The organism is Beijerinckia sp. 28-YEA-48 (genome assembly GCF_900104955.1).
Classification (GTDB): Bacteria; Pseudomonadota; Alphaproteobacteria; order Rhizobiales; family Beijerinckiaceae; genus Terripilifer.
Map to the genome: position 1 here is coordinate 5,527,705 of NZ_FNSI01000001.1, position 115,343 is coordinate 5,643,047.

97 protein-coding genes and 1 pseudogene (2 of these 98 only partly in view) are annotated in these 115,343 nt (G+C 61.3%); 43 read left to right on the forward strand and 55 right to left on the reverse strand.

Features of this window, described 5'->3' with window-relative positions:
• The 5 genes in view from BLW50_RS25980 to pcaD are tightly spaced (at most 31 nt apart) and all read right to left on the reverse strand, a layout consistent with a single transcriptional unit that may run on beyond the window.
• A protein-coding gene (locus BLW50_RS25980; protein ID WP_090707729.1) for an ABC transporter ATP-binding protein crosses the window boundary here: on the reverse strand, positions 1-708 show its 5' portion. It extends 192 nt beyond the left edge of the window; the window shows 708 of its 900 coding nt (coding positions 1-708); the start codon lies at positions 706-708; the stop codon falls past the left edge of the window.
• Positions 708-2,234 (reverse strand): high-affinity branched-chain amino acid ABC transporter permease LivM, encoded by a 1,527-nt coding sequence (gene livM, locus BLW50_RS25985; protein WP_244544395.1) that lies wholly within the window; start codon positions 2,232-2,234, stop codon positions 708-710. Before livM ends, BLW50_RS25980 begins: the two co-directional genes overlap by 1 nt.
• On the reverse strand, positions 2,235-3,155 hold the full coding sequence (locus BLW50_RS25990) for a branched-chain amino acid ABC transporter permease (protein ID WP_090707730.1): 921 nt from the start codon (positions 3,153-3,155) through the stop codon (positions 2,235-2,237). It abuts the gene before it with no gap.
• A 31-nt stretch (positions 3,156-3,186) separates the two neighbouring features.
• The gene (locus BLW50_RS25995; RefSeq protein WP_090707731.1) at positions 3,187-3,567 is read right to left on the reverse strand and encodes a carboxymuconolactone decarboxylase family protein; all 381 of its coding nucleotides are present in this window, start codon (positions 3,565-3,567) and stop codon (positions 3,187-3,189) included.
• Positions 3,567-4,760, reverse strand: coding sequence for a 3-oxoadipate enol-lactonase (pcaD, locus tag BLW50_RS30925; protein WP_210186133.1), 1,194 nt, complete (start codon positions 4,758-4,760; stop codon positions 3,567-3,569). The genes BLW50_RS25995 and pcaD overlap by 1 nt, the downstream gene beginning before the upstream one ends.
• A gap of 191 nt (positions 4,761-4,951) precedes the next feature.
• Between pcaD and BLW50_RS26005 the strand changes: the two genes are divergently transcribed.
• From BLW50_RS26005 to gpt, 7 genes are all read left to right on the forward strand, one after another.
• Positions 4,952-5,404, forward strand: coding sequence for a CoxG family protein (locus tag BLW50_RS26005; RefSeq protein ID WP_090707732.1), 453 nt, complete (start codon positions 4,952-4,954; stop codon positions 5,402-5,404).
• 144 nt (positions 5,405-5,548) lie between these two features.
• Positions 5,549-6,019 (forward strand): (2Fe-2S)-binding protein, encoded by a 471-nt coding sequence (locus tag BLW50_RS26010; RefSeq protein WP_090707733.1) that lies wholly within the window; start codon positions 5,549-5,551, stop codon positions 6,017-6,019.
• Between the two features lie 119 nt (positions 6,020-6,138).
• Positions 6,139-8,517, forward strand: a complete 2,379-nt coding sequence (locus BLW50_RS26015; RefSeq protein ID WP_090707734.1) for a xanthine dehydrogenase family protein molybdopterin-binding subunit — start codon at positions 6,139-6,141, stop codon at positions 8,515-8,517.
• A gap of 56 nt (positions 8,518-8,573) precedes the next feature.
• The gene (locus tag BLW50_RS26020; protein WP_090707735.1) at positions 8,574-9,377 is read left to right on the forward strand and encodes an FAD binding domain-containing protein; all 804 of its coding nucleotides are present in this window, start codon (positions 8,574-8,576) and stop codon (positions 9,375-9,377) included.
• Positions 9,378-9,504: 127 nt separating this feature from the next.
• Positions 9,505-10,443: an AAA family ATPase gene (locus BLW50_RS26025; protein WP_090709729.1), complete on the forward strand. Its 939-nt coding sequence runs from the start codon at positions 9,505-9,507 to the stop codon at positions 10,441-10,443.
• A gap of 156 nt (positions 10,444-10,599) precedes the next feature.
• A complete protein-coding gene (locus BLW50_RS26030; RefSeq protein ID WP_090709731.1) occupies positions 10,600-11,355 on the forward strand; it encodes a competence/damage-inducible protein A in 756 nt (251 codons plus the stop codon).
• Between the two features lie 13 nt (positions 11,356-11,368).
• The gene (gene gpt / locus BLW50_RS26035; RefSeq protein WP_090707736.1) at positions 11,369-11,860 is read left to right on the forward strand and encodes a xanthine phosphoribosyltransferase; all 492 of its coding nucleotides are present in this window, start codon (positions 11,369-11,371) and stop codon (positions 11,858-11,860) included.
• Positions 11,861-12,020: 160 nt separating this feature from the next.
• Here the strand turns inward: gpt and BLW50_RS26040 are convergent, their stop codons facing one another.
• From BLW50_RS26040 to BLW50_RS26050, 3 genes are all read right to left on the reverse strand, one after another.
• On the reverse strand, positions 12,021-12,998 hold the full coding sequence (locus BLW50_RS26040) for a Bug family tripartite tricarboxylate transporter substrate binding protein (protein WP_170850356.1): 978 nt from the start codon (positions 12,996-12,998) through the stop codon (positions 12,021-12,023).
• A gap of 1,002 nt (positions 12,999-14,000) precedes the next feature.
• A complete protein-coding gene (locus BLW50_RS26045; protein ID WP_170850357.1) occupies positions 14,001-16,385 on the reverse strand; it encodes an arylsulfatase in 2,385 nt (794 codons plus the stop codon).
• The gene (locus tag BLW50_RS26050; RefSeq protein ID WP_244544397.1) at positions 16,369-17,364 is read right to left on the reverse strand and encodes a formylglycine-generating enzyme family protein; all 996 of its coding nucleotides are present in this window, start codon (positions 17,362-17,364) and stop codon (positions 16,369-16,371) included. The genes BLW50_RS26045 and BLW50_RS26050 overlap by 17 nt, the downstream gene beginning before the upstream one ends.
• 196 nt (positions 17,365-17,560) lie before the next feature.
• Here BLW50_RS26050 and BLW50_RS26055 point away from each other — a divergent pair, with 196 nt between their 5' ends.
• The 3 genes from BLW50_RS26055 (at position 17,561) to BLW50_RS26065 (ending at position 20,456) form a co-directional block, all read left to right on the forward strand.
• Entirely contained in the window at positions 17,561-18,814 is a 1,254-nt protein-coding gene (locus tag BLW50_RS26055; protein WP_090707738.1) for an MFS transporter, read from the forward strand.
• A 170-nt stretch (positions 18,815-18,984) separates the two neighbouring features.
• Positions 18,985-19,674, forward strand: a complete 690-nt coding sequence (locus tag BLW50_RS26060) for a Crp/Fnr family transcriptional regulator (protein WP_090707739.1) — start codon at positions 18,985-18,987, stop codon at positions 19,672-19,674.
• Positions 19,675-19,766: 92 nt separating this feature from the next.
• On the forward strand, positions 19,767-20,456 hold the full coding sequence (locus tag BLW50_RS26065; protein WP_244544398.1) for a Crp/Fnr family transcriptional regulator: 690 nt from the start codon (positions 19,767-19,769) through the stop codon (positions 20,454-20,456).
• Between the two features lie 483 nt (positions 20,457-20,939).
• Here BLW50_RS26065 and BLW50_RS26070 read toward each other — a convergent pair.
• From BLW50_RS26070 to BLW50_RS26080, 3 genes and pseudogenes are all read right to left on the reverse strand, one after another.
• Positions 20,940-22,106: pseudogene (locus BLW50_RS26070) on the reverse strand (tyrosine-type recombinase/integrase); the annotation flags it as partial.
• A gap of 602 nt (positions 22,107-22,708) precedes the next feature.
• Positions 22,709-26,764 (reverse strand): autotransporter domain-containing protein, encoded by a 4,056-nt coding sequence (locus BLW50_RS26075; protein ID WP_170850358.1) that lies wholly within the window; start codon positions 26,762-26,764, stop codon positions 22,709-22,711.
• Positions 26,765-26,964: 200 nt separating this feature from the next.
• Positions 26,965-29,940, reverse strand: coding sequence for an autotransporter outer membrane beta-barrel domain-containing protein (locus tag BLW50_RS26080; protein ID WP_244544399.1), 2,976 nt, complete (start codon positions 29,938-29,940; stop codon positions 26,965-26,967).
• Positions 29,941-30,074: 134 nt separating this feature from the next.
• Between BLW50_RS26080 and BLW50_RS26085 the strand changes: the two genes are divergently transcribed.
• Entirely contained in the window at positions 30,075-34,070 is a 3,996-nt protein-coding gene (locus BLW50_RS26085; protein WP_244544400.1) for a tetratricopeptide repeat protein, read from the forward strand.
• 687 nt (positions 34,071-34,757) lie between these two features.
• Positions 34,758-37,991: an autotransporter family protein gene (locus BLW50_RS26095; RefSeq protein ID WP_170850359.1), complete on the forward strand. Its 3,234-nt coding sequence runs from the start codon at positions 34,758-34,760 to the stop codon at positions 37,989-37,991.
• Between the two features lie 117 nt (positions 37,992-38,108).
• Here BLW50_RS26095 and BLW50_RS26100 read toward each other — a convergent pair whose 3' ends face one another.
• Complete coding sequence (locus BLW50_RS26100; protein ID WP_090707744.1) at positions 38,109-38,342, reverse strand: Arm DNA-binding domain-containing protein; 234 nt, start codon at positions 38,340-38,342, stop codon at positions 38,109-38,111.
• A gap of 1,156 nt (positions 38,343-39,498) precedes the next feature.
• Here BLW50_RS26100 and BLW50_RS26110 point away from each other — a divergent pair.
• Positions 39,499-40,908, forward strand: a complete 1,410-nt coding sequence (locus tag BLW50_RS26110) for a DUF1254 domain-containing protein (RefSeq protein ID WP_244544401.1) — start codon at positions 39,499-39,501, stop codon at positions 40,906-40,908.
• 132 nt (positions 40,909-41,040) lie between these two features.
• Here the strand turns inward: BLW50_RS26110 and BLW50_RS26115 are convergent, their stop codons facing one another.
• The 14 genes from BLW50_RS26115 to BLW50_RS26180 all read right to left on the reverse strand — a co-directional run bounded on the left by BLW50_RS26115 (position 41,041) and on the right by BLW50_RS26180 (position 56,477).
• The gene (locus BLW50_RS26115; RefSeq protein WP_244544402.1) at positions 41,041-42,678 is read right to left on the reverse strand and encodes an MltF family protein; all 1,638 of its coding nucleotides are present in this window, start codon (positions 42,676-42,678) and stop codon (positions 41,041-41,043) included.
• A complete protein-coding gene (locus BLW50_RS26120) occupies positions 42,665-43,105 on the reverse strand; it encodes a hypothetical protein (RefSeq protein ID WP_090707750.1) in 441 nt (146 codons plus the stop codon). Before BLW50_RS26120 ends, BLW50_RS26115 begins: the two co-directional genes overlap by 14 nt.
• A 258-nt stretch (positions 43,106-43,363) precedes the next feature.
• On the reverse strand, positions 43,364-44,590 hold the full coding sequence (locus BLW50_RS26125) for a BatD family protein (protein ID WP_170850360.1): 1,227 nt from the start codon (positions 44,588-44,590) through the stop codon (positions 43,364-43,366).
• Positions 44,591-44,637: 47 nt separating this feature from the next.
• The gene (locus BLW50_RS26130) at positions 44,638-45,282 is read right to left on the reverse strand and encodes a tetratricopeptide repeat protein (RefSeq protein WP_090707757.1); all 645 of its coding nucleotides are present in this window, start codon (positions 45,280-45,282) and stop codon (positions 44,638-44,640) included.
• Complete coding sequence (locus BLW50_RS26135; RefSeq protein WP_244544403.1) at positions 45,279-46,196, reverse strand: VWA domain-containing protein; 918 nt, start codon at positions 46,194-46,196, stop codon at positions 45,279-45,281. Before BLW50_RS26135 ends, BLW50_RS26130 begins: the two co-directional genes overlap by 4 nt.
• Positions 46,193-47,212, reverse strand: coding sequence for a VWA domain-containing protein (locus tag BLW50_RS26140; RefSeq protein WP_090709745.1), 1,020 nt, complete (start codon positions 47,210-47,212; stop codon positions 46,193-46,195). The genes BLW50_RS26135 and BLW50_RS26140 overlap by 4 nt, the downstream gene beginning before the upstream one ends.
• A 2-nt stretch (positions 47,213-47,214) precedes the next feature.
• Positions 47,215-47,706: a DUF4381 domain-containing protein gene (locus BLW50_RS26145; RefSeq protein WP_090707760.1), complete on the reverse strand. Its 492-nt coding sequence runs from the start codon at positions 47,704-47,706 to the stop codon at positions 47,215-47,217.
• Positions 47,703-48,707, reverse strand: coding sequence for a DUF58 domain-containing protein (locus BLW50_RS26150; RefSeq protein ID WP_090707762.1), 1,005 nt, complete (start codon positions 48,705-48,707; stop codon positions 47,703-47,705). Before BLW50_RS26150 ends, BLW50_RS26145 begins: the two co-directional genes overlap by 4 nt.
• A gap of 14 nt (positions 48,708-48,721) precedes the next feature.
• The gene (locus tag BLW50_RS26155; protein ID WP_090707764.1) at positions 48,722-49,732 is read right to left on the reverse strand and encodes an AAA family ATPase; all 1,011 of its coding nucleotides are present in this window, start codon (positions 49,730-49,732) and stop codon (positions 48,722-48,724) included.
• Positions 49,729-50,778 (reverse strand): HAD family hydrolase, encoded by a 1,050-nt coding sequence (locus BLW50_RS26160; protein ID WP_090709749.1) that lies wholly within the window; start codon positions 50,776-50,778, stop codon positions 49,729-49,731. The genes BLW50_RS26155 and BLW50_RS26160 overlap by 4 nt, the downstream gene beginning before the upstream one ends.
• A 35-nt stretch (positions 50,779-50,813) precedes the next feature.
• Entirely contained in the window at positions 50,814-53,396 is a 2,583-nt protein-coding gene (locus BLW50_RS26165; protein ID WP_139267748.1) for a fused MFS/spermidine synthase, read from the reverse strand.
• Positions 53,393-53,746, reverse strand: a complete 354-nt coding sequence (locus tag BLW50_RS26170; RefSeq protein ID WP_244544404.1) for an HdeA/HdeB family chaperone — start codon at positions 53,744-53,746, stop codon at positions 53,393-53,395. Before BLW50_RS26170 ends, BLW50_RS26165 begins: the two co-directional genes overlap by 4 nt.
• Positions 53,747-53,812: 66 nt before the next feature.
• Positions 53,813-55,498, reverse strand: a complete 1,686-nt coding sequence (locus BLW50_RS26175; RefSeq protein ID WP_090707768.1) for an arylsulfatase — start codon at positions 55,496-55,498, stop codon at positions 53,813-53,815.
• Positions 55,499-55,544: 46 nt separating this feature from the next.
• On the reverse strand, positions 55,545-56,477 hold the full coding sequence (locus BLW50_RS26180) for a formylglycine-generating enzyme family protein (protein ID WP_090707770.1): 933 nt from the start codon (positions 56,475-56,477) through the stop codon (positions 55,545-55,547).
• A 268-nt stretch (positions 56,478-56,745) separates the two neighbouring features.
• Here BLW50_RS26180 and BLW50_RS26185 point away from each other — a divergent pair, with 268 nt between their 5' ends.
• Both BLW50_RS26185 and BLW50_RS30520 read left to right on the forward strand, forming a co-directional pair.
• Positions 56,746-57,747 carry a DUF2092 domain-containing protein gene (locus tag BLW50_RS26185; RefSeq protein ID WP_090707772.1) on the forward strand — a complete coding sequence of 334 codons (1,002 nt, stop codon included), beginning with the start codon at positions 56,746-56,748 and terminating at the stop codon, positions 57,745-57,747.
• A complete protein-coding gene (locus BLW50_RS30520; RefSeq protein WP_139267749.1) occupies positions 57,747-58,472 on the forward strand; it encodes a hypothetical protein in 726 nt (241 codons plus the stop codon). Before BLW50_RS26185 ends, BLW50_RS30520 begins: the two co-directional genes overlap by 1 nt.
• Before the next feature lie 94 nt (positions 58,473-58,566).
• On the opposite strand, the gene BLW50_RS26200 is transcribed toward BLW50_RS30520, so the two are convergent.
• Positions 58,567-59,460 (reverse strand): response regulator transcription factor, encoded by an 894-nt coding sequence (locus BLW50_RS26200; RefSeq protein ID WP_348272868.1) that lies wholly within the window; start codon positions 59,458-59,460, stop codon positions 58,567-58,569.
• A 693-nt stretch (positions 59,461-60,153) separates the two neighbouring features.
• Here BLW50_RS26200 and BLW50_RS26205 point away from each other — a divergent pair.
• From BLW50_RS26205 to BLW50_RS26220, 4 genes are read left to right on the forward strand one after another with little or no spacing between them, the layout of a single operon-like run.
• Positions 60,154-61,500 carry a DUF1254 domain-containing protein gene (locus BLW50_RS26205; RefSeq protein WP_244544405.1) on the forward strand — a complete coding sequence of 449 codons (1,347 nt, stop codon included), beginning with the start codon at positions 60,154-60,156 and terminating at the stop codon, positions 61,498-61,500.
• Positions 61,501-61,526: 26 nt separating this feature from the next.
• Positions 61,527-62,966 carry a DUF1254 domain-containing protein gene (locus BLW50_RS26210; protein WP_170850361.1) on the forward strand — a complete coding sequence of 480 codons (1,440 nt, stop codon included), beginning with the start codon at positions 61,527-61,529 and terminating at the stop codon, positions 62,964-62,966.
• Positions 62,967-62,977: 11 nt separating this feature from the next.
• Complete coding sequence (locus tag BLW50_RS26215) at positions 62,978-63,223, forward strand: DUF3302 domain-containing protein (RefSeq protein ID WP_090707781.1); 246 nt, start codon at positions 62,978-62,980, stop codon at positions 63,221-63,223.
• Positions 63,220-64,161 carry an efflux RND transporter periplasmic adaptor subunit gene (locus BLW50_RS26220; protein ID WP_090707783.1) on the forward strand — a complete coding sequence of 314 codons (942 nt, stop codon included), beginning with the start codon at positions 63,220-63,222 and terminating at the stop codon, positions 64,159-64,161. The genes BLW50_RS26215 and BLW50_RS26220 overlap by 4 nt, the downstream gene beginning before the upstream one ends.
• Here BLW50_RS26220 and BLW50_RS26225 read toward each other — a convergent pair.
• Positions 64,158-65,426, reverse strand: coding sequence for a PAS domain-containing sensor histidine kinase (locus tag BLW50_RS26225; RefSeq protein ID WP_090707786.1), 1,269 nt, complete (start codon positions 65,424-65,426; stop codon positions 64,158-64,160). The genes BLW50_RS26220 and BLW50_RS26225 overlap by 4 nt on opposite strands.
• A gap of 268 nt (positions 65,427-65,694) precedes the next feature.
• On the opposite strand from BLW50_RS26225, the gene BLW50_RS31285 reads away from it, so the two are divergent.
• A complete protein-coding gene (locus tag BLW50_RS31285) occupies positions 65,695-66,732 on the forward strand; it encodes an AraC family transcriptional regulator (RefSeq protein WP_090707788.1) in 1,038 nt (345 codons plus the stop codon).
• Positions 66,733-67,026: 294 nt separating this feature from the next.
• The gene (locus BLW50_RS26235) at positions 67,027-67,986 is read left to right on the forward strand and encodes a SphA family protein (RefSeq protein WP_244544406.1); all 960 of its coding nucleotides are present in this window, start codon (positions 67,027-67,029) and stop codon (positions 67,984-67,986) included.
• Positions 67,987-68,030: 44 nt separating this feature from the next.
• Here the strand turns inward: BLW50_RS26235 and BLW50_RS26240 are convergent, their stop codons facing one another.
• The 5 genes from BLW50_RS26240 to BLW50_RS26260 all read right to left on the reverse strand — a co-directional run bounded on the left by BLW50_RS26240 (position 68,031) and on the right by BLW50_RS26260 (position 73,868).
• The gene (locus BLW50_RS26240; protein ID WP_090707793.1) at positions 68,031-69,536 is read right to left on the reverse strand and encodes an aspartate ammonia-lyase; all 1,506 of its coding nucleotides are present in this window, start codon (positions 69,534-69,536) and stop codon (positions 68,031-68,033) included.
• A gap of 250 nt (positions 69,537-69,786) precedes the next feature.
• Positions 69,787-70,512, reverse strand: coding sequence for an arylmalonate decarboxylase (locus BLW50_RS26245; RefSeq protein ID WP_090707797.1), 726 nt, complete (start codon positions 70,510-70,512; stop codon positions 69,787-69,789).
• Positions 70,513-70,565: 53 nt separating this feature from the next.
• Positions 70,566-71,537, reverse strand: coding sequence for a Bug family tripartite tricarboxylate transporter substrate binding protein (locus BLW50_RS26250; RefSeq protein ID WP_139267750.1), 972 nt, complete (start codon positions 71,535-71,537; stop codon positions 70,566-70,568).
• 178 nt (positions 71,538-71,715) lie between these two features.
• The gene (locus tag BLW50_RS26255; RefSeq protein ID WP_090707802.1) at positions 71,716-73,437 is read right to left on the reverse strand and encodes a TadG family pilus assembly protein; all 1,722 of its coding nucleotides are present in this window, start codon (positions 73,435-73,437) and stop codon (positions 71,716-71,718) included.
• A complete protein-coding gene (locus tag BLW50_RS26260) occupies positions 73,437-73,868 on the reverse strand; it encodes a TadE/TadG family type IV pilus assembly protein (protein ID WP_090709760.1) in 432 nt (143 codons plus the stop codon). Before BLW50_RS26260 ends, BLW50_RS26255 begins: the two co-directional genes overlap by 1 nt.
• A gap of 251 nt (positions 73,869-74,119) precedes the next feature.
• Between BLW50_RS26260 and BLW50_RS26265 the strand changes: the two genes are divergently transcribed.
• The 3 genes from BLW50_RS26265 (at position 74,120) to BLW50_RS26275 (ending at position 76,788) form a co-directional block, all read left to right on the forward strand.
• On the forward strand, positions 74,120-74,848 hold the full coding sequence (locus tag BLW50_RS26265; RefSeq protein ID WP_090707804.1) for a GntR family transcriptional regulator: 729 nt from the start codon (positions 74,120-74,122) through the stop codon (positions 74,846-74,848).
• 81 nt (positions 74,849-74,929) lie between these two features.
• Positions 74,930-75,358, forward strand: coding sequence for a MarR family winged helix-turn-helix transcriptional regulator (locus BLW50_RS26270; protein ID WP_090707807.1), 429 nt, complete (start codon positions 74,930-74,932; stop codon positions 75,356-75,358).
• Between the two features lie 347 nt (positions 75,359-75,705).
• Positions 75,706-76,788 (forward strand): LLM class flavin-dependent oxidoreductase, encoded by a 1,083-nt coding sequence (locus BLW50_RS26275; RefSeq protein WP_170850362.1) that lies wholly within the window; start codon positions 75,706-75,708, stop codon positions 76,786-76,788.
• 744 nt (positions 76,789-77,532) lie between these two features.
• Here BLW50_RS26275 and BLW50_RS26280 read toward each other — a convergent pair.
• Entirely contained in the window at positions 77,533-78,735 is a 1,203-nt protein-coding gene (locus BLW50_RS26280) for an FAD-dependent monooxygenase (protein ID WP_244544407.1), read from the reverse strand.
• A 165-nt stretch (positions 78,736-78,900) separates the two neighbouring features.
• The gene (locus tag BLW50_RS26285; protein WP_090707814.1) at positions 78,901-79,143 is read right to left on the reverse strand and encodes a zinc-finger domain-containing protein; all 243 of its coding nucleotides are present in this window, start codon (positions 79,141-79,143) and stop codon (positions 78,901-78,903) included.
• Between the two features lie 114 nt (positions 79,144-79,257).
• On the opposite strand from BLW50_RS26285, the gene BLW50_RS26290 reads away from it, so the two are divergent.
• Positions 79,258-80,016: an alpha/beta fold hydrolase gene (locus tag BLW50_RS26290; RefSeq protein WP_090709762.1), complete on the forward strand. Its 759-nt coding sequence runs from the start codon at positions 79,258-79,260 to the stop codon at positions 80,014-80,016.
• A gap of 7 nt (positions 80,017-80,023) precedes the next feature.
• Here BLW50_RS26290 and BLW50_RS26295 read toward each other — a convergent pair whose 3' ends face one another.
• Complete coding sequence (locus BLW50_RS26295) at positions 80,024-81,160, reverse strand: cobalamin-independent methionine synthase II family protein (protein ID WP_090707816.1); 1,137 nt, start codon at positions 81,158-81,160, stop codon at positions 80,024-80,026.
• Positions 81,161-81,341: 181 nt separating this feature from the next.
• Here BLW50_RS26295 and cysE point away from each other — a divergent pair, with 181 nt between their 5' ends.
• The 3 genes from cysE to BLW50_RS26310 all read left to right on the forward strand — a co-directional run bounded on the left by cysE (position 81,342) and on the right by BLW50_RS26310 (position 83,458).
• Positions 81,342-82,169 (forward strand): serine O-acetyltransferase, encoded by an 828-nt coding sequence (cysE, locus tag BLW50_RS26300; protein ID WP_090707818.1) that lies wholly within the window; start codon positions 81,342-81,344, stop codon positions 82,167-82,169.
• Between the two features lie 131 nt (positions 82,170-82,300).
• Positions 82,301-82,696, forward strand: a complete 396-nt coding sequence (locus tag BLW50_RS26305) for a DUF3126 family protein (protein ID WP_090707820.1) — start codon at positions 82,301-82,303, stop codon at positions 82,694-82,696.
• Between the two features lie 66 nt (positions 82,697-82,762).
• On the forward strand, positions 82,763-83,458 hold the full coding sequence (locus tag BLW50_RS26310) for an HAD family hydrolase (RefSeq protein ID WP_090707823.1): 696 nt from the start codon (positions 82,763-82,765) through the stop codon (positions 83,456-83,458).
• Here BLW50_RS26310 and BLW50_RS26315 read toward each other — a convergent pair.
• Together BLW50_RS26315 and BLW50_RS26320 are read right to left on the reverse strand one after the other, a co-directional pair.
• The gene (locus BLW50_RS26315) at positions 83,455-84,039 is read right to left on the reverse strand and encodes a helix-turn-helix domain-containing protein (RefSeq protein WP_090707825.1); all 585 of its coding nucleotides are present in this window, start codon (positions 84,037-84,039) and stop codon (positions 83,455-83,457) included. The two genes, BLW50_RS26310 and BLW50_RS26315, sit on opposite strands and share 4 nt — an antisense overlap.
• Before the next feature lie 53 nt (positions 84,040-84,092).
• Positions 84,093-84,638, reverse strand: coding sequence for a hypothetical protein (locus BLW50_RS26320; RefSeq protein WP_090707827.1), 546 nt, complete (start codon positions 84,636-84,638; stop codon positions 84,093-84,095).
• Positions 84,639-84,862: 224 nt separating this feature from the next.
• On the opposite strand from BLW50_RS26320, the gene BLW50_RS26325 reads away from it, so the two are divergent.
• A complete protein-coding gene (locus BLW50_RS26325; protein ID WP_090707830.1) occupies positions 84,863-86,041 on the forward strand; it encodes an ABC transporter substrate-binding protein in 1,179 nt (392 codons plus the stop codon).
• Between the two features lie 76 nt (positions 86,042-86,117).
• Here the strand turns inward: BLW50_RS26325 and BLW50_RS26330 are convergent, their stop codons facing one another.
• Both BLW50_RS26330 and BLW50_RS31320 read right to left on the reverse strand, forming a co-directional pair.
• Positions 86,118-86,741, reverse strand: a complete 624-nt coding sequence (locus BLW50_RS26330) for a PilZ domain-containing protein (RefSeq protein WP_090707833.1) — start codon at positions 86,739-86,741, stop codon at positions 86,118-86,120.
• A 134-nt stretch (positions 86,742-86,875) separates the two neighbouring features.
• Positions 86,876-88,012: a PAS domain-containing protein gene (locus BLW50_RS31320; protein ID WP_090707835.1), complete on the reverse strand. Its 1,137-nt coding sequence runs from the start codon at positions 88,010-88,012 to the stop codon at positions 86,876-86,878.
• Here BLW50_RS31320 and BLW50_RS26340 point away from each other — a divergent pair.
• Positions 87,945-88,751: a rhomboid family intramembrane serine protease gene (locus BLW50_RS26340; protein WP_090707838.1), complete on the forward strand. Its 807-nt coding sequence runs from the start codon at positions 87,945-87,947 to the stop codon at positions 88,749-88,751. The two genes, BLW50_RS31320 and BLW50_RS26340, sit on opposite strands and share 68 nt — an antisense overlap.
• 26 nt (positions 88,752-88,777) lie before the next feature.
• Entirely contained in the window at positions 88,778-89,251 is a 474-nt protein-coding gene (ybaK, locus tag BLW50_RS26345; RefSeq protein WP_090707840.1) for a Cys-tRNA(Pro) deacylase, read from the forward strand.
• Positions 89,252-89,255: 4 nt separating this feature from the next.
• Here ybaK and BLW50_RS26350 read toward each other — a convergent pair whose 3' ends face one another.
• Together BLW50_RS26350 and hisI are read right to left on the reverse strand one after the other, a co-directional pair.
• Complete coding sequence (locus BLW50_RS26350) at positions 89,256-90,212, reverse strand: patatin-like phospholipase family protein (RefSeq protein ID WP_244544497.1); 957 nt, start codon at positions 90,210-90,212, stop codon at positions 89,256-89,258.
• A gap of 174 nt (positions 90,213-90,386) precedes the next feature.
• A complete protein-coding gene (hisI, locus tag BLW50_RS26355; protein ID WP_090709764.1) occupies positions 90,387-90,776 on the reverse strand; it encodes a phosphoribosyl-AMP cyclohydrolase in 390 nt (129 codons plus the stop codon).
• A 47-nt stretch (positions 90,777-90,823) separates the two neighbouring features.
• Between hisI and BLW50_RS26360 the strand changes: the two genes are divergently transcribed.
• On the forward strand, positions 90,824-91,648 hold the full coding sequence (locus BLW50_RS26360; RefSeq protein WP_090707845.1) for an MBL fold metallo-hydrolase: 825 nt from the start codon (positions 90,824-90,826) through the stop codon (positions 91,646-91,648).
• A 218-nt stretch (positions 91,649-91,866) separates the two neighbouring features.
• On the opposite strand, the gene folE is transcribed toward BLW50_RS26360, so the two are convergent.
• Entirely contained in the window at positions 91,867-92,520 is a 654-nt protein-coding gene (gene folE / locus BLW50_RS26365; protein ID WP_090707848.1) for a GTP cyclohydrolase I FolE, read from the reverse strand.
• A gap of 251 nt (positions 92,521-92,771) precedes the next feature.
• On the opposite strand from folE, the gene BLW50_RS26370 reads away from it, so the two are divergent.
• Positions 92,772-93,239 carry an iron-sulfur cluster assembly scaffold protein gene (locus BLW50_RS26370; RefSeq protein ID WP_090707850.1) on the forward strand — a complete coding sequence of 156 codons (468 nt, stop codon included), beginning with the start codon at positions 92,772-92,774 and terminating at the stop codon, positions 93,237-93,239.
• Between the two features lie 19 nt (positions 93,240-93,258).
• Positions 93,259-93,561: a membrane protein insertion efficiency factor YidD gene (yidD, locus tag BLW50_RS26375; protein WP_090707853.1), complete on the forward strand. Its 303-nt coding sequence runs from the start codon at positions 93,259-93,261 to the stop codon at positions 93,559-93,561.
• 3 nt (positions 93,562-93,564) lie between these two features.
• Here the strand turns inward: yidD and BLW50_RS26380 are convergent, their stop codons facing one another.
• The 3 genes from BLW50_RS26380 to BLW50_RS26390 all read right to left on the reverse strand — a co-directional run bounded on the left by BLW50_RS26380 (position 93,565) and on the right by BLW50_RS26390 (position 96,704).
• The gene (locus BLW50_RS26380; RefSeq protein WP_090709766.1) at positions 93,565-94,038 is read right to left on the reverse strand and encodes a DinB family protein; all 474 of its coding nucleotides are present in this window, start codon (positions 94,036-94,038) and stop codon (positions 93,565-93,567) included.
• A 130-nt stretch (positions 94,039-94,168) separates the two neighbouring features.
• A complete protein-coding gene (locus BLW50_RS26385) occupies positions 94,169-94,987 on the reverse strand; it encodes a hypothetical protein (RefSeq protein WP_090707858.1) in 819 nt (272 codons plus the stop codon).
• A gap of 169 nt (positions 94,988-95,156) precedes the next feature.
• Positions 95,157-96,704: a UbiD family decarboxylase gene (locus BLW50_RS26390; protein WP_090707861.1), complete on the reverse strand. Its 1,548-nt coding sequence runs from the start codon at positions 96,702-96,704 to the stop codon at positions 95,157-95,159.
• 240 nt (positions 96,705-96,944) lie between these two features.
• Between BLW50_RS26390 and BLW50_RS26395 the strand changes: the two genes are divergently transcribed.
• The 3 genes from BLW50_RS26395 to BLW50_RS26405 all read left to right on the forward strand — a co-directional run bounded on the left by BLW50_RS26395 (position 96,945) and on the right by BLW50_RS26405 (position 100,817).
• Positions 96,945-97,904 (forward strand): Bug family tripartite tricarboxylate transporter substrate binding protein, encoded by a 960-nt coding sequence (locus BLW50_RS26395; protein ID WP_090707864.1) that lies wholly within the window; start codon positions 96,945-96,947, stop codon positions 97,902-97,904.
• Between the two features lie 89 nt (positions 97,905-97,993).
• Entirely contained in the window at positions 97,994-99,766 is a 1,773-nt protein-coding gene (locus BLW50_RS26400) for a thiamine pyrophosphate-binding protein (RefSeq protein WP_244544409.1), read from the forward strand.
• A 67-nt stretch (positions 99,767-99,833) separates the two neighbouring features.
• Positions 99,834-100,817, forward strand: a complete 984-nt coding sequence (locus BLW50_RS26405; RefSeq protein WP_090707869.1) for a tripartite tricarboxylate transporter substrate binding protein — start codon at positions 99,834-99,836, stop codon at positions 100,815-100,817.
• A 139-nt stretch (positions 100,818-100,956) separates the two neighbouring features.
• On the opposite strand, the gene BLW50_RS26410 is transcribed toward BLW50_RS26405, so the two are convergent.
• Entirely contained in the window at positions 100,957-101,508 is a 552-nt protein-coding gene (locus BLW50_RS26410) for an alkylhydroperoxidase, AhpD family (RefSeq protein ID WP_090707871.1), read from the reverse strand.
• Between the two features lie 31 nt (positions 101,509-101,539).
• Complete coding sequence (locus BLW50_RS26415) at positions 101,540-102,094, reverse strand: peroxiredoxin (protein ID WP_090709768.1); 555 nt, start codon at positions 102,092-102,094, stop codon at positions 101,540-101,542.
• 243 nt (positions 102,095-102,337) lie between these two features.
• On the opposite strand from BLW50_RS26415, the gene BLW50_RS26420 reads away from it, so the two are divergent.
• A complete protein-coding gene (locus tag BLW50_RS26420) occupies positions 102,338-103,339 on the forward strand; it encodes a quinone oxidoreductase family protein (RefSeq protein WP_090707874.1) in 1,002 nt (333 codons plus the stop codon).
• A gap of 27 nt (positions 103,340-103,366) precedes the next feature.
• Entirely contained in the window at positions 103,367-104,314 is a 948-nt protein-coding gene (locus tag BLW50_RS26425) for a LysR substrate-binding domain-containing protein (protein ID WP_090707877.1), read from the forward strand.
• A 16-nt stretch (positions 104,315-104,330) separates the two neighbouring features.
• Here the strand turns inward: BLW50_RS26425 and BLW50_RS26430 are convergent, their stop codons facing one another.
• The 3 genes from BLW50_RS26430 to BLW50_RS26440 are packed head-to-tail and all read right to left on the reverse strand — an operon-like array spanning position 104,331 to position 106,877.
• Entirely contained in the window at positions 104,331-105,299 is a 969-nt protein-coding gene (locus tag BLW50_RS26430; RefSeq protein ID WP_090707879.1) for a Bug family tripartite tricarboxylate transporter substrate binding protein, read from the reverse strand.
• Between the two features lie 40 nt (positions 105,300-105,339).
• The gene (locus BLW50_RS26435) at positions 105,340-105,834 is read right to left on the reverse strand and encodes a DUF4286 family protein (protein WP_139267752.1); all 495 of its coding nucleotides are present in this window, start codon (positions 105,832-105,834) and stop codon (positions 105,340-105,342) included.
• A gap of 50 nt (positions 105,835-105,884) precedes the next feature.
• The gene (locus BLW50_RS26440) at positions 105,885-106,877 is read right to left on the reverse strand and encodes a TauD/TfdA dioxygenase family protein (RefSeq protein WP_139267753.1); all 993 of its coding nucleotides are present in this window, start codon (positions 106,875-106,877) and stop codon (positions 105,885-105,887) included.
• Between the two features lie 92 nt (positions 106,878-106,969).
• On the opposite strand from BLW50_RS26440, the gene thrS reads away from it, so the two are divergent.
• Positions 106,970-108,931: a threonine--tRNA ligase gene (gene thrS, locus BLW50_RS26445; RefSeq protein ID WP_090707887.1), complete on the forward strand. Its 1,962-nt coding sequence runs from the start codon at positions 106,970-106,972 to the stop codon at positions 108,929-108,931.
• Between the two features lie 11 nt (positions 108,932-108,942).
• Here the strand turns inward: thrS and BLW50_RS26450 are convergent, their stop codons facing one another.
• The 3 genes from BLW50_RS26450 to BLW50_RS26460 are packed head-to-tail and all read right to left on the reverse strand — an operon-like array spanning position 108,943 to position 110,584.
• Positions 108,943-109,362, reverse strand: a complete 420-nt coding sequence (locus tag BLW50_RS26450; protein WP_090707889.1) for an Ivy family c-type lysozyme inhibitor — start codon at positions 109,360-109,362, stop codon at positions 108,943-108,945.
• A gap of 16 nt (positions 109,363-109,378) precedes the next feature.
• Positions 109,379-109,615 (reverse strand): Lrp/AsnC ligand binding domain-containing protein, encoded by a 237-nt coding sequence (locus BLW50_RS26455; protein ID WP_090707893.1) that lies wholly within the window; start codon positions 109,613-109,615, stop codon positions 109,379-109,381.
• Between the two features lie 51 nt (positions 109,616-109,666).
• Positions 109,667-110,584, reverse strand: coding sequence for a hypothetical protein (locus BLW50_RS26460; protein WP_090707895.1), 918 nt, complete (start codon positions 110,582-110,584; stop codon positions 109,667-109,669).
• A gap of 197 nt (positions 110,585-110,781) precedes the next feature.
• On the opposite strand from BLW50_RS26460, the gene BLW50_RS26465 reads away from it, so the two are divergent.
• Positions 110,782-111,345 carry a nitroreductase family protein gene (locus tag BLW50_RS26465; RefSeq protein ID WP_090707898.1) on the forward strand — a complete coding sequence of 188 codons (564 nt, stop codon included), beginning with the start codon at positions 110,782-110,784 and terminating at the stop codon, positions 111,343-111,345.
• Positions 111,346-111,357: 12 nt separating this feature from the next.
• Positions 111,358-111,987, forward strand: a complete 630-nt coding sequence (locus BLW50_RS26470) for a flavin reductase family protein (RefSeq protein ID WP_090707901.1) — start codon at positions 111,358-111,360, stop codon at positions 111,985-111,987.
• Positions 111,988-112,031: 44 nt separating this feature from the next.
• On the opposite strand, the gene BLW50_RS26475 is transcribed toward BLW50_RS26470, so the two are convergent.
• Positions 112,032-113,930 carry a propionyl-CoA synthetase gene (locus tag BLW50_RS26475; protein ID WP_090707904.1) on the reverse strand — a complete coding sequence of 633 codons (1,899 nt, stop codon included), beginning with the start codon at positions 113,928-113,930 and terminating at the stop codon, positions 112,032-112,034.
• Positions 113,931-114,137: 207 nt separating this feature from the next.
• On the opposite strand from BLW50_RS26475, the gene BLW50_RS26480 reads away from it, so the two are divergent.
• Positions 114,138-115,343 carry the 5' portion of a glycosyltransferase 87 family protein gene (locus BLW50_RS26480; RefSeq protein WP_090707906.1) on the forward strand. The gene runs 459 nt beyond the window's last position, so the window shows 1,206 of its 1,665 coding nt (coding positions 1-1,206); its start codon is at positions 114,138-114,140; the stop codon falls past the right edge of the window.

Genomic DNA, 115,343 nt, shown 5'->3' on the forward strand with positions numbered 1-115,343 from the left:
CTCGTCACGGATGCCGCGCAGCAGCCGGGTGAGGTCTGCGGATTCACGCGGGTTGAGGCCGGCGGCCGGTTCGTCGAGACAGAGCAGCACGGGATCGATGCACATGGCGCGGGCGATTTCGAGCCGGCGCTGGTCGCCATAGGGCAGGTCGCCGGCGGGATCGTCGGCGCGGTCGTGCAGGCCGATGCGATCGAGCCAATAGACGGCGCGATCGATCGCCTCGCGTTCGCGCACGCGATAGAGCGAGGGGGCGACAAGGCCGATGATGGAAAAGCCGGAAGCCCGCATCAGCGCATTGTGCTGGGCGACGATTAGGTTTTCCAGCACGGTCATGCCGGCGAACAAGCGAATGTTCTGGAAGGTGCGCGCCACCTTCGCCTTCTTGGCGATGTCGTGGCCGGGCATGCGTTCCAAGAGATAGATGTCACCACTCGCCATGCGCCGGTGCCGGCTCGGCGAGCGCGTCAACGTGTCGATATCGGCTGGCGCGGCCAGTCCTTCGCGGGCGAAGGCAAGGCGGCCGGAGGTCGGCTTGTAGAAGCCGGTGATGCAGTTGAACACCGTGGTCTTGCCGGCGCCGTTGGGGCCGATGATCGCGGTGATGTCGCCACGGCCGGCGGCGAAAGACAGGCTATTCACCGCGCGAATGCCGCCAAACTGCATGCAAAGGCCGTCAACGGTCAGAACGGGGTCCGTCAACCAGCGCATCAGCCGTGACCTTCCTTCACCAGATCGCCGGCGATGGCTTTGCGGTGCTTCAGGAAGATCGATGGCGTTCGCGTCGAGATCAATCCGCGTGGTTTCCAGATCATCATGATGACCATGGCAAGGCCGAAAATCAGCATGCGATATTGGCTCGGATCGAACTGGCTGCCGAATAGCGTCTTGAGGAAGTCGAGTTCGCGCAGCGCCTCGGTGCCGCCGACCATGACGGCTGCGGCAAGCGCCACGCCGATCTGCGAGCCCATGCCGCCGAGCACGACGATGGCGAGGATGGAGGCGGACTCGATGAAGGTGAAGGAATTCGGATTGACGAAGCCCTGGCGCACGGCAAAGAACGCGCCGGCGAAGCCGCCGAACATGGCGCCGAGCGCGAAGGCGGTGAGCTTGGTGTTGGTGGTGTTGATGCCAAGCGACCGGCAGGCGATCTCGTCTTCGCGCAGCGCTTCCCAGGCGCGCCCGACCGGCAGGCGGCGTAGGCGCAGGGTGACGAAATTGGTGATCAGCGCCAGGGTCAGGATCAGATAGAACAGAAAAATCGTGCGGTGGATCGGCGAGAATTCGAGGCCGAAGCGGGCCGCGAAACCGTCATCGCCGGCGGTAAACGGCAGGCCAAAGAAGGTGACGCGCGGGATCGAGGGAATGCCGGCCTCGCCATTGGTGAGGTCGATCCAATTGGTCAGGACGATGTTGATGATCTCGCCGAAGGCCAATGTGACGATGGCGAGATAGTCGCCGCGCAGGCGCAACACCGGAAAGCCGAGCAGGATGCCCCAGAAGGCGGCGAGAATGCCGGCGAGCGGCAGGCAGAGCCAGAACGACAGACCGAATTTGGTGGCGAGCAGCGCATAGGCGTAGCAGCCGACCGCATAGAAGGCGACATAGCCCAGATCGAGCAGGCCGGCGAGGCCGACGACGATGTTGAGACCCCAGCCGAGCATGACGAAGATCAGGATCTGGATGCCGTAGTTGTTGATCCATTTCAGCGAGCCCTGCGGCCCGAGCCAGGCATTGGTGACCAGGGGGAAGGCGAGTGCCGCGGCCAGCGCGAAAATCGCCACGACCGTGCCGGTGCCTTGCGGCAGCTTGATCGGCGCGCGCGGGCCCGCGCCGCCGAAATCGATACGATCGGCGGCGATCGCCAGGGCCAGCACGATCGCTCCGGCGATCAGGCCGAAGGCGATGGTCGTCGCGGATGGGAAGGCGGCGAAATAGGCGTGGCCGGCGGCATAGAGCAGCAAAGCGATGGCGAGCGCCGCCAGCACGCGCGCCATTTTCGTGTTCAGCATCGAAGAGGCGAAGCGGAAGGCGAACATGGCCATCGTCGCGCCAACGAGCCATTCCCAGCGCTGCAGCAGCACCAGGTGATTGGTCATGTCCGCTTCGGCGCGCAAAGCGATCATCGGGAAGCAGAGGCCGGCGGTGATCAGGCCGACAAATGCGGCGTCGCGCAGCGCGCGGGCAAGGCGGGGCAGGGTGGCGGCGCCGTCGGCGCGTTTGTCCTCCTGCATCATTCAGACCTTCTCGACTTCCGGTTTGCCGAGCAGGCCGGAAGGCATGAAGATCAGCACGACGATGAGGACGGAAAAGGCCGCGACATTCTTATAGTCGTTCGAGACATAGGCGGCCCACATGGTTTCGATCAGGCCGATCAGCAAGCCGCCGAGCACGGCGCCTGGCACCGAGCCGATGCCGCCGAGTACAGCGGCGGTAAAGGCCTTCACGCCGGGGATGAAACCATCGGAAAAGCTGATGACGCCGTAGTAGACCAGATAGAGCGTGCCGGCGACGGCGGCGAGGGCTGCGCCCATGATGAAGGTGATGGAGACGGTGCGATCGACATCGATGCCGAGCAGCGCCGCCATGCGCCGGTCCTGTTCGACGGCGCGCTGGGCGCGGCCCAAAGAAGTCTTCTGCACGAGATACCAGAAACCGGCGAGAAGGATGACGGTGACCGCGACGATGAGGATCTTCTTATAAGCGATCGTCAGGCTGCCATCGGAGCCGATGGCCAGCTGGATCACATCATTGAACATCGGTGGCAGCGGCTTGACCTGCGGTCCCTGCGAGACCTGGGCGAAATTGGCAAGGAAAATCGACATGCCGATGGCCGAGATGAGCGGCGCCAGGCGGAAGGAGCCGCGCAGTGGCCGATAGGCTAATCGTTCGATGCTCCAGTTCCACAGCGACGTGATCAGCATCGAGACGAGCAGGACGATGAACATCGCCACATAGATCGACGACAGGCCGACGAGCTGGGTCAGCGCCAGGAACATTATGAGGGCGATGAAAGTGGCGATCATGAACAGATCGCCATGGGCGAAGTTGACCATGCCGATGATGCCAAACACCATCGTATAGCCGATGGCGATCAGGCCATAGATCGAGCCCAGCGTGATGCCGTTGATCAGTTGTTCGAGGAAATTTGCCCACATCGCGCTGCAGTCCTTCTCTGCGACGCGACTGCTAGAGGCCTAACTCCTTGAAGACCTGCTGCGCCTCACGGAATGCGTGGTTGGCGGCGGGGATTCCGGCATAGGCTGCGCAGTGCATCAGGATTTCCTTGATCTCGTCCTTGGTCAGGCCGTTATTGATAGCGCCTCGGAGGTGAAGGCGAAACTCGTCCCAGTGGCCAAGCGAAAGCGTGACACTGAGCACGACCACAGACCGCATCTTGTGGTCAAGTCCGGGCCGCTGCCAAGGGTCGCCCCAGGCGGTGCGAACGATATAATCCTGAAATTCACGGGTGAATTCGTCGGTGCGGGCTGTCGCGGCATCGACATAGGCGTCGCCGAGAACGGCGCGCCGTACCTGCATGCCTTTTTCAAACCGTTCCTTGTCATCCATTAACGCGATTTCCGCCCCGCTTTTTTCTTGGCAGCCTTCTTGGCTGCCTTTTTCGCATTCTTTTTGGGCAATGTCTTTTTCGCCGCTGCCTTGCGTCCAGCTTTCAAGGGCGTTTTCTTGACCGCTTTTTTTGCAGTCTTCTTCGCTACTTTCTTGGCTGCTTTCTGAGCCGTTTTCTTTGCCGGTTTTTTAGCGGCCTTCTTGACGGAGTTTTTGGCTGTGGCTGTCTTCGCGGCCTCGGCGGGCTTGCTAGGGGACTTCGGCTTACCTTGGTCCTTGCTCTTTTCTTTGTTCTTTTCCTGGCCCTTATCGCTGTCTTTGGCCGGTTTCTTCACTGCCGGCCTCTTCGCCATGGCGGTTTTCTCAGCAGAAGCCGGCGCGGGGGCTGCTGATGAAGGCGCTGGTTTGTTCTCGGGGGCGCTCAGGAAGGACAGGATGGCGCGGTTGAAACTGTTCGAGGCCTCGATATTCGACAGATGGGCCGCTTCGAGAGCGGCGAGGCGCGCGCCTTTGATGTGATCGGCAATCAGCCCACCCATGGTTGGCGGGGTGGCGGGATCGTGGGTGCCGACGATCACCAGCACCGGATTGGTGATGGTGCGAATGCTTTCGCGTTGATCCATGTCGCGGATGGCGGCGGCGCAGCCAGCATAGCCCTGGGGTGGCGTCGTGCGGAACATCTGGGCGATGCGTTCGACGGCCTGGGGGGAACGTTCCTGGAATTCGCGGGTGAACCAGCGGTCCATCGTCGCAGCGGTGAGGGCTGCGAGCCCTTCCGATTTTGCGGTGCGGATACGGGTATTCCACACGTCCGGCCCGCCGAGATGGGCGCCCGTATTGGCGAGCACGGCGCGGCCGATCCGCTCGCGGGCGTGGGTCAGGAGCCACATGCCGACCATACCGCCCATCGACAGACCGATGTAATGGGCCTTCTTGATGTGCAGCGCGTCAAGGATCGCCAGGGCGTCGCGGGCCAGCTGCTCAAGGGTATAGGGGCCCTCGTCGGCGACACTCTGGCCGTGGCCGCGCGAATCGTAGCGGATGACGCGGAAACGCTGTTTCAGCGCATCCATCTGATCATCCCACATCTGTAAATTAGTGCCGAGGGAATTCGACATCAAAACGGCAGGGGCGCCGTCCGCGCCTTCAACGACGACGTTGAACTCCCCTGTCCCGACCTGCATCCGCGCCATTTGTCGAGCCCCTGTTCTGCCGTGGCGTCAAAAATCGCTTCTGTTATCGGTTGTTATGCCGGCATAGCGTCCCTGAACGCCGGGCGCAACTATTGATAAGGCCGCTAAAACTGATAGACCCGCCGGGGGAAACAGCTGGACTTTCCGGTCCGGTCCGCGGGATAAACCGCTGCCGAAGCGAGGACAACACGATGGCGATGACGATGAAAGGGGAGGTCACCCTTCCCGCGAGCAAGCAGAGTGTCTGGGAAAAGCTGAACGATCCGGTCGTGTTGAAGGAATGCATTCCGGGCTGCCAGGCCCTTGAGAAGACCAGCGACACGTCGTTTTCTGCCACCGCCAAAATCAAAGTCGGCCCCGTCAGCGCCACCTTCAAGGGCAACGTGGAATTGACCGATCTCGACCCGCCGAACGGCTATAAGATCAGCGGCCAGGGCGAAGGCGGCGTCGCCGGTTTCGCCAAGGGCGGCGCCCGCGTGGCCCTGACCGATGCGCCGGGCGGCGGTACGGTCCTGGCCTATGACGTGGAAGCCAACGTGGGCGGCAAGCTCGCCCAGCTCGGCGGCCGCCTGATCGATGGCGTCGCCAAAAAGAACGCTGATTCCTTTTTCGCCAAATTCGCCGAGGTCGTGGGCCGCGGCTGAGCCGGTTTCGTCCGTTTATCGGTCGTCTTGACCGCGACGGGCTGACGGAACAGAGTATTTGGAATTATTCGTAATATCAGGGGCGCGCGGGTGTCGCGCCCCCACCCCTGCGTGCCGCGGGTTCGTGTTTTTCAGGAGGAAGGTATGCCAAAGGTTTCCATGACGGTGAACGGCAAGGCTGTGTCCGGCAACGTCGATTCCCGCACGCTGCTGGTGCAGTTCCTGCGTGAAACCCTGCGCCTCACCGGCACCCATGTCGGCTGCGACACCAGCCAGTGCGGCTGCTGCGTCGTTCACGTCAACGGATCGGCGATCAAGTCCTGCACCTCGCTGGCTTTGTCTTTGGAAGGCGCCACGGTGACGACGATCGAGGGCCTGGCTCACGACGGCAAGCTGCATCCGATGCAGGAAGCGTTCCGCGAAAATCACGGCCTGCAATGTGGTTTCTGTACGCCGGGCATGATCATGACGGCGGTCGATATCGTGCACCGCAAGGGTAACACGCTCGACGAGCAGACGATCCGCCACGAGCTCGAAGGCAATATCTGCCGCTGCACGGGCTACCATAACATCGTCAAGGCGGTAGCCGCCGGTGCGGAGGCGATGGCCAAGTAAGAACGGCCAGGAGGGACTTCGGACCGGCGCGCGCAACGCGCCGATCCGCGGAGCGATCAGCCGGGGCAGGATATGCCGTCCCCGGCTGGGCATCAGCAGTTCGTTTCCGGGAGCCAGCCATGAGTGCAACGACAGGTGCAACGGGTATCGGAGCCTCCGTCCGCCGCAAGGAGGACCTGCGTTTCATCACCGGTCGCGGTCAGTATACCGACGACGTCAACCGGCAGGGGCAGAGCTACGCCTTTTTCGTGCGCTCGCCGCACGCGCATGCGAACATCCGCAAGGTCGACAGCAAGGCGGCGGCGAAAATGCCGGGCGTCCTCGCCATTCTGACCGGCGACGACATCGCCGCCGACAAGGTCGGCGGTCTGATCTGCGGTTGGATGATCCATTCCAAGGATGGTTCGCCGATGAAAGCCGGCCTCCATCCGGCCTTGGCCCAGGGCAAGGTGCGCTATGTCGGCGACCATGTTGCCGTGGTCATCGCCGAGACCCTGGCGGAAGCCCGGGATGCCGCCGAAAAGGTCGAGGTCGATTACGACGTGCTGCCGGCGGTCGTCGATATGGGCGCGGCCACCAAGAAAGGCGCGCCTGTCATCCACGACGTCGCCGCCAACAACACGGTCTACAATTGGCATCTCGGCGACAAGGCGGCGACGGATGCTGCCTTCGCCAAGGCCAAACACGTCACCAAGCTCGATATCGTCAACAACCGGCTCGTGCCCAATCCAATGGAAACGCGCGCCGCCGTGGGCGATTATGAACCGGGCACGGAATCCTTCACGCTCTACACGACGAGCCAGAATCCGCATGTGGCGCGGCTCGTTATCTCGGCCTTCATCGGCGTCGCGCCGGAAAACAAGCTGCGGGTCATCGCGCCGGACGTGGGCGGCGGTTTCGGCTCGAAGATTTTCATCTATGCGGAAGAGGTGGTCTGCGTCTGGGCGGCCAAGAAAGTCGGCCGGCCGGTGAAATGGACCTGCGATCGCACCGAGGCCTTCCTCTGCGATGCCCATGGCCGCGATCACGTCACCCATGCGGAACTCGCGATCGACGAGAATGGCCGCATCACTGGCCTGCGCGTCCACACGCTGGCCAATCTCGGCGCTTATCTCTCGACCTTCTCCTCGTCGGTGCCGACCTATCTCTACGCGCCGCTGCTGTCGGGCCAATACGATATTCCGGCGATCTATGCTGAGGTCGACGGCATCTACACCAATACGGCGCCGGTCGATGCCTATCGTGGCGCCGGCCGCCCGGAAGCGACCTTCGTGGTCGAGCGGCTGGTCGAAGTCGCGGCGCGGGAAACCGGCATCGATCCGGCGAAATTCCGCCAGAAGAATTTCATCACCAAATTTCCGCATCAGACGCCGGTGATCATGGCTTATGACGCGGGCAACTACGACGCTTCGTTGCAGAAGGCGTTGGAGATGTCCGACTATAAGAACATCGGCAAGCGCAAGGCAGAGTCCGAACGCCAAGGCAAGCTGCGCGGCATCGGCATTTCCGCTTATATCGAGGCTTGCGGCATCGCGCCGTCAGCCGCTGTCGGATCGCTCGGCGCTGGTGTGGGCCTCTGGGAATCAGCCGAGGTGCGCGTCAATCCAATCGGCACCGTTGAAGTCCTCACCGGTTCCCATTCCCATGGCCAGGGCCACGAGACCACTTTCGCGCAACTGGTCTCGGATCGGCTCGGCATTCCGATCGATGCGGTGTCGATCGTCCATGGCGATACCGACAAGGTGCAGATGGGCATGGGCACCTATGGCTCGCGCTCCGGCGCCGTCGGCATGAGCGCCATCGTCAAAGCGCTCGAAAAGATCGAAGCGAAGGCCAAGAAAGTCGCTGGCTTCTGCATGGAAGCTTCCGACAAGGACATCGAGTTCAAGGACGGCAAGTTCACCGTGCGCGGCACCGATAAGTCGATGGATTTCGGCGCCGTCGCCCTGCAAGCCTATATCGCGCATAAATTCAACGGCCAGGATTTGGAGCCGGGCCTGAAGGAAGGCGCCTTCTGGGATCCGACCAACTTTACCTTCCCGGCCGGCGTACATATCTGCGAGGTCGAGATCGATCCGGAGACCGGCGTGACCCATATCGAGCGCTGGAGCGCGGTCGATGACTTCGGCAATGTCATCAATCCGATGATCGTCGAGGGGCAGGTGCATGGCGGCATCGCCCAGGGCATCGGCCAGGCGATGTGCGAGGGCGCGATCTATGATGCCAAGGGGCAGCTCGTCACCGCGAGCTTCATGGATTATTGCATGCCGCGCGCCGACGATCTGCCATCCTATCAGGTTGGCATGACGCAGACGCCGTGCCCGTCCAATCCGCTGGGCATCAAGGGCTGTGGCGAGGCGGGCGCGATTGCCGCACCGCCGGCGCTCATCAACGCCATCACCGATGCGCTCGGTACTGAAAACGTAGCCATGCCGGCGACCCCGCAGGTGGTCTGGCGGCTGGCGCAGAAATCGATTACCCGAAAGGCAGCACAATAGGCCGCCCGAAACACGCCATGCCGCAAGGCCGGCCCACCCTTCAAGGGAGATGATCTATGTACGCATTCAACTACAGCCGGGCTGAAACCGGTCGCAAGGCGGTCAATCTCGTCGCCAAAGCCGATGACGCCAAATTCCTCGCCGGCGGTCAGACCTTGCTGCCGACCATGAAGCAGCGCCTGGCCTCGCCGGCCGCGCTGATCGACCTGTCGGGCGCCCCCGATCTGAAGGGCATCGAGATGAAGGGCCGCAATCTGGTCATCGGCGCGATGACGCGCCACGTCGATGTGGCGACCTCGGAACTGGTCAAGGAAAAGATCCCGGCATTGGCTGATCTCGCCGGCATGATCGGCGATCCGGCGGTGCGCAATCGCGGCACCATGGGCGGCTCGGTCGCCAACAACGATCCGGCGGCGGATTATCCTTCGGCCTGCTTGGCGCTGGGCGCGACGATCATCACCAACAAGCGCAAAATTCCGGCGGATGAATTCTTCACCGGTCTGTTCGAGACGGCGCTGGAAGAGGGCGAGCTGCTCACCAAGATCTCGTTCCCGATCCCCAACAAGGCGGCTTATGAGAAGTTCCGCAATCCGGCTTCGCGCTACGCCATCGTCGGCGTCTTCGTCGCCAAGAAGGGCAAGGACGTTCGCGTGGCGGTGACGGGCGCGGGCTCGAACGGCGTGTTCCGCCCGTCCAATTTCGAGGCAGCGCTGACGGCTAAGTTCCATGTGAAGTCGCTGGAAGGCGTGAACGCCACGGCCGAGGGCCTCAATTCCGACATTCATGCGGATGCGACCTATCGCGCCCATCTGATTGGCGTCATGGCGCGGCGCGCCGTCACCAAGGCGAATGCGAAATAAGGGATGGATCAAGCGCCCGCCGGGCGTTAGATTACAGCACGTGTGATGGCCGGGCCTGTCCCGGCCATTGGCATTTTCCGAAAGCCCATTGTCTCGCCGTGTCTTGCGGCGCTTCCGTCAGAACACCATGGCCAAATCAGCGAAAACTCCCACGCGCGACCCGCGCCAGCTTCCCACCTCCATCGACGACACGCTCGCGCTCCTCACCGAGGCTGATTATGTGGCCGACCGGTCGCTGGCGACGGTGCTGTTTCTGTCGTTGAAAATGGGGCGGCCGCTGTTTCTGGAAGGCGAGGCCGGCGTCGGCAAGACCGAGATCGCCAAAGTGCTGGCGTCATCGCTCGGCCGGCGGTTGATCCGCTTGCAGTGCTATGAAGGGCTCGACATTTCCTCGGCGGTCTATGAGTGGAATTACGCGGCGCAGATGATGGCGATCCGCTTGGCGGAGGCCGCTGGGGAGACCGACCGGACGCGGCTCGAGAGCGATGTGTTTTCCGAGCGCTATCTGGTCAAGCGGCCGCTGTTGCAGGCGCTGGAACCCACGCCAGAGGGGCCGCCGGTGTTGCTCATCGACGAACTCGACCGCACCGATGAAGCCTTCGAGGCTTTCCTTCTGGAAGTGCTGTCGGACTTTCAGATCACCATTCCCGAGCTCGGCACGGTGAAGGCGGAAGCGCCGCCGATCGTCATCATCACCTCCAACCGCACGCGCGAAATCCATGACGCGCTGAAGCGGCGCTGCCTGTATCACTGGGTCGGTTATCCCGATGCGGAGCGCGAGCTGAAAATCGTGCGCTCGAAAGTGCCGCATGCGCCAGCGAAACTGACCAAGGAAATCGTCGGCTTCGTGCAGCATCTGCGCAAGCAAGACCTGTTCAAACAGCCGGGCGTCGCCGAGACCCTCGACTGGGCGAGCGCTTTGTCGGAACTCGACACGATGGCGCTCGACCCGAAGGTGGTGACCGATACCCTGGGCGTGCTGCTGAAATACCAGGACGATATCGAGAAAATGGGCAGCCAAACCGAGCAGCTTCTGTCCGATATGCGCACGGAAATGCGTGTTTAGGCGCGCTTTTCACAGTCATGCTTAAGCACGCGCGGGCTTGCCGAGCGGCGCAACCTTGTGGACATGGGGCAGCCGGCGCCGAACTTTGGTCGGTTGGGCGCCATTTCCGCTTGCCAGGAGCGCTTCCGGCTTCCTAAAACCTTGGCGGAGAACCAAATGCCCGTAGCGCCAAAAACCATCACCGCCGCCATTCTCGTCATCGGCGACGAAATCCTGTCCGGTCGGACCAAGGATGCCAATATCGGCTATATCGCCGATTACATGACCCTCATCGGTGTCGACCTGAAGGAAGTTCGGGTCGTGCCGGACGAAGAGGATGAGATCGTCGCCGCGGTCAACGCCCTGCGCAAGCGGTATACCTATCTCTTCACCACCGGCGGGATCGGCCCGACCCATGATGACATCACGGCCGACAGTGTCGCCAAGGCCTTCGGTGTGCCGATTGATGTCGATCCGCGCGCCGTCGACTTGCTGCTGACGCGGCTGAAGCGCGAAGATCTCAACGAGGCGCGTCTGCGCATGTGCCGTGTTCCTCAAGGGGCCGAATTGATCGTCAATGCGGTCTCCGCCGCGCCTGGCTTCCGCGTCGACAATGTATTTGTGATGGCGGGCGTGCCGCGCATCATGCAGGCGATGCTCGATGTCGTCGGGCCGACCTTGCAGACCGGTGCGAAAATGCTGTCGGAGACGCTGGAAGCTGGCCTGCCCGAAGGCGCTTATGGCGCGGCGTTGGGCGAGATCCAGAAGCTGTTTCCGCAGACCTCCATCGGCTCCTATCCGCATTTCAATACGTCGGGTGGCGGCTTCAGCAACCAGATTGTCGTGCGCAGCAAGGATCCGGCGATTTTGGCCGAAGCGGTTGCCGCCGTGCGGGTGATGATTGAACAATTGATCGCCGCGCGCGGCGTTTAGACGGATAGTGACGATGAGCGAACAAAGAGCCTTTCCTGTTTCCTGGGATCAATTTCATCGCGACGCGCGGGCCCTCGCGTGGCGGCTGAACGATGCTGGCCCCTTCGACGCGATCGTCTGCGTCACCCGTGGTGGGTTGGTGCCAGCAGCCATCGTGGCGCGCGAATTGAACATCCGCTTGATCGAGACGGTTTGCATCGCGAGCTATTCGCAAGAGAACAAGCAGGGCTCGCTGCAGGTGATCAAGTCGATCGCCAAGGACGTTGTCGGTGATGGCGAAGGCAAAGGCGTGCTGGTGGTCGACGATCTGGTCGACACCGGCGCCACCGCCAAACTGGTGCGCGACATGCTGCCGAAGGCGCATTTTGCCACCGTCTATGCCAAGCCGTTGGGCCGGCCGGTGATCGATACCTTCATCACCGAAGTATCGCAGGACACCTGGATCTTCTTCCCCTGGGACACGGGCCTGGCCTTCCAGCCGCCGATCAACAAGGTCGGAGCTTAGATTTCCGTCATTGCGAAGAGCATAGCGACGAAGCAATCTAAGGGCATGTGGTAGAACATCAAGAAATGCCTGTGGTGCAGTCCTTTTCGTCTATGGCTCCAGCCTTTGACGCCTGGATTGCTTCGCTGGCAATGACGGTGGGTCCCGTCATGCCGCCACGTCATTCAAGCTTGATATTGGCGGCTTTGACGATCGCCCCGTATTTCTCGATCTCGCTGGCCAGAAAACTTTTGAACGCAGCCGGTGTATCGCCACTCACCGCTTGAACGCTGAGGTCGGCGAGGCGTGCGCGCATCGCTGGATCGGCCAGCAGGCTGTTGGTTTCGCGGTTGAGGCGCTCGACGATGGCGGGATCGGTTCGCGCTGGCGCGAACAGGCCGAACCAGGTTGAAACATCGACCTTCTTCAAGTCGGGATCATCGGCCATGGGCTTCAGCTCCGGCGCCAGCGGCGACACGTCCTTGCTGGCGATGCCGAACGCCTTGATCTGGCCCGAGCGCAGGGGCGGCAGCGCCGTGACCAATGTCAGGACGGCGAGATCGATATGGCCGGCGGCCAGATCGGTGATGACCTGGCTTCCGACCCGATAGGGCAGGTGCGTCATCGGCGCCTTGCCTTCAAGGCTGATCAACTCGCCGGCCAGATGCAGCGAGGAACCGACGCCCGAGGTGGCAAAACTGTATTTGCTCGGATTGGCCCGCAGCAGTTTCAGGAGCTCGTCGGTGGTGGAAGCGGGAAAATCCTTGCGCGCCAGGACGGCGATGGGTGAGGTGCCGATGAGAGCGATCGGCTGGAAATCGTTCAATCCGTCATATTGTACGACGTTTGGCTGGATCAGTTTGGCGATCGCCATCGTGCTCTCGACGCCGATGAGGATCGTATAGCCGTCCGGCTCGGCACGCGCCGCGCGCTGGGTGCCGATGAGGCCGCCGGCGCCTGAGACATTCTCGATCAAGATGGTCTGGCCGAGCTTTTCGCTGAGCTTTTGGCCAATGAGGCGGCCGACGACATCAGCGCTGCCGCCGGCGCCAAAGGGCACGATCATGGTGATCGGCCGGGTCGGCCAGGTTTGGGCCGAGGCGGGCTGGAAGGCGGCTACGGCGAGGCACAGGAAGGCGAGAAAAGGCTTGATCGGCACGGTCGTTCCTCGCAGTCCGCCCGCGCGCAACGACGCGCGGCAACGGCTGACGGAGGGAAAAGCTAGCAGCGCGGTTCTGGGGACACAACCGGAGCCGCCGTGTCCTCGCCGCCTTGCTTTCGCAGTCTTGCTCTCCCAGTCCTGCTCTCCCAGTCTTGCCTTCGCAGTCTTGCCCTGCCGTGCCATCGGCGATAAGCGTTGCGGCGCGCGGACGTGGCGAAATTGGTAGACGCAAGGGACTTAAAACCATTTTGCGTGACAAGTCCGCGGAGCAAGAAGTGCTTGTTATTTGTGGTGCTTAGTGGAGTTCGAAGTGGAGAGGTGAAGATAGCTAGGTGCAGCATAGGTGCAGAGAGCTATCGCTAGAATCGACAATAGAATGCGGACGTGGCGAAATCGGTAGACGCAGCAGACTTTTAATTGGAGTGCCCGCAGGGAAATCTGCGGAGTAGAACCGCTCAAAGTCGGGGAACGCTAACGGGCGAATGCCTCAAGCCAATCCCGAGCCAAGCCCTCTCCTGAGGGAAGGTGTAGAGACTGGACGGGCGGCGCCTAAAGCCTTCGGGCCATGGCGAAGGGACAGTCCAGACCACGAACGTCATCAGACGGCGGTGAAAGCCGAAGTGGTAAGAAAATCTGCTTCTCTATGAGAGTACGGGTTCGAGTCCCGTCGTCCGCACCACTTTTCACTGGCTTAAATTTTAGATGACCGCGGGGCTGGAGCTAAGCGACTACCAACACTCTTGCGTTCGTTCATGGTGGCCGAGGCGTGTGGATTTTTCGTGGAAGGCAGTCACCGAAGTTTCGGCCATAGAGCCTGTCTTTTGCTTTTCCCCCAAAGGTGGTGGGCAAGCGTCGGTTTCATCAGTATCTGTGCGTTGATAGCGACGGCGCTGTCAGCATCTAGCACTACATCATGTCGTCGCAGCTAGACGTTGATGCTTGGCATTGCCCAGAAAGAGGCGGCGAAAGTCGTGCTCGCCGCCTCCAACTGGTCGGCGGTCAGTCCAGATAGTCGACCTTGAGATGCCGGATCGTGCCATTGAAGGTGAAGGGCTTACGGTCGAAATACGCAAGTGAGACGGGGGAGTAGCTGTCCCGGCCGACGTCAAAGGCGTCGTTGGCGGTGAAGGTCAGCGCCGTTGAGCGTGGGACACGCCCCTTGCTGACCTCTTGGCCGTTCACGCGGATGACGATGTCGAGGGGCGCGGGACGGACGCCGCTAGCCTTGCGTGTTTCAACCTCGATCTTGACCTTCCCGGTCGGGAGTGGGGCGGACGTTTCCAGCTGCGTCCGTTCGATCTCGAACAGATTGTACTCGTAGTTGAGCTTTCCGTTCTCGACCCACAAAGCGACACCGCCTGAGATGGCGCCGATCGCGTAGAGCACGCCCTTCGAGTCGGGCTGCAAATCCGCATCGATGGTGACAAGGCTGCTGCGTGATCCGAGCCGCGGTGCGGTGAACTCGGGGACGCCAACGACCTCCTGCGTGTAGGAGAACGTCTTGGCGGGATTAGACGGAGCGTCTTCCGGATGGAAGATCGCGGACCATAAGCCCCCGCCAACCGGATCGACTTTGTTGGCTTTCGCACTCACGTCGAACGCGTTCTTCAACTCGTCAAGCCTGCCGGGATTGGCCGCGGCGATGTCTCTCGCCTGCGAGAAGTCCTTCTTGAGATCATAGAGCTCCCAAACATCGTTCTTCGGCGTCCATTTCATGATCGAAGGATCGACGCCTGCTTGCCAGGGCGCTCTTGGCCCGAATGCCGAAGCGATCCAGCCGTCCTTGTAGTAGGCGCGACTGCCCATGACCTCGAAATACTGCTCCTTCTTGTGTTCCGGTGCTGTCGGGGACGCGAAGGAATAGGTCATGCTGGTGCCGTCGAGCTGATCCTGGCTGACGCCGTCGACGAGCTTCGGCGGCGTGATGTGCAGAATGTCGTAGATCGTCGGCACGATATCGTTGACGTGATGGAATTGCGGACGCGGCGTCTTGTCCGCCTTGATCTTGCTGGGCCAGGACACCGCAAGCGGCGTGCGCGTGCCACCAAAATGCGCGGCAATCAGCTTCGTTGACCGGTATGGCGTAGAGCCAGCCCACGCCCAGCCGGCATGGTACATGTTGTCCACCTTGGGCGATCCAAGCACATCCAGACCGCCGAGCTCGTTCAGGGTGCGAATGTGATCTTTGATCTCGGAAGGAATGCCATTCTGCGCCAAGAGCTCGCTGATCGTGCCGTTCTGGCCTTCCGCACTCGAGCCGTTATCGCCCCAGATATAGAAAACGAGCGTGTTGTCGCGGATGCCGAGCTCGTCCAGGGCATCGATCAACCGGCCGGCCTGCGCATCAGCATGTTCGGTGTATCCGGCGAACACTTCCATGAGCCGACGCTGGAACGGTTTTTCGTCCTCGGGGATATCGGCCCATGCGGCAAGTGTCTTCGGTCGCGGCGTCAGCTCGGTGTCTTTCGGGATCCAGCCGAGTTCTTTCTGACGGGCGAAGACGCGTTCGCGCATGACGTCCCAGCCTTCGTCGAACTTGCCCTTATACTTGTCCGCCCATTCCTTGAAGATGTGATGCGGACCATGGGAGGCGCCAGGGGCCCAATACATGAAGAAGGGCCGGTCCGGCGTCAGTGCGTGGACCTGCTTCATCCATGAGACGGCCTTATCGGTCATGTCTTCGGTGAAGTGATATTCCTTCTTCCCTTCGGACGGATTCACCCGGACTGTGTTTTCGACGACCGCAGGCTCCCATTGCGAGGATTCTCCCGCAAGGAAGCCGTAGAAATAGTCGAAGCCGATCCCCTGACCCGCCGGCCAGTTCGTGTAGGGGCCGACGGCCGTGGTCTCGTTGGCCGGCGTGTTGTGCCATTTTCCGAAGGCGCTCGTCGCGTAGCCATAATAGCCAAGGACCTTCGCTGCGGTCGCCGACGTGCGCGGGATCCGGCCGGAGTAGCCATCCCAGTCGTTCGCCAGTTCGGCGATCTGGCCATAGCCGACGCGATGATGATTGCGCCCGGTCAGCAGCGCCGCGCGGGTGGGTGAGCACATCGCGGCATTGTGGAAGCGGTTATACGTGACACCGTCCCCGGCAACGCGGCTCAACGTACGCGTATCGATCACGCCGCCGAACGTGCTCGGCAACGCCGGTCCGACGTCATCGAGCATGATGATGACGATGTTGGGCGCATTGGCGGGCAGATGCGACTTCACCGGCAGGGGGCTGTAGGTCGATTCCGCGATCGTCGGTCCAGCCTTGCTCCCTGAGGGCTTGGGCGGAAACGGCAGCGAGTCCTGGGCTGCCACGGGTGATCCCAACATCAGGAGCGTCGTGCTTACGCCCAACCAGCGTGCTCGGAATGGGTGACTAAGAGGTCGTTTCATTCGGTTCTCCGTTTCGAATAACGCATCTGAACCCGACATGGCTCGTCGACGTATCGATCGCTTCCGCATGTCGCGCTGCAGGTCGGTAGCGGCGGCAGTAGTTCGGAGCGCACAGATGCGATCCGCCCTTCAGGACCTTCCGCGGAATTTTGATTTGGGGGAGGCACGGGTCGTAGCTGGCGGTCTCAAGCCCCCCGCGCGGGTTTTTGGGGATGCAACAGGCTTTCGTCGCGTCCGCTTCGTGCTTTGCGGCGAACCAATCAGATGTCCATTCCCAGACATTTCCGATCATGTCGTAGAGCCCGTAGCCATTGGGCGGAAAAGCCTTCACGGGGGAGGTCCGGGTGTATCCATCATGCTTGTGGTTGACCGTCGGGAATGGCCCTTGCCAGGTGTTGGCCATGTGCCGGCCGCCGGGAGCCAGTTCCGATCCCCAGGCATACTCGGCCTGGTCGAGGCCACCTCTGGCGGCGAACTCCCACTCGGCTTCGGTGGGCAGGTCCTTGCCCTTCCAGCGTGCGTAGGCCAGCGCGTCGTGATGGGAGATGTGGACGACGGGGTGATCGTGAAGCCCCTCGATACTGCTATGGGGACCATAGGGCTGACGCCAGTTGGCGCCCTTGAGAAACGACCACCACTGCGTCCAGTCGCTGAGATCGACCCGCCCAACCGGCTTTCGAAAGACCAGCGACCCCGCATACAGCATCTCCTGCAGGATGCCGGGATAGTCACGCGGATCGGGCGCGGATTCAGCAAAGGTGCGATATCCGGTCGCCGCCACGAACTCGGCAAATTCAGCATTCGTCACCGGCGTTTGGTCCATGAAGAACCCGTCGACACGCACGCGGTGAGCGGGCTTCTCTTCGGGATAGTGGTGGTCCGACCCCATCCAGAAAGTGCCGGCGCCCACGAAAATCATGCCGTCGCGCGCATGCCGCGAGGGTAAATCCGCCTGAGCCGTTTCGGAGTTCATGATCATCCCCCGCCGCGCATCGCGATGGTGAGCGTGCCGCGATGCGCGCGAAGGCATACAGGGTCTGGGAATCGAAACTGTCCCGATGGAACAATTCGCGCGGTTTTCAGGCGCTTGGTTAATCCTCGTTGATTAGGCCTGCTTCAGCCTGATTGACGGCGATCCCGTGAAGCGGCACAGGAAGCGCTCATACGAATGGTCCATGGCTTGGGAGAATATGGAAGCTCGATCTAGCGCCAGATTGGCTCAGTTCGCATTGTCCTTCGGCCTGACGATCAACACGACCGGACAATCATTTCTCCTCGTTGTGCTTCCGCCTTTGGGGCGCAGCCTGGGCTTCTCTGATATTCAAACTGGCGGGATCCTCAGCATCTCGGCTCTGCTGCTCATGGCATCGGCGCCGGTCTGGGGATATCTCAGCGAACGGATCGGGCGCCGACCGGTTCTTCTAACGGCGCTCGCCGGGGCGGCCATCGCGGCGGCCCTGTTTGGCCTCCTCGTGCACTTGCGCCTGGCAGCCAGCCTCAGCGCTGCCCTCACACTCGGCCTGTTCATCTGCGTCAGGGCGGCGCAGTCGCTGGCTTCCAGTGGAATCCTGCCGGCGTCGCAGGCCTACATGGCTGACATCACGATCCCGGCGCAGCGGACCAGCGCCATGGGCATTCTCGGCGCAGCCATGGGGTTGGGTGCCATCCTCGGCGCGGCGCTCGCATGGCAGATTGCGCCCACCAGCCCCGGCTCGGCTTTCGCCATCGTCTGCGGGCTCGCTGTCGCCGCCTTCGCGAGCGTCTTCTTCCTGGCCAGAGAACCCGCCCGCGTCGCCCGCGAGACGTCGGTCGAGGCCCGCCTCCCACTTGCCAGGATAGCGCCTCTGCTTCTGATCACGGTGGCGTCGATCTCGGCCTACAGCGTCCTGCAGCAGGTCACGGCGCTGCGCTTGCAGGATGCCCTCGGGTTCACGGTCGAGGAATCGATCGCGCGTGGCGGAGCGGCGCTGATGGCGACCGCAATGGCCATGATCGCCGTCCAGCTTTTCGTGGTGCGCCTGCTGCGATGGGAGCCTGTACGACTGCTGGGGGTCGGAGCCGCCATCGCCGCGATATCGCTGCTGATCTGCAGCCTGGTCGACAGCTACGCCGCGATCTTCGGCACGCTCGTCATGCTCGGCGTCGGTCTCGGCCTGATGCTCCCTGGCAACCTCGCTTTCCTCAGTTTGTCGACGGGGGCCGGCGCTCAGGGCAAGGCCGCCGGCGTCAACGTTCTCGCACAGGGTCTCGGGCAGGCCATCGGTCCCCTCGCTGGAGCCGCGCTGCACCGGATCTCGCCGCAGGTGCCCTTCCTGACGGCAACGGCGCTGCTGGTGCTTTGTTGCGCCGTCGCGATCTTTATCTGGAGAGCGTCCGTGTGCCGGAAAGATCCTCGATCCGCGTCGCTCGCAGACGGTCAAAGCAGGTAGAACTACGGCGAGTGCGCCCGAATTGAAGCGCTTCACAAAACGGATGGATTGGGGCAAGTGGCGGCGCTTTACGTCCGAAGATGGTCAAAGATCCAACGTAGCCTGACAAAATGTTCCGCAGATTGCACCGTGGGAGCAATCTGCGCGGCTGAATGTGCTACACGTGCCTTATGAGCGCGAAATTGATCAGCAGAGAAGCGGCGGAAGAAATTCTTCGGCAGAACGGATGGCTCTCCCATCAGCCCGAGGCCTTCCAGACGGATGTCTTGCAGCGCTCTGTCCTGTTGAGTTACGCCCCAGGGGACTTGATTTATGGCTTCGGCGAAGAGCTTGGAGGCATTTATGGTCTCGTGAGTGGCGCGGCGACAATCAATACGGCGCCACCAAACCATGAACCACAATTGATCAATGTCGGCGCACCAGGCGCTTGGGCAGGCGAAGGTTGCTTCCTGGCACGCCAGCCGCGACGCGTCGAACTACGCGCATTGGTCGACACCTGGCTGATGTATTTGCCGCTCGCGCAGATGGATGACATGGCGAGCACGAATCCCATGGTCGCTCACAATTTCGGGCAGATCATCATGAGCAATGTCGATGCCCTCATTAGAGTCATCCATGATTTGCAGAGGGTCGATCCTGATCGCAGGATCGCCTCCGTTCTTCATCGCGCTCGCTGGATCGGTGAGCTGCCCCTTCCGCTGAATCAGACCCGTATCGGCACGATGGCCCGCGCTTCGCGCCGGCAGGTCAATGCTGCATTGAAGCGGTTTGCTGAGAACGGATGGCTGAAGACGAGCTATCGATCAGTCACGATCCTCCGCCCCGAAAAGCTACGGCTCTTCGCAACTGAAGGCGACTGAAGTCGATCCAGCTTCCCTCCGAGGCTCAATCTATCGATCCTCAAAATGAACTATTCCTTGGGTTGGTTTATATTCTGCGTTAGGCGAGCCTGTTGAACACGATCCTGATCAAGAGAGAACGCGCGGAAGCGATCCTTCGCGAGAATGGCTGGCTCTCGACGCAACCTGAGCCTTTTCGCAGCGAAGTGCTACGGCGTTCCATCCTGCTGCGTTTCTCAGCTGGCGAGGTGATTTATCACTTCGGCGACGAACTCGGAGGCATATATGGTCTTGTAAGCGGCGGGGTATCAGTCAACACTGCTCCCCAAACCGATGCACCGCAGTTGATCCATATGGGCGTTCCCGGTTCATGGACCGGAGAAGACAGTTATCTGATCCGGCAACCGCGGCGGCTTGAACTGCGCGCAGTTGTCGAGACCTGGGCCATGTATCTGTCCCTCGATCAAATGGATCAAATGACTGCTGCCGATCCCTCGGTCATACGCAATTTCTGCACGAACCTTCTGCGCGGCGTCGACGTCCTCATCAGGATCATCCATGATCTGCAGAAGCTCGATCCCGATCGCCGCATTGCGTCTGTCCTCCATAGGATGACCTGGAGTAGCGAACACGTCTTATTGACGCAGACCGAAGTCGCCACGATGGCCTCCGCCTCGCGTCGACAGGTCAACGCTACCTTGAAGCGATTTGCCGTGAAGGGGTGGGTGACGACCAGCTACGGCTCGATCACGGTCTTGAATGCCGAAGCGCTTCAGGTCTTCGGGAATGAAGAGGATCGTTGAGTTCTCGTTTAGGAAAGGTCAGGCCTTCTACGGCCTCTATGCCCAAAGCAGCCTGCTGCCGGAGGAGGGCTCACTGCGGGAAAAGCTGTCCTCGTTGAGAAAGACGGGAATGGACGTAGGTCAGTCGAGGCGCAAGCGGGGCCGTAGGCCCGATACGCGTAATAGGAGGGTTCCAGAAAGCTATGGAGTAGACATGGTTGTCTTCTTCGCCAGGTGCGGCGCTCCCGATACGATTCGAACGCGTCTTCGCCTTCATGGGGCTGTCTTCGCTCGCTTGGTCCCTGGAGGACTAGTTCGGTTGTCACCAGCGCGGTGTCGAAAGGGCCGATAATTCCCGAGCCGCGTGCTGGAATGGTAACGGCCATCCTCGAAGCCCGGCGGTTTTCCGCCAGAATCTTGAGCCTGGGCTGGCGCCGCGACGATGGGCGTGGCTATTGGAGGTTCCACTAGCACGGGGGCGGTGGCTGGTAGTTGAGCGCTCCCCAGCAGGGATTGTCGCCGATGCGCCACCGCCTCTGCCGCTGCCCGTATCGGCTCATCCTCGGTGTGGACGTAGCGCATGAACATGGTCACGGTCTTATGGGCCGTCAGTGCCATGCCGACCTTTGCCGGTACGCCAGAATTGGCAATGTCGGTCGCGGAGCGGTGGCGGATGCCATGGGTGCCGACATGAGGAAGTCCGGCACGCTCCAGAATGCGCCGCCAACCCTGGGAGTAGGTGAACGGGGACATCGGCTTATTGGGATCGAATATCGATGGGCAGACGAAGCGGGAGCCTGCTAGCCTCGGTGCATGTTCGAAGAGACGCAGGGCCTCCGCGCTCATCGGCTTGGACATCCCGCCGGTTTTGCTGTCGGGCCAAACGACGCGGCGATTTGTGAAATCGACCCATTCCCATTCGAGCTGGAGGACTTCGGACATGCGGGCGGCAAACTCGAACTGGAGCCTGATTGCTAGCAGTATGAAGGGGTGTTCAAGGCCGTCGGCCTCCGCGCGGTCCAGATAGTCGAAGAGCTTGCGCATTTCCGCATCGGTGATGAGGCGGGTTCGGCCGCGTTCCGGGTATTTCGGAACGTGGCGGCAGGGATTGGAACCGTCCGGCCGCAGTCCCCAGACCTCGGCCATGTTGAACATCTTGCGCACAACGGAGAGGACGCGGTTGGCATTCACCGGCGATCTCGACATTTTCTTCATCAGGTTCGCGATATCGGCACGGCTTACCTCCGGCACTTTCAGATGGCCGAGGGTGGGGAGGACGTGGCGCCTGCCATAGCCCCGGTTCGACTTGATCGTTGACGGCTTGTTTCGGCTTTCGGAATAGTCGGTCATGAAGCGGTCGAAGAGCTCCTTGACTGTCGGAGCTTGGCGAAGTGCCGTTCGCTCGGCACTGGGATCAATCCTGCGCCGAACCTCGGCGAGCCAATCCTGAGCGATCTCTCGCGCCTGTTCGACTGTGATCTCTCCATAGCGACCGATGGCAGGCTTGCGCCGCTGACCGTTGTTGGCGACATAAGCGACCATGAAGGTTTTTCGGCCTGCTGGTGTGATCTTCACGAGAAAGCCTGGTATCATCGTATCGCGGAGTTCATAATCGCGGTCCTTCGGGGTAGCGGCGTCAACAATTGCCTTGGTGATTTTGATTTTCGGCATTCCTAACCTCCGTTGAGGTTGGCTCCAGGTGCAGAATAGGTGCAGCGGGAAATCCAACCGTGGCGTGTGTCCGGTTAGGTATGAAAAGATCGATAGCCGAAAAATCGAGTGCTGATGGGCGGTTATCGGGAAATCGGATACCCTCGGATAAACAGAGGATAGGCGATGTCTATCCCCTTAAAATCCCTCGGGTTCTCCCGTGCGGGTTCGACCCCCGCCGTCCGCACCATTTCCTCGCCAGGGCTGCGGCCCAGTCGTTTAGGAGAGGCGACATGAGGCGATAAAGCCTTTTTCCCCATTCCGCGTCGGTTCCGTGAAGATAGCTAGGTGCAGCATAGGTGCACAGAGCTATCGTTAGAATCGGCACTTGAACGCGGACGTGGCGAAATCGGTAGACGCAGCAGACTTTTAATATTGGAGTGCCTGCAGGGAAATCCGCAGAGTAGGATAGTCAAAGTCAGGGAACGCTAACGGGCTGATGTCCAAAGGCCCGAGCCTCGGTGCACGCTCAAAGAGGCGCAAGGCCCAGGTGCTTATCGGGTTGGATATGCAGCCTGGGCCTCGCTCCGTTTCTTCCGTGGGAAAATGCGACCAAATGTCTGTCAGAAGCGCCAGGCGAAATTGGCCTTGAAGGCGTTGTTGACGTTCTTGTCGCCAAACTGACCGGTCCAAGAAAGACCGAGCGACGCATTGGCGGCGACCGCCAGGTCGATGCCAGCTTCCGCGACGAGAGCATTGCGGGCGATCGGCGAACCGGCGAGCTCGAAGGCGGCGCTGCCGGACTGGAACGCCAGTGCGGTCGTCGGCGTGACCTCGCCGAACGCATGTCGCCACCCCAGCATGCCGCGCAGTGACAGCGTATTCGTCAGCGCTGTTGCGCCGCGCAAGCCGAACGTCGTGTAGGTGGTTCCCAGTCGCGATGAACCGCTCACCGCCGCCACGCCGGTTTCGTTGACCCCGCCGTCAACCTGCACATAAGCGATGTTGGCAAAGGGCTCCAATGCCACAGCGCTGAACTTCGCCGTGTAGCCGATCTCGCCGAACACCTGCGTCGTATTCGCCCGATAGGCGCCACGCTGGATGCCCCATAGATTGCCCGCGCCGGCCTGACGCGATGTCCTCACATCGCTCGACGAGAAGCTGGCGCCACCGCGCAGGCCCCAGGCGCCGACTTGGCCGCCGCCATAGAGCGCGACATGATAGTTGTCGCTGGAACCGGACGCCGCGATCGTCGGCGACCTGAAGGTCGACTGGCTGTATCCGCCAGCCAGACCAAGGCGCCATTGACCGTTGAAGGTGACATCGACGCCAGTGAGGATGCCGCCGACCGATTGCTCGGTGCGCGCGGCATTGCCATCACCCTTCAATGCACCCCAGCCGCCCAGGGCACGGCCCCAGATGGCATAGACCTGCGCCGGCGTTGATACCGCTGCCGGCGGCGCTACTTGGAACGAGCCGTTGCCAAGGGGCGCATAAGCGGTGAGCCCCGCCGGGGCAAAAGTCAGCGCATTGCTCGCTGGCGCCAGCGAGGTGCCATTGCCAAAGTCCTGCCGCATGCGGTCGGTCACCGCGTCGCGCAGATAGAACGATTGCGCCGACAGCACGCTGGCGACATTGGCGTGGACGGATGCACTGCCGAGACTCGTGAAGGCGGACCGCGCCTGCGCTTCGCTGGTGCCGACAACCTGCTGCCACAGCGGACCGCCGGCACCCGTCGCATCGAGCGCATTGGCGACGGCCCTTTCGTTGCGCGTCGTTGCCAATTCGGCAAACGTGATCGCGCTCCGCGCCGTGGTCAAATGGGCGTTATATCCGTCGCTGCTGAGAGCAAAGGTGAGGAATGGAAAATCGGCGATCGCCACGCTGGGCGATGAGCCCGTCAGTCCGCCGCCCGTGGTCAGGATCGTATAGGTCTTGCCGGGCAGCACCGGCGCCGACGACGTATCGGTGTCATGGCCGATGCGGAAGGTCGAGCTGAGAATGTTGGCCGTCCCAGCGACCTGGATGAGATCGCTCTTGGTGCCATTGATCTCGACATAATACTCGGAGCCCGGCCCCATGTTCAGGTTGCCATTGATGATGATGGTGCCGACCGAATTGCCCGGCGAGACCTTACCGCCGTTGACGTTGACATTGCCAAACTTGCCGTTGCCCGAGAGCGTGCCGCCGACATTGACGTTGACGATCGACGAACTCTCCAGCGATCCGTTGACGTTGAGATTGCCGGCGTTGATGTTCGTCTCTCCGGTATAACGCTGGATGCCAGACATCGAGAGCTTGCCGGCGCCTTCCTTGGTCACGCTACCGATGCCGCTGATGATGTCGCGATAGCTGCCATCGAAAGTCTGATTGAAGGTCAACGACCTCGAGAAGAGATTGCCGACATTGCTGTCGAAAATAACATTGCCGCGAATGTTGTTGGTACTGCCTTGCACCGTGCCGCCGTTCACGTAGATGTCTCGCCCCGCACCGAAGCCGGTGAGGATGAGGGTGCCGCGATCGACCTTTGTGATATTGCCCGGACCATGCAGCTCGCCGGTCAGAGTCAGGGTCATGCCGTCGTCGACTTGAAAGACGCCGCCGGCGCCCGTCAGGTCAAAATTCCGCGCGCTGGTAAAGCTTGCCGCCGCCCGCAGCGTGCCATTGTTGTTGATCGTGATACTCCCGCTGGTCGCGCCCAGAGCGGCGTCGGAGGAAACCCGCAGCCCGCCGCGCGCGATCAGAGTGCCGCCGCGATAGGTGTTGGTGCCCGTAAGCTCCAGTTCGCCATCGCCGCTTTTGATAAGCTGGCCGTCGCCGCTGATCGTGCCGGTCCAGATGAGCGGATGCAGCGCGACATCGATGCCGCCGCCCGCGTTTCCAAGAACGAGATTGCGATTGATCGCCGTCGCCGCTGGCATCGAACTGGTGCTCCCGATGGAGCCTCCATTTAAGGTGATCTGCTGCCCTGACCCAAGATTGGCGCCCGTCGTAAAGCGCAAGATGCCGCCAGTGACCCAGATGTCATTGCTGAATGTATTGGCGCCGGCAAGGATCACCTCACCCACGCCCGACTTGAGGAACTGGCCGGAGCCGCTGATCACGCCGCTCAATGTCAGTGGATTGGCAGAGCCCACGATGCCGCCAATGCCATTGAGCGTGATCGGGCGATTGATCGTTTGCGGCGCGCTGCCCGGCGCCAGCCCGAACTCGGCACCATTCAGAATGATGCCGGTGCCCGGCGCACCGAGATTGCCATCGTTCTGGACCAGCAGGACGCCTTCGGTCACGGACACGCCGCCGCTGAATGTGTTCGCTCCGGTCAGGGTCAGGACGCCGGGGCCGGTCTGACGCAGCTGGCCAGGACCGCTGATCACGCCGCTCCAGGTGATCGGATTTTTAGCGACATCAATGACGCCGCTGCTTGCCAGATTGAGCGCATTGGCAAACGACGTCCCGGCCACGGTATCGTTGGTGCTGCCGATCGAGCCGCCATTCAACGTCACTGTGCCCGTACCCGGACTTCTCGCGCTTCTCAAACGCAGCATGCCCTCGTTGACCGTCGTGCCGCCGGAATAGGCGTTGTCGCCGGTGAGATTGAGCGTGCCCGCCCCGTTTTTGACCAGGGACCAGCTGCCGCCGCTGCTGGCAACCCCCGTCTGATCGGCAATGACGTCGCTGACGGTCTGTTGCACATCGCCGGAGTTCATGGAAAACGAGCCATTGCCCTGCAGGAAAATGCCCGATCCATAGCCGCTTCCGTTGCCACCATTCGCGGGATCGACTTTGCCGTCCGTGTGATAAGCGGTACCGCCGCTGCCGCCCGCGGCACTGCCGCCGGACTGGGTGAAGCCGCCGTTCAAGTTCAGATGGCCACCTTCCTGGACAAAGATTCCGCCACCCAGTCCGGCGCCGCCGCCACCACCGGCTCCGGTGTTGGCATCTGCATGATGGCCCGCGCCGCCCTTACCGCCGCCAAAGCCAGCCGCACCCGGAGACGTGCCGTTGCCGGCACCACCGCCGCCGCCACCAAAACCGCCGGCTCCGCCGGGGGTAATGCCGCCACCGCCACCGCCGCCAAAGCCTCCTGGCAATCGGGGGTAGCCACCGCCGCCATCGCCTCCGCCGCCATCGAGGAATGAACCGCCGCCGCTCCCATCGCCGAGATGCCCGCCACCGCCGCCGCTCGTCGGTATGTTGAGCGCGCCGACCGCAGTGCCGCCCGTGCCACCGACCGCTTTATTGTTTGACAGGTTTACATAGCTGGTCGAGACATTGGCGCCGCTTCCAACGAACAGCGCTCCACCCAGCCCGGCGCCGCCACCGCCGCCACCGCTGCCAGATCCGCCTGGCTCGAAATAGGCGTTGCCACCGTTTCCACCACGGGCAACGGTATCGTTGATATAGATATTTTGAATCCCAACGTTGCCGGACTGCACATAGAACCCGCGATACTTGTTATCGCCGGAGAGGGTGAAAGAACCGCCGTTGATGTTCACGTCGCGCGTGATGAGCGGCAGGTTTCGGTTCAACGTGATGTTGCCGGTGAAGGTTATGAAGTCGCCATTCTGAGCGTTGTTAATGGCGTCGTAGAGTTGATCCGAATTGCCGACGTTGAAGTTCGCGGCCTGCGCCGGCGGTGGCAAAAGCAACGCGCCCGCGATCACGAACGCAGCCAATGTCAGACCCGTTCCAGCTCCCGACAAACAGGTTGATCCGAGCAGAGCCCCCATCAGCCCAGTCCGCTTCGGAGCGAACCGAAACGTTGCATTGCGTCTGGATATAGGTGTGGAAAAAAGCGATTTTGGCTTCTTGGTCATCATATGCTCCAGCCCTAGAACAAAGGGTAATTACGTTGGCCGACGGCGCGTTTTGGTTTTCAGAACTTCATAGTGAGGTTGGCTTTGAAGCCGTGCTGGCCGGCGCTGTTGGCGATCTGGCCGTGGTAGGACAGGCCAAGCGCCGCCTGCGGCGTCAGCTTGAGATCGAGCCCCGCTTCGACAAGCGCCGCGTTCTTGGCGATCGGCACTCCAGCGACGGAAAAGGCGTTTCCGGCGGAGAACGCTAATGTGGCGAGTGGCGTGGTGTCGCCATAGGCGTGCCGCCACCCGATCGCGCCGCGCGCGGTGAGGTTTATGCCAGCCAACACGAAGCCGGTTGAGGCACGCGCGCCAAGCGTGGTGAAGGCGACATTTGTGGTCTGGCCGTTGCCGCGCAACGCCGCAACGCCACCCTGCTCGGTCAAGCTAGCGGTACGTTGGCTGACGTATGCGAGGTTTGCGAAGGGTTCGAAAGATGCGACGTTCGTATCGATGCGATAGCCAAACTCGCCAAAAGCCTGGAAAGTCCCCGCATCGTACCTGGTCTTGAGACTGTTGCTGAAGCCGGGGAGGGCGACGCTTCGGCTGGTGCCGATGTCATGCCATGTATAGGCAACGCCGGTTCTAAAGCCGAGCGCCTCCCAACTCGTGCCGGCATAGAGGCCGAGATGGTAGTTGTCGCTCCAGCCTGAGGAGGAGCGATCCCTCACATCGAAGCTGGTGCGGCTGTAGCCCGTGATCGCGCCGAGCCGCCACCGATCGAAGATGGGCAAATCGGCGCCTGTGAGAAAGCCGCCGGTCGAGCGCCTGAGCGCAGCTGCATTGCCATCACTATTGGTTCGGCCCCAGGCGCCGAAGCCTTGCCCCCAGACCGCGAAGCGATCGGTTGTTGGTGCAACCCATTGTGGTCCGCCAACAGCGTAGGACATCACCGGCATGGGCGAGGCGGCGACGCCGCCAAAGGAGGAGCGGATGCGGTCGCTGGCGGCATCGCGCACGAAAGAGCTGTCCTCGATCAGTGCGGTCTTGGCCGAGGCGTGGATATCTCCGGAGAGCTGGTCGAAGCTTCTGCGGATTAATCCCTTGTCGTTCGGTAACTGCGCGATGGCTTCGTAGACAGGGTGGCCAGCGTTGAAACCGATGCTCTCGATGCCAGCCGCCGTGGCGATCTGATTGCGGGTCGCGGCCACCGAGGCGAAGGCGACAACGTTGCGCTCCAAGGTGAGGTCGACGGTGCGGCCAGCATAGTCATAGATCAAGCTCGGCGTCAGGAAGGCGAAGTTCGAACTCACGCCGTCGAACTGACCTGACAGTGTGCCGTCGGCCGAGAGAATACGATAGGTCGAGTTGAGTCTGTAGGGGCCGCTGGCTCCTATATGGACAACCGAGCCACCGTTGAGATGGGCATTGCCCGTCACTTTCACCAGATCAGAGGCGTTTCCAGTCGGATCGACTTCGACGAGATAGCGCGCGCCAGCATTGAAGACGAGATCGCCATTGATCGTCAGCGTGCCGATCGAATTGCCGGGCGCCAGCGTGGCTCCCGAGGTCATCGTCACGATCGATCCCCCGCCAGATCCAACGACGCCCGAGCCCCCGAGCGTGCCGCCGGCGAAAACGTCGACTCTTGCGCTTGCTAGCTGAGTGTTGACGATCAAGGCGCCGCTTTCCACGCGGGTCTCTCCGGCGGTGAGGCCGTTCTGGGTCTGATCCAGGATCCAGACGCCGCCGCCCGTCTTGACGAGAGTGCCGGCAAAGATCGTCGTGCCGCTGACGGCGGCTGAATATGCCTGTGCGCCAGCGCCATCCAGCGTCAGTGTAGAGCGCGCGTTGGTGCCGATCTGCAGATTGCCCGTAATGCTGGACCCGGTGAACAGCGTGACGCTATTGTTGCCTGTGTTGCGCAGTTGCACATGGCCGATCAATGCGCCGGCGTTGCTGAGCGTGGTGTTTCCGCTGAGGGCCTGCACCGACACCGCGCCTTGAATGGTGGCGCCCGCGCCGTTGGTCACCGAACCGCCGTTGATCAGGCGGACGCCAGCCGATGGGCCCTTGATGAGGCTGCCCATGCCCGTGTTGACGATCGCGCCTGCGCCGCCGCTGACGCCCACGCCTGCGGCGATCGAATCCGGCCCGTCGCCGACGATCGTGCTGCCGCCGGTGTTGGTGATCGTGCCGCCATCGGCGAGGCTCACGCCGTAGAGTTTGCCTGAGATGACGCCGCCGTCCTGGTTCGTGACTTTGCCGACGCCAGCGACGATTTCCACGCCATGGCCCTGATCGTCGGTTGTCGCGCGAATGGCGCCTCCCGTATTGGTCACCGTGCCCGCGCCCCAAATCCGCACGCCGTTGAACCCGCCGGCAAGGTTTCCGGCCGTATTGGTGACCGTCCCACCACCGTCAATGAACACGGCGGCCCCATCCGCGCCGGTTGCCTTGATCTCGCCGCTGTTGGTCAGGGCGCCGTTGCCATTAATCTGGACGCCGGCGTCCGTGCCGATGATCCTGCCGCCCGTGCGGTTGTCGACCGCGAGGAGGTCGTTGGTCGAAGAATAGATATAGATGCCTCGTCCAGCGTCTCCGGTCGCTTGAATGGTGCCGGAATTGGTCACTTGGACCGGCCCTTCGCCGATGGACACGCCAATGCCGGAGACGCCGTTAGCTTCGATCCGGCCTGTGGCGGCGATGCTGACCGTGCCGCCTCCGTTGCCGTCCACGCCATGCTCGCCATCGCCATTGCGCGATAGGGCTCCTGCCGTGTTGACCGTGCCACCGTTGACGATGGAGACCGGGTTGCTGATGCTCACCCCGGCGTTGATCTGCAAGGTAGCGTCGCGGCCCAGAGAATTATCGACGATGACGGAGTTGGCGCCGAGCTGGCCATCCGAACTCACCACCAACGTGCCTTGATCGACCAAGGTTTGGGCATGGCCCCCTGAAATCGGAAGCGAAAAGACCGCTCCAGTCAGCACCGTGGTGGACAACAGCCGTCTGAGGCGCAGGCTGCACGCCGCGCCGGTCAACGTCGATGTCATAAATATGCCCCGCCCACATAAAATGCCGCTGCCCTGAACAGCGGTCTCCGTTAGTATTAAAATTGTCGGCTGTGCCCGGGGCGTTACTGCAGCGTTACACCAGCGTTAATTCTGCCTGCCTCAGCGTTTGTGTTATGCAGAAGTGCTTTTTTAAGAAGGATTGGCGCGAGCGTGTTGCCCACCAAATGAAGAATCGCGATGCTTTTTCAAAATTCCGTCTGTCGCTGCTTGGACGCTTTGAGCTGGCGGCGCGTGAAGGCGGCGTCCGCTTGCCCAGTAAGAAGCTTTCGGGCTTGCTCGCATATCTGGCCTGCACCGCACCCCAGCGCCAGCCGCGTGAGAAACTGGCTCATCTGCTTTGGGGCTCGCATTTCGAGACCCAGGCGCGGCAGAACCTGCGCCAAGCGATTTTTCGGCTCCGCCGCATCCTTGGCCAGGACGTGCTTCTCAGCGACGACGATGAGATCTGGCTTCCCGCCCATACGATCGACTGCGATGCCGTCCGTTTTAGAGCGCTGATCGCCGAGGGCAGTCCGGCTTCGATCGCCGCAGCCGCCGACCTTTATCGAGGCCCGTTTCTGATCGACTTGAATATCGAAGAGGACGCATGGTCGGAATGGCTGATCTCAGAGCGAGGGCGCCTGGAAAGCATCGCTCTGGATGCCCTCATCCGCCAAAGTGCACAGGCCATGCAAGAAGGGCATGAGGAGGCCGCGCTTCAAGCCGCTCGTCGGGCCATCGAAATCAACGCTCTGCGTGAGGATGGGCACCGGTTGATCTTGCAGGCTCTGGTCGCCCTGGGCCGCCAGGCCGAGGCACTCAAGCACTATCGGGATCTCGTCACGCTGCTCAAGCGAGAGCTTTCTGCCGCACCTGATGCGGTCACACAATCGTTGATCGTGGAACTGCGCGGTTCCGCGCCGGAAGGATTGGGAACCGACGTCCTTCCCGCTCTCTCAGAATCGTCCCGGCCTGAACCAGAGGTTCATATCGGTGAAGACGATGCCGACCCGATGCATGTGCACTCACCTGTTCCCGAGCAACGTCGGTTGACGGTTCTGGTTTGCGATCTGGCTTCTCCGACGTCGCTCTCTGCTGCCCTCGATCCGGAAGACGCCCATGCTCTGATCGCCACTTTTCATGAGATCGTAACAGATGTGGCCGAGCGGCTGGGAGGATTTGCCGCGCAACATCAGGGCAACGGCATTGTTGCCTATTTTGGCTATCCGATCGCGAACGAACATGACGCCGAACGTGCCGTACGAGCGGCTCTGGCGATTCTTGATGCGATCGCCGCCCCGGCGGATTCTGGTGCCGTGCCGATACACGCAAGCATGGGAATAGCGACCGGATTTGTTGTCGTTGGCGGAAAAGCGATGACGCGGGGCAATCTTCCCCGTCTCATCACCGGGAAGGCGCCTTCTATCGCCGCGCAGCTACAGTCGAGCGTCACGGCTGGCGAAATCGCCATCGATGCCACGACACAGCGGCTCATCGGGCGGATGTTCGTCTGCCGGCCGCTTCCGACGCGTGACGAAAGGCCTCCGTTGCCCCCGATCGCGGCGTGGCAGGTCCTTGGCGAAGCGCCTGGAGTGAGCCGTTTCGACGCGCGTCGTCACATTTTATCTTCGCTTGTCGGCCGGCAGGATGAACTCACGCTTCTTCTGAGCCGCTGGGAACAGTCCGAACGCGGTAAAGGCCAGGTCGTCTGGATTTTGGGAGAGCCGGGGATCGGCAAATCACGCATCGCCGAGAGCTTATGGGAAAAGCTCGCGAACGAAGCCCCTGCGGGTCTTCGCTACGCCTGCCTGCCTGATCGGACACAAAGTCCGCTTCATCCGTTCATCGCACAGCTCCAGCAGGATGCGGGTTTTGCGCCGGGTGACAGCGCGAGCCTCAAACTCGACAAACTCGAAACGCTTCTTTGGCCGTCCGCCATCAACTTGCCGCGTGACGTCGCCTTGTTCGCCGAGTTGCTGGACGTGCCGTTGGATCACCGCTATTCCGCCTTGACGGCTAGCCCGCAACAAAAGCGCGAGATGATATTCAATGCGCTGCTCGGTTGGCTGAAAGGCGCAGCCTCGCGCAAGTCGACTTTCATTCTATTCGAGGATGCACACTGGATTGATCCGACATCGTTGGAATTGCTCGAACGCATCGTGAGCGTCGCTGCCGATCTGCCGGTATTGCTGCTTGTAACTTGTCGCCCGACGCTTCAGCCCGAATGGCTTGATCAGCCGCATGTGGCGATATTGGCCCTGGGTCGCCTGAGTACGAGCGACGGCGCCCATATCATGCGCAGCGTCGCCCGAGAACGAACATTTCCCAAAGCAGTCGCCGATGAAATCCTGTCGCGTTCTGACGGCATACCCTTGTTCATCGAGGAGTTGACCCGCTCCGCCATGGAAAGCGGGCTGCTCCGTGAGACAGCCGATGGTTATGTCTTCGATGGACCACTTCTTCCGCGCGATATTCCGTCAACACTGCAAGCCGCGCTTACCGCTCGTCTCGACCTGCTCGGTCCAGCCAAGAATGTTGCCACCATCGGGGCCGCAATCGGACGGGAATTCTCCCACGAATTGATCGCGGCGGTAACGGCTCTGCCTCCGGTCGAACTCAAGATGAGGCTTGCGCAACTGATAGGGGCCGGCCTCCTCGTGCGTCGTGGTAAGGCCTCAGCACAAAGTTATACCTTCAAGCATGTCCTCCTGCAGGAGGCCGCCTATATGATGATGCTCAAAAGCCAACGGCGGCAACTTCACGCGGACATTGCGCGAACGCTGGTCACGCGCTTCCCCTCGTCCATGTCACAACAACCGGAGATTATTGCTCGCCATTTTGTGGAAGCCGGGCTCGCCGATGAAGCCATCGACCACTGGATCGAAGCGGGCAGACTGGCGCAGGCGCGCTGGGCCAATCGCGAAGCATCCGACTTCTTTCAGTACGCCATAGACGCTGTCGCAGGCCTTTCCGAAACGCAGGAAAGGCTGGAGCAAGCCATCGATCTGCGTTTCGAGTTGAAGGCTGTGCTTGTTCCAATCGGAAAATTCGAACGCGTCGTCAGCTCTTTGCGTGAAGCGGAGGGCTTGGCCAAGCGCCTCGGTGATCGACACCGATTGGCCCGCTTCGCCTTTCATATGTGCCAGACACTGGCGCTTGGCGGCGACCCAGCAGAAGCGTCTACTTTCGGCCAGCAGGCCTTGGCGCTCGCAGAATCGCTTCATGACGTCCCGCTGCAGATCGCCTCGACCCTGTTCCTCGGGACCGCCAGTTTCCTGACCCTGGAATATCGTCAGGTCGAACCCCTCTTCGAACGGGTGCTGAAACTGCTTGAAGATGTGCCTATTCTCGAAAAATTTGGGCTCACCGGGTTTCCGGCTGTGACCGTTCGGGCATTCTTGACCCGCATTTATGCCGATCAAGGCAAATTCGAGCAGGGGGTCATACTTGGCGAGGAGGGGGTGCGTATCGCTCACGCGGTTGGCGATCCCTATAGCCTCACGATCGCTTGTTGGTGCTTGGCCGACCTGTATGTCATTCGCGGCGAGTTCGCGAGCGCCATCGAAAAATTGGAATATGCCCTCGCTCTCTCTCGTCAGTTTGATCTGCCATTCATGATCGCGGGCAGTTCGGGGACGCTTGGCTACGTTCATGCGATGATGGGGCGAACGGCCCAGGGCGTGCCGTTGCTGGAGCAGGCGCTGAGCGCCTTCGAAGCCATGGGGCATCGGTTCGGCCAAGCCCTCTTTCTGTCGCCTCTCGGTGAAGCCTATTTGTTGGCTGGGCGCTATGGGGACGCATTCGAGCAGGCTCAACGTGCTCTCGTCATGGCCCAAGACAGCGGGCAGCGTCGTGGCGAAGCCGGCGCCCGTCATCTTCTGGCAGAGATTTCTGTCCGTTCGGGAGCCATGGAACAGGCCGAGGCCAATTACCTCCATGCGCTCGCGATCACGACGGAGCTCGGATTGCGCCCGCTTGTTGCACGAAGTCATTATGGCCTTGCCCATTTATACTCGCGTATCGGGCAGCCGGAAAAAGCTCGCGATCAATTTGAGATCGCGGCCAAGATGTACCGTGAAATGGACATGAGATTTTGGCTGGAGCAGGCAGACCCGATGGTAAGTCAGTAGTGAGGCCATCGGATTCGCGAGATATGCCTTGCCGAGCTTGCGCACTTCCGCCTCCGTGATGAGGCGAGTTCTGCCGCGCTCCGGGTACTTCGGAATGTGGCGGCAAGGATTGGAGCCGTCCGGCCGCAGGCCCAAGAGCTCGGCGATATTAAACATCTTGCGCACAACGAAGAGGACGCGGTTGGCGTTGACCGGTGACTTCGACATTTTCTTTATGAGGTTCGATGTCGGCGGGGCACATCGGGCGCTTTCATGTGGCCGTGCCCAACGGTTCGTCGCCAGCGCGGTGCGCGGAATATACATCGGCCGGCGTTGCTAGTGATAGAGCGGATTGAGCCCGAAGCTTTGTGGCTCGATTGATGAACTCGACCGGTGAGAGGCCTTTGAGGGTCTTGAAGCGGAGGGCGCAATTGCAGGCTGCGATGAAGTTCGCGAGGTGATCTCAAGCTACGCGTCGATGCATTTCTATCAGGGTTTTTCCCAATTGACGTTACGCCACGCTGACGTGTTGATTTATCTCCCATGAGACGGTGCGAATCGCTGGGCCAATCGTGCGAACGATGGGGGTGCGCCATGAGCTTCTCGAATGTGGTCTCACCAATTGCTTCGTTCTGTTGGCAGGGCGGAGCGGCCGGCGCGCGCGGACGCGCTTTTGTATGCATGCGACATCTGCAATACGGCGCATCAATGCACGCGCTCATCTTGATCGCATCGAGCAACGCCCATGCCCAATCTTGTTCGCCACCGGCGCCCGGCCAGATCGCCGCCAACGGGTGCGCCGCCATTGTGCCTGGCGGGACCTTCTCCACTACCGTGATCACAACGCCGGTGTTCCTCACGCAGAATGGGGGCTCGATCACCGCAACGGCGCCTGTGACGCTGAGCTCTACCGGCGACCTCTCCTTCGGCGCGCAGGCGCTGACCGGGGCCACGATCGTTTTGAACGGCGGATCCGTCATCACGAACGGCGCCGGCGGCAACAAGGGAACGCCGGCCCTGCGCGCCAACGGCGCGGGATCGTCCATCACTGCGACCAACGTGGCGCTGAGTACGAACGGCGGTGGCTCATACGTCGTGATCTCCGAAAACAACGCGGCGATCACGCTCCATGGCGGCACGGTCGATGCGTTCAATACGGCCGTTCACGCCGCCGGCCTGAACACCGTCGGCAGCGGAACCACCGTTGGCGGCGGAGCAACCATCACGGCCGATCAGGGGCTGGTGATCCGCGCCACTGATGTCGGCGCCTTTGCGACGGGCGGCACAATCAATCTCGACACAGTCACGATCACGGAGCGGGTTGCCGCCGCCGCAAACACATCAGGGCTTCGCGCCGACACCAACTCAGCGCTGGCGACATCGCCCGGCCTCATCAACGCCAATAACGTCACCATCACGATGACCGGCAACGCGTCGTCAGGCGTGCTGGCTGTCGGCGGCGGCAAGGTTGTATTGACCAACAGCTCGATCTCGACCACGGGGACGTCGGGTTTCGGGATGTCCGCGGCACAGATCGCGCCGACGTTTCCTGGCATTTTGCCCGTCATCGATGCAACCAATGTCACCGTGACGACGTCGGGAATTGCCGGGCATGGTGCGTTCGCATACAACGGCGCGATCATCAATCTCAACACCGTCGACATCCGCACCTCGGGCGACACCGCCTACGGATTGAGCTCAGAAGGTTTCTTATTTTCGGGACCGCCGATCCTGACCGTACTCAACGGGACCAACGTCACGGTTCACACCACCGGACCGAACGCTTATGGCGCGGTCACCAACGAATCCGCCTTTATGAACCTGACCGACAGCACGATCTCTGCGACAGGCGCGAACGCCGGCGGCGTTTTCGTCGGCGACACGGGGTCGGTCACAACGCTGCTGCGCACTACGGTCACGAGCGCCCAATTCGACGGCGGACGCGCGGCCGATTCCGGGCATCTCTTCGTCACCGACAGCTCGATTACTGGCGCGCGTCACGGCATCCGCTCGAATGGTGGCACGGCTGCCGATCCCAACATTGTTTCGGTCTCTGGCGGCGTTCTGACCGCCGTCAGCGGCGACGCCTTCAATGCACATGACACGTTCTCGAAAATCGATGTGCGAAATGGAACGATGATCTCGAACGGCAGCGGAAACCTGCTGAACGTGATCAGTAATGACCCAGCGACCCTCATCAGCAACGTGGACTTCACGACCGCAAACATCGTGGCGAGCGGCAACATCATCGCCGATGCCACGAGCATCGCCAACGTCGCCATCACAGCGAGCAGCAAGATCACCGGAATCGAGCTGAACACGTTCACGACCGTCGACGCCAGCAGCACCTGGATCATGAATGGCAATTCGGATATCCATTCGCTGACGCTCGCCGGTCTCGTCGACTATACGCCACCGACCGGCGATTCGACGCTGCTGGCGAGCTACAAGACGCTGACGACGCAGAACTACATCGGCCAAGGCGGCACGCTGGGACTCAATACGTTCTTGGGCGACGACAGCGCGCCATCGGATCGGCTCGTCATCAACGGTGGAACGGCGACGGGCAATTCATTCCTGCGCATCACGAATACCACCGGCCCCGGCGCACTGACGATCGCCAACGGCATCCTCGTGGTCGACACGATCAATGGCGGCACGACGGTTCCTGGCGCGTTCTCACTCAGCCGTCCCGTCGTCGCGGGGCCGTTCGAATATAGGCTCTATCGTTCGAGCGTCGACGCCAGCAATCCGCAGGCCTGGTACCTCCGCTCGACGCTCGACTGCTCGCTGGCGCCGAACGCATCGGTCTGTCCGCCGACACCGCCCGGCCCGAATCCGCCCAGTCCGCCGATTCCCAACTTGCGCATCGAGACCTCGCTTTACGCCGCGATCCCCGCCATGGCGCTGCTCTATGGCCGCACGCTGCTCGACACGCTGCATGAGCGCGTCGGCGAGGAGGAGCCGCTTACGGTCGCACCGCTCTTCGAGGAGCGCGAAGTCTGGTGCAAGAACCCGGAGAAGAACTATCGCTGCGTCGTTAGCCTGCCTGTCAAGCAGGGTTCCTCGGGCGGAGGCGCGGCGGGAGGCCGCTACTTGACCTCAAGCTGGGGCCGTATCATCGGCATGCGTGGGGAACGCGACGGCGCGAGCAACGGAATCTTCGGCGCGGGGCCGCGTTATTCCTATGATTTCTTTGGCGTGCAGATCGGTCAGGACATCTACCGCCGCCAAGACAAGGACGGCGCGCGCGATTACGCCGGCCTTTATGTCGTCTATGGCGAGGCCAAAGGCCGCGTCACCCATTTCGACGGCCAGCGCGGCCGCAGTGATTTCACCGGCTACACGCTCGGTGCCTACTGGACTCATTTCGGCGCGTCCGGCTGGTATCTCGACGGCGTCGCGCAGGTGACACGGTACGACGTGATCAGCACCGCCAACCGCGGCCTGCGCTCGCTCAACACCAATGGCGTCGGCTTCGCCGCCTCGCTCGAAGGCGGTTATCCCTTCCGCTTCTCCAACGGTTATTTCATCGAGCCGCAAGCGCAACTAGTCTATCAAAAGATCAATCTCAACGGCGCCAGCGACGGTGCGGCGATGGTGCGCTTCAGCGATGTCGATTCGCTCGCCGGGCGCATCGGCGTGCGCTTGGGCCGCACCTGGGCACTGGATAACGGACCGGCGCCGCGGCTGATCACGGCTTGGCTGCGACCGAACCTGTGGCATGAGTTCCGCGGCGATCCCAAAACGGAATTCTCCTCGGCGACCGGCTTCATTCCGTTCCGGGCCGATCTCGGTGGCACTTGGTTCGAGATCAACGCCGGCATCAGCGGCCAATTGAACAAGAATGTCTCGGTCTATGCCAACGCCTCCTATGAGACGCGTTTCACCGGCAGCTCTAGCGCCTATAACGGTAAGCTCGGCGTTCGGGTGAATTGGTAGCGTTTGGGGCACGCACATGTTCTCGGTGCGCGAGCAATCCAGAGTATCGTAGAGAAAGCCGCAGCGCTGGTGACGCATGAGGCGTTCGCGCCGCGCCCAAGTCTGGCGCACGACGTTTCAAGCCGGCTGCGGCAAACGCGCGGCCGGCCCGACGATGATCTCTCCATAGGGACCGATGGCTGGCTTGCGCCGCTGACCATTGCTGGCGACATAAGCGACCATGAACGTTTTTCGGCCTGCTGGTGTGATCTTCACGAGAAAGCCCGGTATCATCGTATCGCGGGGTTCGTAATCGTGGTTCTTCGCGCCGGCGGCGTCAACAACCGTCTTAGTGATCTTGATTTTCGGCATTCCTAACCGCCGTTGAGGTTGGTTCCAGGTGCGGAATAGGTGCAGCGGGAAAGCCAACCGTGGTGTGTGTCCGGTTAGGTATGAAAAGATCGACTGCCGGAAAATCTGGTTTTGACGAACGGTTACCGGAAAATCGGATACCCCGGATAAACAGAGGATAGGTGATGTCTATCGCCTTAAAATTCCTCGGGTTCGACCCCGCCGTCCGCACCATTCCTTCGCCGCAGGCTTTACATTGGAAGCTCCGCAGGAAATCCGCCGAGTAGACTGCTCGAAGTAGGGGAAGGCCAACGAGCAAATGTCCCAAGCCAATCCGGAGTCCAACCCTCCTCTGGGGAAGGTAGAGACTGGACGGCGATGTCTAAAGCTTTCAGGCTACGCGAAGTGGGAAAGAAATCGGTTTTATCGAAAATGTGAGCCGTTCTACGTTGGCACAAACTGCACATTACAACGGATATGGAGTCAGCTAAGCTTCGAATGCTGTTGTGAGGAAAGGGGCTAACAATGCCGTTTTCTAAATCAAAGAACGCTCGTCCTGCGTGCGCGACACCGAAGTTTGTTGCTGCGTCAACAGTCCTGATCGGTCTTGTATTATGCCGTGTCTAACCGGCCAGCCCACGCCGTGCCCGTCATGGCGATCTCCGCTTCAGAGACGCCGGCGTCCGTCGCGGTCATGCCGTTGGCCCTCGCGGCAACGTCGCGGTCCGCCGGAGGACAGTCGTTCGTCCCGGCTGGAGGTGCGGTGTTCGCTGGACGCGTCCTGGCTGGTACCGTTGGCCCGTAGGTGGGGCGATCGCCGCGGGTGCCGCGATCGGCTTCGCGTTAGCCGCGACCGCCGTCGCATGGGCCGGAGCAGCGCCAGCGCCTGGAATGTGTTGGTATTACACCGATGCCTCCCGCACATAGGGATTCTGGGACTATTGCCCTCAATAGCTGCACAGTTAAGGGCTCACCATGGCGCATACAGGTGTTCAGGAACGTCAACGAGGCAGTGTATCTGCCGGATGCGATGGTCTGGATCGCAGGCGGGACGTTTCGCATGGGCGCGGATTGTCACGATCCCGAAGACGCGCGGGATCATCGTGTGACGGTCGGCATGTCCGTTGCCCCGATCGGCCTTCAGATGAGCCTTTTGAGAAACAGATAGGAGGATGTCTTGAATAGATTTGTTTGCGCTGCATTCGCTCTGCTTTTTGTGATGGTCCCGGCGTTGGCTCAGCCTTTGTCGTCGGAAGACCTCGCTCGCAGGAACGTCCAGCGGCGCGCTGTCGAGGCCGTCATCTGGGGCATGCCGGCTGTTAATTTCGACTTGATGTTCCAGGCCATGCTCAAAGCGGGCGGAAAGGAAAACCAGATCGTCTATTGGTCGCGCCTGCTGGACTGGAAGAACCAGACACTTACCCCGAATCCGAGCACGATCTACTTTATGCCCTTCATCAACACCAAGGTGGCGGGGCCGATGGTGCTGGAACTACCGGCGGCCAAGGGTGGCTCGGTCACAGGGACTATAACGGACGCCTGGCAGAATGCTCTTGAAGACGTTGGCCCAGCCGGCGCCGATAAAGGGAAGGGAGGAAAATATCTCATTCTTCCGCCAGGCTACAGCGGCAAGGTACCGCCGGGCTACATTGTGCTCCGCGCGGCCACCTACATGACGGGTCCCTTGCTTCGCTCCAACGTCACAGGCGGGAGTGCCGCCGACATCGCGAATGCGGTCGCTTATGGCAAGCGGATCAAGCTCTATCCGCTCTCGCGCGCTGCGACTCCGCCAGCGACGACATTTGTCGACGCGATCGATACTCTTTTCGACAGTACGATCCCCTACGACATTCGCTTGTTCGAAACGCTGGATCGTTTCGTGCAGAGAGAGCCGTGGCTGGATCGGGACAAGGCGATGATCGACCAGCTTAAATCGGTCGGCATCGAACAAGGCAAACCGTTCAATCCAGATGCAGATAAGCGGAAAGCTTTGGAACAAGCGGTGGAGGAAGCGAAAGGCTTGCTCGACGTTCGCTACGAAGCTCTCTTCACACCTTATTATCCAGGTGGTCGATGGGCGCTGCCCGTTGCCCCGGATGTGGTCGAGGGGCTCGCAAATAATTTTTCGAAGCCTGGCGTTTATCCGGTCGATGATCGCGGTGCGTTCTATTCCTTTGCTTACTCCAGTGTGAAGCACCTCGGATCGGGGCAGTTCTATCTTGTGACGATCAAGGACAAAGCTGGCGAGCAATTCAACGGCGCAGAGACCTACCGTTTGACTATACCCGCTAACGTTCCGGTCTCCCTTTATTGGTCGGCAACGGCTTATGACCGGGGAACTCATGCCTTGATCAAGAATGTTTCGCGTACGAGCCGTGGATCGAACGTTCCGGACGTTCAAAAGAACTCGGATGGCTCGGTCGATCTTTACTTTGGGCCGAAAGCCCCTGCAGGCAAAGAACTGAACTGGGTGCCGACAGATCCACAGCGTGGCTTTGAGGTGATGATGAGATTCTATGGACCGAGAAAGCCGCTATTCGACAAGAGTTGGCGATTGCCAGATATCGAAAAGCTCGCGGCGCAATGATGGACAGGAGGCTTATCATGAAAAATTCAGCGATAACTGCTCTCATGCTCGCGTGCCTGATCCCCGCGACAGCATTTGCGCAGGCTCCCGTTCCGGTCACTATCGATAACTTGTCCGCGCCGAAACCGACCTCTACTGCCTGGCCCGGCAAGTGCGGGTCTTCGCTGCATCTGATAATGAGTTGAGTGGCGAAGATGGTTCGGCTTCTTCCATCGTGCACACGCTGGGAGAGGGAGGAAGGAGGCGATAGCTGACGTAATATTTGTAAATATTGGACACGTAGTCGACCGTTTCGCGCCCAACAGTCCGCGCTGCCGCATGTTCGACATTGTCGAACCAAAGATTGGGGTCGAGGCCTTGGGCTTTTGCCGCGCTCCTAAATTTTTTGAGGTTGCCGGGACCCGCATTATAGGCGGCAAATGCAAAGAGCATCTTTTCTCGATCCGGCAGGTTGGCGTCTTTGATATAGGTGGCGATAAGATATCGCAGATAGGCCGCGCCCGCCTGGATGTTCCTGCCCGCGTCCGTTTCAATGCCGGAGATCGCGATCGTCTTGTCCGCCGCGGTCGATGGCAGCAGCTGCATGATTCCAACCGCGCCGCGAGGGCTGCGGCGGTGCTGATCGAGCTGCGATTCTTGAAATCCCTGTGCCGTCAGCATCAACCAGTCGAAGTTATAGGTGCCGGCATGGGCGCGAAAGAAAGGTTCAAGTTCGGCAAAGCGCTGGGCCGCGTCGGCTGAATTGCTGTTCTTCAGCAGCTTGTCGTCTTTGAAGTAACGTTGCTTGATATCGTTGCCTATTTTCGTGCCGACCTTATGTTCGGCGACGAATGCCGCGAGAATGGACGCAAGTTGCGGACTATTTTGACGGAAGGCCCAAGCGATGGATTGCTCGCTGGCAATCGCGAGGTCGGAACGAACTTTGAGATTGTCGAGAATGGTGGCCCAAATTTCCGCCTTGTGGCTGTCGACGATGGCGAAGGGCAGCAGGCCGGCGTTGACCATCGTCAAAATATCCTCGTCCTCCAAATTTTCCTCAAGAGGGACGACGCGCAGCGGCTGAAGGGCCCGCGCTGTGAAATCCTGGTTTAGTTTCTCGAGATGGGTGGCGTAGCTGCTCGAAAGGCGAACAGGCACATCTCGTCCGGCGAGGTCATCGAGCGTCGTTAGTTGCGGGCTCGCTGGCCCTGTCACAACGATCTCACTGATCTTATCGGACCAGGAAGGCGCAAACGCCACTTGTGCTTGCCGCTCGGCTGTCACGGTCAGATTGGCCGCCGCGATGTCACCGAGACCGGTCTTGAGTGCCGGCAGTATCTGGTCCCGCCGCGTTGGAACAAAGGCGACTTGGATGCGAAATGGCCCTGTCTTGTAACGTTTATTAAGCCAGTCTTCAAAGCGGCGACCAAGTTCCGCGCTCACACCAAGCTGGCGGCCACGGTCAATAAAAAAGAGCGTCTTACTGTAGGGGACAAGAATACGAATGATGCGTCGCTCCCGCATGGCATCGAAATCGCCCAGCCAGGGCTTGACCAAAGGTAGGCCAAGGTTTGCGGACAAAGGCTGCGCAGCTGCGTGCCCCGGCGCCATCGGAAGAGACAATGCGAGAAGCGCGGGGATCGTCAGTCCTCTGAAGAGGATGGCACTCCATAGCGAGATCGTGACACCGCGCTGCATAGTTTTTCCATCCAGCTCTGTAGCGAAAGCGATCAACTGGTTGTCGCCTGATGGATTATCAGGGCAATGCCATCCCTGCTTATTTGAAACCAATCAGCACGCCATCGGCGCCCAACGACAATTGCAGGCCTTGTCGGCGGGTATCGAGGTTCATGGTAACGCCCTTGCCGTTTTTCAACCAGATGCTGCCGCGCCCTTGGCGGCCAATCGCCCACCCTTCGCGGAGTTGAACATACGCGCCTGCGAAATCAGCGAGCCGTGTCAATCCGTAGACGCGGCCACGCGCCGTCAGCTTTGACGCGCCAATTCCTCCCAAACCCAGTCCGCCAACCGTGATGCCATAGGAGCGGCCACGAAAATTAAGCGTGCCGCCGCCGACTTCACCAGATCCGATGAAAGCCACTTGGATCTGCTCGATATAGACCGTGCCCGTTTGCGGACCTAGCTGCCGTGGTTGCGCGATCGCTGGAGCAGCGACAAGGATCGCGGCGGCGCCGAGCAGCAATTTAAAAACGTTCATTGCCATACTCCTTATTCCAACCCGACTGCGGTCGGTTCTGTTTGCGGGCTGTACGATTTTCACATTGCCGCTCTTTGCGATATCAAGCCTCGGCGTGGGAGCCTGATGGTACGGGCATCGTCCCTGGCTGCTCTATCCGGTAAAACCCGTGGCACGCATGGGGGCTTCCCCTAACTTGTCGAGAGGCGAGATCGCTGATTGGCAAATCGATCCAGGAGGGCTCATCGTCGATTTGAGCGTGCGCTTGTGGCGGCTCGGCTATCGGGAGGGCGGATTGAGCGCTGGCAGTGGCGAGGCGTGAATATCCTTTTTCGCCGTTTTGCCGCGGCCGGCGCGGGTTACGAGCGCCGCCAGTTCCTTTCCGCATTGGCCCGGCCACGCGCCGGCTTGAGCGAACAGGCTGCGTTCGAGTTGATCGATCAGGGACAGCAGAGGCGCATTCTGCGCGAGGTCTCGTCTGGCGTCAGAGGATAAACGCGCCAACCAGATCTGGAGTGCGCGATAGGTCGCGGCGGCGTCACCGGTTTTGGCCGCCTTGCGTAAGGCTTTGCGGGCGCATGTCTCCGAGTTCAGATAACGTTCGCGACGTTGGCGCCCGGCCGTTGCCAATCGCGGCCAGAAGCGGACCCAGAGCACAAGCAACAGGATGCCGATAGACAGGGCGATGGCAATGGCCGGCCAATCCCTGAGCAGGGCGCGCCATTTCGACTGCCATGGTACGGCGATCGCCGCGACAGCAATCGTCACACCCGGCAATGTTTCGGAACGCGCCTGTCGCTCCTTGGTGTCCCACCAGGGTTGCGACAAGGCTGGCAGAACGTAGGTGCCGGCCTTCTCGAAGACATATGTGATCTTGTCGGTGCGAGAGCCTTTTACCGCGCCGCGATTGATGGTGTCGTTGACGAGGGGCGGGTCGACATAGGCGCGAACGCCCGCTGGTGCGGTGACGTGGAACTCGACCATGCCGAGAGCAGGCACATCCGCGGCCTGTCGTTGAATGGTGCGGGTGATCGCGCCGCCGGCTTTGAAGGGCGTCGAAGCTGGGTCGGGCGACCAGGTTTGGCTTACGCTGACGCTTGGGGCGGCCAGGACCGGCCCGGACGGATCGATCCCGGCCGGCACTGTGACCGCAAACCGTAGCGGCTGTCCCTTGGCCGCCCCGATCGGGTCGCCGGCGCGATCGAGCAGCGTCACGTCGGCTGCGGGAAGGTCGATATCGCCACCGCGCCTTGGGAAGACGATGAACTCGAAACGCTGGCCAACATAATCCTGACTTTCGATGCGATCGCGAATGGTGATCGCCTGCGTTTCGAACCGCATGATCTGGGCGCCGGAGGTCTCGGCGATCTTGACCAAAGGCGGTCTCGGCATTTCGCCGGGAAACAGGACCTCGACATGGAGCAGGACCGGCTGGCCGATGACGATGTTTTCGGATGGGGTGATCGAGGCGCGGACAAGTGGCGCCGTGGCGGAGGTCTGCGCCACGGCCGAACTCGTGAGACAGCAAAGGAGAAGGAGGCGGATGAGGCGGATCATGGACTGTTCCGCTCGGCTGCTGACTGAAGTTGATAGGAGAATTTGACACGCAGGAAGTCCGCGGGCCTGGTCTGGACCTGCTTCAGCCAAAGCGCGCGCACGGCCTCGTCGGACATGGGCTGGCCTGGCTCTTGCAGCGTCGTGTCCTCGCCGCCCTTCTTCGTTTTATCAAAGACGATCTCGTCGGGCTTGGATTCGGTGTCGTCGTTGACACCGCCTTCGGCTTTCTTGCGTTCGCCGCGGATGCGGGCAATCTCGCGATTGGTGACGGCATCCGTCCAGCCGGGGTGAAGGGCGAGCGCCCGATCGTAGCGTTTCACGGCCTCCTCATATTGTCCGAGCATGACGAGGGCGTTGCCCTGATTGTAGGCGCTGTCGGCTGTGTCGCTGGCGGCAAAGGCCTGCGCTGCCGCCTTGAAGTCTCCGGCCCTGTATAGCGCGGTGCCGCGCCAAAGCGGGTCACGAAAGGCCTCGGCTGCCGCCGCCGGCTGGTTGCGGTCGAGCAAGATGCGCCCGCGCTGGTCTGGCGTCAGGAACAGGTTACGCCAACCCAGATGCTGCGCCGTAACGACGAGGGCCACGGCGGCGGCGAGAGCGACGGCTAGGTAGGGCAGCCAATTCTTTGTGCCGGCGCGGCTCATGTCAGCACCCAGCCACGGCGGAACCAGAGCAAAACGAGCAGCGCGAGAATGGGCGTGAGCCAGTAGCCTGCTTCCTGCCAGTGTTGACCTTCGCCCGCGGCATCCGAAATGCGGCCGATACGATCGAGACGGCGAGCGAGGGCGGTGACATCGGCTTGGTCCGGTGTGGTCGCGACGACGGTCGCTCCCAGCGCGCGGGCCGCATCCAGGATGCTGACGGCGTCGAGATTGGGCGGTAACAGGGACAGGATCGTGATCTTGCTGCCGTCGGCATCGCCGAGCCGTGAGAGCTGCTCTCCGGCGACCGTGTCGGCCATGATCAGGATCGAGCCGCCGTGGCCGTTGCCGGTGAGAACCCGCTGCGCCAAAGCGACGGCGTCGGCGAGATCGTCGCCTTCTTTCGGCATAACGGCGGGTTCCAAAGCTTTCGCGAGATCGAGCACGACTTTGTTGTCTGCGGTGGGCGGGAGCACGAGATGCGAGGAGCCCGCGTAGGCGATGAGACCGGTGGCGGCGCTCTCGCGCAGGGCAAGGAGATCGGAGAGTTTCTGGCGCGCCCGGTCGAGCCGCGTCGGCGCGAGGTCTTCGGTCATCATCGAGTGCGTGACTTTGAGAACAGCGACGACCGGCGGCTGAGCGTCGGCGAAGGGCGAAGGTTCGCGCTGCCAGGCCGGACCTGCAACCGCGATGGCGGCAAGTGTCCAGCCGAGCAACAATATGGCGTTGGGCGTGATACGGGACGTCGCGCGGTTGTCGACCAGGAGATATCGCAGCAGCTCCGCATCGATGATCGGTCGCCAGCGGCTGGCGCTATCGGCGATCCGATGCTCGATCAGCACCAGGATGAGGGCTACAGGGAGGGCGAACAGCCAGAGCGGGCGCTCGAAATGAAAGGCGGACAGAGCCTCGATCATGATGCCCCCGTCGCGGTTGCGGCCTCGTCGGCTTGCGGGCGCGTCCGTCGGTGGCCGCGCAGCAGACGTAATGCCTGCGTCAGCAGCGACAGGACGAGAGCTGCGGCCAGGGGCATCCAGTAGACGTCACGCTTCGGGCGGAAGCTCACTGTGTCGATCCGGCGCGTCTCGATCTGGTCGAGGCGCTGATAGATTCCAGCGAGCTGGTTGCGATCGAGGGCGCGGAAGAAGCCGCCCCCCGTCTTGCTCGCGACCTGTTTGAGCGCCGCTTCGTCGAGCTTGTCTTCGCCCGCAGCGGTGGGATCGCCGACGGCGACGGTGTGGATGACGATGCCTCGGTCCTTCGCCACGGCGGCTGCCTCCACGGGCGGCACCTTGCTCGTGGTGTCGTTGCCGTCGGTGAGCGCGATGATGGTCTTGGCTTTGACCGTGCTCTTGTCGAAGAGCCCGATGCCGAGGCCGATGGCATCGCCGAAGGCGGTGCGTGGCCCGGCCATGCCCACCACCGTGTCGCGCAGTAAGGCGCGGCAGAGTTCGAGATCCGTCGTGAACGGCACGAGCACGAAAGGCGCATCGCCGAAGACGACGACGCCGACGCGGTCGCCCTTGCGCCGTGAGAGGAAATCATCAAGCACTTGTTTGACCGCGGTCAAGCGGTCGACCGTCTGGCCGGACGTATCGATGAAGTCCTTGGTGTCCATCGATCCGGACAAATCGACGAGCAGAAGCAAGTCACGCGTCGGGCGGTCCTGGTGCAGCGGTGGTTCAATCCATTGCGGTCGCGCCAAAGCGCCTAATGTTAGCAACCAGCAGACGACAAGCACGATCAGGGGGAGGGGGCGGCGTGGCGTCACGACGCTGCCGCGATGCGGCTGCTGACCGCTCAATCTGACGAGCCGATCGAAGAAGGGCACGCGTAGTCCGGTCCGGTTGCTGGTGTGGGCCGGCAGAAGCAGCCAAACCGCGAAGGGCAATGGTGCGAGGAGGGCGAGCCATGGATAGGCGAAGGTGAGCATCGTCAAGTCTCCGCACTGAGAGGCTTGCGTCTGCTGCGAATCCAGCGTGTGGCATCGCCGATGAATTTGTGGAGTTCGAACGCGTCGGGTGGGGGGCCGGAACGATAGACCCCGCTCAACAGCGCGTGGAGCGTCTGCGCCTCGAAGCTTGCTTTCGCTTTGATGAAATCCGCCCAGGCCAAGCCGCTGAGAAACGCCACCTGTTCCCGGCCATAGTCGACCATGGCGACACGTTTCAGGATGGCCGAAATACGCTCGACTATAGCAGGATCGCCGCGCCCTATTCCGGCAGCGATCGCGTTCAGTTCGGCGATGGCCGCCCGGCGATAGGCGGTGGCCCGATATCTTTGAACCATGCGCCACAGCATGATGGCGAGCAGGGCGCCGCAGGCCGCAGTGACAATCCACAGGCCGGGCGCCGGTGGCCAGAACGAAACCTCTGGCGGGAGTGCCAAGTCGCGCAGATTGGCAAGGCTTCCCGGATCGTCGCTCATGAAGCGCTCCGGCCTTGGGCACTCGCAGCTCGGCGGTCGCTGCTGCGGCCGATCAGTTCACGCAGTTGATTGGCGACGTCGCGCTCAGTCGAGATCGGTAAGATGGGGATCGCCCGGTGACGCGAAAGATTCGCCAGCCGTGTCCGCCACGCCGCATGTTCCGTCGAGAATCCGTTGCGCAGACTCGACGATGAGGTGTCGATCTCGATCTGTCCCGAGGGCGCGCTGAAGACGGCGGGGCCTACATCGGGAAGAGCATGCTCCAGGCGATCATGGACATAGATGGCCATGACATCATTGTGGGCGCATAGCTGCGTCACCAGGCGTGTCGTCTCGTCGTCCTCCCCCGCAGCATCGGAAATCAGGCAGACCAGCCAGTCATGCGTCGCTATGCGCGCGGCACGCAGCAAAGCCTCATTGAGCTTTTGGCCCGCGGCCTCGGAGGGGGCGGCTTGCCCCAGCGCCTGGTTCTGCCGAACCACCTCGGCGAGCACGCGCACGACGCCTGTTTCGCGCCGTTGCGGCTTGATCTCGACGATCTCTTCGTCGCCGAACACCACCGCGCCGACCCGGTCGCCGAGGGAGGTGACACGCCAGGCGGCCAGCGCTGCAGCTTCCGCCGCCGCGACCGATTTCATCGCCCGTCGGCTGCCAAAGAACATCGTGCTGCGCTGGTCGACAAGCAGCAGGATCGGGCGGTCGCGCTCTTCCGAATAGACGCGGACGTGGGGAGAGCCGAGGCGAGCCGTCGCCAACCAATCGATCGAGCGCGTGTCGTCGCCCTCGAAATAGTGCCGCAGCTCCTCGAAATTCAGGCCACGGCCACGCAGCCGCGAAGCGTGGCGACCAGCCAGCAGGCTGTGCACGGGCTGACGAGGCAGGAAGCTGAAGCCCTTGGCGCGATGCTTCAGCCGCAACAGTTCGTCGAGCGTGATAAAGGCCCGCGCGCCCGCTGTGGAGCGTGTCTCGCCAGGTCGTTGTTTCTCGCGCATCATGCCCATAAGCGCGCCTCGCGTCAGGCTGCGACCGCAACCTGTTTGACGATCTCGTCCAAAACGCCATCGGCGGTGACACCATCGGCGCCCGCCTCGTAGCTCAACGAGAGACGGTGCCGCAGGCAATCATGGGCGATTGCCTGGACATCGTCCGGCGTGACGTAGGTGCGCCCTTGCATCCAGGCATAGGTGCGCGCACAGCGATCAAGCGCAAGCGAACCGCGCGGACTGGCACCGATCGAAATCCAATTCTTCAGTTTGTCGCCAAACCCGGCCGGACGGCGCGTCGCGGCGATGAGGGCGACCATATATGTCTCGACAGTATTCCTGGTCGTGACCTGATCGATTTCGGCGCGTGCCGCGAAGATGGCTTTCTGGGGGATCTTCGGCTGGGGCTGTGCCGCCTGCCCCGACGCCGTGACGTTTTCCGAACGCACGAGCCGCATCACCTTCACCTCGTCGGCATCGGAGGGATAATCGATGCGAATATGCATCAAGAAGCGATCCATCTGCGCCTCGGGCAGGGGATAGGTGCCTTCCTGTTCGATGGGATTTTGGGTGGCGAGCACCATGAAGAGATCGGGCAGGTCGTAGCGCTTGCCCGCGACCGTGACATGGCGCTCCTCCATTGCCTCGAGCAAGGCGGATTGCACTTTCGGTGGGGCACGGTTGATCTCATCGGCCAGAATGAGGTTGCCGAAGACCGGTCCTTTACGGAATTCGAACTGCCCGTCGCCGCGCAAAATCTCCCCGCCTGTGACATCCGAGGGCAAGAGGTCCGGCGTGAATTGGATGCGGCTGAAATCGGATTCAAGATTCTTCGACAGGCTCTTGATTGCCCGCGTCTTGGCGAGGCCGGGCAGACCTTCCAGCAACACATTGCCATTGGCGAGAAGCGCAACGACCAGGCGCTCGACGACGCGCTCCTGGCCGATGATGTCTTGGTTGATCCGCTTCTGGAGGTCGGCGATGGCTGCCCGTGCCGTTGATCCGCTGCCTTCGTCCTTCGTTTCGTCTTCTGCAATCGTCATGGCGAGCGCTCTGGCGGGAATACGGCTTTCCAGTCGGACTTCATATCGACGATGGTCCAGCCCTTGGCGCGGCCTTCGTCGAGGGCCTTGTCGAGCTTGCCGACATGAGATTTGCGGTCATAGGCCCATTCGCGCTCGGCGTCCGTATGATGCACGATCAGCGCCAGCCGGGCGCCAGCACCGGCGGTCGTGTATTGTAGCATCTGGAGATCGCCATCTGAATTGCCGAAGGCGAGGATCGGACGGCGCCCAATGAAGCGGTTGATGCCGACGGGCTTGCCGGGGCCATCGTCGACGAACTCGACCTTGGGCTCCTTGAGCAGCTCTGGTCTGCCGTCTGCTCCCATGCTGAACTTCACTGCGCCCGACGAACCGATCACCTGCTCGGGCGGGATGCCGTAAACCTTTTCGGCAAAGACGCGCATGAATTCGACGCCGCCACCCGAGACGATGAAGGTCTTGAACCCGTTGGCCCGCAGGTAGTTTAGCAATTCGATCTGTGGCTGATAGACCATCTCGGTATAGGGACGTTTCTTCATCGGATGCCGGGCGGTGTTCAACCAATTGGCGACGGAGGTCTCGAAATCTTGCGTCGTCATGCCCGTGTGGGTCGCGGCCATGACTTGCAGGAGTCCCTTTTCGCCTGAAGCGGCGAGGCCTTTCATGTCGCCGGCCAGGATCGAGCGGTAGGGCTCCTTGCCCTTCCAATCCGGATTCTGGGCGCTCAGCCGTTTCACCTCGTCGAAAGCGAACTGAAGCTGGAAATAGACTGGCTGTTCGGCCCAGAGGGTGCCGTCATTGTCGAAGGTGGCGATCCGCTCCGCCGGCTTCACATAATCCGGGCCACCTTCCTGCGTCACCTTCTTCACGAAGGCGAGGATGGCCGACTTCGCCGTGCCGTCGTTCCAAGAAGGCAATGGCGCAGGCAATGGAGAGGGCGAGGGATCGGCCTGGGCAAAGGCTCCTGTGGTTGCGGTGGTCGCGCCAATCAGTAGCGCAGCCGCGCCGGCGAGGGCATCGCGCCGGCTCGGCTGTCGCGCGTCCATGGCGTCTCTCTTCTCCGGTGTTTGCCGCAGTTGGCTCATTCACGCATTCCCCCGGTGAACCAGCGGTAATAGGAATTCTCGGGCGCGGCCTGCGCAACCTGCCGCATCTGCCGGGCCCAGCGCACCCTCTCGCCGGCATAGGCGGCGAGGCCGGCGTCATAGAAGGTGAGGAGAGTGTCGGTTTCGGTGGCGAGCGCCGCCTTGAAAGGATCGTCGGCACCGATGATGACGGGCGCGCGCTGCATGTCCATCAAGGCCGGCAATGTGGTGTTCAACTCGTAGCGACGAACCCAGCCGGCATATTCGATGCGCGGATCGTTATCCGTGACCGGCCTGGCGGCGCCAGCGTAGCGCTCCAGTCCGGCGCGGTCGGTGACGAATGTCGCCAGCAGCGCGGCAGGGGAGGCAATGCCAACATCGGCGAGGGCTTTGGCCACCTCCGGCTGTCCGAGCCGCTGGGTGATCCGCTGCAGATCCAGCGTCACGGGTTCCTGCGAACCGATCAGCAGCATCTCGTGCAGCTCGGTTGTCCAAAGCGTGGCATGGGGGAAGACGTCAAGGAAGCTGCGCACCAGGGAGCGCGTGTCCTCATCGTTCTGCGTCGGCAAGGGGAGCCATTGCGCCACGAGCCCCTGCGCGGTGAGGCGCGAACGGGCAAGCGAATAAAAGTCGCTCGAATAAAGGTTCACGACACCGGCCGCGGAAGGCGGCGGGGGCTCCAACGTAATCAGGTCGTAATGGTCGCTATTGCGCAGAAGCTCGCGACGCCCGTCGCGCAGGCGGATATCGAGGCGGGGATCGCGCGTTGCCTGAAAGTTGCCGTCGAAGGCTGAAGCCGCCCGCACCACGCTCGGCAGCAGTTCGGCGACCACGCGCCGCTCCAGCCCCGGATAGGTGAGGAGAGCGCCGGCGGTGATGCCGGTGCCGAAGCCGATCACCAGCGCCGATTTGGGTTCGCCATTGTGGATGATCAAGGGCAGCAGCGCTTGCAGCCGCATATAGCGCAGCGACGGCATGGCATCGCCGGAGTTCGAGACGCCCTGGATGTAGAGACGGCGGAAGCGGTTGCGTCCCGCGCCGCGCTCGACCACCGCCACGGTGCCGCCGAGGCCTTCTTCATACGAGATCAGGTTCGCGCCGCTGGCGCCCGGCAGCAGTGCCGCCAAGCGGTCGGCCGGAAGGAGAAAGGCGGTGACGCAGGCCAGGCCGCCAATAACTACAGTGCCGAGCCAGGCTTTCGAGGCCGCTCGTATCTCGCGTAACGCCGCGATCATTCCAATCGCGGCGGCGGCTATGGCAAGGACAGCGAGGCTGCGCACCAAGCCCAGCGCTGGAACGAGAATGAAGCCGGTGAGGGCCGTGCCGAGGATCCCACCGAACGTGTTGCCGGCGACGATGAAGCCGACGCCACGACCGATTTGCCCGGGCGCGACGGCCAGTCGCAACGCGGCGGGAAAAGCCGCTCCGAGAAGGATCGTGGCGGGCAGGACCACGCAGATCGCAGCCACAGCGAAGCGGGCGGACATGCCGGCAAAGGCGCTGCCGGTCAGTTGCAACACCCATGCCTCGACCAGGCTCTGCAGTTGAATCAACCAGGGGCCGAGCAAAGCGATCGGCAGGATCGCGGCAAGGCCGGCGCCCGCGATGAGTAATCCGAAAACGCTCCACGGCCGGGCGATGCGATCGGCCCGCCGCGCGAAGAGGGCGGCGCCGATGGCGAGACCGGCCAGGTAAGTCGCGAGCAGGATGGAGAAGGCGAAGCTGCGCGTGCTCATGAAGGGGACGATCGCCTGCGACCAGACGACCTCGTAGCCCAGCGCTATTCCGCCGGCGATGGCGTAGAGACCAAGCGCCAGTTTTCCTTCGCGCGACAAGCGGGTCGCTTGCGGCTTACGGGTAACTTCGGGGGCTGGCCGCTGGGCCGGCCTGGCGGTTCTGCCAACGGCGAGCGCAAGCAGGGCGGCTGCCAGGCACAGGCCGGCCGCGACGAAGGCCGAGCCGCGCATGCCCGCAGTTGGGATGATCAGGAACGAAGACAGCAGCGCGCCTGTGATGGCGCCCGCCGTGTTGGCGGCGTAAAGCCGACCACCGATCGCACCGACGCCGTCGCGTTGTCCCATGGCATAGCGGGTGAGCGCCGGCAGCGTGCCGCCCATGAGGATCGCGGGAATGCCGACCAGGGCGAACACCAGCGTCCAGGCGAGCAGCGGACTGATTTGTTCGAGGCTGGCAAAGAGGGGCGCGGCCTGGGCGAGGCCGAGGGTGGCGGCCACGGCGAGCACGGCGACGCCGCCTTCAAGGGCGGCATAGAGACGCAAAGGATGGGCAGTGCGATCGGCCATGCGGCCAAAGACGAGGCCGCCGATGGCGAGGCCGGTGAAGAAAGCGCTGACGCCGATGGTGACGGCATAAACATCGACACCGACCACCAAGGAAAGCTGCTTGATCCAAAGCACCTGGCAGATGAGCGCGGCTATGCCAGACAAAAATAGAAACAGCGCCGGAAAGCTTTCGCCGGTGCGCGCATCTATGCGTGCTTGGTTGGCTCTGGCCGAAGAACGCGTGGTTCTTCGGCCAGAGCGGCGCGTTGAGGCCTGGTCGGCGCGCGCCAATGTCATCTCTTCGCCTTCACATCCTTCAGCAGGATGTCGAGCGCCTGGATGACCGTCTTGTCGGGATTAGCCTTGCAATAGACGATGATCTGATGCTCGCCACTCTTTGCCCGCGAGAAATGGGCAAAATGCTTCTTGGCGAGGCCATTGTACCAGCCGCTGTACCAGGCGGCGAGCATGTCGGCGTCCTCCTGATAGGTGTTGGCGAGCTGGGCGCAGGTCAGCTTCTGCACATCGATGAAGCCTTTGGCGTCGGCATAGGTGGAGAGTTCGACGGCCGCGTGGGCGGAGAAGGCGGCAAATGCCGTGATGGCTGCGGCGCAAGCGCTCGAGAGCATAAGTCGGTTGATCGGCATAAAAGACTCCTTGAGTCGAAGTGTGAGAGTCATCGGGCGCCTCGATCGAGGCGCCCGACCGCGCCATTATTCGAGGCCGCGTTTCTTGAAGGACTCGTCGATCTTCTTGTCGACCGCGCGCCTCACGTTCTCGATGCTGAAGCTCGCGATGCGCTGGCTCGGCGGATATTCCACGAAGGTTTCCAGAAATTGCGTAGCCTTGATCACGCTCTGGGCGACGAGATAGGCATTCTCGGTCCGCCATTGATCGTAACCGCTGCCAGAAATCTCGGCATGCTCGTAGGGGTCCATCCGCAGATTGAACATTTTCGGCACGCGAAGCCTTGTGAATGGATTAGCCCAGATGTCCATCTGGCCGGGCATCTCCTGCTTCTCGAACGCGAACTTCCAGTTGTCGAAGCGCGTGGCGACGAGATCGCCGTCGTCGTTGAAGTAGAAGAACTCGTTGCGCGCGCTCTTGTCGGTTTTGCCGGTGAGGTAGTCGAGTTGATTATAGCCGTCGAGATGGACGCGGAAATTGGTCGCGCTGCCCTGCGGCTGCCAGCCCTTGAGCAGGCGTTCCTTGACGTCCGTGTCGCCCGCTGCCGCCAGAAGGGTCGGGAACCAGTCGAGACCAGAGACGATGCCGTTGCTGACCTCACCGGGTTTGACTTTGCCGGGCCAGCGGATCATGGCGGGCACGCGGAACGCGCCTTCCCAGTTGGTGTCCTTTTCCGAACGGAACGGCGTCGTTGCTGCATCCGGCCAAGTGAAGGCGTTAGGGCCATTGTCCGTCGTGTAGATGACGATGGTGTTGTTGGCTATCCCTGCGTCGTCGAGCGCCTTCAGCAGTTTGCCGACGTTCTGGTCCATTTCGATCATGCCATCGGCATATTCATTGCCTGGCATGCCGCTCTGGCCGCGCATCGAGTCGCGCACGTGGGTGAACACATGCATGCGGGTGAAGTTCATCCACGTGAAGGCGGGCTTATTCGCTTTCGCCTGACGCTGGATGAAGTCGATTGCAGCAGCGGTGGTTTCATCGTCGATGGTTTCCATACGCTTGCGGGTCAGCGGGCCGGTATCCTCGATCTTGCCATCGGCCGAGGTCTTCAGCACGCCGCGGGGAGCGTAGCTTTTCTGGAAGATGGGGTCGTTCTTTGGCCAATAGGGCCGCTCCGGTTCTTCCTCGGCGTTAAGGTGATAGAGATTGCCGAAGAATTCGTCGAAGCCGTGCGCAGTAGGCAGATACTCGTCACGGTCGCCAAGATGGTTCTTGCCGAACTGTCCGGTGGCGTAGCCACGCGCCTTCAGCGCCTGAGCGATCGTGATGTCGCCCTTCTGAAGGCCGACGGTAGCGCCTGGCGCGCCGACTTTGCATAGGCCGGTGCGCAGGCAGGCTTGGCCCGTGATAAAGGTCGAACGTCCGGCGGTGCAGGAGTTCTCAGCATAGTAATCCGTGAACAGCATGCCTTCGTTGGCGATACGGTCGATATTGGGCGTCTTGTAACCGACGAGCCCACGCGTATAGATACTGAGGTTCGCTTGACCGACGTCATCGCCAAAAATGACGAGGATATTGGGGGCCGCCTGTTGACCCTGGGCAGCGGCCGGGGCAGGGCGTGTTTGCGCCTCGGCGCCAGAAATCAGAGCGGCGGAGCCGACGGTAACGATCGCAGCGATCGTCGCGCAGGCGACCAAGAGACGCCGTCGCAAGGATTGGGAGGGCGTTGGTGGCGATCCCTTCTCTTGTATCAGAAGCTGTGCATTCATGCGGGCTACTCCTCTGCTGCGGGCGAACGCGGCCCGGGAAAACGGCTCAGTCTTGCGAGTTCGCGCTGGGTCGAAGAACACAGCGAAAGCCCAGATGGCAGGTGGAGGTATCGACCGGCTCGGCATGACGGGCGGCCGGCCGATAGCGTCGGCAATAGTTGGGCGCGCAGAGATGCGAGCCGCCTTTGATGACGCGGCGCGGAATGCGGATATTGGGTTGGCGCGGGTCGAAGCTGGCTTCCGCTTGCGCGCCGCGCGGGTTCTTGGGGATGCAGCACGCCTTGACGGCATCTCCGGTATGGCGCGGCGCGAAGAAGTCGCTGGTCCATTCCCAGACATTGCCGATCATGTCGTAGAGGCCGTAGCCATTGGCCGGGAATGCGCCGACAGGCGAGGTGCGCTCATAGCCATCGAGCTTGAGATTCTCGTTGGGAAATTGCCCTTGCCAGGTGTTGGCCATCTGGCGGCCCTCAGGGTTTAACCCGCCATCGCCCCAGGCAAACTCCGCGCCATCGAGGCCGCCACGGGCGGCGAACTCCCATTCTGCTTCGGTCGGCAGATCCGCGCCGAGCCAGGCCGCATAGGCGCAGGCATCTTGATAGGCGACATGAACAACCGGGTGATCATCAAGGCCGCGATTGGTCGAGTTGCGGCCATAGGGACGGCGCCAATTCGCGCCGAATTCGAAATTCCACCACCGGCTCCAATCGCGCAGATCGACCGTGCCGCCGGGCGCCCGAAAGACAAGCGACCCGGCTTTCAGCATGCTGGCGAGCGCACCTGGATAGTCCTTTGGATCGGGCGGTGTTTCGGCAAAGGTGCGATGACCGGTGGCCTCGATGAAAGCGCGGAACTGTTTGTTGGTGACCGGCGTGCGTTGAATCCAGAAGCCGTCGACGCTGACGCGATGAACCGGCGCTTCTTCCGGATAATGCTTGTCAGATCCCATTTTGAATGTGCCGCCAGGCACCCAGACCATGTCGAGGTCTGAACCGCGATCCTTCAGAGGAGGAGGGGCAAGCTCGCCTGTTATCATGCCGAGACGATAGTAACTCGGCCAACGGGCCTCTATCCGGCAAAACCCCCAGTCTCGGGAAAAGATGTCCCCGGCGCGATCACATCCGCGATCACATCATTGAACGGACATGTTGTAATGGCTTCGAAAGCGCCGCACGCGATGGGTTTGGCGCGCGGCACCTTCCGATTCCTTGCCGCTCCGGCGCGAGAAAATACCTACGGGTTCGCCAATGAAGGTTCTGGGGTTAACCCCGATACCGCTATTCGGCTTGTCCTCCGACAATTTGCTGAGCTTACGCGGCGGCATCGGTCATCGCGTCAACGCTGATATGGGTGGTTTGGGCGTCTGCATGGTCGTGACTTCCAAGAAGTTTCGGCTGCGCCGCAGCGCGCTCTGCGAATGGGCGGAGGGATGCAAAATGCCGGTGAGGCGAGAGTGGTGCCGCAGGGTCCTGGCTGCGATCCTGTCTCTAACCGCGGTTTCCCTGCTTGCTCCCACGGAGGGAACTGCCCAGAGCAGACGCAACCGAACATCCAGCAGCACCATCGAAGGCCCGCGGATCGATCCGAATGCGCTCGCGGCGCTGGCGAAGATGGGCGGATATCTCCGTTCGCTTTCGTCGTTCGAGCTGAATGCGACGACGTTGATCGAAGTCGTTCTGGATAACGGTCAGAAGATCGGCGTGCCCGGAACGGCGCGGTATCGCGTCGTTGTGCCAAACAAGTTGCGCATCGATGTGGTATCCGAGGCGCAGAATCGCGAGTTCATTTACGACGGCAAGACTTTCACCTTCGTTTCGCCGCGCGAACGCTATTACGCCCAGGCTGATGCGCCGCCCACCATCAAGGCAACGCTTGAACTGGCGGCTGCCAAATATGGCATAGAGCTGCCCTTCGCCGATTTGTTCCTGTGGGGCACGGATGATGCGCCGGTCCGCGATGTCTTCGAGGCCTCGAAAATCGGCGAACTCACCATCGACAATGCCCGCTGCGAGCATTGGGCGTTCCGCTCTCCCGGCCGAGACTGGGAGGTTTGTGTGGGCATAGGCGAAAAGCCGCTGCCCTTGCTGTTGGCCATCGTCAATACAGCCGATCCGGCCATGCCTCGCTTTCAGGCCATGTTGAATTGGAATTCCGCTCCCACTCTGTCCGACGACCTCTTCACCTACACGCCTGCCGCCGATGCGAAGCGCATCGAGTTCTTGACCGCGGATGTGAAGGAGCTGCGCTGATGAGCAAGCTGAAATCAGGCCGTTCTGCCTGGGTTGCCATCCTGAGCGCAGCGGCCGCCACCACATGCGTTGTCGTCGACGCAGCCCAGGCGCGCTTCGCCTTTGGCGGACGTGGCGGGCATATGAATGTCGGGCCCGGCTTCAACGCCGGCCGTTTTGGCGGCGGTGGCTTTGGGCCTCGTATGGGGCCAGGCTTTCGACCTGGCGGCGGGTTCCGTCCGGCTTACAGCCCGTCCATGGGCTATCATCCGGCGTTACCACGTCCCTACGCAGGCGTCGTTCCAGGCCGTGGCCCTGGCCATCCTGGCCAGCAGCATGTCGGTCCGGGGCCTCATCCCGGTCCGGGGCCACATCCAGGTCCCGGTCCTCATCCGGGTCCTGGCCCTCATCCTGGTCCGGGACCAGGTCCCGGCCCGGGTCCGCACCCGGGACCCGGCCCTGGCCCGCATCCCGGGCCTTATCCTTATCCGGGACCTATCCCGCCAGCGCCGCCGATCTATCCCGGTTACTATTGGGGTAATCCCTGGGTTGCCGATCCGCTGGCCGTGGCTGGCGCAGCGGCCGTGACCGCAGCCGCCATTGGCTCGGTTGTCGCGACGCTGCCGCCCCAATGCGCCGCGCAGAACGTCAAGGGTGTCACTTACGAACTGTGTGGGTCGACCTGGTTCAAGCCCACCTATTCCGGCAACCAATTGGTCTACATCGCCGTCGCCTCGCCGCTATGAGCGGGGCGATCCGATGCGCGGAAATGAGCTGCTGTTTTGAACGAGCCGGCGGCGCTATCGCGTCTTGAGCCGTGAGCCGCAGCGGCTCAAGCGCTTAAGGCTCGATGAGCTTGTTGCGAATTGCATAGCGCACGAGCGCGGCGGTGGTGGTAATGCCCAATTTGTGCATCGCCGAGCCGCGATGGGATTCAACCGTCTTCAAACTGATGTTGAGAATTCGGCTCGCGGACTTGCTGGAGTGGCCTTCGGCGATCAGCTGAACGACTTCCCGTTCGCGCGCGGTGAGCGTCGTTTCACCAGGAATGGCCGGCTGCGACAAATAGAGTTTGAGAAAGGCTTCCGTGACCCGGCCGGTGAAGAAGGGTTGCCGGCGGATCATCGATTCAATGGCCGCGATGAGCTGCTTATCGGCATCGGACTTCAGTAAAAATCCGCGAGCGCCAGCGGCCAGAACATCGCGCATCAGCACCTCATTGTCATGCATGGTGAAGATGAGCACTTCCGTATCCGGACTGACGGTCTTGATCCGCCGGGTCAGTTCGGCGCCATTCAGCGAAGGCAGGGAATAATCGATGACGGCCACCGTCGGCTTGGTTTGCTCGGCGATGGCGAAAGCTCTCGCGCCATCATCGGCTTCTCCAACGATTTCCCAGCCTGGGCGGGACTCGATGATGGCCCGCACGCCACGCCGAACCACATCGTGATCATCCGCGATCATAATGGTCGTAGCGCTGAAGCGCTGTGCCATCGGGGCCGGGCCATCGTGTTTTTTTGAAGGAACCATGTAGTCCCCTGAGGCGCGGTGAACGATCACTGGGCGGAGATCCTGATACTGATTGTATCGCTCATAGTGGCATAGGCTATTTTCCAAACCCTTATTAACATCGGGACAAATACCTAGTTCGACGGTTAATAATATTCCGAGGGTCGGGCTTCGGAAATCGCTTTTATCATCCGTGTTGGTGCGGCCCAGTCGTGTCGAGCCCAAGAGCTGAAGCGAAAGACCGCTGGATCAAAAGGCATGGAATTTGGTGCGGGAACCGCTGCCGCGCTGGCCTGCCTTCCATCCCGATTGATCGCAAATCTGGTTGGCTTTCGGCAGCATGGCAGAGTTGCTGGATGATAGCCCTCAGGGAAAACCCTCCCCCAGAACGACGAGATCGCGTCGCGTCCTGCGCCGCCGCCCGAGGGGACGCAAAGCGGCGGAAGTAGGGTTTCATTCCCGGAAGAGCTGGGGGTTTCCCGCATATGGCGGCTTCCGTGAACTGGTACTTTAGCCGGGTTCAAGTGGGTAAAGGCAGGGGCGCTGAACATCCACAGTCCGCTGCGCACTCAACCAGGGAGACGTATCATGAGATTGTTGGCAATAACTCTGATTGCAGCCGTGTCGGCGATCGCCATTGCACAGTCGGCTTCGGCGCAGCAGCGTCCGACAAGGGACGCGGCCATTTCACAGTGCGTTGCGATGGCTCAGAAAGCCGTTCCTACTATCGTTGATGCTGCTGATCCCAATACAAACGCACGCCTGAACATCTATAAGTCGTGCATGAGGAGGATCGGCTATCGGGCTTAGAACTCCCGTCTTCTGCGCGAAAGCCTGACTTCAATGAGGTCATCTGCGATGAGCCGGGCGGGAAACCGACTCGGCTCATCGTTTCCAGGTTTGCGAGGAAGAAGCATGATGCGGTTTTCCCTCCCTCTCGTCTTTGCGCTTCTTATCGGTGGCTCTGCCGCGCAGGCTGAAGTTTCGACTGATGAGGCGAAAGCCATCGCGTCCGAGGCTTATATCTACGCCTATGCGCCGATCGCCAGTTACAACACCTGGTACAAGCAAGCGATGAATAAGGGCGGCCCCGAATTTATCGGCGGCTTCAATGTTTTTCGCCATTACGCGCAGACGTTCACGCCCGACAATAAAGACATCGTGACGCCCAATAACGATACGCCCTATAGCTGGGCGACGCTCGATCTGAGAGCCGAGCCCATGGTGCTGAGCGTGCCGGCGGTCTCCAAAGATCGCTACTATGTCATGCAGCTGATCGATCTCTTTACCTTCAATTTTGCCTATGTGGGCGTGCGTGCGACGGGGCGGCAGGCCGGCCATTATCTCATCGCTGGGCCACATTGGAATGGCAAGAAGCCTCAAGGCATCCGCCAGGTTTTCAAATCCGAAAGCGATATTGTTGAAGTTCTGGGGCGAACACAGTTGAACGGTCCCGAGGATGTCGACGCGGTCAAGGCGATCCAGGCCCAATACAGGCTGGAGCCGCTCAGCGTCTTTCTGAGGCGGCCGCCGCCACCGGCCGCGAAGCCGTTCGATGCGCCTGCGCCGGACGTGGCCAAAGAGCAAACGCATGATTTCATCGGCTATCTCAATTTTCTGCTTCAGTTCGCGCAACCGCCGCACCTCAGCGAGCGCGGCTTGATGCAACGCTTCGCCGAGATCGGTATCGCGCCCGGAAAGCCGTGGGATGCAACCAAGGTGGATCCGAAACAGCTTGCCGCGATTGATGCGGGTATCGCGGATGCGAAGATCAAGTTCAAAGAGCAGAGCGACAAGACGCTCAGCTCGAACGGCCTGTTTGGTTCGCGCAGCTTCCTGAAGAACGACTATATGAAGCGGGCCATTGCCGCCGAAAAAGGCCTCTATGGCAATTCGCTCGAAGAGGCTTGGTATGGCGGCTATGTCGGTGACGGTAGCAAGTCGCTGATGCTGCATTTTCCAGCTGGCCAATTGCCGCCGGCCCGGTTTTTCTGGTCGACGACGCTTTACACGCTTCCTGACCGCTTGCTCTTTGCCAACGATCTCAAACGCTATTCGATCGGCGATCGCACCAAGGGGCTCGTCCGCGATAAGGACGGTTCGCTGACGATCTATATCGGTCAAACGTCGCCGGGCGCCGGCAAGGAAGCCAATTGGCTGCCTGCGCCTCAGGGTCCTTACACCATTGTTGCGCGCATCTATGGGCCGAACCAGGCCGCGATGACCGGCAAATGGAAGCTGCCGCCCCTGGAGCCGGCCAGATGACGGCCGCCAAAATAGGAGAGCATGAAATGTTTGCAGGAGAGAACAAGTTTGTCGGTGTTCTGCTGTCTGCAACGCTGCTGTTCATGCCGATCGCTTTGGGGGCCGTTCACGCTGAAAGTGCTCGTCCGGTGCAAACCGCGACAGCGGTGTCGCCCACGGAGGCGCGCCAGATCGCGCGCGACGCCTATATATACGGCGTGCCGATGGTCAGCATGTACGGCACGATGTACGAGTTCTCGGTCGACAAGGCCAATCCTCAATACAAAGGGCCTTTTAATTCGATCTTGAACATAGCCCGCGTCTTCACGCCTGAAGATACGGCATTCGTGACGCCAAATTCCGATACGCCTTATTCCTTCATCGGTCTGGATCTCCGTGCGGAGCCGGTGGTTATCACGCTGCCGCCGATTGAGAAGAACCGTTACTTCGTTTTCCAGATGATGGATCTCTATACGTTCAACTTCGATTATCTCGGCAGCCGTACCACAGGCAATGCCGGAGGCCATTATCTGGTCGCGGGTCCAGGCTGGAAGGGGGCGACGCCCAAGGGCATCAAGAAAGTACTTCATGCGGAAACCGCATTCGTAAACGTCGTTGGCCGCACCCAGATGTTCAATCCGGCCGACCTCGAGAATGTGAGGAAGATCCAGCAAGGCTATAAGGTTCAGCCGCTTTCAGCCTTTCTCGGCTCTAGCCCGCCGCCCGCCGCTCCGCCCATCGATTGGGTGAAGCCCATTGCTCCGGCGGCGCAGCGCAGCTCCCTCGAATTCTTCAACGTTCTAGCCTTCGGGCTCCAGTTCGCATTGCCGGCTCATCCCAGTGAAGTCGCGTTGCGCGAGCGTTTTGCGCGGATAGGGATCGTGCCTGGCAAGCGGTTCGATGTTGCGGCGCTGTCGCCGGAGATGAAGGCGGCGTTGGAAGCCGGGATGGCCGACGGACAGAAGGCCATGGACGAGCGCCGGGCGGCGCTTGGAGGCAAGAGCGAAGATCTGTTTGGCACCCGTGCTTTTCTCAAGAATGACTATGTGCGCCGCGCCGTGGGAACGCAGGTCGGCATCGGCGCCAATTCGAAGGAAGAGGCGCTCTACCCGATCTATGAAAAGGATACCGAAGGGCAGGCGCTCGACGGAACGACCAACCGCTATACGCTGCGATTCAAGGGAAACAGCTTTCCACCGGTCAATGCCTTCTGGTCTCTCACCATGTATGATCGTCCCGGCCAGTTGCTGGTGAAAAATCCCATCAATCGCTACCTGATCAATTCGCCCATGCTCTCCGATCTCAAGAAAGATCCGGATGGAGGCCTGACGATCTACATACAGAACGCCTCCCCTGGTGCGGACAAGGAGGCCAATTGGCTGCCCGCGCCGAAAGGGCCGTTCATGATGGCGATGCGCTACTACTGGCCAAAGCCAATGCTGCTCCAAGGCAAATGGAAATCGCCGACCGTTGAGCGTGTGAAATAGGAGGGACTGCGATGTCCGGTCTCGATATCTTCGCCTGGATCGTCCTCTGCGTTCTTGTCATCAGCACAGTCGGCGTCATCTGCATCATGGGGTGGCTTCCGGGGCATATCGCGCAGGAGCGTGGTCATCCATGGGCGCAAGCGGTTGCCGTGGCCGGGTGGATCACTTTGTTCTTCGGCTTCGTGCTTTGGCCGGTGGTCTTTATCTGGGCCTATGTCGATGTGCCGGCCGCGGCGCAGCGGGAGAAGGGCGCATGATCGTCGTTCTGCTCAATGTCTATCTGCTTCTCCTTTTTCTTCTGGTGAAGCTGCGCGTCGTGCGTTTCAACCTGTTCTGGAAAGTCTCGCCGTTCCTGGTGCTGTTTTTGCTGCTGGTCGGCCTTTTCATTCCCATGGGATGGGGAGCGCCTGAAGGTTCTGTTGTCGTTGGGCGTCATTCGGTCTCGATCGTGCCTGACGTCGCGGGCGAGGTGATCGACGTTCCAGTTCAGCCCAATGTTCCGATCAAGGCCGGTGACGTTCTTTTCAAAATCGATCCGACGCCCTTCGAGGCGCAGTTTCGCGCGGTTGGTGCGCAGTTGAAACTGGCTGAGTTGCGCCTCGCCCAGATGACGGAGTTGGCCCGCAAGCAGGCCACGCCGGAGTTCAACGTGGAACAGCGCCAGGCGGAAGTGGATCAGCTGAAAGCGCAGCAAGAGAGCGCCCAATGGAATCTCGATAAAACGATCGTGCGGGCGCCGGCCGATGGATTCGTCACCAATGTGGCCTTGAGAAGAGGGGCGAGAGTTTCTAATCTGTCGCTATCTCCCGCCATGGCGTTCATCGATACAGCAACGACAATCCTGGTTGTCGAGATTCCTCAAAACGACGCACGTTACGTGGCCGAGGGCCAACGCGTCGAATTGACCTTCAAATATCTCCCTGGCCAGATCTTGACTGGAAAAGTCGAGGCGGTGCTTCAGGCGATTTCAACCGGGCAGGAAGCCGCATCCGGTATGGCTGTAACGCCCCAGCAGATCCAGGCTGCGCCGTTCGTCGTGCGGGTGGCTCTTGACGATGCTGCGCTCGCCGCGACCCTGCCGGCTGGAAGCGCCGGTAAGGCGGCCATATTTACCGATCGCGTGAACGCCAGCCATGTGATCCGTCAAGTGCTGCTGCGGCAGGAGGCGATTATGAATTACGTCCTGCCGTTCTAGTCTTCCCGCTCCAGTCTTGCCATTTTATCGCGCCGCGTCATGGCGCCCTCGAAGCGAACCCCATCCGTCTGCGCCAAATCCGTTTTGTCGGGAAAGGGTATTGCAGCAAGAACGAGCGTGCCGTGATCCGTGAACTGAACGGTCAGGGTTCCACCCAATGTTCGGATTCTGCCTCTCATCCCGCCAATGCCAACACCTTCTCGGACCTCTTGCTTCAATTTTGAGAGAGATCTGCCTCGTAGCCCATCATCGAGAACAACGAGTTGAATCGTTTCATTTTCCAGAAGCAGGTTCACCGTGGCCGTCTTGGCTTGCGCATGCCGGTGCACATTCGCCAGAGATTCCTGCAGAACGCGAAACAGCGCGGTTTCGATCATGAGCGGCAGTCTACCATCCCTCAAAGGTTCGGCGATTGTCACCGATGTGCTGAGACCGGTGCGGACCGAGAACCCATCCAGGAACCAGGGAATGGCGAGCGACAGGCCCGCTTCCTCGAGAAGCGGTGGGTGAAGCAGGTAGGAAACAGTGCGCAGTTCTTCTTGTGTTTGAGAGATGTATTCGAGCGCTTTGGTCAAAGCTTCTCTGGCCGCGCGCTTCATGGGCATTATTTTGGACGCCCGTGCGATCTCCATGCTCGCACCCCAAAGTGTTTGGGCCGCCGAGTCGTGCAGATCGCGGGCGATCTGTCGCCGCTCCTGGTCTTGCCGCTCCAACAGTTGGCCGGTGACCGTTTTGAGGTTGGTGAGAGTCTGCTGCTGTCGTGTGATATTGCGCAGGCTACCTACCGTTGCCTTTGCGGTTTCGCCTTTGACGGACAGCGGAGAGATCTGGATCTCACAGTGGGTCAATCCAGATTGAAATCCAAATTGCCGCTCGGCCCGCAAGGTAACGTTCTGTTCAAGGCAGCGATCGTGCATGTTTTGAAGAAACAGAGCATCGGCAGGCTGCAGCAAGTCAGACAGCGTTTTCCCTAGGATTTGGCTACGGGTAATTCCGATGATGAGGTCGCAATTTGTACTGACGGACTGGAACCTGCATCGCCCATCGGAGTCCTGTTGCAGGAGGAAGAGCGTAACTGGGGATTGTTCAAATGCTGTTCGATAGTGATCTTCGGTCGGTTCGCCGGCGATGAAGGGGGATAGCGAAATCGGCGGGCGATCTCTGCCTTTCGCCTCCAGGCCGAGGTGCACTGTTGCGGCTTGGGCGCTATCTGGGGCTAAGCGCAATCGCTCTTGCGCGTTTCGCCTAAGTTCGTGCAATCTCACAGCAACCTCCCCAGGATCCGCCGGAATCCCATAGTGAAGGGAAATCTCGCGGGGAGATATGCAATTTGTGCCAGTGTCTTTTTTACTTGATCACGACAAGAATAGTGCTCTGTTTTAAATCAATTTATCTTGAAAGAGCGGGCGGATATTTACGGCGGTTTGTGTGTTAATCTATGGGTAAGGAAGAATACGCAGTTTAAAAAGCCAGTGGGCAAGGATCGTCGTTCATTTTTGCAGAAGACCACTGAAAATCGAAGGGGCAAGTCCAATGGGCAGCAGTACTTCCCCGATTACGGTTTTGAGAGGCTCCATAAGTGGAGTTGAGGATCTGCGCGAAGCGGTCAAAGGCGGTCTGCTCTCGGTCACGCAATTGCAACCGGGATCACTGCGCGGCGAGCTTATTCATGCAAGTACGGAAGGGCTGAGGATCAGCGTTGGCCAGTTCAGCCGCGGGATTCGCGTGCGGGGCTATTTGAATCAAAACGCGATCACGCTGGGCATGCTGCTGGGGGCGCAGGCGGATGTCTGGCAGTGGGGCAAGGAAACCCGGATTGGCGATGTCGTGACCTTTCAAGATGGCGGGGAAGAAGATGGCTGCTTTCTCGGCCCATCCGCCTATATGACAATCACGCTTTCGACAGACCGGCTGCTGCGATCGGTCGATCACGATAAAGACTTTGATCGTCCTTCGCTCTGGTCAACAGCAGGCATACATAGGACCTCGGACGCCGTGAGAGCCCTTGTCCGTAGGCGAATTGAAACGTGCCGGCTTGTTCTCGATCACTATGGCGCTGAACTATCGAGCAGCGCGGGGAGTTTACTCGAGGCCGACCTGCTGAACTCGTATCTGACCTCGATGGGCGAGATGGCCCCCTACGATGAAGTCTGTATTGAAGATCGAGCTATGGAAATTGTGCGCGCCGCCGAAGATTATCTGGTTTCCATGGATCCCTCACCGGTCGATATTTATCAGCTTTGCCATGCGCTGCAGATCAGTCGCCGAACATTGCACCGTGCATTCAAATCGATCATGGGAATGGGGCCCATCACCTACCTGAGGCTGCATCGGCTTGCCCTGGTGCGCTGTCGCTTGATCGATCAGCATTCGAGCGCGACAACCGTAACGCATATTGCTTTGGATCACGGCTTCTGGGAGCTCGGCCGGTTCTCACAAGTGTATCGCAGGCTATTTGGCGAACTTCCCTCCGAAACTCTTGAGAGGGTGCCCAATGGGAACGTCACCGTATGGAAGCCGGTTCGATCCGGACGGGTTGTCGGCTCTGCTCCAATTTCCGGGTATTCGTAACGTTATCAGCAGCGCCTCTCGTGGGTGGCCCGTCACCGTCGCCGCCTGTCCCCAGCGCGCGCGCTCCCAGGGGGCGCCTCTCAGGGCTTTTGTTCCTGTGGACCAGGGATTTCCCGCATACCCTTCTCCGGTCGTATTGAGTTAATTTAGACATCCGCGAAATGGCAGCGAAGCTTCTTGCTTCAAGAATGTCTTCGCCCGCGGCGGACGGAACGCGTCGGAGGGGGCATGAAGTCACAAGCTCGGGGACGGTTTGTCCCGCGGATAAGCAATGGTCTGGCTTGTGCTGTCGCGATGGTTTGCGTCGGAATCGCCGATCATTCCGCCCAAGCCACCGAAGGCGGGGCCAGTCTATTCCTGCCGGGCCTGCACGGCCCCATGGCCGGTTTCGTACCGCCGCCGGGCTTTTATTTCGAAACCGACTTCTTTGCCTATTCGGGCCGGCTTTCGGCAACCAAGCAAACGCAAGTCGGCGGGGCCGTGCTCGCCAATGTGCAGGTGGACGTCCGGGCCGCCTTCCTCACGCCCACCTGGGTGACGCCTTACAAGATCTTCGGCGGTGATCTCGGCTTTGCGATTTCTCTGCCTGTCGGCGTTCCGCGCGTGAGCGCCGGCGCTCTCATTGCCGCGCCGAGGTTCGGCCGTTTGTTCAACCTCGGTCTCAGCGATGCGACGTTCAACATTGGCGATCCCATCGTCACCAGTTTCATCGGTTGGCATGCGGGCAACTTTCATTGGCAAGTCGGCAGCTCGGTCAGCATTCCCGCTGGCGCCTATCAGCCAGGCCAGCTCTCCAATCTCGCGTTCAATCGTTGGGTCGGCGACTTTTACGCCGCCGCGACCTGGCTCGACCCGACGATCGGTCTGGATATCTCCGGGGCCATGGGCTTCGAGATCAACGGCATGAACAAGGCCACTCAATATCGCAGCGGCAACGCGGTGCATTTCGATCTCTCGGCGACACAGCACCTGAGCAAGGAATTCGCGCTTGGCGTGCTCTTTTCCCACTATCAGCAGGTTTCGGGCGATAGCGGCTCCGGCGCCTCTCTTGGCCCCTATAAGGGGAGAGTCACCGCGGTTGGCGGATCGGCGGCCTTTTCATTCGAGGTTGGAAAAACGCCCGTGACCGCGACCTTGAAGGTTTTGCGGGAAGTCAGCGTCGATAACCGTACGCGGGGCACCATTGGCTTGTTGAGCATTGCCTTTCCCCTTCCAAAAGCAACTCCCGCCATCGCCGTGGCGCAAACGCCATAGCGAAGAGCGGGAGCGGTGGGCGGGGCAGGATAACGGCGGCGATTTCACCGCGGTTTGAGATGCGCCATATGCGGCTGCGTCATCGCCTTGATCTGTAGCAGCTGCTGCAATTGCTCGGCGGTCAGCAGGCCTTCCTCGATGACAATCTCGGCGACCGTGCGGCCCTCGTTGAGGGCGCGCGCGGCGACCCGCGAGGACGCTTCATAGCCGAGCACCGGGCTCAGCGCCGTCACCAGGCCGATGCTCTGCTCGACCAAAGCGAGGCAGCGGGCGCGATCGGCGGTGATGCCGCTGATGCAGCGCTTGGTCAGCGTCGTGATCGCCACGGTGAGCTGGCGCAGCGACGACAACAGGCAATAGCCGATGGTCGGCTCGAAGGCATTGAGCTGGAGCTGGCCGGCCTCGGCGCACATGGTCACGGTGAGATCGTGGCCGATGACCAGATAGGCGACCTGATTGACGACTTCGGGAATGACCGGATTGACCTTGCCGGGCATGATCGACGAGCCGGCCTGGACGGCAGGCAGGCGGATTTCGGCAAAGCCGGCGCGCGGCCCGCTGGAGAGCAGGCGCAGGTCGTTGCAGATCTTCGACAGTTTCACCGCCACCCGCTTCAGCACGCCCGAGAACAGCACGAAGGCGCCCATGTCGGAGGTCGCCTCGATCAGATTGGCGGCGGGCACCAGCGGCAGTTTCGTCAGACGCGACAGCTCCTCCACGGCCAGCGCGCTATAGCGCGGATCGGCATTGATGCCGGTGCCGATCGCGGTGGCGCCCAGATTGACTTCATGGAACAGGGCGGCCGTTTCACGCAGGCGGGCGACGTCCTCCTTGATGGTGATGAAGAAGGCTTCGAATTCCTGGCCCAAGGTCATCGGCACGGCGTCTTGCAATTGCGTGCGGCCGACCTTGACGACATCGGCGAATTCCACCGCCTTCGATTTGCAAGCGAAGGCGAGTTCGTTCAGCGCCTGGATCAAGGGATCGGTGGCGAAGATGACGGCCAGGCGTAGCGCGGTCGGATAGGCGTCATTGGTCGATTGCGACATGTTGACGTCGTCGTTGGGGTGCAGCGTGGCGTAGTCGCCCCTGCGCCGCCCCATCTTCTCAAGCGCGATATTGGCGATCACCTCATTGGTATTCATGTTGGTCGAGGTGCCGGCGCCGCCCTGAACGCAGTCGACGACGAACTGGTCATGGAACAGATTGTTGTCGGCGACATCGATGCAGGCGCTTTCGATGGCGGCCGCCTTCTCGACCGACAGATGACCGAGGCGCAGATTGGCGCGCGCGGCGGCTTGTTTGACGAGCACAAGCGAGCGCACAAATTCAGGGAAATGGCCGACCGGCACGCCGGTGATGGCGAAGTTCTCGACGGCGCGGGCGGTATGGACACCCCAATAGGCATCACTTGGCACTTCGAGATTGCCGAGCATGTCATGTTCGATGCGGACGGCAGGCTGATCGCTAGAAACACCCATTGAATCTTGGGGGCCGCGCGCGGTGGATTTCGCGGCGCTTGCGTCTGCATCCGATGACTGGTCGTCCATCATGCTCTCCTGAATTTTTCATCGCTGAAACACGACGAGACTGTGCTTCAACGATGAAACGTAATGCCCGGATCGGGACGTCTTCTAGGCCCGGCCAGTGACAATTCTAAGGCTGCGGCAAACTGCATGCCGTTTATTCTTGCAGCTTATTCAGGAACGATGTCGGCGTCAGCTGTCGTCACATCACTCTATCATTTGAGGTTAAGACTGTAAGCATTCACGATGGAGTTGGTGTCCGTGATCGTGCCGTTCAGGCTGCCGCCGGCTTTGTCGCCTTCTCCAACAAGAGGCCATAGCCTGCGAGCCTGCCGCTTTCGCCGACCAGGCGCATCGCCGCCCAGAGGGCCGCCGGCGTGCTGGAGACGACCGGCTTGCCGTGGCGCTGTTCGAGCGGTTGCGCGACGCCGAGCGTTCGCAGGCCGCCACAGGAGATGAGAATGGCATCCGCATCGGGCGCGTCGGCGACCGCGGCCGATGACAGATCGATGATCTCGGCTTCGCTTTTGGCGCTGGCGCCACCACCGAATTGGGTGATGCCGAAGGATTGCAGCGCGCCGACATCGAAGCCGTGAAAGCGCAGAAGTTCGGCGAGCTTGTCGTTGACGACCTTGGTGTAGGCGGTCGTGATGGCAAGCTTGTTGGCGCCAACGGCGCGCAAGCCATCAACAATGGCGGTGCTCATGGTGGAGACCGGGAGGCCGGTGCGGCTGCGGATCTCCTTCTGCAGGTCTTCGTTGAACTGGGGCCCGCGATAGAAGGTCAGCGATGTGCCTATGACCATGATCGCGTCGACACCGCGTTTGGCGAGGGCGTCGGCGGCAGGAACGATCTTGTCCGCCGCCTGATCATATCCGGCTGGCGTCAGCGAGCCGACGCCGGTGCGATGCGGGATGAACGTCACATCGGGATACATCAGCGGCGCTTCGTCGGGAACGACATCGGTGGCTTGCGGGACGACGAGACCAATGGTGGGCATGAGAAACCTTTCGCGATCAACTGAGACGTATCAAAGAAAATGTATGGCTGTGGCTATTGCAGTTCGATTTTGCCGATCTTCACCGCATCGGCCCAGGCTTTCAATCCGACATTGAGCCGTTGCTTGTAATCGGCGCCGCCGGCGATCTTGGCGGTCGCGCCCTGGTCGACCAGGAACTTCTGCGTCTCGGGGCCTTGAGTAATCTGCGTGGCCCATTTTTCCAATTTGTCGGTGATGTCCCTGGGCGTTCCCGCCGGGGCCCAGATGCCCCAATGGGCGACGATGTCGCCGGTGCGCGCGCCAGTGGTCTCTTTGAGCGTCGGTATGTCGGGCAGGCTTGGCGAGCGTTCGTCCGAAGCAATCGCCAGCAGTTTGATGCGGCCCTGTTTGGCTTGGCCCACTGCGTAGACGACATCGGCAAAGGCGAAATCGATTTGCTTGCCGGTGACGTCCTGAATGGCGGTGGCGGTCGCCTTGTAGCCAACATAGGTGGCTTCAACGCCGGCTGCGTTCAGATAGAGCGCTGATGATGCCAGCGCGCTGGTGGTGGCGCTGCCATAGGTGGCCTTGCCGTTCTTGGACTTGATGAAGGTCGTGAGGTCGGCGACGCTGTTGAGTGGCGAGTCACCGGCGACCGCCAGGACGAAGGGCGTCTCGGCGAAGCCGACGATCGGCACGAGGTCTTTGACCACGTCGAAGGGCAGGCTTTTGAAAATGGCGACGTTCCCGGCCGTGGTGACGGTCGAGGCCAGCAGAAGGGTCGATCCGTCGGGCTTGGCTTTGGCGGTGGCCTCAAGCGCCAGATTGCCGGAAGCGCCGACCTTGTTTTCGACGATGAAGGTGCCACCGGAGAGTTTGCTCAATTGCTCGGCGTACCAACGCGCCAGAATGTCGGCGCCGCCGCCGGCGGCAAAGCCCAGCTGAATGCGCACCGTGCGGTCGGGATAATCGGCGGCAGCCCCGGTCGCCGCCCCCATCGAGAGGCCGAGGGCCAATGCCCCAGCCAGCTGGATCAATCGTTTCACGCCGTTCCCCCCGTTTTTATTGTCGTCTTTATAGCGTTTTGCAGGCTGACTGAGTCAGACGTCACAAAGACGCGTCAGAACAAATATCCCAAGCCCATTGCGTTCTGTCGAAACGCAATGGGCTTGGGCCGGGAGCATAGGTCTATTCGGTCGTGGGGTGAATAGTTGAGTTGCGCCGTCAGTTGACCAGGACGGCGTTGCCGCAACTGACGCCCGTGACCCAGGCATCGGCCCCGCCGATATTGATGCCGAGCGCCGTCAGCACGCTGCTGAGAACCGTGTCGAGCGCGCCCGTTGCGGCCGTCAACGTATTGGTGATCAGATTTTGCGTTCCCAGCAGGCCGCCGAGAAAGAGGAAATCAAGATTCAGCAAGCCGCCGAGCGCTGTGGCCTGCATGTCCAGATCGCCGATCAGGCTCGTCAGCAAAGGCGTGACGAAGCTCGTCGTCGAGGTCGATTTGACCGTGCCGGCGGTGATGTCGGCATAGCTGAACGTCAGGGGCGTTTCGGTCATGTTGCCCATGCCGACATGAGCGCTGCCCTTGACGGTGATGACGCCGAGCGCGTTGACCAAGGTGGCGGGTCCAAACGTCGGCGGCGAGGAGAAATTGGTCATGGCGGCAGGGGTGACATTGCCGATCCAGGCATCGATGATGCCGGGCTTGACGCCCAAGGTGACACTGGAGGAGCTGAGATTGGACGGCGAGCAGCTCAAGGCGGTCAGGCGGGCGTAGGCGTTGGCCACCTCGACATAGATGGGAACGTTGATCAGCGAGGCTTTGCCGGAGCCCACGAGGCTCACCTGCAGCAACAGACGTGTTTGCGCCGTATAGGCCGTGGAGCCGACCGCGCCGACCGTGACGGCGCTTGTGCCAACGGGGCGTTCGCCGATGGTGAGCGCGAGGTTGACCGAGGCAATGCCAGGGAGCCCCAGGGACAATGCAACAGCCGCTTGATTGGCGCCGCCGGAGATCTGCGCGATTGTGGAAACCAGATTGAGGGCGGAAATGGTGGCGTTTAAGGGCGAGCCTTGCCCGGGCTGCCTTGCTCCATACACGCCGACGGATAATAGGGAGGCCAGGCTCATGCGATCGGTCGAGCCCTGTTTGGCCGTGGCGATTTGCTGTAGAGCCGCAATCACCGAGCTGCTGTTGGATGTATCGGCGCGTGCCGTCGCCAGCACCGCTTGCAGGACGTCGGCGGTGTAGACGCTGCCTGATAGGATTTGTGCATAGGTGGCCGCGGTTAGATTGAGGCGCGTCGCCAGCGCGTCCATGAAGCCGAACAGATTGAGTTTGACGTTGGCGAGGTTCTGATAGTCCATCACCGTCAGCGAGAGACTGCCGCCGAGGAGATTGCCGAGAACGGCATTGACGACGCCGCCGTTGAGGCTCAGCAGGCGTGAGCCGACGGCGAAGGACGCCTGGGCGTTGGTCGCCGCCACGGCGGAGGTTTTGACATTGACGTTGGCGCTGTTGGTGAACGAGTTTTGGTTGAGCATCGATAGAATGCGACCAAAGTAGATCGGTTGCTGTGTCTGCACCGTGACGCGCGCCGCGTTGGTGTTGGATGTGCCGGGCACGAAACGCGCTGCCGGCGTAAGGGCGGCATTGGGAGTATAGACGCCGGTCTCGACCACGATATTGGCTGTGCTCGCGGTCTGGTTTCTGGTCAGTGTGGCGCGGGCGGCATTGTTGGCGCGTGTCAGATCGCTGGCGGCGGCTAGCGCGGCAAGATCGTTGGAGGTCTGTTGTCGGCGGTTCTGAAAGAACACTGAGCCGAGATCGATGCCAAGCGCCATAAAGCCCATGAGGGCGGCGATGGCGACGCTCATGAGGATCATGGTGGCGCCGCGTCGGTCACGGAGGAAGGCTGTGGCTTTGAGCTTCCAATGGGGCATCAGTAATTCCCCTGTTGAATGGTGGCCGTGCGTTGGATTTGAGGACTGGGCAGGGGCAAAAGATTGCCGAGCAGATAGGGCAGGCTTCCCGTCAGGTCGTAGGAGACGGCTACCTGGAACATGGCAATAGGGGTCGTGGCGCTCGTCGTGGTCACCGCCATTTTTGCACTATTGATGAGCAGATAGTCGCTGGCATTGGTCGTGATATAGCTTCTGGCCAAGCTATCGCGCTGGGTTGCCGTGGTGCCCGCGACCGAGGCGCGGGCGGCTTCAGACGCGATCTGCTGAAGCTCATGATGAACGCCTAAAATGTAGCCAAAACAGGCTATTCCCAGCAATAAGAACAGCAGGAGCGGCGCCACCAAAGCGAACTCCATGGCGCTGACGGCGCGGGTGTCATTGATGAAATGAACAGGCTTGGCTGTTGCCATGATCCGTCGCACGCCCTGCTGCATTATAACCGGCATATTTCGATATGCCTTGGTATACCGTTGTATTTAATCCCCTATTTGTTGATGAAACCTTACTGTTCGCTTATGCGACTTTCGTCCTTTGCTTCACTAAGGCTGGGGACGGACGTGCTTTGCCAGCATTAGGACGTCTTTTGTTGTCAGTGCTCGTTTGGGTGGATTGCCGGATGGCGTGATTTTCTATGCCTTTTTTATAACGATGGAATTGTCCGATGAAGTTGGTGAAAAAATTAGAAGGTGATGCGGATTTAGCCGAAAACCGAGAGCAGCGGGCCATTGCCGGTCTCAAGCGACTAATAGGTGATGGCTCGTTACAACCAGGCAGCAGAATTCCTGAAAATGCTGTTGCGCAATCTCTAGGTCTTTCACGTACGCCGATGCGTTCGGCGCTCAAGAGTCTCGAAGCCGAAAATTGGGTCGTGCGCAATTCGGGCGGTGGTTATTTCGTTCGTGAGTTCACGCTGCGTGATGTGATCGACATGATCAGATTGCGTGGTGCGATGGAGAGGCTGGTTATCCGGCTGGCGGTCGAGCGCGGCGCGCGCGCTTCGGATATCGCCGAACTCGAACGGCTTGCTCAGGCGATGGATGATACGTGTCATCCCGATATCGACAGTGCGGAAAAGCTTGAGTTGCTCGCGGAGCTCGACAGCGAGTTTCGCAAGCTGATCGTGCAATTGGCCGACAGCACTTTGGTGACCAGCATATTGATGCGCACCATGTCGCTGCCGTTCATTGGTCTGGCCGGGTTGGACTTTGAAACCTTATCGAAGGAGATGCGTGGGAATCTCAAAAAGTCCAATGCCCTTTATCACGTGATGATCGCGGCCATTCGTGATGGTGATGGCGGGGCGGGTGTGCAGGCTGTGACCGAACACATGGATATCTTTATCGCGACGATGCGGGCGGTGATTGATAGCTCGGGTGGCCGATCCAGTTGACTTCACGGCTGAATGCCGAATTGTCAGCTTGACAGGGCGAAGCTGCGGCTCTAACCGGCGCTACCTGCCGGTTATTTGTTCATGTTCGATTTTGCCAATTATTTTCCCTACCTGCTCAATCGCGCTGGCGCGCGGTTGGCACTTGCGTGGGGACGTGAATCCAAGCCCCTGGGCGCGACGCTGCAGGAATGGCGCGTGCTGGCGGCTCTGTCGACGCGGCGGCCGCAACGCATGTCGGAACTGGCCGACTCCACGACCATCGACCGGACAACTTTGTCGCGTCTGGTTTCGCGCATGGAAGAAAGCGCACTGGTCGCGCGCGGGCGCTCGGAAGACGATGGCCGGGAAGTGCAGATCGATCTGACGTCCCACGGCGAACAGGTGACCGAGCGCATGCTGCCATTGGCGTCGCGCTATGAAACCATTGCGCTGGACGGCTTTTCGGAAGCGGAAGTGGCGGCCTTCAAGGACATGCTGAAGCGGGTCTTCGCCAATATGGATCGGCTTTAAGATCGCGCTTGCTGCGCCGCAGCACAGTTTTCACCCCATGACCCCATGATTCCGGCTTGCGTCCTGTCCCGCTTTGCGGCAAGATGCGTGCAAATGCACATATTGTGTTGTGCTGGTGGAAACGGAGGGAGAGCGGCCGACACCTTTGAACGACGGCCAAAGCGGCTCGTGTCGATGGCGTGATGCACTCAAGTGACGTGTCATCCCTGTCGACGATCAGGCAACGAGACGGTTCTCCAATTTACCAAGCACTCACGAACACGAGACGTCGGCCTGCAACGAAAAGCGCAAGGCTTTCCAGGCCGCCGAAGAACAAAAGCCACGGATATCTTGCGAAGGAGGGTTTCATGGAATTCGGCTACTTCACTCTGAGCGACAACAATTACGAGGACATCACGCGGACGCCGGAAGATTTCATTCTGGAGATCCGCGAGCAGGCGCTGCATGCCGAAAAGCTCGGCATGCATTCGGCCTGGATCGGCGAGCATCATTTCGACTCGCTTGGCGTCAACTCCTGCCCGCACATGGTGCTGGCCTCGATCGTCGCGCAGACCAAGCGCATTCGCATGGCGCCGGCCGTCGCGGTGTTGCCGATGCATCATCCGCTGCGCGTGGCCGAAGAATGGGCGACGCTGGATCTGCTCTCGGGCGGCCGTGTCGATTTCGCCGTCGGTCGTGGTTACGATCGCAAGGAATACGAGCCCTTCGGCGCCGATTACATGACCTCGCTTGAGCGCATGGAAGAGGGCATCGACATCATCAAGAAGGCCTGGGAGACCAACGGCAAGTGGTCGCATAAGGGCCAGTTCTATACGATCGACGACATGGCGATCACGCCGCGGCCGCTGCAAAAGCATGTGCCGTTCTTCATGGCCTGTTTCTCGAAGGCGAGCATGGAGATCGCTGGCCGCAAGGGCATGGACATCATCTTCGCGCCCTTCGCCGCCGCGCTGACCTTCGGCGATCTGGCAACGGCCACGCGCGCCTATCGCGAGGAATGCGAGAAGCACAACAACAAGCCGGGCAAGGCGATGTGCAGCTATTTCATCCACATCGGCGAAGGCAAGGATGAGGAATATGGCCGCGCGCGCCAGATGGCGTATTTCCGCCGCGCGGTGACGCCGGCCATTACGCAGGACCCGTCGAAGTCGCCGCCGTCGATGATGTACATGAACAAGATCGTCGACTTGCTGAAGGACGTGAACGCCGGCGATCTCGGCGAGAAATCGATCCTGCTCGGTTCGGCGCAGAAGATCACCGACTCGCTGAAGCGCGTCGAAGCGGCGGGCATGGAAGAGGTCATCTTGTACTTCAACTGCGGTGGCAAACCGCATTCGATGGTTGTCGAACAGATGGATCAGTTCATGAGCGACGTGGCGCCGCACTTCGCCGGTTCGCACATCAAGGTGCGCGCTGAGGTCGCCGCCTAAGGTCGCGCACAACGGCAAATGAAAGCCCCGGTTCCGATTGGAGCCGGGGTTTTGTTTATGGGTGTCTCTGCTGGCTGCACCCGTCATTGCGAGAAGCGCAGCGACGAAGCAATCCAGAGGCGCGTGCTGAAACGTCAATAATGCCTGTGGCGCTGGTCTATTGACGCTATGGCTCTACATCTTGGCTCTTGGATTGCTTCGCTTCGCTCGCAATGACGGTTCAAGGTGCAGAGTCATGGGCGCAAATAGGCTTGCGCCGCAGGCATTTTCTGATGCGCTGGCACGTGCCCTTGGTTGTTGAAGAACCTCGGTGTCATCCCCGACGGCCGCGCAGCGGCTGAGCGGGGATCCAGAGCAAGCGGTAGAACGCCGATCGCTGCGATGATGCAACGCTTTACCACGCGCCCCTGGCTTCCCGCTCGCGCCTGCGGCGCGTCGGGAATGACACTGAGACGGCGGCACAGATGCGAGAAAGAACAAAACAAGAACATAATTCCGCCGCCCTCCCTCCGTATTTTCGAGCCCGGTTTTATTGCGGCGGGCATCGCAGCCGTAGCGGGAGGAGGGCTCTTGGATCATGCGACACGGACATCGAAGCGGGGCTGTCTGGCAGCACGTTGGCAGCAAGTCGCCTCCCTCCTGATCGCATCTGGGGAGGGGGTGTCGCGCGATTCTGAGGAACAACCCCATGCAAGGGCATTTCCCGGGAAGTTTTCCCTGCCAGAGCTGGGTCAGAACCGAGTTCTAGGCGCGATAGCCGTAGAGCCAGTCCATGCGCGCCATGGCGGCATCGACACTGAGGCGGCGCATGACCATGTCGCGGGCCAAAGCGAGCGGGTTCGACAGGTGATAGATCGAGCCTTGCCGCCGCGAGGCGAGAACGACATCGGAGGCGCGGCGAATGCGGCGTGCCTGATAGGCACGGATGAGGGCGGCGATGTTGCTGCCATGCCGGCTGGCCGCAAGGCCAATTTCGGCCGCGTCCTCGATGGCAAGCGCTGCGCCCTGGGCGAGGAAGGGCAGGACGGGATGCGCGGCATCCCCGAGCAGCACGGCCCGTTCCAGCGCCCAACGATCGACGGTGTTGCGGTCGAACAGCGGCCAGCGGCGCCATTCCTTCACCGCGCCAATCAGCTCCTGCGCATCGGCATGCCAATTGGCGAAGCGGGCGCGGACGAACTGCGCGTCGCCCTCGGTCTGCCAGAATTGTCGATCGTCGTCGCCGCGCCAGCGGTCCTCGACGATGGCGACGATATTGACCACGTCGCCGCCCCGCAGCGGATAGTGGACGAGATGCGCGCGTGGGCCGAGCCAGAGATTGGAGGCGAGCATCAGCGCGAAGGCGGGGGCGTTCTGGGCCGGCAGCAGGGCCCGCCAAGCCGAGCGGCCGGAATAGACCGGGCGGTCGCTGAGGCCGAGGCCGAGCCGCTCGCGCACGGTGGAGCGCAGGCCGTCGGCGCCGATCAGCAGATGGCCGTCATAGCGCACCTGCTCGCCGTTGCGGGTGGCGCCCACCTGGATGCCGCCGGTCAGGGTGGTGAAGCCGAGAACCTCGGTATTGGTCTCGACGCTAATGTCGGGCGAGCGCGCCGCTTCCTCAAGCAGCAGGCGCTGCAGATCGGCGCGATGGACGACCAGATGCGGTGCGCCCCAGCGGGTTTCAGCCAGGGCGCCGAAGGGCATGCGCATCAGCTGCGTGCCATCGGAGGCGCGACGGACGTGGAGGGCTTCCGGGGTCAGGGCGACGCGATGCAGCCGCTCGAGCAGGCCGAGGTCGCGCAGGATGCTGGTGGCATTGGCGGAGAGCTGCAGGCCGGCGCCGACCTCGTCGAGCATGGCGGCGCGTTCCAGCACGCTGACGCGAAATCCCGCGCGCGACAGAGCCAGCGCGGCGGTCAAACCACCGATGCCGGCACCGGCGATGATCGCGTGGGTTTTCTCGCTCAAGGGAACATCCAGCCCTGGAAACATCCAGCCCTTGAGAGCTGTTCCGGCCCCGCTAGAATCGGAATCGTGCCCTCATTTCCTATTTTGACGCATTTTTCGCGCGAACCGATACCCACTTCGCTTGAAAATGCTCGGCAAAATGCTCGACCAATGACTTGGGCTTGGTCAGGCGGCGCGGGCCTTCACTTCGCATTCGGCCGGGTCGGAATGGCCGTGCAGGGCGGGTTCGTAGATGTAGCGGGTCGAGCAATAGGGGCAGATCGACTCCTGATCGCCGCCCATATCGATGAAAATATGGGGATGGTCGAAGGGCGGCAGGGCGCCGATGCACATGAATTCCTTGGCGCCGACGCGCACCGCCGGAACGCCCGGCTGGTTGTGAAAATGGGGGGTGGCGTGGTCGGCCATGGAAAATTCCTCGATCCTCGGATATTGCGTTGCACCTTAGAGAAGGATGGCCCCCTTGGGTAGAGGGCTTTCGGCCGCAACAGGACGGGGGGAACCCCGCTGGAGATGGGCTTCATGCAGTTTTTTTCGTCCAATGGCGTGCGTATTGCCTATATCGACGTTCCCGCCGCCGGCAACGACCGGAATCAGCCCATCGTCCTGGTGCATGGCTTTGCCTCGAACCACGCGGTCAACTGGGTTTTTCCACAGTGGGTCAAGACGCTCACCCAGGACGGACGGCGGGTGATCGCGCTCGACAATCGCGGCCATGGCGAAAGTGAGAAGCTTTATGATCCGGCCGCCTACAGCCGGGCGATGATGGCCGGCGACGTCGTCAACCTGATGGATCACCTTGGCCTGCCGCAGGCCGATGTCATGGGCTATTCGATGGGCGCGCGCATCACCGCGCATCTGGCGCATGATCATCCCGAACGGGTGAGCCGGGCGGTGTTCGGCGGCCTTGGCCTCAATCTGGTGCAAGGCGGCGCGCTGCCGCAGGGCGTCGCCGATGCATTGGAAGCGCCCACGGGCGAGGGCCTGACCGATCCGATGCAGAAGATGTTCCGGCGCTTCGCCGAAGCGACGAAGAGCGATCTGCGCGCGCTCGCCGCCTGCATGCGTGGCACGCGCCAGAGCATGAGCGAACAGGACATGGCGGAGATCACCTGTCCGGTGCTCGTGGCTGTCGGCACCAAGGATGATGTCTCGGGCGATGGTCCGGCACTGGCGCGCATGCTGCCGCAGGGTCAGTCGCTCGCCATCCCCGATCGCGACCACAATCTGGCGGTCGGCGATAAGACTTATAAGCAGGGCGTGTTGGCGTTTTTGGCTTAAGCCAAACTCAGTACAATTCCTTGCTCGCCAGCGCCGCACCGTCGGTGAGGGCCTTCAGCTTGGCCCAGGCGATCTGCGGATGCGAGCGGCCACCGAAGCCGCAATCGGCGCCGGCGACGACGTTCTGCTTGCCGACCGCATGCGCATAGCGCGTGATGCGCTGGGCGACGAGTTCGGGATGTTCGATCACGTCGGTTGAATGGGTGATGACGCCGGGCATCAGAATTTTGTTCTTCGGCAGCTTCACCGTCTCCCACACTTTCCATTCATGCTCGTGCCGGGCATTGGCGCCTTCGATCAGATAGGCCTGGGCTTTCACATTGAGCATGATGTCGACGATCTCCTTCAATTCGAGATCGTAGGCATGAGGCCCGTGCCAGCTGCCCCAGCACAGATGATAGCGGACGCGATCTTCCGGAATGCCTTTCAGCGCATGGTTGAGCGCCTCGATCCGCCGCATGCAGCGGCTACGAAACGCCGTAAGGCCCATGCCGATGCCGATGCGATCCCACAGCGCTGGCAGCCAGGCGTCGTCGACCTGAAGAATAAGGCCTGACTCGGCGATCGCCCGATATTCCACCGCCAGCGCATCGGCGAGCGCATAAAGATAGGCTTCCTCGCTGCCGTAATGCTCGTTGCGGCGATAGACCTCCAGGCTCGCTGGGGCGGTCGAGGTGAGAAAGGCTTCGGTACCGCCGGCCGCCTGCTGCATCAGCGCGATCTCACGCTGCAACTCTTCTTGGCCGGTATAGGCGATCGGACCGTTGCAGACCCAGATCGGCCGAGCCTGCTTGATCTGCCCGCCGGGCGTATAGAACAGCGTGCCGCGCTCGCTGGCGTATTGGTAGAAGGCGGCGAAATCCTCGCGGTCCTTGCCCTGGGCGAGCAACGGTTTCTCACCTGCTGGCGCCGGCCGAGCCTCGAAGCCGGAGAAGCGGCTTTCGACGAAGGACAGCCAATCGCCACCCTTGGTGTATTCGCCCTCGTTGACGATATCGATGCCGATTTCGCGCTGCTTGCGCACCACGGCCTCGACCGCAGCGGGCAGTTTCTGCGCATAGTCGGCGGCGTTTTCGTCGAGGGCGACAAGGGCCGGCAGGCTGCCGACATGGGTGGTGCGGATTTTCGTCGGGCTGCCCAGCATGCATCCTCCCTCTGCCGTGGAAATCGCCACACTTTCCGTGCGTTAACCGAAGTCTAGCAAACCGGACAAGGGCTGGCCTTGTCGGTCCATGACCACGTCATCATATTCGTGGTATAAATGGACGGACGCAAGGTCGCTGGGGTAGAAACCCCGACGCTTCGGTCGCGTGGTGGAGAATGGAATGACGATGCAGTCCTCAGCCAAGATCATCGGCTTTGCCGATACGGATCCGCTGCTCGCGCGGCTACGCGCAGAGGCCGAGGAAATGGTGCGCAAGTCACCCGAGCTTTCCAACCTGGTGCTCGCCAACGTCCTCAATCATAGCACTCTGGCCAGCGCGGTGATCCAGCGCGTCAGTGAACGTCTGGAAAGCCAGAAAGTGCCGCGCGATATCCTGCGCCAAACCTATACCGAGGTGGTGGCGCATGATCCCTCCATCGCCGAGGCCTTCCAGGCCGATATCATGGCGGTGTTCGATCGCGATCCGGCTTGCATGCGGTTGATCGAACCGCTGCTGTTTTTCAAGGGCTTCCATGCGATCCAGGCGTATCGGCTGGGGCACGCACTGTGGAAGGCCGACCGCCGGGACTTCGCACTGTTCCTGCAAAGCCGCGCCTCGGAAGTCTTCCAGACAGACATTCATCCGGCGGCTGAGATCGGCAAGGGCATATTCCTTGATCATGCGACGGGCCTCGTGGTCGGCATGACCGCTGTTGTCGAAGACAATGTGTCGATGCTGCAGGACGTGACGCTGGGCGGCACGGGCAAGGAAAGCGGCGACCGGCATCCGAAAATTCGCCATGGCGTGCTCATCGGTGCGGGCGCCAAGATCCTCGGCAATATCGAGATCGGCCATTGCTCGCGCATCGCGGCGGGTTCGGTCGTGCTGCATCCGGTGCCGCCGAAAAAGACCGTGGCCGGGGTTCCGGCACGGGTGGTGGGCGAGGCCGGCTGCGCCGAGCCGGCGCGCACGATGGACCAGATTCTCGCCGAGAAAGCAGAGGGCTAGCACCCTGGCGGTCGATCCGTCGTAGCGCGCGGTTTGGCGTTTTTCCCATCGCGTCTCGCGCCAGTGTCTTGCCCCCCGCTGCCTTTTCTGGCAATGCGGGCGCCGATAGGACGGCAGCTGGAGAGTACCGCGTGGAAAAGACCGAAATACGCCAATTGCAGGCCTTTCTGCGGCACGCTTTCGGCAATGAAGAGATTCGCGTCACCGTCGATCCGAAGAACACGGATGCTTCGGCCGTCCATCTCGGCGAACGCAAGATTGCCGAGATCACCGTCGATGACGAAGACGGCGACCGTTCCTTCGCGCTGGAATTGCGCATTCCCGTCGGCCGTGAAGTGCTGCAGGACTATCTGCGCCGGCTGTTCGAGAACGAAAAGCTGAAGATCGTCGCGCGTGGCCGCAAGACCGATTCCGTCGAACTGAATTCCGGCGATGATTTTCTCGGCGTCATCTCCGCCGACGATCCCCGTGGTTCGTCCTTCACCTTGCAGATGGCCATTCTCGATTTCGATCTTGAGGATTTCTGACGACGCCTTTCGCCGCGCATAAACTATGCGTGGCTTGATGCAGGGAGCGGATGATAGAACCGCGCCATGTCCGTTGATCTGATCTGTCTCGATGCCGACGATACGCTTTGGCACAATATGCGCCACTTCGATGCGACCGAAGCGGCGCTGCTGGCGCTGTTGCGCCCCTTCGCCGAAGCCAATGTCGCCCGCGAAAAGCTCAATAGCTGCGAAGCGCGCAATCTCAAGCTCTATGGCTATGGCGCCAAGGGCTTTACCCTGTCGATGATCGAGATGGCCTTGGAATTGGGCGGCGAAGATCTGCCGGCCAAGGTCGTGATGGAGATTCTGGAAGCGGGCCGTGCGCTGCTGGCGCATCCGGTTGAGTTGTTCGACGATATCGAGAACACGCTGGATGCATTGGCGGAGCGTGGCCGCCTCGTCCTGGTGACGAAGGGCGATCTCTTGCATCAGGAAACCAAGCTCGCCGCTTCTGGCTTGGGCGATCGGTTCAGCGGCATCGAAATCGTCAGCGACAAGACAGCCGAGACATTCCGGCGTCTGTTCGCGCGCTATGATGTGGCGCCGCACCGCGTGATCATGGCTGGCGATTCCATGCGCTCCGACATCTTGCCGGCGCTTGAGGCCGGCGCCTGGGCTGCCTTCATTCCGCATGCGCTGGTGTGGCACCATGAACGCGCGGCTGGGCCTGGCGAGCATCAGCGCTTCCGGCAATTGACGCGCCTTGCCGAACTGCCTGGTTGGATCGATACGCTCGGTTAGGCTGCTAGCGTTTCCACGAGCCGGGTGGCGGTGCCATCGGACAGGACCAGGCGCGTCCAGCGGCATAGGCTCGGGCGGATCGGCACGACAGCCGAGCCATTGTCGCCGGTGTGAAATTCGATCGGCATCGCCAGCGGGCTCTCGCGCCAGTCGCTGTTGGCCAGCGCTGTTTCGGCCGCGACAACCTGTTCCGTCGCATAGGGCCACAGCGAGCGGCCGATCAGCTCGGTCGCGGCCAACTGAAATTGTTGGCTCCGGCTTGCCGAACAGGCGAGCAGGCGGTGCGTCAGATCGCAGACTAAGTGCATTTGGCGTGGATTTTCATTCACCAAGGTCGCCAGCATCTGATCCGCCGCCGTGTCGAGCCGGGCACCGAGCAGCGCCTCGATGCGGGCGCATTCCACAGCCTCGATCTGCTGCGTGCCGGCTTCCCAGCGCGAAATGGTGCTTTGGACGACCCCGAGGCGTTCGGCCAGGTCCGCCTGCTTGACGCGATGCAGGCGGCGCCAGCGGCGCAGCATGGCGCCCAGATGGGGCAAAGGCAGGAGAGGTACGGGAATATTGGCGGCGATCATGGTCATGACTTCGCATGGTGGCGCGGCGAAAAATTGTCGAGCGACGACTGTGTCGGCATTCAGCGCGTCATGCTGAGCACCAGGCCCTGTACCCCTTGAACGATCTTCTCCCAATCGGTCAGCAGATCGGGCGAGAAGCGAATGTTGACGTCGATCGCGTCGATCCGCAGATCGGCGATACAGGTGTCGGGCAGTCCGTCATGGGCCTGCTGCGGGCGCATGCAGCGGGCGGCGAAGCGGCGGCCGTCCGGTTGGGCGATATAAAGTTCCTCGTCTGCATAGGGACTCTTGGTGGCGAAGCGGCGCATGACCAGACCGCCGGGATGGCCCCAGGTGTCGCGCTCGAGAAAGCGGGCATAGAGCTTGGCGGTGCGATCGGCCGGGTCGAGGGCGGGATCGGCTGGACGCAGCAGCAGAATGAGAATGTCTCCGTCCGCCTGGATCATGTCGGGCTGCAATGGTGCGGTTGGCGGAGCGGGCCGGAAGCTGTCGAAACGCGCCGCAAGCGCCAGTTCGTTCATCGGTCCGCCGCCCTTGTCTTCAACGTGGCGGATATAGGCGGGCTCGAGGCGCAACCGCGATTGTCCGAGCGAGACCTCGACCATGCGTGGCGTGCTCTGTCCGAAGTGTGAAGCCAGGATGAGGTATCCTGCCCACGATAGAGCGGCCAAACAGACAAGGGTAATCATGGCGAATCGGACGCGCATGGGCACCAGTCTACGCCATGGCCGTGGTCTTCGTCGAAATAGACCGAGACATCGGTGCACGTTGGCTCTAGGGGTGCGCCATGGCATAGTGCCTTTCTATTGGAAACGACGAGGGCGAATAAATGAAGTGGGGAGTTGTGTTGGCCGCCGCTACGGCAGCGCTGGTATTTGCCGGGCCGCAGGCTCAGGCGCAGGGTGAGCCGCCGATCAAGATCGGCATGATCTCGTCGCAGACGGGTCCGTTCGCTGCCGTTGGCCGGCAGATGGAAGCTGGCGTGCGGCTCTATATGCAATTGCACGGCGACACGGTCGCTGGCCGCAAGATCGAGTTGATCGTCAAGGATGACACCGGTGTCGCCGATACGACGCGCCGCTTGGCGCAGGAACTTGTCGTCAACGACAAAGTGAATTTCCTCGCCGGCTTCACATTGACGCCGGGCGCTCTCGCCACCGCGCCGATCGCGACGCAGAGCAAGACGCCGATGGTCGTCATGCTTGGCGCGACCTCGATCATTCCCGATCGTTCGCCCTATATCGTGCGCTCGATGTTGTCGGTGGCGCAGGTTGGCGTGCCGTTCGGCGAATGGATCCAGCAGCAAGGCGCCAAGTCGATCGTGACCCTGGTGTCGGATTATGGTCCGGGCCAGGATTACGAGACGCTGATCACGCAAGGCTTCGAAAAGCGCGGTGGCCAGGTGTTGGCGAAACTGCGTGTGCCGCTGGCCAATCCTGAATTCTCGCCCTTCCTGCAAAAGATCATCGATCTGAAGCCCGATGCGCTGTTCGTCTTCGTGCCGTCAGGCGGCGTTGGCACGGCCTTCATGAAGCAGGCGTCGGAGCGCGGCCTCGCTCAGTCCGGCATCAAGGTCTATACGGAAGGCTCGATCGTCGAGGACGACATCGTCAACGCTGCTGGCGATATCGCGCTGGGCACCATTTCGGCACACAACTATTCGGCGGCCCATGACAGTGCCGCCAACAAGGCTTTCGTCGAAGCCTATAAGAAAGCCTACAATCGCCGGCCGAATTTCGTCGCGGTCACCGGCTATGACGGCATGCACATGATCTACGAAGCGCTGAAGAAGACCGGCGGCAAGGGCGATGGCGATGCGTTGGTGAAGGCGATGGTCGGCCTTGAGTTCGAGAGCCCGCGTGGCCCGGTGAAGCTCGATGGCGAGACGCGCGATCTGATCCAGAACATCTATGTGCGGCGCACAGAGAAGGCGGCCGACGGCGAACTCTACAATGTGGAAATCGCGACGATCCCGAATGTGAAGGATCCGACCCGTCCGGCGAAATAATCTGGCGGATACGAAAACAGAAACGGCGGCCGATCGGCCGCCGTTTTTCGTTGCCGGCTGATCTGATCAGCCGGGGTTATAACCGAATGCCTGGATCGAAACGTTCGATCGGCAGTTCCTTGAGGAATTCGATGGCGATGCCTTCGGCGAAATGACGGACGATCACGCCCTCCGTGCGTCCCACGGTGACATGGGTCCCGAGGGCTGGGCGCAGGGCGGTTTCGAGCGCGGCGCCGGAAATCGACACGTCGATCAAGCGGACGATGGTCTCCGTGCCATCGGGCAATTTCAGCAGGGCGCGCTTGGTGACCGGTTCGATGCGCTCGTGGCGGCGGTCTTCAGGCAAACCGAGCAGATGGCGGTTGGCCATCCAGGTGAGTTGGTCGGCGAGCTTGTCGCGTTTGCGCGGCGAGACGCGCAGCTGAGCGGCGAAGCCGTTCTCGATGTTGCGCACGAGCTGGCCTTCCAACCGGCCGATGTGATCGAGATAGATGACGACCCGCGAACCGATCGGTCCTGAGACCGGGGCAAGCAAAGCGACACCCCCTGGCGACATGTCGAGGGTCTGGCAGGGGTATTCCTGATGATCGGCGAGCATATAGCGCCCCTGGATACTCACCTTGACCCGCTGGTGGCGGCGGCGATCCTGGAACTCATCGGCTCGGGCGACTCTTTGCAGCGTGGCTTTGGACCACGACATGATGGGGCTACCTTTTTGTGAACCCCGTCAGCCTAAGGCCGAAACAGTTTCGACCCCGTCAAACGGATTCGGGCAGCTCTGTTATTTCTATGTCGGCGTTAATTTTTCGCTTTCGATCCCGATTCAATTGAATCTTAACGGCCGCCTTCGAGGACAAGCAGATGGCCATGACGGCGCGTTTGATAAGCTTGGGCGATGGGCGGGCTGGGGTTGCCCATGCCCGTGGCGATCGGCGGCGTGGTTTCATCGACGATGAAGCGGGAGGTCGCGATCCGTAGAGATTCGACGCCAATCAGGCCAAGCCAGGAGGGAATGGCGGTCGGCGTGAGGGCGCCGAGGAGCCGGGCGTGGGTCTTCCCCTCGTGGCGCAGGGGCAGAATGAGCATTTCCAGCTCGACCAGCGCCCGCTGGGCAGGGGCCGCGGTCACGCCGATAACGGCCGGTACGGTTTCGTCGAGAACCGTGCTCAGCAGGCGCTCGATGGTCGGCTGATCATCCCGGTGCCAGAGCCCGGTGAAGGTTTCGCCCAGCACTTCGCGGCGAAAAAGCGCGCTGATCCGCGATCCGGCGATCCGCAAGGGGTAGGAACGGGGCGGGTCGACCTCCAGCATGAATGTGCTCGGGAGCGCGCCACGAATGGCCGTAGGGTCAAGCTCAAGCCGACCAGGCGCGGCACGCTCTTGTCGTAATTCATTCCAATAACTGAAGAGCTCGCGCGTCGCCGTCTGTTTCATAAGTACCCCAGTGAGACAGTCTGTCCGGATTTGAGACGTTCCGGCTCTTTTTGCCGCCTGCTTCAGGGCTGGGGAGCGAAGGTCGTGCCAGGGATGGCCAGGTGGATGGCAAGCGGATGGCCAAGTGGCTGATCGTAAACGGGCAGGGCCGGCGGCGGGGCTTAAATTAAGGTTAAAAATGTTTGTCGGTTGTCGCTCCTGAGGGGCGGACCCATACTCTGCCTGTCGGCCGACGTGGCCGTTCCGACGCATTTCTGAGTTCAAGGGCTTCCGCGATTGCCGTGCTCCATCCGGCAATCGAGATTGGAAGTTAGCCGCCACAGGCTCCGGTGGCGGTGGACTAGACCAGGGAGCCCCGTCAGGGGCTCCCTTTTTGTTCATTTTCACGGCATTACGGTTTGTCGGCGGGATTTTCCGGCGCCACTGCGCTATCTGAAGAGTGCAGTTTGACCAATGGGCGACCACCGACGTGCAGCGTGAAAAAGTTTTCAATCTTCCTGGCGTCGTGCTGGCTCTCGTCGTCGTGTTCCTCGCCATCCACGCGGTGCGTGTCTATGGGCTGACGATCGATGACGATGGCTGGGTGTTCCGCACCTTCGCTTATGTCGCCGGCCGCATGACTTTCACTTTCGATCCGGATGCGGTGGCGACAGCTTTGACCGACCTGGCCTCCGATACGGATGGGTCGCAGCTGGCCGTGGCGCGCTATCTTTTGGGTGACGGCAGTCTGCAACCATGGACGCTTGTGACCTATGGCTTCCTCCATGCCGACTGGATGCATGTGGGCATGAACTGCCTGTGGCTGGTGGCCTTTGGCGCGCCGGTGGCGCAGCGGCTCGGCCCGGCGCGGTTCCTGGCGCTGTTCCTGGTTGGCACGGCGCTTGGTGCGCTCACCTATTATGTTTTGCATCCGGTGCAATTCATTCCGCTGGTCGGGGCTTCCGCCGGCGTTTCAGCGGCGATGGGCGCTGCCTGCCGTTTCATCTTCCAGCCTGGCGGTGCGTTGGGGCCAGCCGATACATTTACGATTCAAGCCGAGGACGCCGTGCGCGTGCCGGCTGTGCGGCTCGCCGACAGTTGGAAGAACCTGCGCATTCTGCAGTTCATCGCCATCTGGTTCGCCATCAATCTGGTCGTCGGCCTGTTGGCGGTGCCATTTGGCATCACGGAAACCGGGATCGCCTGGGAAGCGCATATCGGTGGTTTCATCACCGGCTTTTTCTTCTTCAGCCTGTTTGATCCGTGGTTTTATCCGCAGGGTGAACGGGCCCCCTAGTCGAACAACCATCGAACCTAATCATCATGGCGAAAACAACGCGCGCGACCCAGATGCTCGACAAGGCCGGGATCGCCTTCACGCTCCACACCTATGACTATGATCCGAACGCCGACCGCATTGGCTTGCAGGCGGCGGAGGCATTGGGTGTGCCTGCCGATCAGGTGCTGAAAACGCTGATGGCACAGATCGACGCTCAGCCGGTCTGCGTCATCCTCCCGTCCGATCACGAAGTTTCGATGAAGAAGCTGGCCGCGGCGGTCGGCGGCAAATCGGGGCAGATGATGAAGCCCGCCGATGCGGAGCGCCTCACCGGCTACAAGGTTGGCGGGATCAGTCCATTCGGCCAGATGCGCAAGGTGAAGACCGTCGTGGAGGCGCAGGCGCTGGGTCATGACCTCGTCTTCGTCAACGGTGGCCAGCGCGGATTGCAGATCAAGTTGCGGCCGCATGACATTCTGTCAGTGCTGAGCGCCACGGCGGCGGCGATCATAGCGTAAGCCGTCACACCGGCGCGCGCAGTTCCATTTCCTCGCGGATTTCCGGTATCGCCTTGCGGGCGGCTTCGCGGCCGAGCGCGATCATCTCGTCGGCGCGGTGAAAATCGAAAAAGCCGATGCGGCCGAGTTTCGCGCCGATGGTGGCGTCCGGCGGGTCGCCAGCAAGCCTGGCGCGGGTGATGCGGTCCTGGGTGATGTTGAAGGCATCGACCACGGCGGTGGCCAGGCCCGGCGCGCCCGCGGCATTGCGATCGAAATGGCTGCGGAACAGGCCATAGCGCTTACGGGCCGGCGTCGGCGCGGTTTCGACGGAGGTATCTTCGACGAAGATATCGTCGCGGACCACGGTCGGGCGCAGGCGGGTGTCGGCGATCAGATTGACCGAGATGACGAAATCGGCGCCGAGCGCCCGGCAGGCCGTCACCGGCACCGGATTGACCAGCGCGCCGTCGAACAGCCAGCGGCCGCCGATCGAAACCGGTTCGAAAATGCCGGGCAGGGCATAGGACGCGCGCATGGCATCGACCAGCGGGCCGCGTTGCAGCCAGATTTCGTGCCCGGTGCCCATTTCGGTGGCGACGGCGAGAAATTTTTTCGGCAAGTCCTCGATCTTCACCTGGCCCAGGGCGGCGTCGAGCCGGGAGCGCAGCCGATTGCCGGAGATCAGGCCGGCCCCGGAGAGGGAGACGTCGAGCAGGCTAAATACCCGGCGTTTATTCAACGACCGGGCAAAATCCTCCAATTCGGCCAGCCGCCCGCCGGCCCAGCAACCGCCAGCGACCGAGCCGATGGAGGCGCCAGCGATCACATCCGGTTGCAGGCCGTTAGCCTCAAGTTCTTGTAATACCCCGATATGCGACCAGCCACGGGCGCCGCCGGCACCGAGCGCCAGGCCGATCTTACGCCGGGGTGCGACAGGTGGCGCTGCCGGGAGGGGGCCGCTCTCGTCGGCATTCTTCATCGGGATTATGGAACCGAACAGGCGCATGACACGAACTTCGCTGTTTCAGTCACTCCAAGGGACTTGCCCCAAGGAATTTGCCCCAATAGCCAGACCGTCACCGTAAGGCAAAAGTTCGGCTAAAGATTTAACGAGACGGTCAAGAACCGGCTGAACCCGTCACATATGGTTTCACTACGTGAATTCCAGTCGCATGTCGGTGCCCGGCAGCACCTTGCGGTAGAAGCAGGAGTGGCGGCCGGTGTGGCAGGCATGGCCATCGCCGGCGACTTCGACCTTCAGCAGGATCGTGTCCTGGTCGCAATCGGTGCGCATTTCAACCACGGTTTGCACTTGGCCTGACGTATCGCCCTTGCGCCACAGGCTTTGGCGCGATCGCGACCAGTAATGGGCGATGGAGGTCTCCAAGGTCAGCCGCAGCGCCTCGGCATTCATCCAGGCGACCATCAGGATTTCGCCCGTGTGCACTTCTGTGGTGACGCAGGTGATGAGGCCATCGCGATCAAATTTCGGTGTGAAGGCTGTGCCTTCTTCTATGTCGTGTTTGGATGGGTGGTCGGTCATGATGGCCTCTGAATAAGTTGCGGCTTCTAGCATGTGGGGACGGCTGGATGGAAATGGTTGTGGGGCGTACCTGCCTGTGGGGTGCCGTTGCGCTTGCGATGCTGTGGTTGGTGCAAGTGCCAACGGCTCTGGCTCAAGCCCCGGGCGAGCCTCAGGCTGAAGGCTGTCCGCGCCTCGTCTCGCAAGGGGCGGCGCGGATCACCCCAGCGGTCGTGAACAGCGATGAGTTGGCGCTGACCTTTGTCGGGCACGCGACCTTCCTCATGGAAACGCCGGCTGGCCTCACCGTCGCCACCGACTACAACGATTACGTCAAGCCGTCGTTGATCCCGAACGTCGTCACCATGAACCGGGCGCATTCGACCCACTACACCAATCGTCCCGATCCCGGCATTCGCCACGTCTTGCGCGGCTGGAAGCCGGAGGGCGGGCCCGCCACGCATGATGAGACCATCGGCGACATGCGCATTCGCAACATCGTCACCAATATTCGCGACTGGCAGGGCGGCACCGACTTCGCCGGCAATTCCATTTTCGTCTTCGAGGCCTCGCAGATTTGCGTCGCTCATCTCGGTCATCTGCATCATGAATTGACCGACGAGCACATCAAGCAGATCGGCCGGGTCGATGTGGCTCTGGTGCCGGTGGATGGCAGCTATACATTGACGCCGGCGCAGATGCTCAAAGTGGTGCAGCAGATCTCACCGCAGCTTGTCATCCCGATGCACTTCTTCAGTCAGTCGACCTTGAATCGGTTTCTCGATCTGGCGCGCGAGCAATATCCCGTCGAGGTCTCGCCAACGCCGACGGTTCTGCTGAGCCGGCCAATGTTGCCGATCCGCACCAAGGTTCTGGTTCTGCCGGGGCGTTGATGGATGCCGGTGAATGCAAGGCGCGTTTCGCATTTACGGTGTCATACCCGACACCCGCGTAGCGGGTGAGCGGGTATCCAGGGCTAGTGGTAAAGCGTTGTGTGATCGCCGCACATCATCTTATGCCTTGCCTTAAACAGCATTCTACCGCTTGCACTGGATCCCCGCTCAGCCGCTGTGCGGCTGTCGGGGATAACACCCAGGTTCTCAACAGTTCGTCAGCGTGCGCCACGCACCATGGTGAAGAAACGCGCCTGCTCAGCGGGATCGCGGAAGCGGCCGGTGAAGCGGCTCGTCACGGTCGATGATCCAGCCTTGCGCACGCCGCGCAGCGACATGCACATATGCTCGGCATCGACCAGCACGGCGACGCCGAACGGCTTCAGCGATTGTTCGAGCGCGTCGGCGATCTGCGCCGTCATCGTCTCCTGCGTCTGCAAACGGCGCGCGAAGACATCGACGATGCGCGCCAGTTTCGACAGGCCGACCACGCCACCATTGGGATAATAGGCGACATGGGCGGTGCCGATGAAGGGCACCATGTGGTGTTCGCAGTGCGACGAGAACGGAATGTCGCGCACCAGCACCATATCGTCGTAGCCATCGACCTCTTCGAAGACCTTGTCGAGAACCTCGTCGGGATCTTGATTGTAGCCTTGGAAGAATTCCTCATAGGCTTTGACGACGCGCTTGGGCGTGTCGATCAGGCCTTCGCGGCCTGGATTTTCGCCGACCCAGCGCAGCAACGTTCGAACGGCCTCTTCGGCCTCTTCGCGTGTGGGGCGCAGAGTATGCTTGGTCGACGCTTCGGCCGGTGAGGTATGACGTTCCTCGATTGGCTGACGGGTCGAGGTCTTAACCACGGCGTCCATGGTGCCTCCTAGGTGAGTTGACGGGGCATCCTAGTCAGGATGCCATATGGGGACTACTAGCCTTTTTGCTCGTTTCGTTCCTTTCTATGCGGCAACGAAGGAAGCGACAAGTATTTCAGTATTTTACATCACCGGTCCGTGCTTCAAGCCTTGAAACAGGGGCGTCCGCGCAATTATATAGACCCTGAACTCCTTTTTTCGATGGCCGTTCCGTTGTTTTTGACGGGGCGCGTCATCCGGACACACTGACCATGCTCAATGAGGTCTACAACAAGCGCATTCTGGAACTGGCTGCTGACATTCCCCGTCAGGGGCGTCTCGATCATCCCCAAGCCAGTGCCACTGCCCATTCCAAGCTCTGTGGATCGACAGTGACGATCGATCTCGATCTAGACGATGGGCATGTGTCCAACTTCGCCCATGACGTGAAGGCGTGTGCGCTCGGCCAGGCGTCGTCGTCGATCATGGCGCGCAATATCATCGGCTCGACGCCACAGGAATTGCGGGCGTTGCGCGAGACCGTGCGCAAGATGCTCAAAGAGAATGGCGAGCCGCCGCGTGACGGCAAATGGGCTGACATCGCCGTGCTGGAACCGGTGCGCGACTACAAGGCCCGCCATGCCTCGACCCTGCTGACGTTCGATGCGGTGGTGAAGGCGCTTGATGCGATCGAGGCGCAGTCAACCGGCGCTACGCCCGTCGCTGCTGTGCAGGGTTGAGATTGAAGCGGAGCAGATCATGCTGCGTCCAGCTGCTCACGTCCTGATCCGCACCTATCAGCTCACGCTGTCGTCATTGGTTGGGCGCAACTGTCGGCACTTGCCGAGCTGTTCCGAGTTCACCGACGAAGCCATCCAGAAACATGGCTTCTGGCCTGGTGGCTGGATGGGGTTGGCGCGCATCTGCCGCTGCCGGCCAGGCGGCACGGCGGGTTATGATCCGGTTCCAGAGACTTTGCCTGATGGCGCCGCCTGGCAGCGGCCCTGGCGCTATGGCCAATGGCGCGGGCCGCTGCGTTGCGACGAAGTGCGGCCTGATTGAAGACTAGATCCGCAGCAGCAAGAGATCGGTGTCTTCCGGCTTAGCGCCGGCCATGGTCAGCATGGCATGCACCTGGCCGCGATGATGGGTCTCGTGATTGAAGAAATTGGCGACCAGATGTTGCTTCGACATCGAGATGTCTTTCTTCAGCAGCACCGAATGCCAGGACAGATCGCCGCTGAGCCAGCCTTGATCGAGTGCCTCCGCCCAGCGTTCGATTTTCGCATCGGTGGCGCGGCGCATGTCGGTCAGTTCGTCGAAGTTCTCGTGCATGGCAAGGCCATCTTTGGGGCCCATCTGAAAGGCTCCCTCGCCGAGAAAGCGGTCGAGCCAGGTGCGATCGGCCCAGAGCAGATGATTGAATGTGGTGTGGATGGAGCCGAAGAAAGCGCCACGGGCCTTGCGCCGTTCGTCGTCGGATAGGGTCGCGGCCGCATCATAAAGGCTCTTGTTCTGCCATGAATTGTATTTGGCCATGGTGATCACATAGTCTTTGTCGATCACTTCGTTTCTCCCCTAAATCTTTTGCAGTTGGCCGAGGCCAGCATCATAAAGGCGCGTCAAACATCCAAGGCAAAATCGCGCTTCTGTCCAGGCGCAATTTGCTTCAGCTGCGTGCCTGTAATTCGATCGCCAGCGCATAGATGCGCAGTCTGAGATCCTCTGGCAAGTCGCGCAAAGTCTCAAGATAGACGCGTCCGGCATGGCACATGGCGGCATCGGGCAGCGGCGGGTCGGGCGTGCGTGCGTCGAGCAGCGATTCTATCTCCGGCGTGCCAAGACCACGGGCGCGCAGTGCCTCTTCCAGGGTGCGGAAATCGCTGTCGCCAGGCGCCTCGCGCTTGTCGGTGCTTTTTTGGCCATCGATCATGGCATCGAGGCTGGCTTGCGCCAGTTTCGCCATCAGCGGGCGATTGGCCTGGGCGAAATCGAAAAAGCCGGAGGCCGCGCCGCCATGTAGAAAGTCGGTGCAGGTTTGCGGGTCTGCTGCTTCCATGGCGCTGATCACGTCGAATTGTCGATCGAAGACGTTTTGCAGGGCGGCGTCCGACGCCTTGGCCGCCAATATGCCGCGGCTGTGACGCAGGGCCCGTGTGGCCTCGGTTAAATAAAAGTCGGGCGTGCCGGTGCGGTGGCCACGGACAGCGCGCTCGGCGAAAGTATTGAGGATCCGCGTGTGATCGGAAGGATAGGCGGCGCGCATGGCCTCGAAATAGGAGGCGAACTCAGGCGTCTGCGCCAGCAGGCCGGTGATCGCGGTCCGTTCTTCAGCCACTTGCGCATCGGAAAGCCGGTCCGCTTCCGGCTTCATTTCAATACGACTTGCCTCGTCCTGGTAATGCAGCGCGCCGTCGAAGAATCGCCAGCTTAGGAAAGCGCTGGCGACCAGAGCGATGACGAGCAGGACGATACGCAGGATATGCATGCGCCTGTTCCGATGGACCGATTCTCGTGGTGAGAGCGGGCGTGCTGCGAAAAGCCGGTCGCTCCTTTCGCACCCCGCTCTGGGGACCCTCAACTCAAGGGCGTAACGAACCGCCGGGCAATGTCAATATTGCGGCAAAACCGGTTCCGGCGGTTCGGTTCCTGTGCACTCAGGCCTTGCGGGGGACCCAGCGGCCTTCCTTGTCGCGGCCGACCTTGCCGGCGAGGCGCAGCTTTTCCAGGACGAGCACGATCTCGCGGCCGTCGCGGCTGCCGGTGGCGGCCATCAGGTCCTCGAAGAATTTCGGGCCATCCTCGATAGCGGCTTCGACGCTGGCGAACCGCTTGCCGCCATAACGGGGCGGTTCTGGAATCAGCGGCGGCCCGGCGAGCGTCTGGGCGAAGGGCAGGGTGCAGTCGAAGCCCGCCTTGGCGCCGGTCCGCGCGCCGCTCAGCGAGGGGTCGAGCGGAATGGCGCGGAAGCCCGATTGGACGACCAGGTCGCGATCCGCCTGAAAGCGGGTCGCCATAGCCCAATCGACCTGACCATCGGAGCGAATGTCGATATCGGGATCGACGACCCAGACATGTTTGGCATTGGAGACCGAACCGAAGACTGCGGCAATGGCATTGCGCGCTTCGCCTGGCACGCGCTGGCGGATCGACACGCGCACATGCAGGCCGCCGCCGGAGGCGGTCAGCACATTGATGTCCACCGGCTCGCGCACCGCTGTCTGCAGCGCTCGCCACAGGGTTACTTCGGCGCGAGTCGCATTGAGCTGCGAGGTATCGGTGCAATCCATCGTCCGGCCGCCGATGGTCGACGTCTGGAACAGAGCGTCGCTGCGCTTGGTGATCGCGGTCAGATGGAAGACCGGATTCATTTTCAGTTCGCCGTAATAGCCGAGGAACTCGCCATAGGGGCCTTCCGGCTCCACATGGCCGCGTTCGTCGATATAGCCCTCGAGGATCATTTCGGCGTCGGCTGGCACCATCAGATCGTTGGTGACGCATTTGACCAGAGGCATCGGGCCATCGCGCAGCGAGGCCATGATGCCGACCTCGTCGATCGGCAGGCGCATGACGGCCGAGACATGATCGACCGGATGGGAACCAAGGACAAAGGCGATCGGCAGTTTCTGATTGCGGCGGGCGCTGGCCTCATAGATCGCCTTGAGATCGCTCGGCGACAGCAGATCGACGCCGGCTTCCTGGCGTCCACGCAGCATCAGGCGGCGCATGCCGACATTGGTGAGGCCGGTGGCGGGGTCGCGCACGATATCGACGCCGGCGGAAATATAGGGGGCGCCGTCGAGGCCGTGTTGCAGATGCGCCGGCAGGCTGGTGAGATCGGCCTGGTCGCCGGTCAGGACCACCTGTTGCACCGGCGCCTCGGCGCGGCTGACCTCGATCATCTGCGGCCGGTTGTCGAGCCGGCGCAGGATTTCATGCAGCAGTTTGTCGGGCGTCGTGTTGAAGGCGCGGGCGATGCGGGCGCGGCTGGCGGTGACATTGCCGATCAGCTCGGCGCCCTCGGGGCCAGCCTTGCGGAAATAGACCGCTTTCGGCGACCCTTCGAAATGTTTGGCGAGATCGGCGAGATCGACCGGCTCGTCATGGGTTTCCAATTCGCCGAGCGCTTCGATCTCTTTGAGAAACCGGCGTAGACTGTATCGTTCGAGATCGACCGCGGTCCCGGCCTTCTGCAGAATTGTCATCGTTTCCTCCGCCCGCGGCTCTGGCCGCGCGTCATTTTTAAAGATGAGATGCCGTCGAGACTACATCTGAAACGATGCGGGTTGTGAAGCGGATCGCGTTTGGGTGCAACATATTTCACGTGGTCGTCCTTCGCCGCCGAAGAAAATTTGTGGCCGGCCATAGCCATATTCCCATTGCCTGCGCTAGAAGGCGGCAAAGGCGGGGGCAATCCGCCCGGAAAAATTTGGAGGAAATGGGGAATGGCATTCCGTTGTGCGGTAGCAATCTGTCTGGCGGCGATGGTCGTGGTGCCGGCTCAGGCACAAGACTATCCGACGAAGACGATTTCGCTGGTCATGGGTTATCCGCCAGGTGGCGGCGTTGATATTCCAGGCCGTTTTTTCGCGGCCAAATTGCAGCGGCTGTCGGGGCAGACGATCATTGTCCTCAATAAACCGGGCGCCAATGGCAATATCGCCGCTCAGGAAGTCGCGCGCGCGACGCCCGATGGCTACACGCTGATGTGGGCGCCGAGCTCGGTCTATTCGGCCAATATGTTCCTCTACAAAAAGCTGAACTACGATGCCCGTCGGGATTTCACGATGATCTCGCCAGGCAGCCAGTATGGCTTCCTGTTGGCGGTCAATCCCAAGAGCCCGGCCAAGACCGTGGCCGAACTGACTGATTTGCTGAAGAAGAAGGGCGACAAGGCTCAGTACGGCTCAGGTAGTTCCACGGGTATGGCGGTGGGCGAGCTCTACAAGTCGATGGTGGGGCTCGAAACCCTGAACGTGCCCTATAAAACGACACAGGATGGTGCACGCGAATTGGGCAATGGCGTGCTTGATTTCATGTTCATCGATGCGCCTTTCGGCATGGGACAGGTGGCGGGCGGTCAGATCAGGGCTTTGGCCGTAACCTTGCCGCAGCGCATGTCTTTTGCGCCTGACATTCCCTCGATGGATGAAGCGGGCGTGAAGGACTATGAGCTGACCGGCTGGATGGCCTTGGCCGCGCCTGCGAAGACTCCGAAACCGATCGTCGATAAATTACGCGGTTGGATGCAGCAAGCCGTGGAAGAACCGGATACGGCCAAATTCCTTGCAACGGCCGCGTCCGTACCCTTTACCTTGTCGCCCGACAAAATCGACGCCTATTGGGATGGGCAGATCGAAAAATGGCGTAAGCTGATCGATCTTGCCAAGATCGAGGCACAATAGGCTGCAATGGATTATTGGTGCGGCATCGCCTGAATGCCGCACCGGATTTCGCGCCTGCGGGCGCCCAGCATAATTGATGGGAGGAAAGTGTGGACGATAAAATGCCCCCCGGCGCAGGCCATAACGTGACGCGGATCGAGGATCCCAAGGGGCCGCTGGCGCCGAAGGCCAGCTTCGGCAGCGACGTGGTCGCCGAAACCCTCCGCGATCTCGATATTCCCTATATCGCGCTCAATCCTGGTGCCAGCTATCGCGGCCTGCACGATTCGATTGTCAACTATCTCGGCAACACCAAGCCGCAGATGCTGCTGTGCCTGCACGAGGAGCACGCGGTCCACATTGCCCAGGGCTGGGCCAAGGTGACCGACAAGGCGATGGCCTGCGCCGTCCACTCCAATGTCGGCTTGATGCATGCCTCGATGGCGATCTTCAACGCCTGGTGCGATCGCATGCCCATCCTCATCATGGGCGCGACCGGCTATCTCGATGCCGCCCGCCGCCGTCCATGGATCGAATGGATCCATACCTCCCGCGACCAAGGCGCGCTCATCCGCAATTATGTGAAGTGGGACGATCAGCCGGGTTCGCCGACAGCGGCGCGCGAGTCCATCGTGCGGGCCCACTGGATTGCCGAGACGACGCCAAAGGGCCCCGTCTATGTCAATCTCGATGTCGGCCTGCAGGAAGATCCGCTGGCGAAGGATCTGCCGCCGATCGATCTCAAGCGCTATGGACCGCCGGTAGAAGTGGCGCCGGGCGAAGGCTTGGTGGCGCAGCTCAAGGCGTTGATCGATGGCGCCAAGAAGCCTGTGATCTTCTATGGTCGCACGTCGCGTGCGCAGGCCGCGTGGGACAATCGCGTCGCTTTGGCTGAACGCCTGGGCGCGCCTGTCATCACCGATCTGAAATCTTGCGCCGCCTTCCCGACGGACCATCCGCTGCACGCCGGCTGTTCCCATGTGCAGGCCGAGAAGCATATCGCGACGATGATCCGCGAGGCGGATCTGATCCTGGCGTTCGATGCGGTCGATCTCGGCGGCTTCCTGCTGTCGTGTGTTGAAGGTGGTGCGCCGGGCGGCAAGATCGTCCATGTGTCGCTCGACCATCGCATCCACAACGGCTGGAGCATGGATCATCAGATGCTGCCGCCGGTCGATCTGTTCATCTCGGCCGAGACGGACCTGACGGTTGCAGCGCTGCTGAAGGCGGTTGGCCCGGGCAAGAAGGACGCCTGGCCGAAGGAAGTGCGTCCGAAGCGGGAGCTGGCGCTGCGCGCGGCGAACGAACAGCCGCTGGTGCGCGATCTGGCCTTGGCCGTCCACAAGAGCCTCGGCAAGCGCGACATCTCCCTGCTGCACACGACGATCGCCTGGCACGAGAGCTGGTGGCCGATCAATCATCCGCTGGGCTATTTCGGCGGCGCGGGCGGTGGTGGTCTTGCGGCTGGCCCTGGCCTGGCTGTCGGCGAAGCGCTGGCGCTGCGTGGCACCGGCCGTTTCCCGGTCGCGGTGGTGGGCGATGGCGACTTCCTGATGGGCGCGACGGTGCTTTGGACGGCGGTGCATTACCGCATTCCGCTGCTGATCGTCGTTTCCAACAATTCCTCGTTCTACAACGATGAATTGCACCAGGAGCGCGTTGCGCATACGCGCACCCGTCCGCCGGAAAACAAATGGATCGGCCAGAAGATGATCGATCCGGATATCGACCTGGCGCAGATCGCCTCGGGTCAGGGCGCGACTGGCATCGGGCCGGTGCGCACCATCGGCGATCTCGAAGCGGCTCTACCCAAGGCCATCGCGGCTGTTGAGGCCGGCGGTGTCGTATTGATCGACGTGCGCGTGGTTCCGGGTTACGCTTAAAACTAAGAACGAGGCGCGCCGGGAGGGCGCGCCTCGTTTCTGATAAAAATAATCGAGGGAGGGAAGAATGACGTCGTGGCTTCGGCGCTTTCTTGTGTGCGCGCTTTTCATCGGCACGGCGGTGCCGGTTGTTGCGCAAGACTCTTTTTCCAAAGATTATCCCACGAGACCGGTGCGCATCCTGATCGGCCTTGCAGCCGGCGGCGGGGCTGACCTGCTCTGTCGCTATTTCGCCGATCAGCTCGCCAAGGCGACCAATCAGACCGTGGTCGTCGAAAACCGGCCGGGTGCCGGCGGCAATCTGGCGACGCAGGCGGTGGCTTCGGCCAAGCCCGATGGCTACACGCTGTTGTTTTCCACCAGCAACCCACTGACGGGCAATTTCTACCTCTACAAGAATCTCGGGTTTAAACTGTCCGACTTCGTGCCGATCACGACATTGGCGCGAGCTGCCTTCGTGCTGGTCGTGCCCGGCAAGTCGGATATCCATAGCGTCGCCGATTTGACGAAAAGCCTGAAGGCGAAAGGCGCGCGGTCACGTTATGGCGCGCCGACGTCGATCTCCTTGGCGTCGGCGGAAATCTATCTCGATGCGATCGGCGTGAGCGCGCAACGTGTGCTTTATAAAGCTTCGACGATGGCGGCGACCGAGCTTGCCGCCGGCGATCTCGATTTCTTCTTCATGGATTCCACCGGCGTCAAAGGACCGGCGGAACGCGGCCAGGTGCGCATGCTCGCCGTCACGTCACCGCAGCGCATTTCGCTAGCGCCTGAGGTGCCGACCATGCAGGAGCAAGGCGTGGCTGATTTCGACATGACGCCCTGGTTCGCGATCTTCGCGCCGGCAGGGACGCCGCAGGATATTCGCGACAAGCTCGAAGGTCTGCTCAACACGATTGTTAAAATGCCTGAGACAGAGGCCTTTCTGCGCAATGCCGCCGCCGATCCCTATCCGGGGAATCCTGATGTGCTGATGGCGACGGTGCGCTCGCAGAGCGAGAAATATCGCAAGCTGTCGGAAGCTGGAAAGCTGCCGCTCGCTGCGGAATAAGCTTGCAAAGGCGGGTGTCATCCCGGATCACGCTGCGCATGTCCGGGACGATACTGAGGGTTTTATTGAAGCGTCTCGCTCAAAACAAAAACTCCCGGACATGAGTCCGGGAGTTCCTGTTCTTGCAAGATGCTACCGGTCAGGCCGCTTGTTCGAGCGCCTGAGTTTCAGCGTCGCCGGCTTCGATAGCGACAGCGACCGATTGCAGGATGGCGGCATAACGCACCGCTGTCTGCACTGTCACCGCTTCGACGCCATGGTCGCGCAGCACTTTCTCATGGGCATCGATGCACATGCCGCAGCCGTTGATGGCGGAGACCGCCAGCGACCACAGTTCAAAATCAGTCTTCGGAACACCCGGATTGCCGATGACGTTCATGCGCAGCTTTGCCGGCAACGTGCCGTATTCCTTGTTCGAAGCGAGATGAACAAAGCGATAGTAGACATTGTTCATCGCCATGATCGACGCCGCGGCGCGGGCCGCCTGAGCGGCTTCGGGCGAAAGCAGCGATGCTGCTTCCGCGCCGATGGCGCGTGCCACTTCGGCGTTTCGCGTCGAGATCGCCACCGCCAGCAGCAGACCCCATTTGGTCTGCTGACCGAGGCTCTCGTCGCTGGCCAGCGACGAGAGGTTGAGGCGGACATCCTTGGCGAAATCAGGAATACGGGCCTTCAGAGCTTCGATGCTCATGATGCACTTCCTTCCGAATTAGGCTGCCGAATTAAGCAGCCTTCAAGGTTTCGCCGCCGACTTCGCGGTTACAGGCGCACAGCTCGTCGGTCTGCAGGGCGTCGAGAACGCGCAGCGTGTCCTTCGGCGCGCGGCCGACGCTCGAGGCCGTCGCATAGACGTGCTGGATGACGTTGTGCGGATCGACGATGAAGGTGTAGCGGTGGCAGGTGCCGTCTTCGGCGCGCACGCCGAGACCATCGACCAGCGAACCCTTGGTGTCGGCGAACTGCCAGATCGGCAGGCTCTTCAGGTCCTTGTGGTCACGGCGCCAGGCGAGCTTGACGAATTCGTTGTCGGTCGAGCCGCCGAGGACGACGGCGTCACGGTCAGCGAATTCCTTGCCGAGGCGGGCGAATTCGGCGATCTCCGTCGGGCAGACGAAGGTGAAGTCCTTGGGATAGAAGAAGATGATCTTCCACTTGCCGGCGAAGCTGTCCTGGGTAAGGGCTTCGAAGGCGCTGACACCCTTTTCTTCATGGTTGTTGAACCCGGGCTTCACGCCGGTGATGTCAAAAGCGGGCAATTTCGAGCCGATGCCGAGCATGTATCTCTCTTTCTTGTTTGGGAGCGGTTTGGCCGCGATGGTGTCAACGTCGACCTGGACGTGCCCTTTCGGGCGCCCTTGGCTTCCGGACATGCTCAAGATAGGAATTTATGAGGCATCGTTCCAATCGATTGTGCCTAAAAGAACGATAGATATTCTCTATAATTAGATTGATTCTATTTTGAATCAGCTACTTATGGGGTCGGTAGAGACGCAATCCGAAACGAAAAAAGGAGATAGGGAGTGACCAAAGCGATCCGTATTCACGGCCATGGCGGGCCCGAAGTCATGCGCTTCGAGGAGATCGAATTGCCGCCACCGGGGCCGGGTGAGGTGCGGGTGCGCCACACCGCCGTGGCGCTGAATTTTTCCGATATCAACGTCCGGCGCGGCGGCTTCTATCAGAAAGAGCCGCTGCCGATGCCGATCATCCTGGGCAATGAGGCGGCGGCGGTGGTGACCGAACTCGGCCCCGATGTCACGGAGTGGCGGGTCGGCGACCGGGTCGGCTATGTCGGCATGGGCGCGAGCTTCTTTCAAAACACCGGCTCCTATGCGCAGGAGCGCAATGTCTTCGCCGCGCGGCTGGCGCCGATTCCCGACAACATTTCGGACGTGCAGGCGGCCTCGCTCATGCTCAAGGGGCTCACCGCCTCCAACATCATCAACAAGATCTATCGGCCAAAGCCCGACGACACGGTGCTGATCCATGCGGCGGCGAGCGGTGTCGGCCTCATCCTGGTGCAATGGTGCAAGCATCATGGCGCAACGGTGATCGGCACGGTTGGCAGTGCGGACAAGGCGGAGATCGCCAAGGCCCATGGCTGCGATCACACGATCCTCTATCGGCAGACGGACTTCGTTCAGGCGGTGAAGGCGATCGTGCCGCAAGGGGTGACGGCGGTGCTCGATGGGGTCGGCAAGGACACGTTCGTTCCGTCGATGGATTGCACGGCGCCGTTTGGCACCCTGGTCAACTATGGCAATGCTTCGGGCCATGTGCCGCCCATCGATATTCTCGACCTGTCGCTGAAGGGCACGCTCAATCTGTGGCGCCCCGGGGTGCATTATTTCCTCGGCGATCCGGTGCGCTTCCGCGCTTTGATGGCGGATCTGTTTGAGCTAGTCGGCCTGGGCGTGCTGAAGACCGTGGCGACGCGTACCTATCCGCTGCAGGATGCGGCGATCGCCCATCGCGACGCTGAAAGCGCCGCCCATGCGGGGCCTGTCGTGCTATTGCCATGACAGTCGGCATGATTTGAGGAGAGTGCGATGACATTGCAGCAATTGCGTTTGCTGCGGGAGATTTCCAGAGCCGGCCTGAATATTTCGGCCGCCTCTGGCGCTTTGAGGACATCGCAGCCGAATGTCAGCCGCCAGATCAAGGCCTTGGAGGCCGAGATCGGCATCGAGCTGTTGATGCGCAAGAAGAATCGTATCGTCGGTTTCACCACCGGCGGACGCGCTGTGCTGCAACAGGCTGAACGCATCCTGCGTCAGATCGAAACGATCTCCGATATCGCGCAGGATGCACGTGGCGGTGGCGAAGGACGTTTGATCGTCGCCACGAGCCATCTGCATGCGCGCTATACATTGCTCGATCCTTTTGCCCGTCTGCGTGAAAAGCATCCGAAGGTCGAGTTGCTCTTGATCCAGGCCGATCAGAAGGATTTGCCGCGCCTCGTGCAAGATGGCGAAGCCGATCTGGGGATCAGCACGGGGGACGCGCAGGCTGGCCGGTCATCGGCCGAAGTGGCGACGCTGAAGGGCGAGGTGATCAAGCGCAGCGCCATCATGCTGCGTCAGCATCCTCTGGCGGCGAAGAAGAACCTCAGCCTCGTCGATCTGACGCATTACCCCTTCATTGGCTACAATCCGCGTTCGGTCGGTGGACGCATGATCGCTGATGCGGTCCAGAAAGCCGGTATCGATCTGCGGCCCATCGTGCAGGCCGAGGATTCAGACGTTATTCGCGCCTATGTCGAACATGGACTGGGGGTTGGCATCGTGCCGACCATGTGTATCGCGGGCAAAACGCGGTTGCATGCGACCGATGCGACGCATCTGTTCGCGGCGACGACCGTTGACGTATCATTGCGCCGCGATCTTTATTTGCGGTCCTATATCACCGATTTCATCCAGATGGCCTCGCCGAAATGGACGGCGAGTGCCATCAAGCGCGCCCTGGCGGCGCCTGTCGCCAAGCCACGCAAGAGTTAAGCCGCACAAGAGCTGATTATTTCGCCGCTGCGATTTTCTGGACGATTGGAATCCAGCGGTCGAATTCCTCGCGCACGAAGGCGTCGGTTTCCGCTGGGCCGAGATACAAGGGTTCGGTGCCGACCTTGCGCATATGCGCCTGGAACGCCTCGTTGCGCGACAGTTTTTCGAGGATGCCACCGAGATAGGCGACGAGCTCCGGCGGGGTCTGCGCCGGTGCGAACAGGCCGGTCCAAGAACCAACGGAATAGTCGACCACGCCCTGTTCCTGCACGGTCTTGAGATCAGGCTCACTGGCGGCGCGGTGATCCGAGGAGACGCCGAGATTGAGGATCGTGCCGGCCTTCGCTTGCGCGAGCGCGGAGGGAAGGGTGAGCCAAGCCAGCTCAATGCGGCCCGTCATCAGATCGTTGAGGGCTTGGACGCCACCTTGATAGGGCACATGGGTGATCTTCATGCCGGTGCGCGCGGCGAAGAGTTCTCCGGCGAAGTGCGGGCTGCTGCCGGTGCCACTGGAGCCAAAGAAGAGCTCCTTCTTGATTTTAAGGAGATCCGTTACCGTTTTGACCTCTAGCCCCGGCCAAGCGCTGAGGACCAGCGGCACATCGTTGAGAATGCCGATGGCGGCAAAAGAGGTGCGCGGATCGTAAGTGGGATCGGCCTTCGCCAGATAAGCGAAGAGGTGACTTGAAGCCGAGCTGATCAGCAAGGTCGAGCCATCGGGCTTGGCGCGCGCGACGAAACCGACGCCGACATTGCCGCCGGCGCCCGGCTTGTTTTCGACCACGACACTGCGGTCGATTGCTTTCGAAAGCTCCGGTGCCAGCAAGCGGGCTGTGACGTCGTTGGCGCCGCCGGGCGTGAAAGGAACAATGATCGTCACGGGGCCGGATGGTAGGGCGGGCTGCGCGCGGGCCGTGGTGACCGCGAGCGCCGCGGCCAGGATTGCGCCGGCACGCGTGGCGAAAAATCGAAGGTGGGCCATTATCGTCTCCCTAGTATTTTTTGGGCCGCGTGGGCGGCTATCATTGATGAGAATGGGTGATGCGCCAGGTCGAGCGCCGGGCGTTCATGAACTTCGAACGCATGCGCTCGGTCCAAGGTGTCTTGCGTGCGACGAGCCCTTGCGGGCTTTCGAAGGCGCTGACGTCGGACAGGTCGTAGGCGGTCAGGTAACGCGGCTTGGCGTTGACGGCTTCGTAGCGGCGGGCGCGCAGGATACCGGGCACCGTTACCAGACGCGGCAGATGTTCGACATCGTACCACTGGGTGTATTCAGCGACGATGTCGTCGGGGATGTCGGTCTGCACCAAATAAAGGAAAGACGCTGCGGTTGCGCCGCCGTCGCCGACGTCACGGGCCAAAGCAAAAATGCTGATCTCCTGTGTGCCGGTCTCTTGCGTGCCCGGTATGGCGATGGATTGCGCCGTGGCACTCTCGATCCATAAAAGCCGTTGGGCGGAATCGACACTTTCGGCGCTGCGCACGAATGCGTCAGCGCCGCTGTTTGCACCCGACATGTCCGCATCGCCGCGGATCATGCACAGGTGCGACCTTTGCGATGCACCGGTCACGCGGGCGTCCCGCCCTGGAGCATGAGGCGATACAGGTAACGCACTTCCGCGACTGGATAGTCGCCGTTGGCCTTGTGCATCAGGCAGCGATTGTCCCATATGACCATGTCGCCTTCGAGCCACTTGTGACGATATTGAAAGCGATCCTGGGTCGCATGTTCGAGTAGGTCGTCGAGCAGGGGCGCCGTTTCCTCGCGCTCGATGCCAATGATGCGCTCGATGCGGATAGGATTAATGTAGAGTGCCTTGCGGCCGCTGATCGGATGCGTGCGCACCAGCGGATGGATGACTTCTGCAGTTGCTTTGGTTTTGGTTTCGTCCTTCAGCGCCATCAGTTTCCGGGTGCTGAATGAGCTTTGATAAACATGGACCGCCTGCATCTTGTCGATGCGGGCTTTCATCGTTTGCGACAGGGCGTCATAGGCCTCGTACATATTGACGAATTGGGTGTCGCCGCCGGTCTTCGGCAGCTTCACTGCATGCAAAACGGTCGCCTTGGGCGGCTGCGCATCGTTGGAATGGTCGGTGTGATAGCCTTCGCCGGGGATGTAGACCTTACCATCCTCGAAGGTGTCCTGGTTCGAGATGTAATGGATATCGGGACATTCGGGCACGGAAAAGCGCGTGTTGTGCTGCGGGAAAATGGTGCCAAACACCTGCGCGGCGGCGAGGAATTGATGCGGGTCGAGTTTCTGGCCGCGAATGGCGAGCACGGTGTGCTTGATAAAAGCGTCGTTCAATTTCTGGCGTAGGGCGGCGTCGACCGGGCGGCTCAGGTCGACGTTGAGAATCTCCGCGCCTGTATGGGCGGAGAGCGGGTTGACGACGATGTCGATGGTCTCGGACATTTGAGGGGGCCTCTTGAAAACGTGCGCAGTGGATGAGGCCAAACTAGTTAGCGCCTGATATGCGTTCAAAGACTTATTTGCGATGAAACGATGCCTTGTAGGCATGGTGAGCGGGGCTTGCTCAGGCGGCAATTGCTGCAACTTTTCTTGCCTCGCCGCCGGGTTCTGACTATATCCGGCTTCCCCGCATCGCTTACGCCGGCTCGTTTCGGCGATTGAGCCCAGGAGACGATATGATTTCCGTCACTTTTCCCGACGGCGCGCAGCGCCAATTCTCCCCCGGCATCACTGGCTTCGACATCGCCAAGGGCATTTCGCCCTCGCTGGCCAAGCGCACCGTGGCCATGGCTGTCGATGGCACGGTCACCGATCTGGCCGATCCTTTAACCAAGGATGTGAAGCTCGAATTCATCAACCGGGACGATCCGCGCGCGCTGGAGCTGATCCGGCACGACTGCGCCCATGTGCTTGCCGAAGCCGTGCAGAGCCTGTGGCCTGGCACGCAGGTGACCATCGGTCCGGTCATCGAGAACGGCTTCTATTACGATTTCGCCCGCAACCAGCCGTTCACGCCGGAAGATTTCGTCGCCATCGAAAAGAAGATGCGCGAGATCATCGCGCGCGACGCGCCCTTCACCAAGGAGGTCTGGAGTCGCGATAAGGCGATCAGCTTCTTTGAAGAGAAGGGTGAGGCGTTCAAGGTGGAGCTGGTCGGCGCCATTCCGGCGGATCAGGATCTGAAGATTTACAAGCAGGGCGACTGGCTCGATCTGTGCCGTGGTCCGCACATGACCTCGACCGGCAAGATCGGCGCGGCCTTCAAGCTGATGAAGGTGGCGGGCGCTTATTGGCGTGGCGATTCGACCAAGCCGATGCTCAGCCGCATCTACGGTACGGCCTTCGCCAAGCAGGAAGACCTCGACACTTATCTGCATCAGCTCGAAGAGGCCGAGCGCCGCGACCATCGCCGCCTGGCCCGTGAGATGGACCTGTTCCATTTTCAGGAGGAAGGGCCGGGCGCGATCTTCTGGCATCCCAAGGGCTGGACGCTGTTCCAGACCCTGATGGCTTATATGCGCCGCCGCCTCGCCGTCGATTATGCTGAGGTCAACGCGCCGCAGGTGCTCGACAAGTCGCTTTGGGAAACCTCCGGCCATTGGGGCTGGTATCGCGAAGCGATGTTCATGGCGAAGCCGGCCGGTGACGACGCCGACGACGAGCGCATTTATGCGCTCAAACCCATGAACTGCCCTGGCCATGTGCAGATTTTCAAGCATGGCCTGCGCTCCTATCGCGAATTGCCGATGCGGCTCGCCGAGTTCGGCATCGTGCATCGCTACGAGCCGTCAGGCGCTCTGCATGGCGTCATGCGCGTGCGCGCCTTCACCCAGGACGATGCGCATATCTTCTGCACGGAAGAACAGCTCGCTGAAGAGTGCTTGAAGATCAACGATCTGATCCTGTCGGTCTATCGCGATTTTGGCTTCGATAAGATCGTGGTGAAGCTGTCGACCCGGCCGGAGAAGCGCGTCGGCACCGATGCGATGTGGGATCATGCCGAAGGCGTGATGATGCGCGTGCTTGATGAGATCAAGGCGCGCCACGGCAATATCGTGACGACGGCGCTCAATCCGGGCGAAGGCGCGTTCTACGGGCCGAAGTTCGAATATGTGTTGCGCGATGCCATCGGTCGCGATTGGCAGTGCGGCACGACCCAAGTCGACTTTAATCTGCCGGAGCGGTTCGGCGCCTTCTATATCGCCGCCAATGGCGAGAAGACGCCGCCGGTCATGGTGCATAGGGCGATCTGCGGCTCGCTCGAACGCTTCACCGGCATTCTGATCGAGCATCACGCCGGGCATCTGCCGCTGTGGCTGTCGCCGACCCAGATCGTCGTCGCGACGATCACCCAGGAAGCCGACGATTACGCCATGGAAGTGACGGCGCTGGCGCGCAAGCGCGGCCTGCGTGTCGATCCCGATCTGCGCAACGAGAAGATCAACTACAAGGTGCGCGAGCATTCGCTGGCGAAAATCCCAGTCATGCTGGTCGCCGGCCGCAAGGAAGCCGCCGAGCGCACCGTGTCGATCCGCCGGTTGGGTTCGCAGCAGCAGGTGTCGATGTCCCTCGACGAGGCGCTTGCTATGCTCGTCGACGAAGCTATTCCGCCGGACGTGCGCCGGGGGGATGATTGATCAGTTAGGCATCAGTTAGTCATGGCGCGATCGAGCGCCATGCGCTGGCCTGGTGTCGGGCTCCCGAGATAGCGAGGGCGGCCACCCTCGCTGACGAGCGAGCCGACAGCGCTCGACGCATCGAGGCTGAAAAGAATGTGCAGCTCGTTGCCGGCGCAGTCATGCGGCTTGCAGACGGTGGCGGCCTGCATCCTGCGGCCATCAACGGTGATCTGCTTCAATGGGCCGGCGACGCCGGGGCCGCCTTTGCCGAAGTTGATGAGCCAGCCAGGAACATTTCGCTCGCTGGCGAGCATGGCGTTCCAGGCTTTATGATAGGCGGGCTTCTTCAGCGCATCGAAGAGATATTCATCCTCGGCACGCGCCGCGCCAATGCCCAGCGCTGCAGTCAGGCCAGCGATCGTCAGAGCGCGGATGAGGGAATGACGCATGAGGACTCGCGCCGGTTCAGAAGGCCTTGAAAGTGATGATGGTGCGCGTGTCGACGATGCCAGGAATGGGCTGCACCTTTTCGCCGACGAAATGGCCGATATCGACGTCCTTATCGACATAGAATTTGGCCAGAATGTCGTAATTGCCGGCGATCGAATAGATTTCAGAGGCGATTTCGGCTTCGGCCAGGGCGCTTGCGACCATATAGGTCTTGCCCAGCGCGCATTTGATCTCGACGAAAAAAGTCTGCATTCCGCTCTCCTGCGCCCGCTTCGCTGCGCGCTCTCAACTGTTTTTCTATAACTATTTTGCCAGCACTTCCACATCGCGGTCGCGCGCGGAGCGTACTTCAAATGTGCTCTGGTAGGTCTTGCCGTCACGCCGCGCGATCGCCGCATATTCGCCCTCGGCCAGAACCAGGGATGGGAAGGCGCCGATCATTTCGCGCAACACGTCGCCGCCTGGCGTCAGTACGGTGAAACTGGTGTTGGCCAGGGCTTCGCCGCCTGGTGTGTTGACCAGTTTGAGCGTGATCAATGCGGCGCGATGTTTCAGCGTGGTGACGGTGACCTTGCCCGGCTGGATGCGCAGATCCGCTTCGACCACCGAGTTGGTGGCATTGCCGCCGCCGCCGGCGGAGCCGCCAGGGGCAGGTCCTTCCAGATAGGTGGAGACGATGTGATAGGTGCCTTCCGGCAGGCGCACGGTCTGGCCGGCCTTCACGTCGCGGGCCACGAGCTTCGCCTGCGGGTTGCCGCCATCGGGCACATAGATCGACAGGCTCAGCCGGTCTGGTGGGATTCTGGCATCGCCGAGCATGCCGATGACGCGCAAGGCGCCGGCATTGAGCTGCAGCCGCTCGCTGACATTGCGGCCATTGATGGTGACGCGGCGCGTGGCGCTGGCGAGGCCCCAGGCGACATGGACGATGTAGTCGCCGTTGGGCAGGCTGAAGGTCGGCGTTTCCTCGCGGGCGCTCGCTTGCTCCGGTCGGCTGCCGTCATCTTCGGCCCGTTCTTTGAAAATCCGCCAGACCAGCCCGGTGGGTGAAGTCTTGGCGTCACCGCCGGCAAAGCTGGCTGAAAGACTGAGCGAGCCGCCCGAGGCAGGTGACTGGCCGCTGGGCAAGCCGGTGCTGGGCGTCGTTTGCGCGGCGACGAGCGTCGCCGATGCCAGAAGCGCCAAAAGCGCCAGCAAACGTCGCGTGAGCAAACCTTTCATCCGCCTACGGTCTCCAACACAGTCTGACACGGCATTCCCCAATCCAGCTCCGGCGTCAACTCGCCCTCAATTGCGGCCCGGGGATGGCGGCAAGAGGCTTCTCAAGCGGACCTCTTAAGTCTGCTCTTTCTGGCCGGGCGCTCCTCCTATAGAAGGCGTCAGCTTGTTCAATTTTCACCAGAAACTTTGGAATCGTTATGAATTCAACGATTGATATGCTGAAAAGCCGCCGCTCGGTACCGCCTCTGGCCATGTCCGGGGTTGGGCCAGATGCCGCTCAGCTCGACACCCTGCTGACCTTGGCGGCGCGGGTACCGGACCATGGCAAGCTCGTCCCCTGGCGCTTCATCGTCTACGCCGGCGAAGGTCGGGCCCGGGCTGGAGAGGCCATTCTGGCGGCTTTCGATGCGGCCAATCCAGGTGTCGACGAAAGTCGGCGTACGCTCGAGCGCCAGCGGTTCAGCTATGCGGCGGTCGTCGTCGGCGTCGTGTCGAAGCCCGTCGTTCATGCCAAGATTCCCGAATGGGAGCAGGTGCTGTCGGCTGGCGCTGTGTGCATGAACCTGACCGTCGCCGCCAATGCCATGGGCTTTGCCACGTCCTGGCTGACGCAATGGTATTGCTATGATCCGGCGGCCTCCACCGCGCTTGGCTTGCGCCCGGGCGAAAAGTTCGCCGGCTTCTTGCATATCGGCACCAGCAACAGCGTGCCGGAAGACCGGCCGCGCCCGGCGCTCGATACCATCGTCACCCGTTTCTGAGCGGAGCTATCCATGTTTTTCGAGCCGCATAAACGCGATAAGTCGATCCTTCCGCATGATCCGTTCAAGGCGATGATCGCGCCGCGTCCTGTCGGCTGGATTTCGTCGATGAACCGCGCGGGCCAAGTCAATCTCGCGCCCTATTCCTTCTTCAATGCTTTTTGCGATCGGCCGCCGATCGTCGGCTTCTGCAGCGACGGCGAAAAGGATTCAAAGACCTTCGCCGCCGAGAGCGGTGAGTTCGTCTGGAACATGGCGACTTATGCGCTGCGCGATCAGGTGAATGCGTCGTCGGCGCCGCTGCCGCGCGGCGACAGTGAATTCGTCCATGCGGGCTTGGAGACGGCGCCATCGCAGATCGTCAAGGCGCCGCGCGTCGCAGCGAGCCCCTGTGCGCTTGAATGCAAGGTGACGCAGGTTTTCGAACTGACCGACACCGATGGCAAAGGCACCGACCGCTGGATGGTGATCGGTCAGGTGGTCGGGCTGCATGTGGATGACGCGTATATCGCCAACGGTCGCATCGACGTGCTGCGCATGAAGCCGATCGCCCGCTGCGGTTATATGGACTACACGGCGATCGAAAGCTTCTTCCAGATGCAGCGGCCGGCCGGCGCCGGCAATGCCGGTGGCGGCGGCTAGAAGATTGCTTCAGTGTTAGGTGCACCAAACACTGAAGCAAACCTTTAACTCCGCTTTCGCAAAGCGCTCTCGATCTCGGTGAAGATCGCTGGATCGTCGATCGTGGCGGGCATCGACCATGGATCGCCATCGGCGATTTTCTTCATCGTGCCGCGCAGGATCTTGCCGGAGCGGGTCTTGGGCAGGCGGTCGACCGTGACGGCGGTGCGGAAGGACGCGACCGGGCCGATCTTTTCGCGCACCAGATTGACGACTTCCTTTTCGATCTCGGTCTTGTCGCGGGTGACGCCGGATTTCAGCACGATGAAGCCGAGCGGTGCCTCACCTTTAAGTTCATCCTTGGCGCCGATGACGGCGCATTCGGCGACATCGGGATGGGAGGCCAGCACCTCCTCCATGCCGCCCGTCGATAGGCGATGGCCGGCGACGTTGATGATGTCGTCGGTGCGGCCCATGATGTAGAGATAGCCGTCCGTGTCGCGATAGCCGGCGTCCGAGGTTTTGTAGAAACCCGGATAGTCCGTCAGATAGCTTTCGCGCATGCGCTCATCGTTCTGCCACAAGGTTGGCAAGGCGCCTGGCGCCAAGGGCAGACGAATGACGATTGAGCCCATGTCGCCGTCGGCGACAGGCTTGCCGGCTTCATCGACCACCTGAACGTCCCAGCCGGGCATGGCCACGGTCGGCGATCCATATTTCACCGGCAGCATGCCGAGTCCGACCGGATTGGCGGCGATCGGCCAGCCTGTCTCGGTCTGCCACCAATGATCGATCACCGGCAGATTGAGAATTTTCTCCGCCCAATACAGGGTCGGCGGATCGGCGCGCTCCCCGGCCAGGAACAGGGTGCGGAATTTCGACAGTTTGTATTTCTTCAGCTGTTCCGCGTTGGGGTCTTCTTTCTTGATGGCGCGGAAGGCGGTGGGCGCGGTGAACAAGGCGACCACGTCATATTCAGCGATCACGCGCCAGTAGGCGCCGGCGTCCGGCGTGCCGACGGGCTTGCCTTCATAGCAGATCGAGGTCGCGCCATAGATCAGCGGCGCATAAACGATATAGCTGTGGCCGACGACCCAGCCGACATCGGACGCGGCCCAGAATACTTCGCCCGGCGCTATGCCATAGATGTTCTTCATCGACCAGTTGAGCGCGACCATATGGCCGCCGTTGTCGCGCACGACGCCCTTGGGGATGCCGGTGGTGCCCGAAGTGTAGAGAATATAGAGCGGATCGGTGGCGGCGACTTCGACGCAATCGGCGGTCTTGCCGGCCCGTTTGGCGGCGGCCACGGCCTGCGCCCAGTCATGGTCGCGTCCAGCGATCATCGTCGCTTGTTCTTGCGGACGTTGCAGGAGCAGAACGGCGCTGGGCTTGTAGGTGGCGAGATTGATCGCTTCGTCGAGCAGCGGCTTGTATTTGACGATGCGGCCTGGCTCAAGGCCGCAGGACGTGGTGAGGATGAGGGTGGGCTGGGAATCGTCGATGCGCGTTGCCAGTTCCTTGGCGGCGAAGCCGCCGAACACCACCGAATGGATCGCGCCGATGCGGGCGCAGGCCAGCATGGCCATCACCGCTTCCGGGATGGTTGGCATGTAGATGATAACGCGGTCGCCTTTGCCGGCGCCGAGATCGGCGATCACCGCCGCCAGGGTGGCGATCTCGTCGCGCAATTCGCGATAGGTGTAGGCGCGCTTCGTGCCCGCGACGGGACTGTCGTAGATCAGCGCATTCTGTTCGGCACGGCCGCGTTCGACATGGCGGTCGATGGCATTGTAGCAGGTGTTGCAGGTTGCTTCGGGGAACCAGTGTCCGTAGATGCCGGCCTGCGGATCGAAAATGCGCGTTGGTGGCATGATCCAATCGATGCCGCGCGCCGCCTCGGCCCAGAAACCTTCCGGATCATCCTGCCATTGGCTGTAGACTTCGCCATATCGGCTGGTCATGCCGTCCCTCCGTCTCGATTTTTTCGCGGCTCTCCCGCCAGACGTTTGCATATCGGGTAGCATAGGGCGTTGACCATTGAAATCTCGGCAACACTTGAAATCTAGGCAACACGGGGCAATTGGCGCGCCAAGATCCGTCAATAGAATCTTAGGCAAACCGGTGCAGTTTCGACTGTCGGCGGCGCGCGTCGGCATCGGACCGGGACCATGCTCGAACATCTGCGCACGGGCGACTGGCTGACCCGGGAACGGGTCCGTATCATCGCTTTCACCTTGCTGGCCTTTTACGCCTTATCGACCGTCTTGCTCTTTGCGACGTCGAACGGGCGCGTCGATCATTTCGATCGTCCGCTGGGCACCGATTATTCGCAGGTCTGGACCGCTGGCCGTTTCGTGCTGGAAGGTCATCCGGAAAAGCCGTTCGACAACGCCGTGCATGAACGCCGCCAGCAAGAGTATTTCTCGCCGACATCTGGCTTCTTTCACTGGGGCTATCCGCCGTATTTTCTTGTCGTCGCGGCGTTCTTCGCGCTGTTTCCCTATGCTTTATCGCTGGTGCTGTGGCAGGCGGCGACTTTGCCGCTCTATCTCGCCGCCGTGCGACGCATCGTGCCAGTGCAAGATGGGCTGCTGGTGGCAGCGGCTTTTCCCGCGGTCATCGTCAACATCCAACATGGTCACAATGGCTTTCTCAGCGCCGGCTTGATGGCGCTCGCTTTGCTCGCGTTGGAACGACGCCCGGTGATGGCCGGTATTCTGTTTGGATTGCTTGCCTATAAGCCGCAATTCGGTGTGCTCATCCCGGTGGCGCTCGTGGCTGGCGGGCATTGGCGGGCGATCGTTGCCGCTGGAGCAACGATCGCGGTGATGACGCTGGGCACGCTCTGGGCCTTCGGCTGGGAGACGTGGCGCGGCTTCTTCGACATGATGCATTATTCCCGTGTGGTCATTTCCGAACAGGGCGCGACGGGCTGGTACAAGATTCAAACCATCTTTGCCGCGGTGCGCATGTGGGGCGGGTCGATCCCCCTCGCTTATGGGGTGCAGGCCGTCAGCACGTTGAGTTGCGCGGCGATCGTCGCCTGGATGTGGCTCACGCGCGCTGACCGTCGGCTCGCGGCGGCAGCAGTGATGACCGGCGCCTTGCTATCGACGCCCTATGCGCTCGACTACGACATGATGTTGCTGGGCCCGGCCCTCGCCTTTGTCGTGGCCTATGGGCTTGAGAAGGGCTTCCGGCCTTGGGAGAAGACGGCGCTGGCGTTTATTTGGGCCGTGCCGCTGGTGGCGCGCACCTTGGCGTTGGCGACGCTGGTTCCGGTCGGGCAGATCGCCATGGTGGCCTTCATGGCGATCATCTTCAACCGCGCGTTGGCTGAACGTGCGGAGGCGGGGAAGGCGGATGAAAGACGC

Excerpts from the sequence above, each read along its gene's own strand:
- BLW50_RS26165 (WP_139267748.1), bottom strand. The coding sequence starts at position 53,396 with ATGACATTGGCGCGCGCCGACCAGGCCTCAACGCGCCGCTCTGGCCGA.
- BLW50_RS26390 (WP_090707861.1), bottom strand. The coding sequence starts at position 96,704 with ATGACAATTCTGCAGAAGGCCGGGACCGCGGTCGATCTCGAACGATAC.
- BLW50_RS26430 (WP_090707879.1), bottom strand. The coding sequence starts at position 105,299 with ATGGCCCACCTTCGATTTTTCGCCACGCGTGCCGGCGCAATCCTGGCC.
- BLW50_RS26285 (WP_090707814.1), bottom strand. The coding sequence starts at position 79,143 with ATGGCCGACCACGCCACCCCCCATTTTCACAACCAGCCGGGCGTTCCG.
- BLW50_RS30520 (WP_139267749.1), top strand. The coding sequence starts at position 57,747 with ATGAGCAAGCTGAAATCAGGCCGTTCTGCCTGGGTTGCCATCCTGAGC.
- cysE (WP_090707818.1), top strand. The coding sequence starts at position 81,342 with ATGACGATGCAGTCCTCAGCCAAGATCATCGGCTTTGCCGATACGGAT.
- BLW50_RS26025 (WP_090709729.1), top strand. The coding sequence starts at position 9,505 with ATGGCCAAATCAGCGAAAACTCCCACGCGCGACCCGCGCCAGCTTCCC.
- BLW50_RS31320 (WP_090707835.1), bottom strand. The coding sequence starts at position 88,012 with ATGGCGAGGAACACGACGACGAGAGCCAGCACGACGCCAGGAAGATTG.
- BLW50_RS26350 (WP_244544497.1), bottom strand. The coding sequence starts at position 90,212 with ATGAAGAATGCCGACGAGAGCGGCCCCCTCCCGGCAGCGCCACCTGTC.
- BLW50_RS26465 (WP_090707898.1), top strand. The coding sequence starts at position 110,782 with ATGAATTCAACGATTGATATGCTGAAAAGCCGCCGCTCGGTACCGCCT.
- livM (WP_244544395.1), bottom strand. The coding sequence starts at position 2,234 with ATGATGCAGGAGGACAAACGCGCCGACGGCGCCGCCACCCTGCCCCGC.
- BLW50_RS26095 (WP_170850359.1), top strand. The coding sequence starts at position 34,758 with ATGCACGCGCTCATCTTGATCGCATCGAGCAACGCCCATGCCCAATCT.
- BLW50_RS26410 (WP_090707871.1), bottom strand. The coding sequence starts at position 101,508 with ATGAGCATCGAAGCTCTGAAGGCCCGTATTCCTGATTTCGCCAAGGAT.
- BLW50_RS26370 (WP_090707850.1), top strand. The coding sequence starts at position 92,772 with ATGCTCAATGAGGTCTACAACAAGCGCATTCTGGAACTGGCTGCTGAC.
- BLW50_RS26205 (WP_244544405.1), top strand. The coding sequence starts at position 60,154 with ATGCGGTTTTCCCTCCCTCTCGTCTTTGCGCTTCTTATCGGTGGCTCT.
- BLW50_RS26155 (WP_090707764.1), bottom strand. The coding sequence starts at position 49,732 with ATGACGATTGCAGAAGACGAAACGAAGGACGAAGGCAGCGGATCAACG.
- BLW50_RS26255 (WP_090707802.1), bottom strand. The coding sequence starts at position 73,437 with ATGCCCCATTGGAAGCTCAAAGCCACAGCCTTCCTCCGTGACCGACGC.
- BLW50_RS26270 (WP_090707807.1), top strand. The coding sequence starts at position 74,930 with ATGTTCGATTTTGCCAATTATTTTCCCTACCTGCTCAATCGCGCTGGC.
- BLW50_RS26265 (WP_090707804.1), top strand. The coding sequence starts at position 74,120 with ATGAAGTTGGTGAAAAAATTAGAAGGTGATGCGGATTTAGCCGAAAAC.
- BLW50_RS26135 (WP_244544403.1), bottom strand. The coding sequence starts at position 46,196 with ATGATCGAGGCTCTGTCCGCCTTTCATTTCGAGCGCCCGCTCTGGCTG.
- BLW50_RS26185 (WP_090707772.1), top strand. The coding sequence starts at position 56,746 with ATGAAGGTTCTGGGGTTAACCCCGATACCGCTATTCGGCTTGTCCTCC.
- BLW50_RS26260 (WP_090709760.1), bottom strand. The coding sequence starts at position 73,868 with ATGGCAACAGCCAAGCCTGTTCATTTCATCAATGACACCCGCGCCGTC.
- BLW50_RS25995 (WP_090707731.1), bottom strand. The coding sequence starts at position 3,567 with ATGGATGACAAGGAACGGTTTGAAAAAGGCATGCAGGTACGGCGCGCC.
- BLW50_RS26045 (WP_170850357.1), bottom strand. The coding sequence starts at position 16,385 with ATGAAACGACCTCTTAGTCACCCATTCCGAGCACGCTGGTTGGGCGTA.
- BLW50_RS26130 (WP_090707757.1), bottom strand. The coding sequence starts at position 45,282 with ATGAGCCGCGCCGGCACAAAGAATTGGCTGCCCTACCTAGCCGTCGCT.
- BLW50_RS26210 (WP_170850361.1), top strand. The coding sequence starts at position 61,527 with ATGTTTGCAGGAGAGAACAAGTTTGTCGGTGTTCTGCTGTCTGCAACG.
- hisI (WP_090709764.1), bottom strand. The coding sequence starts at position 90,776 with ATGACCGACCACCCATCCAAACACGACATAGAAGAAGGCACAGCCTTC.
- yidD (WP_090707853.1), top strand. The coding sequence starts at position 93,259 with ATGCTGCGTCCAGCTGCTCACGTCCTGATCCGCACCTATCAGCTCACG.
- BLW50_RS26470 (WP_090707901.1), top strand. The coding sequence starts at position 111,358 with ATGTTTTTCGAGCCGCATAAACGCGATAAGTCGATCCTTCCGCATGAT.
- BLW50_RS26030 (WP_090709731.1), top strand. The coding sequence starts at position 10,600 with ATGCCCGTAGCGCCAAAAACCATCACCGCCGCCATTCTCGTCATCGGC.
- BLW50_RS26140 (WP_090709745.1), bottom strand. The coding sequence starts at position 47,212 with ATGCTCACCTTCGCCTATCCATGGCTCGCCCTCCTCGCACCATTGCCC.
- BLW50_RS26010 (WP_090707733.1), top strand. The coding sequence starts at position 5,549 with ATGCCAAAGGTTTCCATGACGGTGAACGGCAAGGCTGTGTCCGGCAAC.
- BLW50_RS26120 (WP_090707750.1), bottom strand. The coding sequence starts at position 43,105 with ATGAACGTTTTTAAATTGCTGCTCGGCGCCGCCGCGATCCTTGTCGCT.
- BLW50_RS26160 (WP_090709749.1), bottom strand. The coding sequence starts at position 50,778 with ATGGACGCGCGACAGCCGAGCCGGCGCGATGCCCTCGCCGGCGCGGCT.
- BLW50_RS25990 (WP_090707730.1), bottom strand. The coding sequence starts at position 3,155 with ATGTGGGCAAATTTCCTCGAACAACTGATCAACGGCATCACGCTGGGC.
- BLW50_RS26315 (WP_090707825.1), bottom strand. The coding sequence starts at position 84,039 with ATGACCATGATCGCCGCCAATATTCCCGTACCTCTCCTGCCTTTGCCC.
- BLW50_RS26275 (WP_170850362.1), top strand. The coding sequence starts at position 75,706 with ATGGAATTCGGCTACTTCACTCTGAGCGACAACAATTACGAGGACATC.
- BLW50_RS26005 (WP_090707732.1), top strand. The coding sequence starts at position 4,952 with ATGGCGATGACGATGAAAGGGGAGGTCACCCTTCCCGCGAGCAAGCAG.
- BLW50_RS26085 (WP_244544400.1), top strand. The coding sequence starts at position 30,075 with ATGCAGAAGTGCTTTTTTAAGAAGGATTGGCGCGAGCGTGTTGCCCAC.
- BLW50_RS26220 (WP_090707783.1), top strand. The coding sequence starts at position 63,220 with ATGATCGTCGTTCTGCTCAATGTCTATCTGCTTCTCCTTTTTCTTCTG.
- BLW50_RS26290 (WP_090709762.1), top strand. The coding sequence starts at position 79,258 with ATGCAGTTTTTTTCGTCCAATGGCGTGCGTATTGCCTATATCGACGTT.
- BLW50_RS26015 (WP_090707734.1), top strand. The coding sequence starts at position 6,139 with ATGAGTGCAACGACAGGTGCAACGGGTATCGGAGCCTCCGTCCGCCGC.
- ybaK (WP_090707840.1), top strand. The coding sequence starts at position 88,778 with ATGGCGAAAACAACGCGCGCGACCCAGATGCTCGACAAGGCCGGGATC.
- BLW50_RS26060 (WP_090707739.1), top strand. The coding sequence starts at position 18,985 with ATGAGCGCGAAATTGATCAGCAGAGAAGCGGCGGAAGAAATTCTTCGG.
- BLW50_RS26020 (WP_090707735.1), top strand. The coding sequence starts at position 8,574 with ATGTACGCATTCAACTACAGCCGGGCTGAAACCGGTCGCAAGGCGGTC.
- BLW50_RS26435 (WP_139267752.1), bottom strand. The coding sequence starts at position 105,834 with ATGTCGGGTGCAAACAGCGGCGCTGACGCATTCGTGCGCAGCGCCGAA.
- BLW50_RS26145 (WP_090707760.1), bottom strand. The coding sequence starts at position 47,706 with ATGAGCGACGATCCGGGAAGCCTTGCCAATCTGCGCGACTTGGCACTC.
- BLW50_RS26320 (WP_090707827.1), bottom strand. The coding sequence starts at position 84,638 with ATGGTCGAGGTCTCGCTCGGACAATCGCGGTTGCGCCTCGAGCCCGCC.
- BLW50_RS26360 (WP_090707845.1), top strand. The coding sequence starts at position 90,824 with ATGGAAATGGTTGTGGGGCGTACCTGCCTGTGGGGTGCCGTTGCGCTT.
- BLW50_RS26170 (WP_244544404.1), bottom strand. The coding sequence starts at position 53,746 with ATGCCGATCAACCGACTTATGCTCTCGAGCGCTTGCGCCGCAGCCATC.
- BLW50_RS26415 (WP_090709768.1), bottom strand. The coding sequence starts at position 102,094 with ATGCTCGGCATCGGCTCGAAATTGCCCGCTTTTGACATCACCGGCGTG.
- BLW50_RS26455 (WP_090707893.1), bottom strand. The coding sequence starts at position 109,615 with ATGCAGACTTTTTTCGTCGAGATCAAATGCGCGCTGGGCAAGACCTAT.
- BLW50_RS26405 (WP_090707869.1), top strand. The coding sequence starts at position 99,834 with ATGACGTCGTGGCTTCGGCGCTTTCTTGTGTGCGCGCTTTTCATCGGC.
- BLW50_RS26245 (WP_090707797.1), bottom strand. The coding sequence starts at position 70,512 with ATGCCCACCATTGGTCTCGTCGTCCCGCAAGCCACCGATGTCGTTCCC.
- BLW50_RS26080 (WP_244544399.1), bottom strand. The coding sequence starts at position 29,940 with ATGACATCGACGTTGACCGGCGCGGCGTGCAGCCTGCGCCTCAGACGG.
- BLW50_RS26460 (WP_090707895.1), bottom strand. The coding sequence starts at position 110,584 with ATGAAAGGTTTGCTCACGCGACGTTTGCTGGCGCTTTTGGCGCTTCTG.
- BLW50_RS31285 (WP_090707788.1), top strand. The coding sequence starts at position 65,695 with ATGGGCAGCAGTACTTCCCCGATTACGGTTTTGAGAGGCTCCATAAGT.
- BLW50_RS26050 (WP_244544397.1), bottom strand. The coding sequence starts at position 17,364 with ATGATCATGAACTCCGAAACGGCTCAGGCGGATTTACCCTCGCGGCAT.
- BLW50_RS26240 (WP_090707793.1), bottom strand. The coding sequence starts at position 69,536 with ATGGACGACCAGTCATCGGATGCAGACGCAAGCGCCGCGAAATCCACC.
- BLW50_RS26380 (WP_090709766.1), bottom strand. The coding sequence starts at position 94,038 with ATGGCCAAATACAATTCATGGCAGAACAAGAGCCTTTATGATGCGGCC.
- BLW50_RS26475 (WP_090707904.1), bottom strand. The coding sequence starts at position 113,930 with ATGACCAGCCGATATGGCGAAGTCTACAGCCAATGGCAGGATGATCCG.
- BLW50_RS26325 (WP_090707830.1), top strand. The coding sequence starts at position 84,863 with ATGAAGTGGGGAGTTGTGTTGGCCGCCGCTACGGCAGCGCTGGTATTT.
- BLW50_RS26175 (WP_090707768.1), bottom strand. The coding sequence starts at position 55,498 with ATGAATGCACAGCTTCTGATACAAGAGAAGGGATCGCCACCAACGCCC.
- BLW50_RS26310 (WP_090707823.1), top strand. The coding sequence starts at position 82,763 with ATGTCCGTTGATCTGATCTGTCTCGATGCCGACGATACGCTTTGGCAC.
- pcaD (WP_210186133.1), bottom strand. The coding sequence starts at position 4,760 with ATGGCGCGGATGCAGGTCGGGACAGGGGAGTTCAACGTCGTCGTTGAA.
- BLW50_RS26330 (WP_090707833.1), bottom strand. The coding sequence starts at position 86,741 with ATGTCGTGGTCCAAAGCCACGCTGCAAAGAGTCGCCCGAGCCGATGAG.
- BLW50_RS26180 (WP_090707770.1), bottom strand. The coding sequence starts at position 56,477 with ATGGTCTGGGTGCCTGGCGGCACATTCAAAATGGGATCTGACAAGCAT.
- BLW50_RS26450 (WP_090707889.1), bottom strand. The coding sequence starts at position 109,362 with ATGCGTCATTCCCTCATCCGCGCTCTGACGATCGCTGGCCTGACTGCA.
- BLW50_RS26425 (WP_090707877.1), top strand. The coding sequence starts at position 103,367 with ATGACATTGCAGCAATTGCGTTTGCTGCGGGAGATTTCCAGAGCCGGC.
- BLW50_RS26150 (WP_090707762.1), bottom strand. The coding sequence starts at position 48,707 with ATGGGCATGATGCGCGAGAAACAACGACCTGGCGAGACACGCTCCACA.
- BLW50_RS26100 (WP_090707744.1), bottom strand. The coding sequence starts at position 38,342 with ATGCCGAAAATCAAGATCACTAAGACGGTTGTTGACGCCGCCGGCGCG.
- BLW50_RS26295 (WP_090707816.1), bottom strand. The coding sequence starts at position 81,160 with ATGCTGGGCAGCCCGACGAAAATCCGCACCACCCATGTCGGCAGCCTG.
- BLW50_RS26055 (WP_090707738.1), top strand. The coding sequence starts at position 17,561 with ATGGCTTGGGAGAATATGGAAGCTCGATCTAGCGCCAGATTGGCTCAG.
- BLW50_RS26385 (WP_090707858.1), bottom strand. The coding sequence starts at position 94,987 with ATGCATATCCTGCGTATCGTCCTGCTCGTCATCGCTCTGGTCGCCAGC.
- BLW50_RS26395 (WP_090707864.1), top strand. The coding sequence starts at position 96,945 with ATGGCATTCCGTTGTGCGGTAGCAATCTGTCTGGCGGCGATGGTCGTG.
- folE (WP_090707848.1), bottom strand. The coding sequence starts at position 92,520 with ATGGACGCCGTGGTTAAGACCTCGACCCGTCAGCCAATCGAGGAACGT.
- thrS (WP_090707887.1), top strand. The coding sequence starts at position 106,970 with ATGATTTCCGTCACTTTTCCCGACGGCGCGCAGCGCCAATTCTCCCCC.
- BLW50_RS26215 (WP_090707781.1), top strand. The coding sequence starts at position 62,978 with ATGTCCGGTCTCGATATCTTCGCCTGGATCGTCCTCTGCGTTCTTGTC.
- gpt (WP_090707736.1), top strand. The coding sequence starts at position 11,369 with ATGAGCGAACAAAGAGCCTTTCCTGTTTCCTGGGATCAATTTCATCGC.
- BLW50_RS26235 (WP_244544406.1), top strand. The coding sequence starts at position 67,027 with ATGGTTTGCGTCGGAATCGCCGATCATTCCGCCCAAGCCACCGAAGGC.